Genomic DNA, 112,590 nt, shown 5'->3' on the forward strand with positions numbered 1-112,590 from the left:
CACCAGGTGGGTGCGGCGCCCGCGCAGCTCGAGCTGGTCGGCATCGAGCTGCAGCCGCGCGGCCTCCAGGTGCAGGGCGCCGTCGCACCGCAGCACGGCCGGCTGCGCCGCGTCGCGCTGCAGCACCGCCAGCACCCACAGCTCCGACGGGCCGGTGCGCAGGCAGGCCACGGTGTCGCCGACGGCCGGCACCAGCAGGCAGCTGGCCGCACGCCGCGCCTGCACCTCGCCCCGCAGGCCGACGCGCACACGCACGGTGGCATCGGGCCCGACGGCGGTGACGAGGCCGCCCTGGCAGGCGCCGGCGATGGCGACGGTGGGGTCGACCGCCGGCGCGCAGACCGGTTGGCTCTGGCTGTGCGGGCTGCGCTGGCTGGGGCTTCTGCCGGGGGTTCGGGTCTTGCTCATGGGGCTCTCCAGGATGTGCGGATGGGGTCAGGCGGCGGCGACGGCGCGCCAGCGCTCGGCCTCGGCGCGCTGCGGGTCTTGCGTCAGCGCGCGGGCGTGGTCGTCGATGCGCGCGCCTTCGGTGAGCGCGCCGTGCAGCTGGGCGCGCAGCAGCGAGGCGCCCTCCATGTCACAGCCGCGCAGGTCGGCGTGGCTGAGGTCGGCGTGATCGAGCACCGCGTTCTGCCACTGCGCGCGTGCCATGCGCGCACCGGCGAAATGCACCTGGTGCAGGCGGGCGCGTGCGAACACGCTGCCTTCGAGCAACGCGCCGGTGAACAGCGCCTGCGTGAGGTCGGCGCCCGAGAAGTCGACGCCGGCCGCCTGCGCCTCGCAGAAGATGGCGCGCGGCGCCTGCACGCCGGCCAGCCGCGCACCGCCCAGCAGCGCGCCCTGGAAGCTGCACTGCGGCAGGCGGGCGTCGGTGAAGTCGGCGCCCTGCAGGTCGACCCCGGCGAACTGGCAGCCGCGCAGCGACTGGCCGCGAAAGTCCTGCCCCGCCAGGGGGGTCTTGACGAACACCGTGCGCTCGAAGTTGCCGCCGCTCCAGGCCAGGTGACGCACGTCGCATTCCATCAGCGTCGCCTGGCGCCAGTTGACGCGCTCCGCGCTGGCATCGAACAGGCTGCACTGGTTGAAGGTGGCGTTGTCCAGGCTCGCGTCCTGCAGGCTGGCGTGGGCGAACTTGCTGCGGTTGGCCACGAGCATGGACGCGTCGGCGCCGGCCAGCCGCGCGTGCGACACCTCGCACTCGTTCAGGGTGGTGGCATGCAGCCGTGCCTCGCCCAGGTCGGCGTGCGTGAGCTGGCACTGGTTGAAGGTGGCCCGCCGCAGATCGGCCGTGCCCAGCAGCGTGCCGCGCAGGTCGCACTGGTCGAACACCGCCTCGTGCAGGTCGGCGCCGCGCAGGTCGGCCCGGCGCAGGTCGACCTTGCTGAACAGCGCGCCGGCCAGCGCGGCGCGCGCAAAGTGGCCGCCCTGCAGATCCAGCGACTCGATGGGCTCGCCGATGGCGGCGGCCATGGCCAGGACTTCGGGCGTCATGGCACGGGCTGCGCCTGCTCGGCGGCGCTCAGCCGCGGCCAGGTGCGGGTGCGTGTGAGCAGCGCGTCGTCCAGCCGCACGTCGCCGTCCAGGCGCACGCGCGACAGGTCGGCCTGGAACAGGTTGCTGCGCCGCAGGTCGGCGCCGCGCAGGTCGGCGTGCTGGAGCATGGCGTCGCGCAGGTCGGCGCCGGACATCCGCGCCCCGCGCAGCACGGCCTTGCGCAGCAGCGCACCGCGCGCCGAGGCCAGGCGCCAGTCGCTGCCGGGCATGCGCGCGCCGGTGAAGTTGGCGCCGTCGGCCACGGCGCCGGCAAAGCTGGCGTCGGCCAGCGCCACGCCGCCGAAGTTGGCATGCGCGAGGTCGGCATGGCCGAGGTCCGCGCCCGTCATGTCGCACGCGGGCGTGACGACCACGCCGGCGGCGCGCGCCTGCGTCCAGCGCGCGCCCTGCAGTTGGCAGTCGACGAAGTTGGCGCCCGCGAGGTCGGCGCCGCGCAGATCGACACCGCGCAGGTCGCACTCGACGAAGCTGGCGCCGGCCAGCGTCGCGCCCGTGAAGGCGACGGTGCGCAGGTCCGCGCGATAGAACACCTGCCCGCCGGCCTGCGCCTCGCTCCAGTCGCAACGGCCCCAGGCCGCTTCCAGCAACGAGGTGCCGCCCAGCTGCGCGCGCGCGCCGCGTGCGCCTTCCAGCCGGCAGCGCTCGAGCACGGCGGTGCGCAGGTCGGCGTCGTCCAGCACGCAGCCGTCCAGGCGGCTCGCGCCCAGGTTGGCACCCTCGAAGCTGGCGCCGATGGCGATGGCGCCGCTCAGCTCGGCATGCGCCAGCACCGCATATGAAAAGTTGGCGCCCGAGAGGTTGGCCTGGCGCAGGTCGGCGCTTTCGAGCCAGGCGCCGGTGAAGTCCGCGCCGCGCAGGTCCAGCCCGTGCAGGTCGGCGCCGGTGAGGTCCATGCCGCGGAAGGCGCGAAAGCCCGATGCCGCCGCCCGCCGGATCTCGTCGCGCAACGCCGCGGCCGCATCGGGCGCCATGCGATCGACCGGCGGCTGCTGGTGCGCCGCCTGCAGGTAGCCCAGCGAGTCGGCGCCCTCTTTCTGCAGCAGCGGGCCGTAGACCACCTCGGGCCGGAAGTCGCGTTTCTCGTGCCGCGCGGTCTGTTCGAGCTGCTTCAGGTCCTGCTCGGCGCGGTAGGTGGGCGGTCCACGGTGCTGCAGCTGCGCCAGGTCGACGCCGCGCTCGCGCGCCATCGCGATGGCCTGCTCCATGTGCGCGAGCACGTCGTTGAGTGCATGCAGCTGCTGCAGCTCGGAGGCTTCGATCTGCCGCTGCAGCACCTCGGCCAGCTCGTCGGGCTTGGGCACGGGCTCGCGCGGCGGCATCGTCACGCCCAGCGCGTCGGGGTCCTTGCCGAGCCCGCGCAGCTGTTCGCGGGCCATGGCCACATCGAGTTCGGCGCGCCGGTACTGGGCCTGCGCCTGCACGCCGTCGCTGGCGAAGGGCGCGCGCGCGGCCTCGGCATGCGGATCGGTGATGTCCAGGCCCTCGGGCAGCAGGTCGCTGTCGCGCAGGCTGTGGACCAGGCCCAGGCGCGGATCGGCGCGCTGCGCGATCACGTGCAGGTAGTGCGCATCGGGGCGCGGTGTTTCGGTGATGCGCTCCACGCCGCAGGTCATGCCGCGGATGTCGCTGCCGTCGTCGCTGGCCATCTCCGCCAGGCCGTGGAAGACCAGCACCAGCCGCTGCGCATGCGGAAAGCACCACACGGTGGTCAGGCGCATCGGCACTTCGCGCAGCGCGTCGTCCTGCCCCGCGCCCATCGCGTAGGCGGCGAACACGCGCGCGCGCAGGCCGGGCAGGCGCCCGGTGAGCGTGGGGTGCTCGGGATGCAGGTGGACGAACTCGAGCTCTTCGTCGCCGCGCAGCGGTTCGGCAAACCACTGGTCGGCGGGGGCCACGTTGAAGAAGCGCCAGTCGGTGTCGGGCGCAAAGCCGGGCGCGTGCTCGCGCATGTACTCCGGCCCGTAGGTGCCGCGCCAGGCGGCACGCGCCGGGTGCATTGGATCGAGGCGGCCGAAGCCGGCCGGCTCCGCCACCTGGTCGGGATGGTGCAGCGGTGCGTGCGGCCATTCCACATTGGGCAGCGGGCGCACGCCCTGCACGGCGGCCCGGCCGATGCCCGCCGGGTTGGCCGCGAAATCGGCACCGCCGTAGGCGCGCTCCCAGCCGATCGGCATCTGCGTGTAGGGCTGCGGCGCGCTGGCGCGTTCGCCCTCCCAGTGCCGGTCGCCCATCACCACCAGCGTCTTGCTCACCGGCCCCACGCGCACGCGCACCGCGCAGCCGGTGGCCGGCGCCGACGGCGGGCAGGCCCGGCCGTGCACCAGGAATTCGGCGGTGAGCTTGGCCACGCCTTCGTCCACCAGGGGCTCCGCCATTTCCGCGGCCAGAAAGTCCCACATCGACTGCTCGCCCCACAGCCGGCCGTGCGTGCCCTGTTCCAGCGGCACATGCAGCAGCGCGCTGATGCACAGCGCGCGCCGGCCCCGGTACTCGATCGGGCGGGTGGACAGGCCCAGGGCCTGCGGCTTGTTGATCTGCATCGCGTGCGGTCCGGCCCGTCAGGGCGTGCCCGACCCGCCGGAGCTGTTGGGGTCTTGCGAGCTGGTGGGTCCGGGCGTGCTCTGGGGCCCGTCCGCCGCCGGCGGCTGGTTCGAGCTGACGGGCTCCGCCGGTTGGCTCGAACTGGCAGGCTCGCTGGTGGGCCCTGCCGGCTGACTCGAACTGGCAGGCTCGCTCGGCCCTGCCGGTTGACTCGAACTGGCGGGCTCGCTCGGCCCCGCCGGCTGGCTCGAACTGGCGGGCTCGCCGGTGCCGGCCGGTGCCGTCTGCGCCGGCGAGGGCTGGGGGGTCGGCTGGGGCGCGGGCACCGAGCCGTCCTCGGCCGGCTTGAGCGCATCGGCCTGGTCCTCGGCACCGCTGCCCATCGCGCGGCCCATCGCGCCGATCGGGCCGCCCACCACGGCGCCCGCGACACCCAGCACCGGCGACGCGATGATCGCGAACGGCCCGGTCACCAGGCCCAGCGCTGCGCCGGTACCCGCGCCGATCGCCGTGTCGGTGCCGTAGTGCGATCCCGCCAGCGCCTCGCCCTGCGCCTTGCGATCGCGTGCCAGTCCGGCCATGTCCTGCAGGCGCTTCTGCAGGCCGGGAATGCGGCCGACGTCCGGGTCCTTGGCCGCCTCCTCGAGCTGCTTGGCCGCGTTCTCGTACTGGGTGAAGGTGGCGTCCACGTCGCGCGCACCCAGGAACAGCCCGCGGATCGCGCCCACCGCCGAGAAGAGCGCGGCCACGCGGTTCAGCGGCGGCGGACCGCCGCCCCCGCCCCCGCCGCCGCCGGCCTTGAAGATGTGGATCGGCGCCTCGCGCAGGCTGCCGAGCTTGCGCTCGATGCCCATCGAGGCCACCGTCTCGAGCTTGAGCGCGATGGTGTTCTCGATCTGCATGCCCATGAAGTTGGCCACCGCCAGCCCCACGGCGTTGTCCATGCTCATGCCCAGGAAGGTGGAACGCGCCGCGCCCAGGTTCGCCTCGCTGTTGGTGCCGATGTAGCCGCTGCTGTTGGCGCCGAGCACCGTGGTGTTGGAGCCCAGCGAGGTCTGGTTGATGTCGCCGATGGCCATCAGGTTGATGTGCGTGTTGCTCACCAGGCTGTACTGCATGAAGTTGGCCTGGAACGGCGCCACGCCGGCGTCCATCTTCATCGAGTTGCCGCCGGTCACCTTGAACTCGATGTGGCCGGCCTCGAAGGTCATGCGCGACGCCTTGTGCGCCATGCTGCCGGCGATGGTCACCGTCTGGTTGCCGCCCACGGTGCGGCTTTCGTTGGAGGCCGTGAAATCGGTGCGCGCGGACTTGGTCTCGATGCGGTGGTCGCCCTTGACGACCAGCGCGTGCGCGCCGTCCACGTTGGTGGTCTGGTTGGCCACCACGTGCACGTCCTGGCTGGCGCCGACGGTGATCTTCTGCGCCACCTTGACGCTCTTGGTCTCGTTGTTGGTGACGTTGACCGTGCGGTTGCGCTGCACGCTCACGGTCTGGTCGCGATCGACCTTGAGCGACTGGTCGCGGCCCACGCTGCCCGAGTCGTCGCGCTCCACGCTGCGGCTCATGTCGAGTTCGGCGTGGATGTTGATGTTCTCGGACCCCTTCTTGTCCTCGAACATGATCTCGTTGTAGTTGTTCACGCCGCCGCCCGGCGTGGACCGGGTCCGGAAGCCGCTCTGCGTGGGCGACTTGTACGGAATGGGCTGGTCGTCGTTGTAGACGCGGCCCACGATCACCGGGCGGTCGGGGTCGCCGTTGAGAAAGTCGACGATCACCTCCTGGCCGATGCGTGGCGCGAAGTAGCCGCCCCAGCCCTTGCCGCCCCAGGGCTGCGACACGCGCACCCAGCAGGTCGACTTCTCGTTGCTGTCGTCGTAGCGGTCCCAGTGAAAGTGCACCTTCACGCGGCCATGGTCGTCCACGTGCAGCTCGTCGCCCTTGGGGCCGACCACGATCGCCGTCTGCGGGCCGGGCATGGTCACGCGCGGCGTGAGGCGCGGCGCGCGAAACGGCCGGTCGACCGGCATCACGGTGAGCAGGAACAGGCTGCTGCCGGTCTGCGCGGCGGCCAGCGCGGGCGTGGCGGCGATGAGCTCTTCCAGCACCGGCAGGGTGTCGGCGTTCACGGCGTCGTCGCGCAGCACCTCGGCCAGCGCGCGCTGCACGGGCTGGGCCGGCGCGCTGGCGCTCACGCCCTCGTAGCCGCGGTGGCTGGCGATGAAGGTGCAGGCGGCGATCACGTAGTCGCCGTTGCGCGTGCCGTCGGGGTCGTCCTCGAACTTGAAGCTGCGCCCCGCCGCCACGTCGGGCCACGGCGTGAGCGCCCAGTGGCGGTCGCGGCGCGCGTTGAGTTCGTCGCCGCGCAGCTTGGCGCGCGTCTCGGCGTCGTCGCCGCTGAAGTAGCCGCCGGGGAACTCGAACATCTCGAACTCGGCGAGCTCGTGCTGGTCGGAGCTGTCGATGTCGGCGCCCAGCTTCTTCTTGATGGCCTTGAAGTCGCTGTCGCGCGACGAATGCTTGCCGGTGTCGAACTGCCGCGCGCTGACCCAGCGCGAGATCTCGTTGAAGCGCGGCTCGGCCGCGTTGACGGCCATGTGGCGCAGCGTGTCGGTCGCGGGCAGCTTGTCGTGCGCCAGGTCGCTGGCGTCCGACAGGTGCATGGTGCCGGGCGCGTCGTGCGCGTCGAACCAGTAGTAGATGCCCTCGTCCTCCAGCAGGCGCGACAGGAACTGGTAGTCGCTCTCCTGGTGCTGCACGCAGTAGCGGCGCGGGTTGTGCGTGCCGATGACGTTGGTGGCCTTGGTCTTCTTGAAGCGCTTGATCGGGCTGTCCTCGAACACCGCGTCGAGCACCTCGAGCACTTTCTTTTCCTGGTGGATGCGCGAGTTGGCGCGCTTGGTGAGCAGCCAGAACCACGAGCGCAGCGCGATGCGGTACTCGTAGTGCCGCCCGATGTGGCCCGCGCGCACGAAGCGCACCGCATGGCCCTGGCAATGCCGCTCGTGCGCACCGCCGTCGGCGTCCTTGAACTCGATGACCACGTCGAAGGCGTGGCCCAGGATGTCCTTGGCGGCGAGGTCCTTGTTCCTGGACAGCACCGTGAGCTCGTAGGCCGCGGGCCGCGCCAGCGCCTCGTGCCCGACGATGCGCCAGAACATCAGGTCGTCCTTGGCGGGCGAATCGCTCTCGATGCGGAACTCGTGGTCGGCCATCTTGGGTCTCTCGGAAGTGGGGCGTCGCGCTGCGGGGTCGGTCAGTCGAACGCGTAGGTGAAGTCGGCGTCCTTCACGTCGAGCGCCACGCGGCGGATCTCGCCGCCCGAGGCCAGGCGTTGCAGGTACTCGACCGAAATGGTGGGCAGCACGGTGTTGGTGAGGATCGCGTCGATCACGCGCCCGCCCGACTCCGGGTCCTGGCAGCGCGCGACCACCTGGTCGACCACCGCGTCGCTGTACTCGAAGGGCACGCCGTGGTTGGTTTCCACGCGCTTCTTGATGCGGCCCAGCTGCAGCCGCACGATCTTCTTCATCATCTCGGGCGACAGCGGGTAGTAGGGAATGGTGACGATGCGGCCCAAGAGCGCAGGCGGGAACACCTTCATGAGCGGCGCCTTGAGCGCATCGGCCAGCGCGTTCGAATCGGGCAGCAGCTCGGGGTCGCGGCACATGCTCATCACGAGCTCGCTGCCGGCGTTGGTGGTCAGCAGGATGATCGTGTTCTTGAAATCGATCATGCGGCCCTCGCCGTCTTCCATCCAGCCCTTGTCGAAGACCTGGAAGAAGATCTCGTGCACGTCGGGGTGGGCCTTCTCCACTTCGTCGAGCAGCACCACGCTGTACGGCCGGCGGCGCACGGCCTCGGTCAGGATGCCGCCCTCGCCGTAGCCCACGTAGCCGGGCGGCGCACCCTTGAGCGTGGAGACGGTGTGCGCCTCCTGGAACTCGCTCATGTTGATGGTGATGATGTTCTGCTCGCCGCCGTACAGCGCCTCGGCCAGCGCCAGCGCGGTCTCGGTCTTGCCCACGCCCGAAGTGCCGCAGAGCATGAAGACGCCGATGGGCTTCTGCGGGTTGTCCAGCCGTGCGCGCGAGGTCTGGATGCGGCGCGCGATCATCTCCAGGCCGTGCTTCTGGCCGATGACGCGCTGGTTCAGCGTGTCGGCGAGCTTGAGCACCGCCTCCACTTCGTTCTTGACCATGCGGCCGACCGGAATGCCCGTCCAGTCCGCGACCACCGAGGCCACGGCCTGCTCGTCGACCGAGGGCAGGATGAGCGGCGACTCGCCCTGCACCGCGTGGATCTTCGCCTGCAGTTCGTGCAGCTCGGCCAGCAGCGTGGCGCGGTCGGGGCCGGCCTCGGCGGCGGGCTCACCGGCCGCCGGTTCATCGACCGGCTTGTTGCCCGCGCGCAGCTTGCTGCGCAACTCGAGCAGGCGATCGACCAGCCCTTTCTCTTCCTGCCAGCGCGCATTCAGCGCTTCGAGCTGCACCTTCGATTCGGCCAGCAGCGTGGCCACCAGCGCAGCGCGCTTGGTCACGTCGATGCCGATGGCTTCTTCGCGGCCGATGATCTCCTGCTCGACCGTGAGGCCCTCGATGCGGCGCATGCAGTCTTCGACTTCGGGCGGCGTCGCGTGCTGCGACACGGCCACGCGCGCGCAAGCGGTGTCCAGCAGGCTCACGGCCTTGTCGGGCAGCTGGCGCGCGGGAATGTAGCGGTGGCTCAACTTCACGGCCGCTTCGATGGCCTCGTCGAGCAGCTGCACGCGGTGGTGCTTCTCGAGCACGCTGGCCACGCCGCGCAGCATGAGGATCGCCTTGGTCTCGTCGGGCTCGGGCACCTGCACGACCTGGAAGCGCCGCGTGAGCGCCGGGTCTTTCTCGATGTACTTCTTGTACTCGGCCCAGGTGGTGGCGCCGATGGTGCGCAGGTTGCCGCGCGCCAGCGCCGGCTTGAGCAGGTTGGCCGCATCGCCAGTACCGGCCGCGCCGCCCGCGCCCACCAGCGTGTGGATCTCGTCGATGAACAGGATGATCGGCGTGGGCGAGCTCTGCACCTCGTCGATCACCTGGCGCAGGCGCTGCTCGAACTCGCCCTTCATGCTCGCGCCCGCTTGCAAGAGGCCGATGTCGAGCGTGAGCAGCTTCACGTCCTTCAACTGCGGCGGCACATCGCCGCGCGCCAGGCGCTGCGCGAAGCCTTCCACCACCGCGGTCTTGCCCACACCCGCCTCACCCGTCAGCAGCGGGTTGTTCTGGCGGCGGCGCATGAGGATGTCGACGATCTGGCGGATTTCCTCGTCCCGCCCGGTCACCGGATCCATCTCTCCCTTCTTGGCTTTCTCCGTGAGGTCGACAGCAAATTTCTTGAGGGCATCGCCCTTGCCCATGGCGGCCGGCGCCATGGCGCCCGAGTCTTCGCCGGGTGCGCCGCTGCCCATGCCGGTGCCGTCCTGGGCGCGCATCTGCGCTTCGGGCGAGGCGTCGCAAATCTTCGGGAAGTTGTCGGCCAGGTCTTCGACCTTGATCTTCTCGAACTGCTTCGACAAGCCGAACAGCGGGTTGCGCAGGCTCTGCGTCTTGAGCATGCCGACCAGGATGTAGCCGGTGCGCACCTGCGCCTCGCCGAACTGCAAGGTGGCGTAGGTCCAGGCGCGCTCGATGGCGTTCTCGATGTGCGGCGAAAAATCGCTGATGGCGGTGGCGCCGCGCGGCAAGCGGTCGAGCGCGGCCGTCATGTTCTTGGCGATCACCGACACATCGAGGCCGTAGTGCTGGATCACGCGGTGCAGGTCGGAGTCCTGTGCCTGCAGCAGCTGGGCGAACCAGTGCTCCAGCTCCACGTACGGGTTGCCGCGCATCTTGCAGAAGACGGTGGCGCCCTCGATGGCCTTGTAGGCCAGCGAGTTGAGTTTGCCGAAGAGGGCGGTGCGGCTGATTTCACTCATGGAGGACTCCGTATCTCTTCTGAACGAATGAAGATGGGTTTATTGAAAAGAGGCGGACTGCTTCGGCAGGCGCGCCCTCGACGGCTGGCTGGCAATGCGCACGTCGGCCGCGTCGCGCGTGCGCGGGCGTTCGCCGAGCCACGAGACCCAGCCCAGGCGCGGGCCGTTGCCCCGGGCCTGGCCCAGGCGCGTGGGAGGCACCTGTACTTTCTCGAGCACCAGCTGCGCGTCCCATTCGAGGGTGTCGCCGAGCAGCTGCTGCATCCAGCGCTGCAGCACGGGCTGCGCGTCGCCGGTGGGCAGGAACATGCGGTACTGGTCGATCGTGAGCGGCCCCAGGTGCAGGCGCACGCGGTGCTGGCGGTCCCACGCGCGCGTGCCGAGCATCGCGCCCATGCCCATCGCGCGCGAACTCTCGCCCTGCCCCAGCCGCGTGACCTCGTCCGTGGGCACGCGCATCCAGTGGCCGACCCAGCGCTCCAGCTTCACCGGCACGCCGAAATAACTGCACAGCACCGACTCCACGCTTTCCGCGTTGTGCACGCGGCGCGCGAGCCAGCCCGAGAAATGCAAGCGCGCGTCGTCATGGATCTCGTCGCGACCGATGCGCCCCGGCGTGCCGATGCCGACCAGCGCGCCGACCTGCAGGCGGAAGCGGTCTTCGCCGGGCCGGTCGAGTGCCACGGCCGGGCGCGACTGCGCCCACGCGCGGTAGAAGTGCAGCGAGAAGCGGTGCGAGAAGGTGTCGAGAAAGGCCAGCCAGGTCGGGTCGCCGTGGTTCAGGCTGCGCTCGCGGATGAAGTCGCTCAGGTGCACCGGCAGCGGGCCGTTCGGGCCGATGTAGCCGAAGAAGTGCTGGCGCAGGCGCGGCGGCGAGTGCGCGGTGGCGGGCTCGAAGCGGCTGAAGCTGGCGGGCGCGAACGACAGCGAGGGCTCCTGCCCCACGCGCACTGGCTCGGCACTGGGCAGCAAGGCGCGGCCCCAGCGCGGCGTGGTCTTCGCGACGGACTCGATGCGCCGCATCACGGCGAAGTAGTCGAAGTCCCACGGCTGCGCCGACCACCCGCGCAGCGCGTTGTCTACCCGCGTGCTCACAGAATCTGTCGTGTCCCGCACAGCGGCCTCCAGCGCATGGCTTCGCCCTTGCCCGCGACGCGCAGCACGGTTTCGACGAAGTGGTTCACCTCGACATGGCGCGCGAGAAACTGCGCCAGCACGGCACCGAACAGGAAGGCGCTGTGGCCGTGGAAGGCGTCCTTGTCGACCTCCAGCGTCACCTCGAGCCCGCGCCCGAAGGCGATCGGGCCCGCGAGCGGCAGGCGCCGCGCCACGGGCTTGCTCTTCACCGACAGCAGCCCGCGCACCTGGCCCTGGCGCATCTCGTCGGCATGCACGGCGTAGAGCATGAGCGTCTCGCGCAGCGCGGCGGCGCCCTGCTCCGGCGTGCTGTCGGACAGCGACAGGTAATTGAGCGCCAGGTGGTCGATGACGCGCCAGCCCAGCCCCTGGCTCACGACCGGCGACACCGGCCGCGACGGCCCGCGCACCATGCGCACGCGCTGCACGGGAAAGGAGTCGACGCAGTCGAAGTCGTTGTCGCGCCCCAGCGGCATCAAGAGCGGCAGGTCGCGGTTGGTGCACAGCGCGGTCACGGCGAGCTGGCGCAGCGTGGCGGCGTACGGCGCCTGCTGCGGGTCGACGATCTGCATGTAGACCTCGGAGCCGATGTGGCTGCTGCGGTGGCCTTCGGTGCGCTGGCGCACCGAGAGCATGCGCGGCTCGCGCGTGGTCGTGAAGTAGGCCGGGTGGCTGTTGCGGCTGCCGTGGAAGGCCGAGTAGAACGGCCGGAACGGCTGCTCGGCCACCGCGGCGTCGGCCCCCGGCGCGCCGTGGCCGATGACCTCGGTGACGGTGTGCACCTCGAAGTCCTGCGGCCGCGTGCGGTCGGGCACCAGGTGGAATTGGCTCACGCCCTCGGTCACGGGCACGCGGTCGAGCCGCTTGGTGAACAGGTTGACGGCGGGCACGCAGTGCAGCTGCACGTTGTCGGCGCTCACCAGCTTCTCGAGCGCCGCATCGCCGCGCGAAAACAGCAGCACGATCTCCAGCTCGGTCACCGGCATCGTCGCGAGCAGCGCCTGCAGCCCGCCGATGCGCACGAACTGGAAGCGCTGCGGAAATGCGAAGTACTCCTGCAGCAGCCGAAAGCCCGAGAAGCCCGTGGCCGTGACCGGCAGCAGCGCCTCGTCGTCCCCGAAGCCGACCGCGCCGATGGCACTGCCCGGCAGGCTGCGCATGGTGCCTTGCAAGGCACCACTGGCCGTGAGCGGTCGCACCCACACGCCGATGGGCTGGCCCAGCGCGCATTCGTGCAGCTGCCAGGCCACGTCTTCCGCGCCGCCGAAGTGCAGCACCAGGTCGTCGAGCGCGATCTGGCTGAAGTCCAGCCCCGCCGTGGCGCGCAGTGCGATGCGCAGGCCGCCGCGGATGGCGCGCGACTGCGGATGGGTGTTCAGCGGCAGGTCGGGCGCGTAGGTGAAGTACTGGGCGCGCTGCACCTCGATCGGCCAGATGCGCAGTGCAGCAGCGGTGCGGAACTCGCAGTGCGTGTTCTGCCCCACGGCCTGGCGCGCGCGCAGGCCGGCGCCGCGCGGCAACGTGGGGCCGGCCGCGAGGTTGGCGTCTTCCGGGTCGGGCACGAACGACACCACCGTCATGGCCGGCGTGGGCGCCAGGAAGTGCGGGTAGACGATGTCGAGCAGGTGGCCCGTGAAGCGCGGGTATTCGGCGTCGAGCTTCAGGCCCACGCGCGCCGAAAGGAAAGCCGTGGCCTCGATCAGCCGCTCCACGTACGGGTCGGCGACTTCCTGGCCCTCGATGCCCAGCCGGTGCGCGATCTTCGGGAACGCACGGGCGAACTCCGAGGCGCTTTCGCGGAAGTAGCGCAGCTCCTGCTCGTACAGGCTCAGCAGCCGAGGGTCCATGTGGACTTACCTTGGGTTTTGCGCCATGTCCACGATCTCTATGCGGCCCTCTTCCAGATCGACGCGGCTTCGCATGAGGAACTCGAGCGGCACGGGCTGCGCCCACAGCATGCCGCGGATCTGCAGGCCGATGCTGTTGTGGGACTCCAGGGCCGGGCCTTCCATGACGAGTTCAACTTCGAGTGTGCGGGACAAAATGCGCGGCTCGAACTGCAGGATTGCGTTCTTCAAAGCCTGTTCCATGCTGACACGCTGCACCGACGAGGTGAACTGGCCAGACAGCATAGGCAATCCGTAGTTGATGACGGAGCGCGCGGCATTCGGGTGCTGCTTGTCGTCCATCGACAGGCCGTGCCCCGTGGCATTGAAGAGCCAGCCGAGGTCGCGCAGCACAGCCTGGCGCAGCGCCTGCTTGGTGAGCGTGCGCTTGTCGTCGCCCTCGCGCTTCTCGTCGGGCGCGTGGTCGACGAGGCGGTCCAGCAGCGAAGGCTGCAGCCGCTCCTGCGCGGTGAGTTCAGCCACCGCCGCTGCTTTCGCCGCCTTCAGCAGCAGGCGTGAAGAGGATCTCGCGCACGTCCATCAGCGCGTACTCGCCCGCGTCGCTGCCGAGCACGCGCTGGCCGTAGCCGGCCCAGACCTCGGGGCGCAGCTCGCGCCACTCGGTCTTGCGCGCCAGGCGCAGCTCGCCGTCGTCCTGCGCCTCGGTGCCTTCGTAGCGCGTGGGAATCAGCGCCAGCGTTTCGCCGCCGTTCTCGAACTGCAGGTGCGCGGGCATCCAGACGCAGTCGCGCAGGTCTTCGGGCGGCTCGATCTTGATGTGCGCCAGGCGCGCGTAGGGAATCCAGTAGTACTTGCCGTTGACGAAGGCCTCGAGCACCGGGCCCAGGCGCATGTCGGCGTCGGCCAGCCACTCGAAGGGCGCGCCGTCGATGGTGCCGGCGATGGCGGGCGCGCCGTCGAAGGCGCGCTGGCGCAGGTCTTCGGCCAGCCCGCTCTCGCCGCGGCCTTGCCGCAGCAGCGATTCGATGAGCAGTGCCAGCCATTCATCGGGCTGGCCGAAGATCATCGGCGTGCGCGTGCCGGCGAACACGTCGGCGCGCAGGCCTTCGCAGCGCACGGCCTCGCCGTACACCTGCTTCATGGGCACGGCGAGCGCGTCGAGCTCGGCCGCGACGGTGAGCTGGTTGAGCGCGCGCTCCCACTGCCCGAGTACGCACAAGAGCTGCGCCATGAAGACGCGGTGCTTGGGGTCGGAGGGCTTGGCGCGCACGTCGTCGCTCAGGGCCTTGAGGGCGGCCACCGGGTCGGCGGCCTTGAGGAAGTCTGCGGCGGTCGTCGTCATGGCGGGGTGCTCCTGGGGGCGTTCGGGTTCAGGTCCGGGTGAACTGGCATTCGCGCACCGCGCCGCGCGCGCCGCTGGTCTTCTGCGGCGCCGACTTGATCTTCACCGTGCGGTAGCTGATGGAGACCAGCTCCGAGGGCACGCCCCAGTGGCCGCCGGAGTTGAGCACCAGCCGGCAGATGCGCGCGTTCTCCAGCGATATCTCGAAGGTCGCCTGCGCCTCGGGCGACTGCGGATCGCCGCCGGCCTTGTAGGCGCTGATGACGACCTTCAGGTCTTTTTCCTGCGCGCGCAGCAGGCTGGCGAGCGTGGCCGTGGCCGCGTCGCTGCGGCGCGCGACGACCAGGTTGTGGGGCACGACCTGGTTCTGCGCGGACGACTCGGGCACCTGCACCGACCAGTAGTAGCCGCCGATGTTCAGGCGCGCCTTGCCGTCGTCGAAGACGCGTTCGAGCTCGCCCTCGACGGGCGAGCCCTTGCTCTCGATCATCATGACCAGGTCGGTCTCGGCCGAGCCGGTGCCGATCAGTTCGTAGAACTGCCGTGCGTCTTCGGGGCTCCAGGAGCCGTCTTCGAGAAATGCCATGTCAACCTCCGGATTCGGACAAAAAAAACTGGACCGGGACCACGCGCACCTGCCTCATGGCCGCGCACCACCGTCTGCCGCGGCGGCGCTCCTGCGCAGCAAGGCCGCGAACACCTGGCGCTCGCCGCCTGCGGCCGGCGGCTGGCCGCCGCGCACGCGCACCTCCGACACGTCGGCCTGCGCCGCGGTGGCCACGCCGAACAGGCGCGGCGCGCTGTGGGGCGCGGCCGGCACCGCCATGACCAGCAGGCGCGCCTCGCCGGCCGCATCGAGCCAGGGCAGGTCGAAACGCTTGACCGACGGCTGCTCGGGCGTGCCGCGCTTGAAGCGGTTGGTTTCGCCGGCCCCGTCGGGGTACACCGCCTGCAGCGCGCCGCGCGCGTCGATGCCGGTGATGACGAGGTCGAGCGAACGGCCGCTGGTGTTGCGCACGTTCAGGCGCACGCGCTCACCAGCTCGCAATGCAGGCAGCACGCTCGCGGCCTCGGCGACCGGCACGCTGCGCAGCAGCCGGTCGGCGCTCCAGACTTCGAGCGCCGCATCGAAACCGTCGAGCTGGCCACCCTTGGCATGGGCCTGCAGCTGGGCCAGCCACTTGAGCTGTGCCAGCGCCTGCAGGCGGCGGCGCAGCGCGGCCACGTCGGGCACCACGACGGCGGAGGCGGCGGTGCCGAACACGGGCGCGAGCGCTTCGAGGCGATGGCCGGCGGGGCCGAGGTCGGTCCAGCGCACGTCGGCGTTCGCGGGGTCGTCGGCCAGGCGGATCGCGGCCGGGTAGTCGAGGCTCAGGCCGGCAGGCAGCGGCTTGTCGGCGCGCACGCGCAAGGCTGTCGCGGCCGGCTCGGCAATGGGCGTGACGCTCCAGAACGCGCTGCCCGGCAGGTCTTTCAGCGCCGCGGGCACGGCGAGCCAGGCGCCGCCGAGCTTGATCTGCGCGATGGCGGCCGGCGCGCGGCGCACGGTGCCGTCGTCGAGCGTGGCGAGCACGCGCACCTCCTGCTGCGGCGCCAGGCCGTCGAGCAGGCCGGCCTTGACGGCCAGGCTGTCGCCGCTGCGCTGCGCGCCCCACACCGGGCGCGTGGACGCAGGCGCGCCGCTGTTGGCGAACAGTGGCGCATCGAGGTTGCCCTCGGCCACGGGCGACGGCAGCTCGCGGGTGGGAAAGCGCTGCGCGAGTTCGTCGATGACCGGCGGGTACAGCGCGAGCACGCCATCGAACAGGTCGCGCCAGGTGGCGGGCTTGCGCGCCAGCGACTCGACCACGGCCCAGGTCAAGAGGCCCTGCGGCCGGGCGCTGCGCGCCTTGCGCGGCAGGCGCAGCTCGGGCGTGATCTGGTGGCTCTCGGACGCGAACAGCGCCACGTAGCGGGCGCGCGGTACGGCGTCGCCGGTCGCTGGCGGAGACAAGGACCGTGCGGGCGATGCACCGCCCATGAGCTGCGTCGTGCGCAGGCCGCGCCAACGCACCTCGTCATCGGCCGGGCCCTCGGCGGTCGCGGGCGCATCGCCCGTGCCGCGCGTCATGGAGTTGGCGGAGCAGGTATCGAACACCGAGGCGACGAACACGTTCTTCGCGAGGAAGGCCTGGATCCAGGCGTCGAAGTCGACGTCGCGCAGGTCGCCGCTGAGCGCGGCATCGGCGCCGAGCGTGCCGCGCACGTCGCGCGCGAGAAAGTTCTCGGACAGGCCGTCGGGCTCCTGGTAACGCTTGGCCACGTCGCGCAGGCGCGTGCCGTGGCCGGAGAAATACAGCAGCACGAAGTCGCCGCTGGCCGACTGCGCAAGCAGCCGCGCCAGGGCCTCATGGATGGCCTGCGATTCGGGCAACGCGGCGCCGGCCACGCCGTCGGCGAGCACGGCGATGTCGGGCGCGGTGAAGCCCTGCTTCAGCAAGGCGTCGCGCATGAGCATCACGTCGTTGCGCGGCGCCTGCAGCCACAGGGCCTGCGGCTGGTTGACGAGTTCGGAGACGCCGACGAGCAAGGCGCGCTGGGTGGCGAAGGCGGTGCTGCCGCAGACGAGCAGCGCCAGCATCCACAGCACCTGCAAGCCGAGCACCCGCATCGCTCCTTCCCCCGCTGGGGGAAGGCTGGGATGGGGGCAGGCAGAGCGCCCGATGGATGCGCCGCTTGCCCCCACCCCTGCCCTCCCCCAGCGGGGGAGGGAGAAAGACGGGGGCCGCGCGGCGCGTGTCATCGCTGCTCCGAAGCCGGCCCGGCTGATGCAACCAACGGCGACGCCGCAAGCACCGACAAGCCGCCGACCGGATCGGTCACGCGCAGGCGCCACACGCCATTGGGCCCCGGCCCGCCGACCACTTCGGCCGACATCGTGCGCAGCAGGCGATCCGCTTCATCGATGCGCACGCCGTCCTTCCAGCGCACGACCAGGTTCGCCTGCGCCGCGACCGGTGCAGTCGGCACCGAGCGGAAACGCACGTCGTCGTCTTCGGTGGTGCTGCGCCCACCGATGAGCGCGACGTTCTGGATCACCGCGAACAACGCCACCGCCGCGAAGGCCGGGCGCGCCCAGCCTTCGGCGCCGAACCAGCGGCGAATGCTGCCCCACCAGCCGTCCTCGGGCCGTGGCAGCGGCCGGGCGGGCGATGGCGGCGGCGCGGCGGGGGCCTCCTCCTGCGGTTGCGCCAGCGCACGGCCCAGTTGCAGGCCGGCATCGCGGTACAGCGCCTGGTAGTCGGTACGCGGGTCCTGCGGGCCCAGCGGCGTGCCCGAGAGCACCGAGAACGCGCCGGCCACGCCGCGCAGCGCGATGCGCCCGGGCTCGGGCGCGATGTTGGGCGCCACGTGCGCGGCCCATTCGTCGTGCACCGCGCGGATCGCGGCGAGCCGCGTGGCCGACACCTCGCCGAGCACGCGCGCGGCCAGCTGCGGGCTGGGCTCGAGCGTGAGCACGTTCCAGGCCTGGACCACGCCGAACATCGGCTCGAAGGGCTCGTCGTCGGGCTCCAGCAGCACGTCGAAGGGGCCGGCCCAGTCGGGCTCGCCGGCGGCCATCCAGCCCTGCCAGAGGTCGCCGTGGATGCAGCGGTCGAGCAGCACGCCGAGCAGGCGCCCGTCGTGCACCACGCTCACGAGGCGGCCCGGCGCCCAGCGCGCGGTGAAGGCGCGCCGGGCGACAGCCTCGCGGCGCCGGGCCAATTCGGTCAAGGGGAGCAGCAGGTCCGACGCCACCGGCGTGCCCGCGCCCGCGCTGTTGCCGTGCGGCATCGCGACGGGAGCAGCGTCCGGCGCGGCATCGCCGGGCGGCGCGCCGGTTTCGAACGCATGGCGGATCACGCTGAGCGGGGGCCAGAGGTCGGTGGTCATGGCGTCTGTTCCTGAATGGCTATGTCTTCAGACATAAGACGCTTCAGCCCCGAGGATTTTGAAAACCTGCAGGATCGCCGCCATGTTGTCGGCCTCGATCGCGATGCCCAGGGTCTGGCCGATCCAGCTGCCGATGCGGGTCTGCGCATAGCCGGCGCCCAGCCCTTCGCGCTTGTGCACGAGGCCCAGCCGCCCGGCGCGGTAGTGGTACGAGGCGATGGCATGGCGCGAGGCCACGCCCGACAACCCGCCCTCGGCCTCCTGCCCGAAACCTTCGCACAGCAAGATGCGCTCGGGCTCGGGCAGCCCGGCGATGAAGGCGCGCGCCGCCAGCTGCACGGCCTGCGCGCTGAGGCCATGCTCGGCCAGGCAGCCGTCGAGGTCTTCGCCCGGGCCAAGTTCGTCTTCGAGCTGGGCCTCGGTGATCTGGTCGCCGATGGAGACCTTGCGGCGAAACGAACTGGCGCGCGTGCAGTCGATGAGGTAGCGGCGGAAGTACGCGCACAGCGCGAAGGCGGTGGACGGTGCGCTGTGGCCGGCGCGCTCTTCCGACTCGTCGGGGTCGGCGTCGAGCCGCAGCACCTTCACGTAGATGAACTGCGCCACCAGCTCCTGCCGCCCCTCGCCCAGCACCTGTAGCTCGGGCGGATTGCAGGCCACGAGCGCATCGCCCACGATGCGGTACATGGTGCCCATGTCGTCCGAGGACAGCGTCTGCCGTCGCCGCCAGAGGCGGACGAGTTCAGAGCTCTCGGCGGACGAAAGGGTTTCCTGCATGAAGGGCCAAGGGGGTCGAGAAAGGTGAGGTCAGTCGTCGACGCAGACGCCTTCGGTCGGAACGAGGCACTGCGGAAGATTCGCGCCGACCGGGCCACCCCGCGTGCGGATCGCACCCGACACCGCCGCCTGCGCCACGGCCAGGCCGCGCGGCAGAAGAATCCACAGCTGCCCGCGCTCCTTCATGCGGCGCGCGTTGGTGGCGGCCTGCTGGCCGTTGCCGAAGAAGTAGTCGGCCCGCACCGCGCCGCGGATGGCGCCGCCGGTGTCCTGCGCGATGGTCAGGCGCTGCATGGGCGCGCCGCTGCCGGGCGTGCGCGTCGACACGAACACCGGGTAGCCCAGCGGCGTGCTGCGCGGATCGACCGCGATCGAGCGGCCGGCCGACAGCGGCACGCCGAAGGCGCCCACCGGGCCGCCCGCGGGCGAGGTCGATTCCTTGAAGAACACGTAGCTCGGGTCCTTGATGCCGGAGCCGGTCACCGCGCCGGCCGTGCGCCGCCCCGGCACCACCACCGCGCCGCTGGCCGTGGGCCGCGCCAGCGTGAAGCCGCGCGTGCGGATCACGCTGTTGTCGATGGCGCCCGTGTCTTCGTCGTCGCCGTCGTCCAGCGTCAGCTCGAGCGAACCGCCGCGCACCTTCACGGCGCTGCGCGGCTTTCCGTTGGCCGCCTGCGCGATGGTCGGGCGGAAGGGCTGGCCGTTCTGCTCGGCGTAGGCCACGCGCACCACCTCGCCGCTGGGCAGCTTGATGCGGCCCGAGCCCTGGATCTGCATCTCGTACAGCGCCGTGGCGCTGCTCACGAAGGCCAGCACCTTGGCGTTGGGCGCGCCCTTGGTCTCGATCTCTTCGCGCGTGTAGTACGGCAGCAGGCGCTTGCCGTCGATGCGCAGGCGCACCTTGCGGTCGAGCGTGTCGCGGGTGATGGCGGAAAGGTCGAGTGCGTACAGGCCCGGTGCGCCCATGTCGCGCGTGTTCAGGCCGGTCTGCACGATCACGTTGCGGCCCTCGACCTTCGCGGCCACCGTGCCGCCACCGGCCGGGAGCTTGCGCGCATCGACGAACAGCATGTCCTCGGGCTGGCCGTAGACCGGGTAGATGAACGGCGCGACGTAGGTGCGGCTGCCGGCGATCTCGGGCTCGAAGTAGCCGGTGACCACGCCGTCGGGCTTGCGGTCGTCGTCGCGGATCTGGTACGCCGAGAACTCGCTCTCGAAGAAGCCGCGGATCGCCTGCGTGCTCTTGCCGTCGACCTTCAGCGCGCGCTCGCACACCTCTTTCCACTCGGCGCCGCGGCCGTTGAGCACCTTGCAGCTGCCCAGGAAGGCCGGCCAGCTTTCCGAGAAGTCGTCGCGCGCCCAGCCCGGCACGGCGTCGAAGCCGACCGAGGTGTAGGTGGCGAGCTGGGTCGAGAAGGTGCGCGCCTGCCCGGCCACGCTGCCGCCGGTGGGACGGGCCGGTGCGGTCGCGGGATCGGCCGTGGTGGGCGCGGTGGTGGCCGTTCCTGTGGCGGTCGGCGGCGTGTTGGCGCAGGCGGCCAGCAGCACCAGCGCGACCACGGCGGCCGTTCGGCAAAGGGGAAGCGCGAAGTGCGGCGACGGTGACGTGTGCATGAAAGTCTCCTGGTCGTGGAAAGGGGGCCGAAGGCGGCCGACGCTCTACAGACGATTACTTCTCGACGATTTTGAAATTCGCGACGCCATAGACGTCGTTGCACGGCGGGGCGCCCGGCGCGCAGACCGGTTTGCCCAACAGCGGCGACGGCCCGGTGCCGCGCGTGGCTTCAAGTGCCGCGAGCACCGGCAGCGGGAACTGCGGGAACACGCCTTCGTTCTGCACGCCCGAGGCGCCGAAGTCGCGCTCGTGCTCGCTCACGAGCACCGCGAACTGGTTGGTGCCGGCCGGCCCGCCGGCGTCCATCGGCCAGGAGGCACGCGGCAGCGCCAGCGCGGCGTTGGCGGTGATCTTGTTGTACTTGTCGAGCAGGTTCGGGAACAGCAGGAACATCTCGCCGCCGCTGGACAGCAGAAACACGTAGACGAAACCGTCGCGCTTGCTGCGCACCTCGAAGGCCAGCTTGTCCTTGCCGATGGCGACCTCGGCCTTCTTCGGCGTGGCCGTGACGTCGAAGCCCGGGGCGGCGCCTGCCGCGAGCGATTGCAGTGATTCGGCGGGGGTGCGTGGCTTGGGAGGCGGCGGGGGTGGAGGTGGCGGTGGGGCCTCGGCGACCTGGGCGGGGGTGTCGGGTGGGGGCGCGGGTGTGGCGGTTTGCGCCGTCTTGCCGGCATCGCCTTCGCTGCCCGAGCGGCCGAGGAACCACCAGCCGCCACCCGCTGCGACGACCAGCACGGCGGCGGCGACGGCGCCGAGGACGGCCTTGTTGCTGCCACCGCCCTTGCTGTTGTTAGCAACAGGTGCCTTGGCGGCGATCGGCTTGGGCATGTGGGCCGTGCCGATCACGGTCGGTGCATCGGCGCCCGACTGACTGCTTCGTGCACCCGACGGCGGCACGGTGCGCGGCGTGGGCGCGATGCTGTGGCCGACCTCCAGGCCCAGCGCCGCGCGCAGCTCCGCCATCGACTGCGGCCGTGCTTCGGGCCGCACGCCCAGGCCCGCATCGATCGCCGCAAGCAGCCGGTCGCTGTAGCGCTGGCGCAGGATGTCGTTGCCCGCGAGTGGCACGTAGCTGTCGGACAGCAGCCGCGCCACCGAAGGCGGCGGCGCGCGGCCGCACACGGCGACGTGCATCACGGCGGCGAGCGCGTAGACGTCGGTCCAGGCGCCCTGCGACATGTCGGGCATCTCGGCGTACTGCTCGATGGGCGCGTAGCCGGGCTTGAGGATGACGGTAATCGCCTGCGTCTTGTCGGTGATCACGCGGCGCGCGGCGCCGAAGTCGAGCACCACGGGGCGGCCGGAGCCTTCGAGCAGGATGATGTTGTCGGGGGCGATGTCGCGGTGGTAGCAGTGGGCGTTGTGCATCACGGCGAGGGCTTGCGTGACGCCGTCCATGATGCGGGTGAGCCAGGCTTCGTCGACGCCTGTCGGGATCGCTACGAGTGCCTCTCGCAAGGTGTCGCCCTTGTAGAAGGGCATGACCATGTAGGTGGTGCCCTTTTCTTGCCAGAAGCGGTAGACCTTGAGTAGCGAGGGGTGGTCGAACTGGGCGAGGAGGCGGGCTTCGTTGATGAAGCTGCGCATGCCTAGGTCGAAGGTTTCTCTGTGGCGTTCTGAGAGGGGGACTACGGTGCCGTCTTGCTGTCTTGTGGAGAGCGAGGTTGGGAGGTATTCCTTGATGGCGACTACGCGTTCGAGCGTGTGGTCCCAGGCCTCGTAGACGACGCCGAAGCCGCCTTGGCCTACGACTCGGGTGATTTCGAATTCGGCGAGGCGGCTGCCTACGGGGAGGAGGCCGGCTTCGTGTGTGCCTGTGGCGGGGCTGGTGACGGGGGTGCCTGAGGGTGTGGTGAAGCCGCTGGCTGTGATGACGGTGGCGCCTGCGTCGGTGCCGCCTGTGGATGGCACGGGCCTTGAGACGACTCGGGTGCGGTCGTCTTCCGGGGGGAGGGCGTTGTCGGTCATTGACCTGCTCCTGCTGGGCGAACGCCTTTTTGGGGTTGCTTTCCGGGGCCGGGTCTCGCCCCGGCAGGCGACCTACTTTTCTTTGCTTCGCCAAAGAAACGTAGGCAAAAGAAAGGCGACCCTGCTGTCTGCGTCCCTCCGCTTCGCTGCGGGCAACCTGCGGTGCTCACGTTTCGCGGGGTCTCGCCCAAACTCGCTTCGCTCAAACAAGGGCGAGCCCTGATCCGCGAAACGCTGCGCTCCTCGGCGCATACAGAAGGGGTTTGGATACCAACAGGCCATCGCTTCGCTCGGCCAGTGGGCTGCAGCAGGCGCTTTGCGCCTGCTGCAGCGGGGATTGGCAGTGGCGTTGGCGCTGGCACCGACATTGGCGTCCGCAGAGAAATGCGCGCAGGCGAAGCCGCGCGCATGGGCGTTGGATTGGGCTGTTGGTATTGCAGGGCCGAGCGCAGCGACGGCCCGAGTTCCCCCTCCCCTCTGGCTGCGCCGAGGAGCGCAGCGTTTCGCGGATCAGGGCTCGCAGCTGTTTGAGCGAAGCGAGTTCTGCGAGACCCCGCGAAACGCGAGCACCGCAGGTTGCCCGTAGCGAAGCGAAGGGTCGCAGACAGTGGGGTCGCCTTTCTTTGCTTACTTTCTTTGGCGAAGCAAAGAAAGTAAGTCGCCCGCCGGGGCGAGACCCAGCCTCGGAAAGAAAAAGAAAGCACCGCCTTCATTCCCCACCCCCGAGAAACAAAGCCTCGAACTGCAAATCCCGAGGCAACCCGGTAGCCAACATCCGAACCCCACCCTCCAAGCCAGGCGTCTCCATCCAAAGCGAAGCCCCAGCCAGTGGCAACTCAAGCGACCGCATCTCAACAGAAGCCCCACCAGAAGCAGCGTCGACAAACAACCGACTCAGCACCGCATCAAACCGCAGCGCATCCAAATCCCCTTCAAGCCCTTCCAACACGGCCTGCGTCCCCAACGCCCACCACCGAAGCGCAGCAACAAGCGCCTCTCCATGCAGCGCACCAGGTACGCCTTCATCCAATTCAACGGCGAGAGTGAACGGAAAGTACCGCCCCACCCCATCCACCGAAGGCATCAACACCCCCATCCACCCCCGCTCCCCCACCACCTGCGCCCCCAGCGCAAAGCACCACACAGGCGCTTCCAGGTAGTGCGAAGTCCAATCCGCATGCCGATCCCGCAGCCGCGCCAGCCCGCGTTGCAACCACGGGTCCCAGACCGAGCGAAACGCCTCCGGCAACCGCCGATGCGCAAAGTCCCCCATCCCCGGCAACTTCCCGAACCAGCCAGGAAGTTCACCGGAAACAAAGAGCGAAGAAGAGGCCAAGCTCACAACCCCTCCGGACAAGAAAACTCCCGCAATTCCTTCAACCGGATCGGATGCTGCACGCTGTTCGTCGTCACCTCGAACCGCGTCTTCCGCGCCCCCACCTGGAAGGTGATGAAGAACTTCTCCGGCGCATCCCCCGCTTCGAGCTGCCCGTCATCCAACGTACGGAACAAAGCCCAAGGCCCATCCATCGCCGACCCCGAACTCCCCGTCGTCGACGGCGGACTCACCTGAACGCGCACCTGGTTGCTCCCCTTCGGCCCCGGCCACTGCACCGCCATCGGCACCACCGGCCCGTGCGCGTACTTCACCAGCTGCCCGTCCACGTCGAGGATGAACTGCGTGATGCCCGCGTCCATCTCCACCGGCTTGAAGTCCAGCCGCATCGACGGCCCGCGACCGCCGCCGCGGAAGAAGATGTCCTTGATGCGCGCCGCACGCTCGAACTGCGCCAGCGCTTGCGTGGTGATCGCGCCGCGCTCGGCCACGGGCTTGTAGCGCCACGGCCGGGTGCTGGTGTCGACCAGCGCGGCCAGGCGCTTCTGGAAGAAGTCGTCCATCAGGCCGCCGGCGCCGAACATCTGGCCGAAGTCCTCGGGCAGCACGTCGCGCTTGCTGCTTTGCACGAACGGGTAGCGGCCCGCGATGGCGCGGTTGCAGAACTCGGTCACGGGGCGCAGGTCCTGGCTCAGGTTGCCGCGCTCGGCCACCTGCGCCTGCGCGGCGCCGGTCTGGCTCAGGTTCTCGATCATGCTGCGCACCGGCTCGGGCAGACGGCCTGCGTCCGACTTGAGCTTGCCGGCCACGTCGCCGGGCGGCGGCGAGGTGCGGCCCTTCACGGCCGTGTCGACGGCGTTGAGGTACACGTACACCTCGTTGAAGAGCTTGAGCGCGTCGTCGATCGGCGCCGGCTGGTTCGGACCGCCCGCGGTGACCAGACGGCGCAGCGACTCGAAGCGGTCGTCCACGATGCTCTCGATGCGCTTGCCCGGCGCCACCTGCTTGCCGGGGTCGCTGCCGAACAGGTCTTCCAGGCCCTTGCGCGTGTTGCGCACGGTCTCGGTGGCCTTGCTGACCACGTCCTTGTTGGCATCGGCCGCGGGAATCAGCGTGGTCTGCTTGACCACCGCGCGCAAAAAATTCGCGAGCGGCGAATCGACACCCGAGAGGATCCGCGCGGTCTCGATGTTCTTCTCCAGGCCGCTGACACGGATCAGCCGCACGTCGGCCAGCAGCGCTTCCCACTGCTTGACGTACTCCTCCAAATACAGGCGACGCACGCGGTCGGTGAGCGCGCCGAGCGCTGCGGCATCGCGCAGGCGCTCGCTGGCGTTGCGGTCCTGCCCCAGCACCCACGGGTCTTCGGCGGCCAGCAGGCCGGTGAGCACCACGACCTCGTTCTGGAAGCGCTTGTGATACCCGTCGTAGGTGAACATGCCCGGCACGCCCTCGCTCAGCGGCTTGCCGCTGATGCGCTCGAACACCAGCGGGCCCGAGGGGCCGGTGGCCTGCGCCACGCTGAAGCCCGGGATGTCCTTGGTGGCGCGCTGGCGCTTGAGGCGGCTGAACACGCGCTGCTCCAGCGGGTAGCTCGCGAGCACGGCGCGCACGCTGCGCACCAGGTTCTCGTCCATCTTCAGCGGCGAGCGCGGCGGGCCCTGGGCGATGAGCACGTCGAGCTGGTCTTCGAGCGCCTTGCGCTGGTCCTCGGGAATGCCGCGGTCCAGGTTGCGCGCCCAGTCGAGCGTGATCCAGGCCTTCAGCGCCTCGGGGTCGAAGCGCTCGGGCTGGTAGAGCATCAGATAGCTCTTGAGGGCTTCATAAGTGAACTCGAGGTTGTCCTTCTGCGCGGTGCGCAGCTGGTCCTCGATGCGCTTGGCGATCTGCGGCAGGAAGGCGTCGTTGAGCGCGCGCTGGTGGGTGAGCATCGCGGCAGCATCGAGCTTGTCGCCCTGGTACAGGCCCAGCGTCATCGACAGCGGCTCGTCGCCTTGGCGGTTGTCGGGCGTCTTCCAGATGTCGCGCAGGCCCTGCAGCACGGGCGCGACCTCGACCAGGTTCTGCACGCGCGTCGGCAGCGCGGCCAGGGTTTTCTGCGCGGGCTCGACGCGGGCCTCGACCGACTTCAGGTAGTTGTTGTTCTGCCAGGTGCTGTAGCCCCAGGCCGCGAGCAGGCCGACGGTGAGCAGCGTCATGGCGGCCACACCCGCCAGGCGCAGCGTGTTGCGGCGGCGCTCCAGCTTCACGTCGGCGCCGGCCAGGCGCTGCTCGGGGAACACCACCTCGCGCAGCAGCGCGGTGAGGAAGTAGCTGCGTCCGCTCGACTTCTGCGGCGCGAGCATGGCGCGCTCGATGCCGAAGCTGCGCGCCAGGCTGCCCATCACGCGGTCGATCGGGCTGCCCTCTTGCGTGCCGCTGGTGAAGTACACGCCGCGCACCCATGGCGGTTGCGCAAAGCGCGAGCCGGTGAACACCTGTTCGAGCAGGTCAGAGAGCAACGGGCCGACCGAGCCGAACTGCGCCGGAAAACCGAAGATCGCCGCGCGGCGCGTGCCGTCGGTCTCGCGCTGCATGCGCGCGATGAGGCCATCGTTGATGCGGTTGTGCAGCAGGGCGAACTCGCGGTTGAAGGCGGTCGACAGGGCCTTCTCTTCGCGCTGTACGTCCTCGTCCGCCGGCAGCGTGAAGCCGAAGACCTGCGCGCGCTGCTCCTTGCCGAGATCGTCGAAGTAGTCGGTGAAGCCGTAGAGCAGGTCGCTCTTGGTGACGAGCACGTACACCGGCAGGCGCGTGGTGAGCTTGCTGTCGAGTTCGAGCAGACGCGCGCGGATCGAGGCTGCGAGCTGGGTGCGCGCCTCGGGGCCCTGGCTCAGCAGGTCGCCCACGCTCACGGTGAGGAACACGCCGTTGAGCGGGCGGCGCGGGCGCGCCTTCTTCAGCAGGCCGAGGAAGCCTTCCCAGGCGCTCTTGTCTTCCGACTGGTGGCTGTCCTGCGTGGTGTAGCGCCCGGCCGTGTCGATGAGCACCGCTTCGTCGGTGAACCACCAGTCGCAGTTGCGCGTGCCGCCCACGCCGCGGATGGCGCCGGGGCCGAACTTCTCGGCCAGCGGAAAGCTCAGGCCCGAGTTGACGAGCGCCGTGGTCTTGCCCGCGCCCGGTGCGCCGATGAAGACGTACCACGGCAGGTCGTACAAGTAGCTGCCGCCCGAGATCGACAGCCAGTCGCGCCAGCCCGGCTTCTTGCCGGCGGCATGCAGGCGCATCTGCTTGAGCGTGGCGACGGCTTCGCTGAAGCGCGTGTCGAGGATCTTCTGTTCGCCGTCGACCGGCGCGCCGGCCTTGGCGGCGGCCGGCGCCTTCATGAGGCCGTCGGTCAGGTGCTGGCTCGCGCGGCGCGCGCGCCAGCGGCGGTACAGCGCGCGCAGCACGACGATGAGCACGATCACGCCGATGACGATGGCGCGTGTCATCTCGCCTTCGAGCGGCGCGAGCGAACCGATCTTCACCAGCGGGCCGATCCACCAGATCAGCAGCGCGACGACGATCAGGGCGAGCAGCGTCAGCAGCAGCGGGCTGAACAGGAAGCCGAAGATTTTCTTGATCATTTCGTCGCTCCTGGAACGGGAGCAGCCGGTGCAGCAGCAAGGCGCTCGGGTTCGGTCAGCAGCACGATGTCGACGCGGCGGTTGCGCGCGCGGTTGGCCGGCGTGTCGTTGGCCACCACGGGCTCGGCGTCGGCCTTGCCGTCGGAGCGCATGCGCGCGGGCTCGACCAGCGTGGAGAGCGCGCCCTTCACCGCATCGGCGCGCGCGGCCGACAGGTGCCAGTTCGACGGATAGCGCAGCGAGCGGATCGGCTGGTTGTCGGAGTGGCCGGTGATGAGCACCTCGCCCCTCACCTCGGCCAGCGCCTGACCGATGCGGCGCAGCACCGGCAGCGAGGCCGCCATGGGCTCGGCGCTGCCCGAGCCGAAGAACGAATCGCCGCGCAGCCGCACCACGCTGCGGTCGGCCTCGTCGGTCACGGTGACCAGGCCCTGCTTGATCTCGGGCTCCAGGAAGCGCGCGAGCCGCGGCGACTTGGCCGGCGCGGCGGGCGGCGCGATCTGGATGTTGGGCACGCGCAGGCTCGACACGGCCGCGTAGGTGGTGTCGGAGCGGTGGTTGAGCGTGAGCCGCAGGCCGAACCACGCGAGCGCCAGCAGCAGCGCAAAGCCGGCCGCGAACACCCACAGCGGCAACGATTCGCGCAACCGCACCGTGCCCGCGCCCTGCCCGCGCCAGTGCGGCGACAGCTCGGGCTCGACGGCCGGACGGTCTTTCGCGATCAGGTCGGCCAGGCGCTGGCGCACCGAGTCGAGCTGTGCGCGGCCGTTGTCGACCACGCGGTAGCGGCCTTCGAAGCCGAGCGCGAGCACGCTGTAGATCAGCTCGAGCAGCTGGCGGTGCGTGGGCACGTCTTGCGCGAGCTTGGCCAGCAGCTGGAACACCTTTTCGCCGCCCCAGGTCTCGTTGTGGAACTGCACCAGCAGGCTCTGCTTGTTCCAGCCGGCCTGCACGCCCCAGGGCGTGTTGGCCACCGCCTCGTCGAGCGCAGTGCACAGCACATAGCGCGCGGCCAGCACCGACTCGTTGCCCACGCCCGCGCGGCGCGCCGCGGCATCGAACTGGTTCACCGCATCGGCGGTGGACGCGCGCAGCGCCGGCACATTGGGCGGCTGCGCGAGGTTGCGCAGCTTGCCGATCAGCACCAGCAGCTTGCCCGCGGCCGACACCAGCGGATTGAGCAGGCCGATCTCGCCCACCTCAGCCACGGGCGTCGGATCGGCGCCACCGAAGAACGGCGCGGGCGCCGGTGCTGGCGGCGTGCCGCCCGGCGTGCGCGGCTTGGGCTTGATGACCGTGCGCTCGGACTCGAAGGCGGCAAAGGGGTCGGGAGGGGTGCTCATGGTGATGTTCCGTTTCCGTCAGCCACAGGCGGCTAGGAACGAATGGCCCAGAACGCCAAGTCGAGGCCGGGGAAATCGCCCGCGATGTGCATCGCGATGCCGCCCGATTGCTCGAGCTGGCGCCACAGGTCGCTGTTGCGCGTTTCGAGTTCGAAGTAGTTGGCGCCCGTGTGGAACGGAATCTGGCGCGGCGCCACCGGCATCGGCGTCAGCGTCACGCCCGGCAGCGCGAGGTTCACGAGGTCGCGGATCCGCTCGACCGGGCCGATCTTCACCTGCGTGGGGAAGCGCGCGCGCAATGCCTCGCTCGGCATGTTCGCGTTAACCGCGAGCACGAAGGTCGCCTTGCGCTGCAGTTCGACGTCGGTGACCATCGCCACGCGCACGCCGTGCTTGCGGTCGTGCAGCTCGATGCGGATCGCCGACTGCTCGAACACCATCGACAGGCTGCGGCGCAGGTCGTCCATCACCGGGCGGAAGCTCAGCGCCAGGTCGTCATGGATGTAGGGCCCGAAGCGCGTCACGCGGCGCGTGTCGCGGAAGCTCGCGAGGTCACCGGCCAGCCCGAGCGCGTGTTCGAAGAAATGCTGCGGGTGCAGCATCGCGCTCTTGGCGAGATGCGCAAAGATGGCTTCGTTGCGGTTCACGGCCTGCAGCAGCATGAAGTCGGCGATCTCGGCCACGCCGCCCGTGCCGCCCTGGGTCATGCGCCCCGCCAGCGCCTCGCCACGCTGGCGCAGCAGGCCCAGCAGCTCGTCGAGCCAGGCGCGGATCACCGCGTGGCCGGCCACGTCGAGCAGCGGCGGCAGCATCGCGCGATCGAGCTGCACCTGGTTGTCGACCCGGCGCTCGACCACGCGGGCCACGCCCAGCGTCGCCCAGGCATCGGTCGCTTCGCTGGCGCGCATCAGGCGCGTGTGGAGCTGGCCGAGTTGCAGCATCGCGGTGCGCTCGCCGGCCGTGTTGGAGTCGGGCACGTCCGACTCCAGCACGCGGTGGCGCACCAGCTCTTCGTATTCTTCGGCGTCGGCCTCGCGCGCCCCGGCGCGGCGCAGCGGCAGCGCAAGCACCACGGCCTCGTCGCGCATGGACGCAGGAATGTCGATGGGCTCGGGCAGCGGATCGACCGCCGGCATGTCGAACACCGTGCCGTCGCCGAAGATGCCCACCGCCCGCACCAGCGCCAGCTTGCCCAGCGTGAGCGCCGCCGCGTCGATCTCGACTTCGGCGAATCCCCAGGCGTAGGGCGTGGTGGTGCGCAACAGCACATGCCGCGCATGATCGGCATGGCGCTCGCTCTGCTGCAGGTGCTGAGGCTGCAACAGCATCCCCTCGCTCCAGACCACTTTGGTTCGCCAACTCATCCGCACTCCGTCAACGGCAAGGGTGCCGGGAAGAAAGAAGAAACACGAAGTTTCCGGCGCGGGGAGCGGGAGGCAAATCCGCCTTAAGGCCTAGCTAATGGCCTAGGTGGGGCGGGAGGGGGTACGGCGAAGGGAGTAGATGCGGGGCCAGCCATGGGCTGGTCGCACTGGCGGGATGCGGCCAGGAAGCGCGCTGTCGGCTCACCGGTTCAGAACTGGGGCGACGGGCCCGTCCGCACGTTCCGATCGGTATCGGAACGCAGGTTGAGCTCGTGCATCATGAACCCCTGCGAAAGATCATCCGCCTTGTGTCTTCGCAGCGACATCAGTCGATCACGCTTCAACTGCAAGGCGCCCAGAAGGATTCCGAAGGCGTCACCTACAAGCAAGTAGATGAGATAGATGCCAGGAACGGTTGCCACCACGAACAACATCAACGCCAAGGAACGTGCCATCCCTCCTGGATTGCTCAGTTCGATGAAATGCTCATTGAAATCGAATACTGCGCGCATTGATGAGAAGCTCGGTCGCGCGAAGGCCTCCTGCTCATCCCGCTCTTTTTTCGTTGGTTTTCGAGAACCCTCTTCTCGCCGAGCTGCCCCCTCTTTCGGACCATAGAGTCGCGTTTCCCCGGCAACATCCGCGTGATATTTCAATGCCGAATGAATACCTCGGCTTCGTTTTTCATGCTGAAACGCAGCCTCAAGAATAAACACGACATGAGCTCCTGAGCCAAGCCGGCAACAACGTTGGCCAACTGGATCTTCATGGAATCTAGGCCCTACGGATTTCGAAGCCCTGAAGCGCGGAACGAAAACAGAGGATCGCGAGCATGCGGCTGAACTTCCTGTGAAGAGATGTGGCAGCCCTACTCAGCCGCAATTGCGACAGAGCGCAGCTAGGAGGCATCTGCGGCACTTTCAATTTCCTCTGGAAACCGTGCCTGCCATGTCAGGCACTGCCCGAGGAAGTTGCCGATGAACATCAAAACGATCAGCGGAAGGATCAGCAGTGAGATGCCATCACTGATCTTCCCGATGAACCCTTCTTGCTGAAATGCTGGATACCACTGAGTCACGCTGAGCCACGCTTCCTTGATGCTGGGCCGATAGCCAATGACTGTCTTGGGTTTGGGCACCGCATCGGGCCCCTCCTCCATGTATCGACGGATGTACTCCCAGAATGTCATCCAATCGCCCACCGTCTTGAAACTGGTCCGTCGCCCGATGAACTGCATCGCACCGACCTTGCCCAGCTCCGTCTCACTTCCCCAGATCAGCACAGGCCAATGCATGAGGACGGCATTGGCGTCAGCGCTCTTGCTCAAGCTTGGGTCAGTATCAGACCAGTCGAAAACCATCAAGCCACCCGCGTACTTGGGGCGAAGCAAGTACACCTTCTGGGTTTCCCAATTGAATCGAAGACGGATCCAGCGTTGGGTGAGCAACTCGTAGCGGAAGAAATAGCGCTGCATTGCCCAAGTAAAGCCAGCCGCGAACACCGTGAATCCAATGGCATTGAGCAGCGCGACCAGTGCCGTGGTTCTAACCAGCACCGTTCCATCCGCACGATGCCCGGTCGAGTACAGAAAGATGACGTCCAACCATCCACTGGCGACAAAACTCCACGCCATCCAGTAGCACCCCCACCCAAACAACGTGGTGATGCCCCGGATGTCGTTGCTCCAAGTCCTTACCTCAAGCCATTTGTCGTTCCGGGCATGCAGCAAGCCTTGGTCGTCTGCCCGCTCCACGATTCGTTCGTGCCGATCGTAGGCTTGGGTGCTCTCGAGTTGCTGTCGAGTGAGCAGGAGCCCTCCCTTTCTTGCCTTGTTGATCGTTTCATCAGGGGTATGTCTGCGCCCCGATCGAAGCTCTTCCGAGGCCAGATCTTTCGCTGCTTCATAGTCGATTTTTTCGAACCAGTACATCATTCCTCTGTCACCTTGAAAGCGATGTACAGGGCCGTCAGCTCTTCACCGGCCTTTTCATAAAGCGGTTCGGACTGGTTTCCAGGTTTTGGCGGCAACCGAAAGCTCGACCGCTTGATCCATTTTTGAATTTCGTCGTTCCCGAGCTGTCCGATGATCCAGGTAATGGACAGCGTGCGCAGCATCGACGACTTCCTTGGGAGGAAAACAGGTCGCGCAGTTTGCGAGTCGCCTCGCGATCACACTGATAACAATCGTCAAACTCCACGCACACCTTGCGCCATGCGTGGGGTTTTTCTCAGAGCGTCCCGGGCTTCGCTACCGCTGCCGCATGCCCCTGAATCAGCGCCATCTCCACGTTGGCGGCTTGCACCACCGCAATCTCCTCATAGCCCCTGCGAATCTGTTGTCCCACGCGCAAGGCGTTCCCGCCGATGCCGAACCCCACCGAGACGATGACAGAAAGCACGTTGAGCAATCCATCCGCGGCCGCCGTTCCGATGGCGTCTTCTCCAGCGACGATGAGCGCCGCCAAGCCCAGAAGGCTCAGCCCCACCCACCACATGCGATGGAAAAGGGCCCAGAACGCCCCGAAGAAAAATCCCGGCCAGCTCCACCCGTCCTTGACGGCCTGCACACTGCCGAGGGGGTCCTTGAATATCTTGTAGGTCTTCATGGCGTGACTGCCTTCCCGATAGAGATCGTTGTTGTCGGATGTGGGCTCTCGCCCCGTCCTCTCTCCGACGCGCAACGCACACCGCGCAAAGCCGTTCGCAAGAACGCCCTCGCCAGCAGCCTTCACACGGAAAGAGGTCGCGCAGTGTGGAAGCCACCACGCGTTTGCATTGACAACAATGGTCGCCCGCCGCGACGTGTCTTCAGATACCCGCGCACAGCGAGTGATTTGTCATGGGCGCGGCCTGCGCGGGCCGTGCCTCAGCGCGAAGCGCTCGACGCCTTCAGCGCCTGCACCTGCGCCGCATACGCCTTCTCGATCCGCTGCAGCCGCTGCTCCCGCGCCGCATCGTTGACCCACGCCGCCGACAGCGCACGCTGACGGCCCAGCTGGTATTCCAGCTTCGCTTCCGGCAGCAGCGCGCTGTCGTCCGCCGCGACGTAGCCGTACGCCGCGCGCAGGTTCTTCAGCACCTCGCGCTCGGCGTCGGCGCGCGGGCCCTTGCCCTTGCCGTAGCCGACGAGGAAGGCCTGCAGCTTCGCCTGGAACTCGGGCGGGTAGTCGCGGCGCACCACCATCGGCGCGCCGGGCGGTGGCTCGGATTCCCAGATCACCTGCAGCCGCGCGGCCTCGACCGGGAACTGCTGGCGGAAGCGCTCGAAGTCGGTGGTGTTGTTGGTGGCCACGTCGGCGTCGCCGTTGGCCACGGCCAGCGCGGTGGCCTGGTGGGTGCCGACGAACTCGCTGCGAAAGCGGGTTTCCATCTCGATCTGGTTGGGCAGAAAGAGCTGGCTCTGCGGCACGATGAAGCCGGTGACCGAGCGGCTGTCGCCGCGCGCGAGCCGCCAGCGTTCAGGCTGGGCCAGCAGGCCCTCGAGCGTGTTGAGCGGCCCGGTCTTGCGCGCGAGCAGCACGGCGCGGTGCTCGGGCATGCCGTCGCGCCGCGCGATCTGCGCCACCACCTTCATGCGCCGCTGCATGACGGCGTCCAGCGCCATCTTGGCGGAGAGAAAGGCCATGTCGATCTCGTCGCGGCCGATGGCGCGGTCGAGCTCTTCGTACGACGGCACCGAGTACGCGCTGACGGGCAAGCCCAGCGCGCGGCTCATGTCGGCCATGAGCGGCGTCCACAAGGCACGCGACTCGACGGTGCCGCCCAGCGGCAGCACGCCGAAGCGCACTTCCTTGATCGCCGGTGCGCCCTTGGCGACGGGCGCTGGCGCAGGCTGCGCGCCCGCCGGCCATGGCGCCATCAGCGACGACGACAGGGCCAGCGCAAGCAGGGTCCGGCGGTTCAAGGGCTCACGTCCTTCAACACGGCGAGCTGCTCGGCATAGCCGCTCTCCAGGCGCTGCAGCCGCGCCTGCCGTGCCGCGTCGTTGACCCACTGCGCGGTCTTCGCGTTCTGCATCGCGAGCTGGTAGGCGAGCTTGGCGGCGGGCAGCAGCGAGCTGTTGTCGGCGGCCACGAAGCCGGCGAGGTCGTGCAGCGACTTGAGCACCACGCGCTCGGCGTCGCCGCGCGCTCCCTTGCCGCGGCCATACGCGACCAGGAAAGCCTGCACGCGCAGGCGCAGCTCGGGCGGGTACTCGCGGCGCACGACGATCTGCGCGTGCGGGATCAGCTCCGACTCCCACAGCACCTGCAGCCGCTGCGCCTCGGCCGGAAAGCGCAGCTTGAAGCGCTCGAAATCGGCCGAGTTGTTGGTGGCCACGTCGGCCTCGTTGTTGGCCACGGCCAGCGCGTTGGCCTGGTGGGTGCCGACGACCTCGCTCAGGAAGCGCGTCTCCATGACGATGTGGTTCGGTAAGAAGAACTGCAGCTGCGGCACGATGAAGCCCGACACCGACTGCCGCTCGCCGCGCGCCAGCCGCCAGCGCTCGGGCTGGTCGACGAGGTTTTTCAGCGTGTTGAAGGGCGGCGCCTTGCGCGTGAGCAGCAGCCCGCGGTAGCCGGGCAGGCCGTCGTGGCGCACGACCTGGGCCACGACCTTCATGCGCTTCTGGCTCACGGCGTCGAGCGCCATCTTTCCCGACAGGAACGCCATGTCGACCTCGCCGCGCTGGATGGCCTGCTCCAGCGCCTCGTACGAATTGACCGAGAGCACGCTCACCGGCCGCTGGATGGCGCGGCTGAGTTCGGCCAGCAGCGGGTCCCAGTCGCTGCGCGACTCGAAGGCCCCGCCCAGCGGCAGGATGCCGAAGCGCACCGGCGCATCCGCGGCGGGTGCCGGAGCCTGCGCCGCCGCCAGCAGCGGCAGCAGCAAGAGCCCCACGGCCAGCGCCAGGGCCGCACGGCGGCCGGTGCCGGGAAAACTGCCGAAACGACGCAAGAAGGCGTGCATGGAAGGAGCGGAAGACACGGGGCCCGCGGCGAGCCGGCGGGGTCTAACATGGGCGACGCGGACGCCATTACATCCCAAATGCGAGTCTTTCTCGTGATGTTTTTCCGGTCTTCCCTGTTCGGGGCCGTGGCCCTAAGCTCGCGCCCCATGCGTTCAAGGCCTTCATGAACTGGAACTTCCGCCTCCTGCGCGGGCTGGCCCGCCTCACCTTCGCCCAGCAGCTGATCCTGCTGGCGCTGGTGCCGGCGACGGCGGCCACGCTGGTGGCCATCGCGGTGCTCACGCGCCAGCACCTGGGCAACCTGACCGAGCTGATGCGCGCCAACGCGCAGACGGTGGCGCTGCAGGTGGCCACGGTGGCGCAGGCGCCGCTGTCGCGCATGGACCGCCGCGCGCTGGCGCGCACCGCGCAGACCGGCACCTACCAGCCGCACGTGCAGCAGGTGCAGATCTGGACGGAAGACGGCGAGATCGTCGCCAACTCCGAAACCGTCGACCGCCGCCGCGGCGAGGGCCTGCAGGTGGTGGTGCCGATCGTCAGCGACGACGGACGCCACAACGGCAAGGTGATGGTCGAGATCGGGCTGGACGCGGTGCAGAGCGCGCGCCGCTCGGTCTGGCTCAACGTGGCGCTGGTGCTGGCCATGAGCCTGCTGGGCGTGGGGCTGGCGGGCTGGTGGGCGGCGCGCCGCATCAGCGAGCCGATCCGCGCGCTGGGCGAGGCGGTCGACCGGCTCGGCGCGGGCGAGGCCGCCAGCGTGGCGATCGAAGGCACTTCGGAGGTGCGCCACCTGCAGCACGGCTTCAACCAGGCGGCGCGCGCGCTCGCCGAAAGCCACCGGCTGCTGCAAAGCCGCATCAACGAGGCCACGGCCGAGCTGGCGCGCAAGAACCAGCTGCTCGAGGTGGCCAGCCAGGCCAAGACGCGGCTGCTGGCCGCCGCCAGCCACGACCTGCGCCAGCCGCTGCATGCGCTCACGCTGTTCTCCGACGGGCTGGCCAATGGCGAGACCGACCCGGTGAAGCTGCAACGCATCGGCCACATCCGCGAGTGCGTAGATTCGCTCGACCGGCTGTTCTCGGAACTGCTGAACCTGTCGCAGCTCGACGCCGGCGTGCTGCAGCCGCAGTGGGCCGACTTTCCGCTGGACCGGCTGTTCGACGAGATCAGCCGCAACTTCCGCCCCGTGGCCGAGCAGCAGGGCCTGCGGCTGGTGGTGCGCAAGACCGAGCTGTGGGTGCGCTGCGATTACGTGATGCTCTCGCGCATCCTCAACAACCTGGTGTCGAACTCGCTGCGCCACACGGTCGAGGGCGGCGTGCTGATCGGCGCGCGCGCCCGCGGCAAGGGCGTGCGCATCGACGTGGTCGACACCGGCGTGGGCATTGCCGCGCACCACCAGGCGCGGGTGTTCGAGGAGTTCTACCAGGTCGAGCCGGCCAGCCGCAGCAACGCGCCCGGTGGCGCGCGCGGCATGGGCCTGGGGCTGGCCACGGTGCAGCGGCTGGCCGAGCTGCTGAACACGCGCGTCGAGCTCAGCTCGCGCCTGAACAAGGGCACCTGCGTGCGCGTGCAGGTGCGCGCGGCGCCCGTCGCTTTGCCGGCGCCGGTGGCGCAGGCCCCCGCGGCGGCCACCGCCGACGACGACAACCACGGCGAGAGCCTGGCGGACCTGCGCATCCTCGTCATCGACGACGAGCGCACGATCCTCGAAGGCCTGAGCGTGGTGCTGTCCAACTGGGGCGCCACCGTGCTGGCCGCGCAGACGCGCGCCGAGGCGCTGGCGCTGGCTGACGGCTGGGACACGCCGCCCGACGTGGTGGTGAGCGACCTGCTGCTGCAGGGCGGCGACAACGGCCTCGATGTGATCGCCGCGCTCGAGCGCCACCCCAACGGCATCGGCGCCGGCACCGCGCGCCTGCTGGTCACCGGCGAGACCAAGCCCGACCGGCTGCGCGAAGTGGCCGCCGCCGGCATCGCCGTGCTCTACAAGCCGGTGTCGCCGCGCGTGCTGCGCCAGGCGATCCAGGCGCAGCGCGCGGCCGCGCTGATGGTGGCCGCGGGCCTCTGACACGGTACCTTCCCGGTAGGCGCCGGGTAGTCCGTCGGACATAGACCAAGCAGCCGCCGCGGTGTGATCTTCCTCACACGCGCAGGCCCTCGCGCATGCGGGCATAAGCCCTCCGCCTTATCGCGGGAAACAGGGCGCGTCCTTACATTGGACCATTGCCTCTCGCTGCACAAAGCAGTCCATGTCCGTCGCTGTGAACCCTCCCATTCCGCTTTTCTCCGGAAGAGTGCACCGTGCTGTCCACGCGCTGCTGGCCTTCGGCCTCGTGCTGTGCCTGGCCGCCGCGCCGCGCGTGGCATCGGCGGCCACGCTGACGGTGCTCGTCGGCGACGACCAGGCCGCATCGGCCGAGTTCGTGCAGCAATTGCGCACCGGCCAGTCGGCCTCCGGCAAGTTCGAACTCGTGCGCATCGGACCGGGCGCCCCGGCCGCGGAGCCGGCCAGCACCGACACCGAGCCCGCCGCCAACACCGGCGTGCGCACGCGCAGCCTGCGCACCGCGAGCGATGCGGGCCTCACCGTGGCGGTGGGCACCGCCGCCGCGCGCGCCGCCCTCGAACGCCCCGGCGCCGAGCCGCTGGTGCTCGCGATGCTGAGCCGGCTCGACTACGAGACCCTCAAGGCCGCCAGCCCCGCTGCCCTGCGGCGCGGCGACCGGCGCGTGGGCGTGCTGCTGCGCGACCCGGCGATGGCCGACCAGCTCGCGCTGGTGAACGCCGTGCTGCCGCAGAAGCGCCGCCTGGGCGTCATCGCCACGCCCGAATCCGAACCGCTGGTGCGCGAGCTGCAGCGCGCCGCGCAGAACGCCAACCCGCCCTGGGACCTGCAGGTCGAGATCGCGCCCGACGCGCGCTCGCTGGCCGCCGCGCTGCGCGCGCTGGTGCCGCGCAGCGACGCCCTCATGGTGCTGCCCGACCTCATCGGCGACAGCCAGGCCGCCACGCTCTCGGTGCTGCATGCCGGCGCCGGCGCGGGCCTGCCGGTGTTCGGTGCCAGCGAGGGGCTGGTGCGCTCGGGCGGCCTGGCGGCGGCGGTCTCCACGCCCGGCCAGCTGGCCCAGCAAGCGCGCCAGCTCGGACAGAAAGTGGCCAGCGCCGGCAGCACCGGCAGCGGCCCGCTGGTGGAAGCGGCCACGCCGGCCACCGTGCGGATCAACGCGACCGTGGCACGCGGGCTCGGCCTGCGTCCGCCGGAGGAACGGGAGCTCACCGAACGACTCGCAGCCCCGCGATGAGCACCACACCGGTCCCCCCGAGCCCGCTGTCCCGCCCGACGGCGGCGGGAGCGGTCACGGCGACCGAATCCCCATCGCCCCCTCCACCACCGGCCGCCACTTCGCTGGTGGTGCGCGGCAACCTGCAGCGCGACCTGTTCCGCCTGGGCGTCGTGCCCTGCGCCGCGGTGGCGCTGGCGCTCACCGGCTGGTTCACGCACAACCGGCTGCAGACGCTCGAAGCCGCCTTCGATGCCGAAGGCCAAGCCGTGGCGAAGCAAGTGGCGGCGATGTCCGACCTGAGCCTGTACGCGGGCGACCTGCCGGCGCTGCAGAACGTGGCTTCGGCGGCGCTGCGCGGCGGGCAGGTGACGCGGGTGGAGATCAGCAACAGCGCCGGCGTGTACGTCACGGCCGGGCCGAAGAACGAATCGCTCGCGCAGCTGCGCATGTTCAGCGCGCCCGTCACCTTGCGGGAGGCCTCGCGCGCCAGCGCCTTCGCGCCGGCTGGCTCCACCACGGCGGGCGACACGCCCATCGGGCTGGTGCAGACCTTCCGCGACACCACCGCCTACACGCACGAGCGCAGCCGCTCGCTCATCGCCGGCATCGGCATCGCGCTGGTCGCGCTGCTCGCGGCCTGGGCCTCGGTGCGTCACATGGCGCGCACGGTGGCGCGGCCGCTGCGGCGCGTGTCGCGCACGGTGGCGGCGCTGGAGGCCGGCCACTTCGAGGTGCGCTGCGACGTGGTCGAAGGCGGCACGCGCGGCACGCACGAGCTGGCCGTGCTCGCGCACGACATCGACCGCCTCGCCGAACGCCTGCAATACAACCGCCAGGTGAGCGAGGAGCGCGTGCGCGAGGCCACCGCCGTCGCGCTGCAGCGCATGGCCGAGGCCGAGCAGGCCGCGCTGTCGCGCGCGCGCTTCCTGGCCGCCGCGAGCCACGACCTGCGCCAGCCGCTGCATGCCATGGGCCTCTTCATCGACGGCCTGCTGCCCAGCGCCACCGAGGCGCAGCGCCCGGCCGTGCTGCGGCTGCAGGAGAGCACCGGCTTCATGGGCGTGCTGCTGGACGACCTGCTCGAAATTTCGCGCCTCGATGCGCAGGTGCTCACGCCCGCCATCACGCGCGTCTCGCTGGCCGCGCTGTTCGACCAGCTCGACGCGCAGCACGCGCCCGCCGCCAGCGCGGCGCAGGTGCGGCTGCACTGGCGCGACCGCGGCCTGGCGGTTCGCAGCGACGCGGCGATGGTGCAGCGCATCGTCGGCAACCTGGCGGCCAACGCGCTGCGCCACGCGCCCGAAGGCGGCACCGTGCTGGTGGCCGCGCGGCGCAGCCGGGCCGGCGTGCGCATCGAGGTGCGCGACAACGGCGTGGGCATCGCGCCCATCCACCAGGGCCGCATCTTCGAAGAGTTCTACCAGGTGGCCAACACCGAGCGCGACCGGCGCCGCGGCTTCGGCCTGGGGCTGGCGATCTGCGCGCGCATCGCCACCCTGCTGGGCACCCGCATCACCGTGCGCTCGGCGCTGCAGGCCGGCAGCACCTTCGCGTTCACGCTGCCGCCCGCGCGCAAGGCCGACGTCGCGCCGCCCGAGCCCGCACCGGTGGCACCAGCGCCGCTGGCCGGACTGCGCTGCCTGGTGGTGGACGACGACCCCGCCATCCTCGACGGCACGCACGCGCTGCTCACGCAGTGGGGCTGCGAGGTCGAATGCGTCACCACCGGCGCCGAGGCGCTGGCGCGGCTGGGCACCGGCGACATCGTCTACGACGCCGTGCTGTGCGACCTGCAGCTGGCCGGCGACGCCGACGGCGTGGAAGTGATCGACGCCGCCCGCCGCCTGCAGCCCGGCGCACTCGCCGTGCTGGTGTCGGGCGCCACCGGGCCCGAGGTGCTGCAGCGGCTGCGCCACGGTGGCGTGACGCTGTTGACCAAACCGGTGGCGCCGGCCAAGCTGCGCGCACTGCTCACCACGCGGCGCCACGCGCCTGGCGCCTGACCCCGCATGCCCACCGCCATCGACCTGAAAGACGTCCGCCCCTTCGTCGCCACGCCCTGCCACGGCGGCGCGGTCGGCACCGAGTGCGCGCGCAGCCTGCTCGGCCTCGTCAACCTCGCGTGGACCCACGGCTTCGCGATGCAGACGCGCTTTCTCGACGGCGACAGCCTCGTCACGCGCGCGCGCAACCGGCTGGCCGCCGAGTTCCTGGCCGACACGCGCTGGACGCACCTGTTCTGGATCGACGCCGACATCGGCTTCGAGCCCGAGGCCGCGCTGCGGCTGCTGGGCGCGGGCCGCGACGTGGTGGCCGGCGTGTACCCGCACAAGAGCGATGGCTGGCCCGAGGGCGGCCTGCGCGCGCCGCTGCCGGCCGGCACCACGCGCGCCGACTTCGAGGCGCTGCATGCGGCGTTCCCGGTCAACGTGAACGATGCGGGCGCGCGCGTGGACGCCGACGGTTTCCTTGAAGTGCTGGACGCGCCCACCGGCTTCATGCTGATCGCGCGCCGCGTGCTCGAGCAGATGGCGCAGGCGCTGCCCGAGCTGCGCTACACGCCCGACCGCATGGACGACCCGCTCGCCGCGGCGCGGCCGCACTACCGCTTCTTCGACGTGTTCGCCGAACCCGGCAACGGGCGCTACCTCAGCGAGGACTACGGCTTCTGCCGGCGCTGGCAATCGATCGGCGGGCGCGTGCATGTCGACACGCGCTCGCGGCTGTCGCACCAGGGCCTGCGCACCTACCGCGGCGACTTCGCGAGGACGTTGGGGCTGGGCGGCTGAGCCGCTTGCAGGTCAGGCGGCAAGGTGTTGCGGTCGTAGTCGCGGTCGGGCTCGATGCGCCTCAGTTGCAGCCCCGGCCCTTCCTCCGCGAGGTAGTCGTAGCCGATGGCCTGGAACTGCCGCGCCGGATCGAGCCGCGTGTACAGGTCGCGCCGCGCCACGCGGTCCGCATGCCGGATGCTTTTGAGGTGGTAGAGCCGGTAGCGGCTGTAGAACATCAGGCCGTGGCGCTGCGCGTCGTCGGGCAGCCAGGGGCCGTGCAGTTCCGAACTCGATTCGAACGAGATCTGCTGCGGCAACCGGAACAGCCGCGCGCGCGACTTGCGGCCCCACGGGCCGTCGCTGCGCCAGGCGTCGGGCGAATTCCAGAGTTCGCAGGACACGAGCGACAGGCTGGCAAGCTGGTTGTCCGGCAGCGAATCGACGGTCGCATGCAGGTGGCGCAGGAACAGCGCTTCGTAGCGCTCGTCGGCATCGCACACCAGCACCCAGCCCGCGCCGTGGCGGCGCGCGGCCTCGAGCAGGCGGCGCTTGTTCTCGTTCTCGCGCCAGACGTGCGCGCCGTCGTCGCACGGCGGGTTCGACAGCAGCTCGAGCAGCATCGGTTCGCGTCGCAGGATGTCGGCGGTGCCGTCGGTCGAGCCGTCGTCGAGCGCGACGATGCCGTCCACATGGCCGCGCAGATGGTCGAGGCAGCCCGGCAGACAGCGCGCCTCGTTGCGCACTTGCAGCACGCAGACGATGCGCAGGCGCGACGTGAGACGCGGTGCGATCGGCAGGCGCGCGCACCGCGGGCAATGAAAGGCGCTGGGCTCGTGGTGCAGCAGGCGCGCGCAGACCTCGCACTGGCGACGCGAACCCATCGGCACCACGGGTGCGGCGGCCGGCCAGTGCGGCGCTTCGGCGGACCATGCGCTGGTGCTGTCGTCGCGTGCGATGCGGTCGAAGTCGCAGCCCCAGCCGGCATCGCCCGCGCGCGCCTCGTGCGGCGTGCATTTGATCCAGTCGACGTCGCGCTCGAACTGCTCGCCGCCCGTGCGCGTCTCGTCCGACAGGTGCAGCAGGTGCGCGTCCGGGCAGGCCAGCAACTGCCAGCCCGCCATCTCCAGGCGCACGCGCAGGTTGTCGTCGTCGCCGCCCCACTCTTCGAACGATTCGTCGTAGCCGTGCACGGCCTCGAAGGCCTCGCGCGCGCAGCACAGCGAGCCGTAGAAGGTCTGCAGCAGCAGCTCGGGCGGCACCTGGCGTGCGAAGACGGTGTCGAGCGTGTCGGTGAGTTCGTCGAAGCGCGCGAAGCCGACGCGGCCGACCGCCACGCCGCGCGCGTGCCCCATCGCCGCGTGCAGCAGCAGGGCCGGCGCATCGCTGGCGTAGGCGGACTCGGGCGAATGGACCAGCACGAAGCGCCCCGCGCTGCCGCGCACGCCGGCGTTGATGGCCTTGCAGGGCGGGCGCCATGCATGTGCGACGTCGTTGACGAGCACCTTCCAGCGGATCTGCGGAAAGCGCGCGACCAGCGCCAGCACGCCCGCCTCCTCGCTGGGCTCGTCGAGCGCGAGCACGACCTCGATGCCGGGCCGCGCCCAATACCCCGCGTTCATCGGCAACACACGCTCGAACTCGGCCAGCTTGCGGTAGAAAGGCAGCACGACGCTGAGCCACGGGCGGTTCGTGTCAGCCTCTCGACCGTCCGACGCCATGATGTTCACTGCATCGCTCCTTCAGCGATGACGCACCGGAGATGCCCATGCAAGGCTGCTACATCAACCTCGAGCGAAGCACCGAGCGCCGCGCCGCGATGGACGCGCAGCTGCAGCGGCTCGGGCTGACGGGTGTCCGGCGGCACGCCGCCATCGATGCGCAAACGCTTGCGCCCGGCAACACAGCGATCACATCCGGCGAGCGCGCCTGCTTCCTCTCGCACACCGAAACCCTCGCGCGTGCAAACCCCGACGAGGCGCTGCTGGTGCTCGAAGACGACGCACAACTCAGCGAGGCCCTGCCGGCCGTGCTGCGCAGCGGCGTGCTCGCGCAACTGGAAGCGGAAGGCTGCGACATCGCGTTCCTCGAATGCCAGCCCGTGACCTCGACGCAGCACCTGCTTGCGCTCTGGCACAGCCTGCAACGCCGCCTGCCGCCGCAAGGAAGTGGTGCGCCGCGCCATGCGCTGTCGGGCATCGACTTTCTCGACGCACGCACGCTCTACAACTGGGGTGCGGTCGCCTACGTTGTGACGCCGAAGGGCCTGCGCGTGCTGCCCGCGCTGCTGCAGGAAGCGCTCGCGCATGGGCCATTGCAACCCTACGACCTGACGCTGGGCAGCTTCCTGCGCGACGGTCGCCTGCAAGGCGTGGTGCTCTCGCCCTTCCTCGCCACGCCGGCATGGGGCAGCCATGCCGACAGCACCCTCGGCAGCCCCGCGGAATCGGCGGCGCACGACGTGCTCGGCGGTGGGTTGCGGCGCCTGTTCTTCGCCGGGCCGCTCGACGGCCTCGAGGCCCATGTCGCGCCGTGGCGCCACGCCCCGCTCACCGACGACCCGGAGCTGCGGCTGCTCGCGGACCTGATGGCGCAGCTCTTCGTGCTCACGGCCCGCGATCACGCGCCGCGTTGACACGCGTGCGGTCTCAGAAATCCGAACAGCCGTTGCGCCGCTCGGTGTTCACGCAGCTCAGCAGGTTGGGCCGCGAGCGCACGCGCGACCATTCGCGCGCCAGCACGTCGGCGCCCTGCTGCGCGCGGTCGCCGTCCAGCGGCCCGGTGGCCAGGCAGATCGGCGCCTGGCCGATGTTCCGGTCGTACAGGTACGAGGTCAGCGGCTCGCGCACCACGTCCACCGAGGGCAGCAACGGCAGGCCGCTCACGCGCAGCTGGCCCGGCACCACGCGCACGGCGTAGCCCTCGGCCGAAGTGAAGGTGCCGTTGATCGGGTACAGGCCCGTCGGGCTGCCCGGCAGCGCCGGCGAGAACATCGAGCCGCTGAAGCCCGCGCCGGTGTCGCCCAGAATCAGCCCCGTGATGCTGTAGATGAAGAAGGGGTTGGGCGCGCCCACGGTGCGCGACGCGTCGGCGATCACCACCGTGGCCGTCGGCTGCTGCGCGTAGATGAAGTGGTTGTCGCCCGGCGTCACGGTCACGGTGCACAGGCCCAGGTAGGCGCAGTGATAGAAGTTGGGCAGCGGGCCCGAGCCGGCCAGGCCGCCGCGCGTTTCGCCCACCCAGGTGTCGGCCCACACGCGCCACAGCGCGCCCGAGATGCCGTGGCCGCCCGGGTTCTGGAAGCGCGCCGCAGCCACGAGGTCGGTGCCGCTCGTACTGCTGACCGGCGCGCCCAGCGTGAGGTCGCCGCTCAGCGTGCGCACGAACACGGTGTTGGCGGCCATCGAGTCGGCCGAGGTGACCTGCGGCTGGTTGCCCGCCGCGTCGAAGCCCGTGACCGACACCGGCCCGATGGTGACCGCGTTCGCGTCCACATAGGCAAAGCCGCCGGCCGCGCCGCCGCCGACCATGGCCACGTCGTTGCCCGGGTTGCGCAGATCGACGCTGCCGTTGCGCGAGCGCGCGAGCAGCGTGCCCGCCGTGATCGTGCCCGCGCCCGACTGGCTCACGTTGCCGCCCGACAGCAGCCCCAGCGTCGCGGCCGAGACCGGCGCGTTGAGCGCGATGCCGCCGCCACCGCCTTCGTTCTGCAGGGTGAGCGCGCCGGAGGTCGAGAGCGCGCCGGCCACCGTGATGGCGCCCGCGTGCGTGGTGCTGCCCGCGACGATGGTCGGCGCCGACAGCTGCGCGAACTCCGCGCCCGACACCGAGAAGCCGTTGACCGTCGGGCCGCCCAGAACGATGGGCGTGGCCGTGTCGTCCGACGCGACCATGTTGACATCGACCCCGCCCGGGCGCAGGTCGATGGTGCCGGCCGCGACCACCGGCGCCTCGATGACGATCGAATCGCCGCTGCCGTCGTTGCTGGCGCGCAGCAGCACGTTGCCGCTGCTGCGGATGCCGGGCAGCGCGCCCGGCGCGGTCGGTGCACCGCCGGCCTGCAGCACGACGCCGCGCCCGCCGTTCTGCGAACGGCCCGTGACCTCGATGTTGCCGCCGCCCGTGGTGACGAGCTGCGCGCCGTTCTCCAGCCGCACGCCGCTGTCTTCGGTCGCGCCCGGCGCCGAGGGGTCGTTGTTGAAGTTGTAGCCGCGCACCGCGATGTTGCCGCTGCCGGTGGTGATGGAGCTGCCGCCGTTGATGAGCACGCCGTGCGCCGCCGCGAAGGTCGACGAGGCCTGGCGCCGCGCCACGCCCTGCACCGTGACGTTGCCGGTGGTGGTGCTGATGGTGCTCGGCCCGATCTGGCCGCTGGTGATGACCACACCGCTGTCCCAGGTGGTCGAGGTGCCGCGGATGTCCACGTTGCCGGTGGCGGTGGCGATGCGCGCGCCCTGCAGCAGCACGTCGCCGCCCTCGATGCGCACGTTGCCGCCCGCGCCCGCGTCGCTCTGGCCGACGCGCGTGTCGACCTGCACGTCCTGCGTGAGGATCACGGTGCCGGTGGGCGCACCGGGCTGGCCGCTGAGCAGCGACACGTTGCCGCCGTCGGTGACGACCTGCCCGCCGTTCAGGCGGATGAAGCCGCTGCCGAGCGTGCCCGTGCCCAGCGCGTTCATCGTCACGCTGCCGCCCTGCGTGAGGATGTTGCCCCCGAAGTCGATGAAGCCGCTGTTGCCCGAGGGCGTGCCGTCGGGGTTGACGCCCGCGTTCATCACCACGTTCAGGTCGTCGCCGCCGGTCGCGCGGATGGTGGTGCCCGGCGTGCGCGTCTGGATGCCGCTGGCGGCGTCCAGCTGCAGCGTGAGCGGGCCCTTGGAGCCGGTGTAGTTGATGTCGACGTCGGCATCGAGCGTGATGACGCCGCCACCGCCCGTGCCGGTGCCCGTCGTGATCTTCACGCTGGTGCCGCCGTTGAGCGCGGTGTTGATGTCGCCGTCCTGGATGGTCGAGTTGGCGACCGCGTCATAGGGGTTGGTCGGCAGCGTGCCCGCGGCCGTGCCGTGGGCGATGGTGAGGTCGAAGGGGTCGATGAACCACTGCCCCGCCGCGCCCACCGGTGCCGATGCGTCGACGCGCGCGCCGCGCAGGTCGAAGCGCCCGGCCGAGGTCTCGATGCGCCCGCCGTCGCCGCCGGCCGCGCCGCCGCGCGCCGAGAGCTGGCCGTGCGCGCGCAGCGACTCGGTCGCCACCACCTTGATGCTGCCGCCGTTGCCCGTGCCCGTGCCCGCGTTGGCTTCCAGGCGCGTGTTGCCGCCGACGGCGATGGCGTTGGTGGCCGCGATGTCGATGCTGCCGCCGCCGGTCGCGCCGCTGGCGTCCAGGCGCGCCACCGCGGGCGAGCCGTCGGAATTCGTGGCGCCGTCGATCAGCACGTTGCGCCCTTGCACCGAGATGCTGCCGCCCTTGCCGCTGTCGCTGGCCACCGAAGCCAGCGTGCCGACGCTGGTGCCCACGCCGGAGATGAAGGTGACCATGCGCATCGAGATGTCGGTGCCCTGGGCGTCGATGGCGATGGTGCCGCCGTCGGTGCGCAGCGCCGTCGGATGGTCGGCGTCGGCCGTGACGGCCACGCCGTAGGTGGGCGTGGTGGACGGCGTGATGATGATGTCGGGGCTGCCGAGCGTGGCGCTGAAGCCTTCGCTGCCTGCGTGGCCGATCACGTCGATGCGCCGGCCCGCGCCGGCCGAGACCGCGCCCCGGATGGCCACGCCGTTGCCGCCGCCGGCCGACATGTTCCCCGCCGCAAAGCCCGTGTCGGTGCGCAGGCCGTCGAGGTTCGCGCCCTGGCCTTCGATGCGCACGTCGCGCTCGCCGGCGACGGTGGCGTCGTCGATGACGACCGCCGTGCTGGCGCCGACCGCGGCCCCGCCGATGTTGGAAGTCCAGGTCGGGCCCTGGCCCTTGATGCCGATGTCGCCCACCGACTTCAGCACCGCGCCGCTGCCGATGGCCACGCCGCTGCGGCCGTAGCCCGCGAGGCCGTCGAGCTGCAGGCCGCCCGCGCCCGCTTCGACCGTGCCACCCGTGATCGACACGCCGTTGCTGCCGCGGAAGATGAAGTCGCCGGTGTCCTGGTCGTCGATCCAGGTGCGGCCCTGGCCACGCATCGCGATGCGGCCTTCGCCGCGGGTGGTGACCTGGCTGCCGGCCAGCGTCACGCCGTCGCGCCACACGAAATCGCCGGTGTCGCCACCGAGCGGGACGATGCCACCGATGGCGCGGCCGTTCTGCGCGTCGCCCTGGCCGAAGAAGCGCACGTCGCCGCCGTTGGCTGCGATGGTCGCGCCGGTCAGCACGATGGCGCCGGCATAGTCGGTCTCCGCAGAAGGGTTGCCGCTGCTGTTGTTGATGTTCTTCGCGTTGGTGGCGACGCGGCCGGCCGCGTCGGCGTTGAAGTCGACGTGCAGCGCGCCTTGCTGCGATGCGATGGCCGAGCCCTCGTTCATCACGATGCTGCCGGCCGAATCGACGCGCAGCCGCGCCGTGCCGCCTTCGCTCTTGACGACCTGCACGCCGGGCGCAAAGGTCACGCCCGCGCCGAGGCCGGTGCGCCCGCTCGCCAGCGTCACGTCGGTGCCGCGGCCCAGCGTGTCGCCGACACTGTCGGCGCTCACGGAGCCGCCGGTGAAGGCCGGCAGTTTGCTGTCATACGCCGGCACGTTGCCGGCCTCGACGATGCCCAAGTCGGACTGCTTCGCGCTCACGCGCCAGCTGCCGTTGGCGCCGCCTTGCGAACCGCCGCCCGCGTCCACACGCACGGCCTGCACGCGCACTGAATCGGCCTCGTTCGAGATCGCACCGCCCTTGCCGGCGCCCGCGCCGCGCGCGGTCATCTCGCCGTAGGCCTGCAGCCGCGACTCGCGCTCGGGTGCCGGGTCGGCCTCGCCCACCAGGGCCTGGCCCTGGGCACTGGCCGTCGTGATCGTGCCGCCCGCGCCGCCCGTGGTGGCGTCGGCGCGCAGCACCGAGGTGGACGACAGCGCCACGTCGTAGCCGTGCACCGACACGCTGCCGCCGCCGGCCTGGCCGCTGGCATCGATCACCGCGCGCTGGTCGCCGCCGCCGGTGCCTTCGATGCGCACCTGCCCCGCCGCGATGCGGATGGTGCCGCCGTGCTGCCCCGCGCCCATGCCGGTGGCGTCGAGCGTGCCGCCGTTCATCTCGATGCGGTTGTTGCTGCCGGCGCCGAGCACGATCTCGCCGTTGACGTTCTCCAGCGTGCGCGCGCGCACCGTGCCCGACTGGTTCACCACCAGCTCGCCCGCCGTGGTGGAACTGCCGATGAGCATCACGCGCCCGCCGTCGGCCTGCAAGGTGGCGCCGGCGGCGTTGACCACCTTGGCGCTGGTGGCCATGGCATCGGCCGCGACCACGAGGTTGGTGAGCCCGTCGTTGCCCAGGTCGAAGCTGATCCTGCGGCCCGAAGCCAGTGCCACGGTGCTGCGGTCGGCGACGATGCGGCCGGTGTTGGTCACCTCGGCGCCCATCAGCACCACGGGGCCACCGGTGGCGGTGAGCACGCCGGCGTTGCTCACGACCGTGCTCTTGTTGTCGTCGCGCAGGAAATCGAGCTTGGTGCTGGCAGCAGTGAGGAAGTCGTTGTCGGTGGTGTTCAGTGCCAGCGTGGACGCCACGAGGCCGCCCACGTTGACCGTCGCGCCCTGGCTGAACACCACGCCGTTCGGGTTGACGAGGAACACGCGCCCGTTGGCCGTGAGTTGGCCGGCGATGGTCGAGAGCTCGTTGCCCGTCACGCGGTTGAGCAGGATGCTGGACACGCCCATCGACTGGTTGATGTTGACCGCGTCCTTGGCACCGATGGAGAAGCTGTTCCAGTTGATGATCGCGCGCAGCGACGACTGCGAGATGCCCAGCGCCTGTCCGCCCGCGCTGGAGGCCGACGTGGTGCTGCCCACGGTCACGCCGCCCTGCGTGGTGTAGCCGTTCGGGCCGAAGCTCGGCAGGATGGTTTGTGCCAGCGCCGGGGCCAGGCCCATGCAGGCGATCGAAAGCGCCAGCGGGCGCAGCGGATGCCGGGGTTGGAAGGGGGTGCGGGGCTTCATGGTCAGAACGCCTTCTGCAGCTGCACGTACAGCCGCGGGTTGCGCCCGCCGCCGTCGGTCTGCGCGGGCGGTGTGCCGGCGCGCCAGGCGAGCGTGGCGTTGATCGAGAAGTTGCCCGGGCGCGACCAGCTCAGGCCGATGCCGTAGCCGCGCAGGCTGTGGGTGTTCTCGCCGTCGAAGGGCGAGGGATGGCGCGCGATGCGTCCGCGTGCCGCGTCGTAGAACAGGTAGGGCGTGATCTCGTCGGTGGCGGCCCAGCGGTATTCGAAGGTGCCGATCAGGCCCTGGTCCACCAGCAGTTCGCCCGAGGGGTAGGCGCGCACCGCGCGCGCGCCGCCGAGCGCGAGTTTTTCCGAGGCGTCGAGGTTCTTGCTGGCCCACTGGCCGCCGACCGAGAAGTACAGCGAGTGGCGCGGCACGATGGCCTGCAGGCGCGACACCTGGAAGCTCAGCTTGGTGAAGCCGCCTTCGGTGTGGCGCCCGCCGAACTGCTGGTCGGACTGGAAGCTCTGCGCGTCGCGGATCGACAGGTCGCCGTGGTACAGCGTGCCCGAGCTGGCCCAGTAGCCGCCGCCGAGCACCTCGTCGCGCCGCTCCCAGGCCCAGCCGATGCCGAAGCCCTGCACGCGCTTCTTGGCCGTGAAGTCGACGCCGCGCAGTTCGTCGGTGAGGTCCTTCACGTCGGCCGTGAGGCGCAGGAACAGGTTCTGCTGGCGCTGGCGGATCAGCGGGTAGTTGAGCGACACGTCGAGCACGTCGGCACGGCCGCGCGCGTCGAGGTCGACGAACTTGCCGCCCAGGTCGTAGCTCACGCGCGAGATGCCGATGCCCGCGCGCAGGCCGCTGGTGCCCAGCGGCGCCTCGTAGGCCACGCGGCCGTACTGCAGCGCGTTGCTGTTGGACAGCAGCAGGCGCGCATCGAGGTTGTCGCCGATGCCGAAGGGGCTGAGCCAGCGCGCCGTGCCGCCCACGCGGTAGCGCCCCGCCTCCTTGGTGCCGTGGTTGTCGGCCTCGGCCGAGAAGGCCCAGCGCGCGCCGGCCTCGACCTCCACCGACAGGTCGGTGGTGCCCGCCTGCGCGCCTTCCTGCAGGCTGGACGACACCTTGAGGCCGGGCTGGTCCGACAGCAGCAGCATGGCGCGCTCGTAGGCCGGCGCGTTCACCGCCTCGCCCGGCTGCAGCGCCGCCAGGAAGCCGCGCACGCGCGCCTCGCTGATCGGCGCCTCGGGTGCGACCAGCACCTCGACCTTGCCGAGCCGGCCTTCGATGATGCTGATCTCGACGATGCCGTCGCGCACGGTCTGCACCGGCACCACGGCCTGCGCGAGGAAGTAGCCGCGCTCCTTGTAGCGCGTGGTGATCGCCTGCGCGAGGCCTTCGAGGTCGCCGAGCGTGACGTCGCGGCCGATGTACGGCGCGGTGATGGTCTGCAGCTCTTCGTTGCTCAGCGCCTTCACGCCGTTCAGGCGCAGGTCGGTGAGCTTGAAGCTGCCTGCGGCGGCGGGCTGTGGCGGCGCGGGCAGGGTTTGCGGGGCGACGGCGCCGGTGGCCTGCGCCACGGGACGGTCGCAGCTGCCGCACGGGTCCTTGGTGGGCAGCAGCGTGGTGGCTTCTTGCGCATGGGCGCGGGGCATGGCGACCCACAGCGTGGCGCCGACGAGCGCAGTCGCCGCGATGGCGATCGGCGTCGGCCGAGGACGAAGGCGGATCGCAGGGGCCATGGCAGTGCTTCTTTGCAAGAGGGAGCGTGGCGAAGACATGGTCAGCTTCCCACGGTGAGGCGCCAGTTGCCGATCAGGTTGAACGGCGCCCAGAAGAAGGGATGGGACATCTTGGGGTCCTTCAGCACGGCCAGCTGGCCGGCCTGCATGGCCTTCTGGATGTCGCGGCCCTTGGCGAGTTCACCGTAGAGCGTGCCCATGAGCACGGCGGTGGCGTCGTCCGACACGGGCCACAGCGAGGCGATGAGGCTGGAGCTGCCGGCCGAGAGGAACGAGCGCGTGAAGCCCAGCACCTCGTCGCCCTGCGCGATGCGCCCCAGGCCCGACTCGCAGGCCGACAGCGTGACCAGCGCCGTGCCGTCCATCGGCAGCGCCAGGATCTCGTGCGCCTCGAGAAAATTCTGCTTGCCGCCTTCGTTGGCCAGCAGGATGCGCGAGTACAGCGGATCGACCTCGTCGGCCTCGGCGTGCGCCGCCACGTGCATCAGCGGCGAGCGCGAGGCCACGTCGCGGAACTGCGTCTTGGTGGCCGCGGCGCCCATGTACACCGTGTTGCGCGGGAACAGCTGCGCGAGCTGCTTCACTTCGGTCTCGGCGCCCGGCAGGTCGTACTTGTCCTCGATGCGCGGATTGCCGAAGGCCGTGAGCGACGCGTTCACGCGCGGTGTGCGCTGCGCCAGCTGCACCGCGATGCTGATCGACGGCGCCACCGACACCGGGTGCGTCTCGATGAGGTAACGCCCGTCCAGGCGCAGCGCCTGGAACGGCAGGTAGTGCAGCGGCCCGTGCGGCACCACCACCACACGCTGCCCCGGGGTGAGACCCAGCGGCCCGAGCAGCGCGGCGCCCAGCTTATCGGCGTTGGTGATGGCCGCGCGGCGGCCGCGCACGATCGAATTGCGGAAGGTCTCGACGAGTTCGGTGAGCTCGTCGCGCTTCACCGCGATGCGCTTTTCGACAATGCTGTCCGGGCCGACGACCCAGACCATCAGGCGGTCGGGCAGCGCGTGGTACTGCACCACGCGCTCGTCGGCCGCCAGCGTGCGCTGCAGCGCGGCCACGCCGACCGTGCCGGCCGACGATTCGCTGAGCTTGGCGCGGCCGCGCACCGCATCGAGCAGCGCGCGCGAGCGGCTGTGCTCGCTCACCTCGAAAGCGCGCTGCGGATCGCCCGCTTCGCTGTACACCGCCACGCCGCGCTCGAACACCGACTGCAGGTCGGAGAACAGGCCCATCTTCACTTCTTCGCTGCGAAAGCGCGCGCGCACCTGGTCGACATCGGCGAGCGCGCGGCCCGCGGCCTCGGCCGCGGCCTGCTTCTGGCCCAGCGCGAGTTCGCTGCGCGCCACACCGTCCCAGGCCCAGAGCCGGTAGTAGGCGGTGTCGGTGCCGACCTGGCGCGTGGTGAGCGCGCGGTACTTGTCGCGCGCCTCGGCCGGCTTGTTCTCGGCCAGCAGCAGGCGGGCGCGCGTGCGTTCGAGCTGCGCGGCCAGCGGTGCCTCGCGCGGCTCGGCCATGTCGCCGAGCACCTGGCGCGCGCGTGCCGCGTCACCCGATTCGATGAGCGCGTTGACCAGCGAGGCCTGCACCAGCGGCGCATAGCGCGGCGAGCTGTTGGCCAGTGCCTCGTCGTAGCTGAGCACCGCACCGGCGAAATCGCCGCGCCGCGTGCGCACGTCGCCGATCACCTTCTGCACCGGGCCGACCACCAGCTTCGGGTCGCGCGCGGGATGGCGCAGCGCTTCGCGCGCGAACTCCTCGGCCTTCTCGAGCTGGCCCGAGTAGCTGTAGACGATCGCCAGGTCGCGGTTGGCCACGGCGCGCAGGTTCGGATCGCTGGTAGCGTTGGCCAGGTGCAGCGCCTTGCTCGCGGCGCGCACGCTCTGGCGGAACTCGCCCGCCTCGGCCAATGCGACCGCCTGGCTGCAGTACTGATAGCCCGAGAGCTTGACCGCGTCCTGGCCGTAGAGCACCGCGCCTTCGCTGGTCAGGGCCAGCAGCGTGTCGGTGTCGGCCAGCCGCGCTTGCGCCATCCGGTCGGCCGCGGCCTCGGCATTCGGGCCGCCCGCCGCAGCGGCGGGAGTTGCAGGTGGTGGCGCCGGACGTTGTGCCAGCGCCGAAGGACCGCCGGGGCCCAGAAGCAGCACACCCACCAGGCCGAGCGCACCGGCAAGACCGGCACGGCGACGCGCCGGATGCGCACATCCCCATCTCGAAAACCACGCCATTGAACCCCCTCGACCCATGCACTCGCTGCCGCGAACGCTCGACGCCGCGGGAGTGCGCGCCGTTCAGGCCTCGTGGGAAAGTCTAGGAGCGGGTGTTCACCTCGCCTATTCGCAATACGGTCTAGCGCAAATGGCGTAGAGCCGGTTCACGCTAGGCGGGCACGCTGTCGATGTTGAGCCGGTCCCAATGCCGGTGCTTCGCAATCGCCGCAATGAAGTCGTGCGCGATCTGCGTCGCCGCCGTGGCGTCGCCCAGGTTCGTGACGGGCGTTTCGGCCACCACCACGCCGGCCGGCGCCTCGCCCTCGGGCGTGACGCCCAGCGTGGCCAGCAGCTGCACGCCCTCGCCCACCACGCAGATCGCCTTGCAGTGCTTGTAGGCCTCGAGCACGAAGTGCACGGCATCGCCTTGCGCCGCGAGCGCGGCGGCGCCCTCGGCGCCTGCAGGCACGAGCACGGCGTCGAACAACACCGAGGCGGTGTTGGTGAAGGTCATGTCGACGTCGATCTGGCGCTTCGACGCGCTGGCCACGGTGCCGAGCTTCGGGCCCACCACCTTGCACAGCACGCCCACCTGTTCGAGCGCATCGCGGATGGGCTTCAGCGAGGCCGAGTCGACGCCGTCGGCCACGAGGATCGCGACCTTGCGCGTGCGTACCACGCCGTCGGCGCTGCCATCGCTCATGCGCAGCGCGGGCGATTCGTCGATGGGCAACTCGATGCGGTGCTCGCGAAAGCCCGAGTACCCTGCGGCCGCTTTCGCGTCGGGCTCGCCGATGCCCAGCGGCTCGGCCACGCGGCGGGCGAGTTTCTCGTCCACGTGCGCGAGGTTGTCGACCATCCGCTGTCGGATGGCGGGCACTTCGAGCTTCGAGAGTTCGAAGCGGAAGGCCGCGACGATGTGCTCCTTCTCGGCCATGCTCTGGCTGTTGAAGAACAGGCGCGCCTGCGTGAAGTGGTCGTCGAACGACGGGCTGCGGCGTCGCACCTTCGGCGACTCGATCTCTTCGGGGAACGACTGGAAGCCGTGGCTGCCGCCGTCCACGCGGAACTCGGTGCCGCTGCCCAGCGTGTTGGGCTCGTAGGCGACCTGGCCGCGCGCGATGGTCTGGCGGTGCATGCCGTCGCGCTGCATGTTGTGGAACGGGCACACGGCCTTGTTGATCGGCAGCTCGTGGAAGTTGGCGCCGCCCAGGCGCGAGATCTGCGTGTCGGTGTAGCTGAACAGGCGCCCCTGCAGCAGCGGGTCGTTGCTGAAGTCGATGCCGGGCACGACGTGGCCCGGGTGGAAGGCCACCTGCTCGGTCTCGGCGAAGAAGTTGTCGGGGTTGCGGTTGAGCACCAGCTTGCCGATGCGCTGCACGGGCACCATCTCTTCGGGGATCAGCTTGGTCGGGTCGAGCAGGTCGAAGCCCAGCGACTCGGCCTTGTCGGGCGCGATGAGCTGCACGCCCAGCTCCCACTCGGGCAAGTGGCCCTGCTCGATGGCCTCCCAGAGGTCGCGGCGGTGGAAGTCGGGGTCCTTGCCGGCGATCTTCTGTGCCTCGTCCCACACGAGGCCGTGCACGCCGAGCTTGGGCTTCCAGTGGAACTTCACGAAGTGGCTCTCGCCGCGCGCGTTGACGAAGCGGAAGGTGTGAACGCCGAAGCCTTCCATCATGCGCAGGCTGCGCGGAATGGCGCGGTCGCTCATGGCCCACATCAGCATGTGGGTGCTCTCGGGCATGAGCGAAGCGAAGTCCCAGAAGGTGTCGTGCGCGCTCGCGGCCTGGGGCATCTCGTGGTGCGGCTCGGGCTTGACGGCGTGGATGAGGTCGGGGAACTTCATCGCGTCCTGGATGAAGAACACGGGGATGTTGTTGCCCACGAGGTCGTAGTTGCCCTCGCGCGTGTAGAACTTGACGGCGAAGCCGCGCACGTCGCGCACGGTGTCGGCCGAGCCGCGCGAGCCGGCCACGGTGGAAAAGCGCACGAACACGGGCGTCTTCGCATCGGGGTCCTGCAGGAAGTCGGCGCAGGTGTACTGCGACATCGACTGGTAGACCTGGAAGTAGCCATGCGCCGCCGAGCCGCGCGCGTGCACGGCGCGCTCGGGAATGCGCTCGTGGTCGAAGTGCGTGATCTTCTCGCGCAGGATGAAGTCTTCGAGCAGCGTCGGCCCGCGCACGCCCGCCTTGAGCGAGTTGTGGTTGTCGGGAACCTGCAGGCCCTGGTTGGTCGTCAGGTGCGTGGGGTGCTCGGTGGTGAAACCCTCGAGCTGCAGCTGCTTGGCGTTGGCGCCGTCACCGGTCTTGGCGGTGCTGGCGCGGCGGCCTGCGGCGGCCTTGTTCTGGGGGGACATCGGGGTTCTGGGCATCGATGCGGGTCGGCTCAGCCGGCCTCGTTGCTGTTGCCGCTGCCGATGAAGATGTCGAGCACGTTCACCACGGCGATCAGGCCGATGCAGGCGGTCACGGCAGCCACCGCCCAGATCAGGATGTCGTCGCCCCAGGTGCCCATGAGCGAATCGAACAGTGCCGAGATTTCCATGATGTTTTTCCCTCCGAGAGAAGCGGGGCCGCAAGCCGGCAAATCCGCAAAGAGGAAGCTTAGGTGGGGCCCGGTGCGCGGGCCGTAGTGGCCGCCCCTCCCCGTCTGTGGGAGAAGGTGGGCGTCACCGGTAGGAGGGCGCCGACAGGCGCGAGCCTCAGGCGCCCGGTTCGAGCACGCGCTCGCTGGGCCGCGCGAAGTAGAACCACTCGGCGCCCGGCAGCGCCAGGGCGTTGGGGAACACGATGAAGCCGTCGTCGGGCGCGCTGACCAGCGTGCCGTCGTGCCGCATGCCCACGGGTTCGCCGCGCTGCACGGGGTCGAAGGTGGCCCAGTCGCGCACGAAGCTGTCGTCCTCGTGCAGGCGGTCGGTCACGCTCGCCAGGCGCAGCAGCTGGGGCGGCTGCGGGGGCGCGGCCGACAGGCCCGGCGGCAGCGCCGCCATGCCCAGCAGCGCGAGCGTGCGGCGGATGGCCGCCCACGCCACCTGCGGCGCCTGCGGGTCCTGGTGCTGGCCGCATTCGAGCGTGACGCCGTAGCCGCCGCAGCTGCGGATGTATTCGTTGGTGCCGCGGCCGAAGTCGATGGCGGCCTCGTCGACCGCCGCGCCGCGCTGCGCGAGGCCGGCGGCGTAGATGTCGAGCCAGCCCTCGACGACGATGGGCGTGCCGATGTGCAGCGCGAGCCGGCCTTCTTCCTGCGCGCGCGCAAAGGGTTCGAGGCTGCCGCTGTTGTCGCGCGGGCCGATCATGGCGAAGGCCTCGCCCTCGCTCTGGAAGGAATGCAGGTCGAGCAGCACGTCGTGGCGCGCGATGACGGGCGCCAGCCGGTTGGTGATGCGGGCTTCGTAGTCGGCCGGTGTCTCGCTCGGACGGAACAGGCGGTTGAGGTTGCGCTGGCCCTCGCGCTGCAGGCGTCGTCGCGCGAGCGGGTTGGCCACGGGCACGAGGGTGAGTTCGCCGCGCAGCAAGTGCAGTTCGCCGGCATCGAAGTCGGCCAGCACGCGCGCGATGCCCTCGGTGCCGCAGGTCTCGTCGCCATGCACCCCGCCGATCACGAGCAGGCGCGGGCCGGGGTTCAGCGACGCGAACGCATGCAGGCGCAGGCTGTCGGTGGCGGTCGCGGCGTCGTCGAAAAGCGGGGTGGACATGCGGGCGATTATGCGGAGGCGACTGTGGCCACGCAAAAGGCAAGACCCTGTGGCTTGGCGGGCGTGCAGCGCGAACCTACAGCCGCGCCCTGGCCTGTCCTACCGCCCCGTGGCGGGGCGCCGCGCAAGCTGGCGCCAGACCCGAACTTTGAAGGAGCACACGATGGCCCAGCCCCCGCGCAAGGACAAGAAGGACACCACCCGCGTCGAAAAGGACGGCGAATCGGCACCGCGCCTGCCGAGTGAGCGCGACCAGTCGTCGGACAGCCAAGTGATGCAGGACGGCCAGCCGCCCGAGAAGGGCCGGCGCGGCTACGAGGACGTGGAACGCGGCGTGGTCGACACCGACCGCGGGCTCACGCCCGAGCGCACCGCCGACGGCAAGGTCAGGCCTTGACGGTGGCCAGCTGCTGGCGCATGTCGCCGATCACCGCGCCGTAGTCCTTGGCGTTGAAGATGGCGCTGCCCGCCACGAAGGTGTCGGCGCCGGCCGAAGCCACGCGGGCGATGTTGTCGGCCTTGATGCCGCCGTCCACTTCCAGGCGGATGTCGCGCCCGCTCTGCTCGATGCGCTTGCGCGCCTGCTCGATCTTGCGCAGCGCCGAGTCGATGAAGCTCTGGCCGCCGAAGCCGGGGTTGACGCTCATGATGAGGATCAGGTCGATGTCGTCGATGGCCCAGTCCAGCGCCCCGAGGCCGGCGCCCGGGTTGAACACCAGCCCGGGCTTGCAGCCGGCGGCCTTGATGGCCTGGATGCTGCGGTGCACATGGGTCGAGGCGTCGGGGTGGAAGCTGATGTAGTCAGCGCCCGCTTGCGCAAAAGACGCGGCCAGCGCGTCGACTGGCTGGATCATCAGGTGCACGTCGATGGGCACGGGCGTGCCGTCGGCGGTCTTGGCGTAGGGCTTGAGGGCCTGGCAGATCATGGGGCCGAAGGTCAGGTTCGGCACGTAATGGTTGTCCATCACGTCGAAGTGGATCCAGTCGGCGCCGGCCGCGATCACGTCGGTCAGTTCCTGGCCGAGGTGCGCGAAGTCGGCGGAAAGAATGGAGGGCGCAATGCGGAACGGGGTGCTGCTCATAACCCTGGATTCTCGCAGCCGTCGGAAGTCCGAGGAAAGGCCTCCGTTACCATGCGCCCCATGTCACACAGCCCCTTCAGCGTACAGGTCGAACCGCGTTACCTGGCCGACCAGTCCTCGCCCAAGGACAACGTCTACACCTTCTCCTACACGATCACCGTCACCAATGTGGGCACGGTGGGCGCGCAATTGATCGCGCGCCACTGGCTCATCAACGACGCCTCTGGGCATGCGCAGGAGGTCAAGGGCCTCGGCGTGATCGGCCAGCAGCCGCTGCTGGCGCCCGGCGAATCGTTCCGCTACACCAGCGGCTGCCGCCTGCAGGCGGCCAGCGGCACGATGCACGGCAGCTTCTTCGTGGTGACCGAAGAAGGCGAGCGTTTCGACGTGCCGGTTCCCATGTTCGTGCTCGAAGCCGACATCGGCGGTGCCCCGGTCTCCCGCGTGCTTCACTAGGTACTCCCCCAGGCTTCGCGCACGTCGTGTCGCTTCTCCGTCCCCCTCGCCGGGGGCAACACCAGCGGCCCGGCTGAGCCGGTTCCGCGGTGTTCCCCGCACTGATCCGTTACGAATTCATCATGGCTGCTGCATCTCGCGACTTGCAGGGGCTGCTTGCCGGCCTCGACCCCACGGCCGATGTGGCGCAGCGCCACATCTGGCTCATCAACCTCTTCGACTGGCTGCGCGGCGACCGCGCCTCGCCGCAGGCCGCCATCGGCCGCGTGCAGTTGCTGCTCGACGCCGTCGAGGCACGGCCCGAGCTGTGCGAACGGCTGCGCGCCTGGTGGCGCGCCTTCACGCAGTCGGTCGACCTCACGGCGCTGCTGGCCGACTACGGCTTTGCGCCGCGCACCGCCTTCCTGAGCGAATTCGGCGAGCGCATGCGCCGCAAGATATTGCCCGGCACGCCCGAGACCACCGACGCCTCGGACCTGTTCCGGCTGGTGCTGCCGGGCGTGTTCGACGCTGGCTGGATCGCGCTGCTCGACGACACCCAGCTCGCGCGCATCGGCGCGCTGCTGGCCGACGCGGCGCCCATGCCCGACGGCTCGGCGCGCTGGCGCCACACGGTGATGGACGCCGTCACCTACTGCTGCAGCCAGGTGGTGGCGACGGGCTTTTCGCCCGAGCTGCGGCTGCGCATCAGCCCCGAAGCCGGCGAGGCGCGCCCTTTCCACGCCCTCATGGCCGACCTGGACGCGCTGCGCGAGCAGATGTTCGCCCTGCCGCGCGACGAAGAATCGCTGCAGGCCGCCTTCGTGGCCTTCCGCGACCGGCTCGACGCCTGCCGCTCCAGCGCCTCGTCGGTCTACACGCACCTGGAAGACAACGGCATCTCGGTCGGCCTGGTGTTCCGGCTGCGCCAGCTGCGCGAGCGCGTGCTGCGCATCCGCGAGCTGCTCGACTGCCTGATGTCGCCCGTGCCGGGGCCCAGCATGGCGCGGCTGGTCGGCAAGCTGGTGCTGGCGGGCGGCGAGCGCAACAGCATCCGCGCGCTGATCGCCTCCAACTCGTCGATGCTCGCGGCCAAGGTGACCGAGCGCAGCGCCGAGACGGGCGAGCACTACATCACCCGCGACCGCCGCAGCTACCTGCAGATGGTGAAGAAGGCCGCCGGCGGCGGCGCCTTCACGGCGCTGACGGTGCTGGCCAAGTTCGGCATCTACGCGCTGGCCCTGTCGGCCTTCTGGAGCGGGCTGGCCGCGGGCCTCATGTATGCGGCCAGCTTCGTGGCGATCCAGCTGCTGCACCTCACGCTGGCCACCAAGCAGCCGGCCATGACCGCGCCCGCGATGGCGGCGCGGCTGCGCGACATCAAGTCGGACGACGCCGTGGACCAGTTCGTCGACGAGGTGGCCAACCTCGTGCGCTCGCAGGTGGCGGCCGTGCTGGGCAACGTGCTGCTGGTGGTGCCGGCGGTGGGCTTGCTGGTGCTGGGCTGGCAGGCCGCGCTGGGTCGGCCGCTGCTGGACGCTGCGCATGCGGCCTCCACGCTGCATTCGCTGTCGCTGCTCGGACCGACCGTGCTTTTCGCGGCAATCACCGGCATCCTGCTGTTTTCGTCCAGCATCATCGCCGGATGGACAGAAAACGCCTTTGTCCTGCATCGCCTGGACTCCGCCATGCGTTACAACCCTCGCATCGGCGCCTTTCTGGGTGCCGCCCGGGCCCGTCGCTGGGCCGCCTTCATGCGCACACACATCTCAGGCTTCGCCTCCAACATCTCGCTGGGACTCATGCTCGGACTGCTGCCCGCGTTCGCGGGCTTCTTCGGGCTCGGGCTGGATGTGCGCCATGTCACGCTGTCGGCCGGCCAGATCGCGGCCGCGGCGGCATCCATGGGCCTGCCGGCATTGCACCAGCCGGCCCTGTGGTGGGCGGTTGCGGCGATCCCGGTGATCGGCGCGCTCAATGTGAGCGTGAGTTTCTACTTCGCTTTCCGTCTGGCGCTGCGCGCGCACAGCGTGAGCCTCGGTGACCGCGCCCGCATCCGCAGCGCGATCTGGGCCCGCTGGCGCAGCCGGCCGGTGAGCTTCTTCCTGCCCACATGAACCTGACCGCCTTCCTCGCTGAACTCCAGGGCTTCTGGGCCGAATGGGCGCGCCCCTCGGCCGGCCTGCCCACCGTGCTCTGGGCCCTTCTGGTGGCCGTCGCCGCCGCCTCCGGCCACCTGGTGCAGCGCTACCTGGGGATGCCGAAGGTCATCGGCTATTCGGTGGTGGGCGCGGTGGTGGGTTTTGCGGGCTTCGAGGGCGCGATCTGGCCGCTGCGCGGCATCAGCCTGTTCCTGCTGGAGCTGGGCGCGGCCGTGGTGCTGTTCGAGGCCGGCGGGCGGCTGCCGCTGCGCTGGTTCCGCCACAACCCGATGGTGCTGGTGCAGAGCCTGCTGGAGGCGGGGCTGACCTACTTCGGCGTGTACTGGATATTGATCCTGCTGGGCCTGCCCGAGCCGGTGGCCAACCCCATCGCGCTGATGGCGATCGTCGCCTCGCCGGCCGTGCTCAGCCGCGTGATCATGGACACCCGCGCCGCCGGCCCGGTGACCGAGCGCGCCATGACGTTGGCCACGCTCAACACCTTCTACGCCCTCACGCTGGGCTACGCGCAGGCCGGCCTGATCGAGCGCGCGCCGCAGTCGCTGATGCTCAAGCTCTACCCGGTCGCGGTGGTGCTGGGCATGTCGTTCGTGGTCGGCGCGATCATGGCGCTGGCGCTGCGCTCGGCGCTGCGCGTGATGAGCCCGAACAGCGAGAACACCTCGATCCTGCTGCTGGCGATCATCGCGGCGGGCGCGGCGCTCACGGCCCACATCGGCGGCTCGGCGCCGCTGGCGGCGCTGATCGGCGGCGTGCTGCTCAAGACGCTCAACCCCAAGCCCTGGGCCTGGCAGCGCCAGCTCGGCACCGCCTCGTCGCTGCTGACCATGCTGATGTTCGTGCTGGTGTCGATGGTGGCGGCCCAGGCCGACTGGACCCTGCCCGTGGCCAGCGTGGTGCTGGCCGTGATCGGCGTGCGCCTGGTCACCAAGATCTCGGGCGTGGCCATTGCCAACCCGGGCAGCGGCGCCAGCTGGAAGCAGGCCTTCTGGGTCGGCTGCGCGATGACGCCGCTGTCGTCCATCGCCCTGCTGATCGCCTCCAATTTCGCCTCGGCCTCGCCGCTTCTGGGCACCATGATCACGCAGGTCGCCCTGCCCTCGATCCTGCTGATGGAAGTGATGGGCGCCGTGCTCGCCACCGTGGCGATCCACGCCGTGGGCGAGAGTTCGGTCCCCTGGACGCCACAGGCCTTCAGCACCACGGAAGACACGCAGCGATGAGCAGCAACAGCAACCCCACCTCCGTCCTCCCGATCGATCCGGACAGCGACGACGTGCGCTCCGCGCCGTTGCCCGCCGATCCGGCCAGCCGCGCCGTCAAGCTCGAGCCCTTCAACAAGTCGGAGGCGCTGTCGCTGGGCGTGGAGCTCGAGCTGCAGCTCGTGAACACGCACGACTACGACCTCGCGCCGTACGCCGAGGACATGCTGCGCCTGATGGCCCAGACGCCGCTGCCCGGCAGCGTGGTGCCCGAGATGACCTCGAGCATGATCGAGATCTCGACCGACATCTGCCATTCGGCGCAGGACGTGATCACGCAGCTGTCGCCGATCCGCGAGGCGCTGATCAAGAACGCCGACAAGCTCAACATCGCCGTGGTCGGCGGCGGCACGCATGCGTTCCAGCAGTGGCACGAGCGACGCATCTACGACAAGCCGCGCTTTCGCGAGCTGTCGGAGCTGTACGGCTACCTGAGCAAGCAGTTCACCATCTTCGGCCAGCACGTGCACATCGGCTGCCCCGACGCCGATTCGGCGCTGCTCATGCTGCACCGCATGTCGCGCTACATCCCGCACTTCATCGCGCTGTCGGCCTCGTCGCCGTTCGTGCAGGGGCAGGACACGCAGTTCGACTCGGCACGCCTGAACTCGGTGTTCGCGTTCCCGCTCTCGGGCCGCGCACCCTTCACCACGAGCTGGAAGGAATTCGAGGCCTACTTCGAGCGCATGACCCGCACCGGCGTCGTGCGCAGCATGAAGGACTTCTATTGGGACATCCGCCCCAAGCCCGAGTTCGGCACCATCGAGATCCGCGTGTTCGACACGCCGCTCACCATCGAGCGCGCCGCCGCGCTCGCGGGCTACGTTCAGTCGCTGGCCGCATGGTTCCTGCAGGAGCAGCCCTTCGAGCCGTGCGAGGACGACTACCTCGTCTACACCTACAACCGCTTCCAGGCCTGCCGCTTCGGCCTGGACGCCGTGTACGTCGACCCGGCCACCGGCCAGCACATGCCGCTGCGCGACCACATCCTGATGACCATGACCCAGCTCGAATGGCACAGCGAGGCGCTCAACGCCACGCAGGCACTGGGCGAGCTGCGCACCAGCGTCGAGGCCAACCGCAACGACGCACGCTGGCTGCGAGAGAAGCAGGGCAAGGAGCGGCTGCTGGCGGAAGTGGTGCGCCAGGCTTCGCTGCGCTTTCGCGGCGCGGCCTGAGTTCGCAGCTCAGGCCGCCACCGCCTCCTGCGAGAACTGCCGGCGGTACACCGTCGGCGACACCTTGAACGCGGTGGCGAAGTGCTTGCGCAGCAGCACCGCCGAGCCGAAGCCCGCATCGGCCGCCACGCGCTCCACCGACCGGTCGGTCGTTTCGAGCAGCCGCTGCGCCAGCGCCAGGCGCTGGTTCTGCAGCCACTGGCCGACCGTCGTGCCCGTCGATTCGCGAAAGCGCCGCGTGAAGGTGCGCCGGCTCATGAGCGCGCGCTTGGCCAGGTCATCGAGTTCGTGCGGCACCTGCAGATGCCGCCCCAGCCATTCGAGCAGCGGCGTGAGCCGGTCGCGCTCGGCCGCCGCCGGCACAGGCTGCTGGATGTACTGCGCCTGACCGCCCTGCCGGTGCGGCGCGACGACCATGCGCCGCGCGGCGCGGTTCGCGGTGTCGGCGCCGTAGCGCACGCGCAGCAGATGCAGGCAGCAGTCGATGCCGGCGGCCGTGCCCGCCGAGGTGAGCACGTCGCCGTCGTCCACGTACAGCACCTCGGGCTGCAGCACGACCTGCGGGTACTGTTTGGCAAAGGCCGCGGCCAGGTGCCAGTGCGTGGTCGCGGGCCGCCCGTCAAGCAGGCCGGCCTCGGCCAGCACGAAGGCGCCCAGGCACAGCCCGACCACGGTCGCGCCGCGGCGGTGCGCCGCCTGCAGCGCACGGATCAACGCGGGCGGCGCGGGCCGGCCGTCGTCGCGCCAGGACGGCACCACCACGATCTGCGCGCGGCGGATCGCCTCCAGGCCGTGCGGCACCACGAGCGTGAAGCCCGCGTTGGTGGCCAGCGGCCCGGGCTCGGGCGCGCAGACCTGCACCCGAAAACGCGGCGCGCCGGTGTCGGTGCGGTCTTCGCCGAACACCATGCAGGGCACGGAAAGGTGGAAGGGGCTGATGCCATCGAAGGCGACCACGGCAATGGTCTCGGCGATGGTTTTGGCGGCAGATGAGTGCATGGCCCGATCTTATCGATGAATGGCTTTCGGGCCACTGTCGCAAAACCCGTGGTGCGCGAAGAATCGAGCCATTCCAGACACACACAACCACCGAAGGAGATACCCATGAGCCAAACCGCACCGCGCCGCGCCCTCGTCGTCATCGACGTGCAGAACGAATACTTCGAAGGCGGCGGCCTGCCGATCGAATACCCGCCGGTCGAGAGCTCGCTGCCGAAGATCGCGCAGGCCATGGACGCGGCCCGCGCGGCCGGCGTGCCGGTGGTGGTGGTGCAGCACCACGCCCCAAAGGGCGCACCGGTCTTCCAGGCCGACAACTTCTACGGCCAGCTGCACCCCGAGATCGCCAAACGCCCGCGCGACCACCTGGTCACCAAGGCCTTCCCGAGCGTCTTCACCGGCACCGACTTCGCCGACTGGCTCGCGCGCCACGAGATCGACACGCTGAGCGTGACCGGCTACATGACGCAGAACTGCGACGCGTCCACCGTGTTCGAAGCCATGCACCGCGGGCTGAACGTGGAGTTCCTGTCGGACGCCACCGGCGCGCTGCCTTACGAGAATGCGGCCGGCCGCGTGAGCGCCGAGGAAATCCACCGCGTCTTCAGCGTCGTGTTCCACAGCAACTTCGCCGCCGTGGCGACGACCGACGCGTGGATTGCTGCGCTGAAGAGCGGCGCGGCGATCGAGAAGGACAACGTGGTCATGTCCAACCGCCGCGCGCGCGGCGTCTGAACTTCTCGCTCAGGCCAGGTTCAACGGCTGCAGCAGCGGCTTCCAGCGCTGCACGGCGATCTTCTCGAAGCCGCGGCCGTTGGGGTGCAGCTCGTTGGCCCAGTCGGTCGGGCCCAGCGTGCCCCGGCTGTCCACAACGTGCAGGTGCTGCGGGTCGCCCGCGGCGATGTTCTGCAGCATGCCGTGGAAGCCGTCGATCAGGTGGTCGACGCAGGGCTTGAACAGCTCGGGCGCCACGCCCGCGTCGACCAGCGCCGGACGCAGCCAGCCTTCGCGCCCGAACAGCGCCTTGCCCGTGGGCGGGGCGTAGTCGTAGCTGTGCATGACGATGTGGCAGTCGACGCTCGTTCGGGTGTAGATGAGGCCGATGAGCGCACGGTACTGCTCGTCCATGTCGACAAGGAACTGGTCGAAGCCGCCCTTGCCGTTGCGAAAGCACTGCGCAGCCTGGGTCTCGCCCGTGCAATCGGACTTGAGCAGCGGGCGCAGGTCGTTGAAGCCCGCGAAGTCGTTGCCGCCGCCGCTGATGAACACCGCCGACAGCGTCGGCCCGTACAGGCGCAGCGACTCGCGCACGGCGTTGCGGTACTTGCCTTCGACGTAATCCTGGGCTTCCGCGCCGTTCATGCCCTTGGCCAGGATCACGTGGCCGCGCGCGCCGACCACGTCGCCCAGGAAGTTCAGCAGGCTGCCGCCCGGCAGCGGGTACCAGAACCACGAATCGCCGAAGGCGAGGATGGTCGCGGTGCCGTGCGGGCCCATCTGCATCTTGGTCTCGTCCCAGTAGACAGCCATGGCGAACTCCTCGTTGTCGTTGTATCGGGCGCCATGGTTCTCGCAACCGCCGCGCGGCGCCATCCCCCGTTCGCAGTAGAACCTGCTGCTCAGTCCCGCAGCGACTGCACCAGCAGCACCAGTTCCGCCTGCCGGTGGCAGTCGGTCTTGCGCATCACGTTGCGCAGGTGGCTGCGCGCCGTGTGTTCGGAGCAGTGCTGCGCGGCGGCGAAGTCCTTCACGGTCTTGCCGCTCGCCAGGAGCAGCGCGAGCCGCGCTTCGGTCGGGCTCAGGCCGAGCAGGCTTTCCAGCTGCCGCGGCTCCACGGGCGCCGCCTCGGCCGGATGGGCGAAGACCACGAGCGCGCGGTGGCGCTGGCGCAGCACGGCCAGCGGGTGCGAAGGTTTGAGCGGCAGCACCGTGATGCGGACCACGCTGCCGGCCACGGGCAGGTGCAGCACGCCGGCCCGCGCGCCGCCGGCCGGGGCGCAGGCCTCGCGCACCCGCTGCTCGAAGGCCGACTGCAGCGCGGACGACGCGAGCCGCAATCGCCCCTGCGCGCTGTCGAACAGGCCGCCGCGGCCCGCGCACGCCGCCGCGCGCGCGTTCAGGTGGTCGATGCGGCAGGCCTCGTCGACCACGGCGATGCCCTGCGGCAGCGCGTCGAGCGCCGACAGCCCGGTCGCCGCGTGCTCGCCCAGCTGCGCCATGCGGGCGCGCAGCTCGCTGGCGCGCACCAGGTGCGGCGACAGGCGCCGGCAGAAGGCCTCGCTCTCAGGACCGTAAGGCGCCTCGGCCCGGGGGCGGATGAAGCCGAGCACTTCGCGCGTGTCGTCGTCGGCGCGCAGCCCCATGGCGAGCGTATGGCGCAGGCCGAGCGGCGCGAGCCAGTCGACATAGATCGGGCTGTGCGAGAGCGTGCGCGCGCCGAAGTAGGCGTGGTCGGCCACCGGCGTGCCCAGCGGGGCGTTCACCGGCATCTGCATGCGGATGTCGTCGCGCGCCAGGTGCTGCTCGTACTCGCGCACCTTGTCGGGCGGGCTCTCCAGGTTGGCGAGCCCCGCGCCCACCACCGAGCAGTCGGCGCGGCGCACCGTGAGCGTGTGGAAGCAGGCGGCGCCGAGCACCTCGCGCATGGCATCGAGCGCGTCGTACCAGTCGCCGGGACAGGTGATCCCGTCGTACAGCAAGGCAACGATCCGGTCGGTGTCTGCGTCGGCGGACACGCCTCCCTGCACGATGGCTGTCATGGCGGCCTCCTCCTGTTTGGACTTTCGGTGTATCCGCTTGCATGACGGTATTACAAAATGCTTCCAGTGTCAGCCCCCATTTCCCGCGGGCGCCGCGGCGGGCGGCCCCGCGCCAGGTCGTTATGCTCTCGCACCCATGGGTGAATTCGACCTGATCACACGCTATTTCAAACGTCCCGCCACGCGCTCGCCGCTGGGCGTGGGCGACGACTGCGCCTTGCTCGCGCCGGCCGCGGGCATGCAGCTCGCCGTGTCCTCCGACATGCTGGTGGAGGGGCGGCACTTTCTCTCGACCGTGGAGCCGGCCCGGCTGGGCCACAAGGCGCTGGCCGTGAACCTCAGCGACCTGGCCGCCTGCGGCGCGAAGCCGCTGGCCTTCACGCTGGCGCTGGCGCTGCCCGGCGTGGACGAGCTCTGGCTCGAAGGTTTTTCGCGTGGCCTGTTCGCGCTGGCCGACGCCCACGGCTGCGAGCTGGTGGGCGGCGACACCACGCGCGGCCCGCTCAACATCTGCATCACCGTGTTCGGCGAGGTGCCGGCCGGCGCCGCGCTGCTGCGCTCGGGCGCGCGCGCGGGCGACGACCTGTGGGTGAGCGGCTCGCTCGGCGATGCGCGGCTGGCGCTCGAGGTGTTCCGCGGCACGCTGAGCCTGCCCGCCGAGGCCTTCGCGCAGGCCCGCGCGCGCATGGAACAGCCCACGCCGCGCGTGGCGCTGGGCCAGGCGCTGCGCGGCATCGCCACCTCGGCGGTGGACGTGAGCGACGGCCTGATCGGCGACCTGGGCCACATCCTCGCGGCCAGCGGCGTGGGCGCCACGCTCGATGCCGACGCCACTACCGCGCTGATCGCGGTCGACACCGCCGGCCTGCCCACCGAGGCGCTGCGCACCTGCGCGCTCTCGGGCGGCGACGACTACGAGCTGGTGTTCACTGCGCCGGCCTCGGCCCGCGATGCAGTCCTGCAGGCCGGCGTGAACAGCGCCACGCGCGTGACGCGCATCGGCCGCATCGAGGCGGACGCGGGGCTGCGCATCGTCGATGCGAGCGGCGCGCCGGTGTCACAGCGCTTCGGCTCCTTCGACCACTTCGTCTGATCAAGAGCCGCGCATCACCGCGCGCATCTTGTCCTGCGCGGTGTTGATCGCCGCCGACTGCTTGCCCATTTGCTGCGCCATCTTGTTGAGTTCGTCCCCCACGGCCGGGTCGGTCACGGTGAGCGTGCCGCCGGAAACCCGAAGCTTCGACTTGTTCTTCTCCATGAAATCGGCGATGGCCAACGCACTGTCGATCACGGCGTCGACCGGAGGGAACACCTCCTTGAACGTGGTGGCGGGCGTGGTCACGGTCTTCTCGTAGGCCTTGGCATAGACCTGCTTCAGGTCGTCGGGCTGCTTGAGTTGCGCGCGTGCCGCATCGGCCTTGGCCAACTGCTGATCGAGCGCGGTGCGAAGGCCGCCCAGGCCCTCCTTGGCGGCCTTGAGATCGTCACGGCGTGCCGGCAGATCGACGAACGAGCGCAGCGCGCCCTTGTTCATGACCTGCGTCATCGGCTGGCTCACCGACTTGTTCATGCCTTCGTTGAAATCGGTGATCACCGCGTAGTGCTGCGCGTAGTCGCCGAATGAGGCTTTTTCTTCGGCGGTGGGCGTGGGCACGCGCAAGCCGGGCTTGTCGAGCACGCGGGTCTGCAGGTAGGCGATGAAGGCGCTGCGCTGCTCGGCCTCCTTGTTGCCGCAGGCCACGAGCAGCATCGACAGCATCAGGCCGAATGCCAGGACCAGCCATGCGGAAGAGAAACGGGACCGTGTGGTTGTGGTCATGGGGCACCTGCTTTCGCGCAAAGAAAAAAGACCGGCCAGCATACGACCGGCCCGCGCCCACGGCTACTGCAGGCTCTGCTTCAACGCCTCGATGAACGCCCGCGCCGCCGCCGACAGCGAATGGCCGCGCTTGGTGACGATGGAGATGTCGCGCACCACGCGCGGGGCGCTGAGCACCTTCACCACGAGCACCGGGTTCTTCTCGGCGCGCGCGAAGGCCGACGGCATGATCGACGCGCCCATGCCGGCCGCGGTCATCCACAGCGCGGTGGACAGGAAGGACACCTCGTTCACCACGTCGAGCGTCACGCCGGCCTCCGCCGCCGTGCCGTCGATCAGCGGGCGCACGCCGTAGCCGGGGCGCACGGTGATGACCGGGTGGCGCCCCAGGTCCGACCAGCGCACCACGCGCGCCTTGGCCAGCGGGTGGTCGGTGCGGCACACCACGGCGAGGTGATCGCGCATGAGGCGCTGCACCTCGACCTCGGGGCCGGGCCGCTCGGGCGTGCCGATGCCGAAGTCGACGTGCTCGCCGAGGATGCGCGACAGGAACTGGTCGGGCGCGCAGTCGTTCACCAGCACGCGAACTTTCGGGTGCTGCTCGCCGAAGGCGCGCAGCGCATCGGGCAATAAAAACCCGGCCAGCGTGGGCGTGATGGCCAGCGTCACGCGCCCCCGTTCCAGCGTGGCGAGTTCGCGGAAATCGGCCGAGAGCGAATCGACGTCGCGCAGCACGCGCTCGACGGTGGAAATCATCTGTTCGGCTGCGGCCGTGGGCTTGAGCGCGCGCGTGGTGCGGTCGAACAGGCGCGTGCCCAGGCCCTCTTCGAGCTGGCGGATCAGCATGCTCACGGCCGACTGCGTGACGAACAGCCGCGTGGCCGCGGCGCCCAGCTTGCGCAGCTGGTAGACCGCGAGGAACGCACGCAGCTGGCGGATCGTAGGACTGAAGTTCGTATTCATCAGAAAATTTGAAAAATCATTCGGAATTTCTTGATTTACGAATGAATGCTGCCATCGTTCAATCTCCGATCAAAGCACCGAATTCAAGGAGAGGCCCGAATGACAGCACCCATCGCCCGCGGCATGCACGCATTTCGTGGGCGACGCAGGCAACTGCTGTGGACCGTGGCCGGCGCGCTGGTGGCCGGCACCGCCCTGGCACAAGCCCCGGCGGGCGATTTCCCCACCAAGCCGATCCGCATGGTCGTGACCTTCCCGCCCGGCGGCAGCGCCGACGGCGTAGTGCGCATGCTGGTGCCGCGCCTGAACGAGAAGCTGGGCCAGCAGGTGGTGGTCGACAACCGCCCCGGCGCGGGCGGCAACGTGGGGCTGACGCTGGTGGCCAAGGCGCCGGGCGACGGCTACACGCTGGGCGTGGGCGCGGCGGGCGCGCTGGCGGCCAACGTGAGCCTGTACCCGCAGATGCCCTTCGATCCGCAGAAAGACCTCAAGCCCGTAGGCATGCTGGCGGCCATTCCCTTCGTGCTGGTGGGCCACCCGTCGGTGGCCGCGAAGACGCAGCGCGAACTCATCGCGCTGGCCAAGGCGAAGCCGGGCGCGCTGTCGATCGGCCACGGCGGCAACGGCACGGCCATGCACCTGTCGGCGGCGCTGTTCAACCAGATGGCGGGCACGCGGCTGGTCGAGGTGCCCTACCGCGGCTCGGGCCCGGCGGCGCTCGACGTGCTCGGCGGGCAGATTCCGCTGGCGGTGGTCGACCTGCCGTCGTCGCTGCAGCAGATCCGCGCCGGCAAGCTGATCGCCTTTGCCGTGACCAGCCCGCAGCGCCTGCCGATGCTGCCCGAGGTGCCGACGGTGGCCGAGGCCGGCCTGCCGGGCTACGACTCGACCGGCTGGTTCGGCGTGGTCGCGCCGGCCGGCACGCCGGCGCCGGTGGTGGCGCGGCTCAATGCCGAGCTCAACGCGGCGCTCGGCGACGAGCAGGTGAAGACCGCGATGCGCGCGCTCGGCGTGGAGCCGGCGCCGGGCTCGGTCGAATCCTTCGACAGCTACATCCGCGCCGAGACGAAGAAGTGGGCCCAGGTGATCCAGGACGCCCACATCAAGCTCGATTGAACGACAAGCCGATAGAGACATGACGAAGACCGCCGACACCTCGATGCAAGCCGACGTGCTGATCGTCGGCGCCGGCCCCGTTGGCCTCACGCTGGCGATGGACCTGGCCTCGCGCGGCGTCTCGGTGATCCTGTGCGAGACGCGCCGCTTCGCCGAGCCACCGAACGTGAAGTGCAACCACGTGGCCTCGCGCACCATGGAGCAGTTCCGCCGCCTGGGCGTGGCGCAGCAGCTGCGCGATGCCGGGCTGCCGGCCGACCACCCGAACGACGTGGTGTTTCGCACCACGGTGACGGGCACCGAGCTCACGCGCATTCCCATTCCGTGCCGGCGCGACCGCTACACCGAGACCGAAGGCCCCGACGCATGGTGGCCCACGCCGGAGCCGCCGCACCGCATCAACCAGATCTACCTCGAGCCGATTCTGCTGAAGCACACGGCCGCATTGCCGGGCGTGACGCTGCTCAACCGCACACGCTTCGAGCGCTTCACGCAGGATGCCGACGGCGTGAGCGCCGTTGCCACCGACATGGACAGCGGCGCCACGCGCAGCATCCGCTGCCGCTACATGGTCGGCTGCGACGGCGGCAGCTCGCCGGTGCGCAAGCAGATCGGCGCCAAGCTCGAAGGCACGGCCGTCATCCAGCGCGTGCAGTCGACCTTCATCCGCGCACCGCAGCTGCGCGACATGATTCCGGGCAAGCCCGCGTGGTCGTACTACGCGATGAACCCGCGCCGCTGCGGCACGATGTTCGCCATCGACGGCCACGAGACCTGGCTGGTGCACAACCACCTGAACGCAGAAGAGCCCGAGTTCGACTCGGTCGACCGCGACACCTCGATCCGCGAGATTTTGGGCGTGGGGCCCGACTTCCACTACGACATCATCAGTAAGGAAGACTGGATCGGCCGGCGCCTCGTGGCCACGCGCTTTCGCGACGGCCGCGTGTTCCTCGCGGGCGACGCCGCGCACCTGTGGGTGCCCTACGCGGGCTACGGCATGAACGCCGGCATCGCCGACGCGCTCAACCTCTCGTGGCTGCTGGGTGCCTGCGTGCAGGGCTGGGGCGACGAGGCCATCCTCGACGCCTACGAGGCCGAGCGGCTGCCGATCACCGAGCAGGTGTCGCAGTTCGCGATGGACCATGCGCAGAAGATGATCCGCGCGCGCCGCGCCGTGCCGCCCGACATCGAGGCGCCCGGCCCGGCGGGCGACGCGCAGCGCGCCGAGATCGGCCGCGAGGCCTATGCACTCAACGTGCAGCAGTTCTGCTGCGGCGGGCTCAACTTCGGCTACTTCTACACCGGCTCGCCGATCATCGTGCCCGACGGCGAGCACCGCGCGCCGCCGTACTCGATGGGCGAGTTCACGCCCTCCACCGTGCCCGGCTGCCGCGCGCCGCACTTCTGGCTGGCCGACGGGCGCTCGCTGTACGACGCCTTCGGCCCGGGCTACACGCTGCTGCGCTTCGACCGCAGCGTGGACGTGCGGCCGCTGGAGCGCGCCGCAGCTGCCTACCGCATGCCGCTCACGGTGCTCGACATCGAGACCGCGAGCCTGCCCAAGGCCTATGCGCACCGCCTCGTGATGTGCCGCGCCGACCAGCACATCGCGTGGCGCGGCGCGCACCTGCCGGCCGATGTGTATGACCTCGTCGCCACCTTGCGGGGCGAAACGCGCCGCGAACGTGGACGCCGGCGCGCGCTGGCCTGGGAAGGCGTGCTCGCCTAGCGCCGCGCCACCGCGCGCCACGCCAGCCACGCGGCGATGGCAGGCGCCAGCGCGAAGACGGCGAACAACCAGATTGCGGCCGATCGCGCGCCGTCCACACCGCCGGGCACCGTGAGCCCCGCCGCATTCGCCACCAGCCCGGCCACGGCCGCGCCGACGGCCATGCCGTACAGCTGCACGGTCGTGATCGAGGCGGAGGCCAGCCCCTCTTCGCCGCGCGGCGCCAGCGCCATCACGCGCGTCAGCAGGTGCGGCCAGCCGATGCCCACGCCGAAGCCGACCGCGGCCAGCGCCACAGCCACGAGCGAGGTCTCGACGTGGGCCTCGAGCGCCCCCGGCGTCGGCAGCAGCCACGCAAGCGCCAGCAGGCCTGCGGTGCAGACCACCGGCCCGGCGCGCAGCATGCGGTCGGCGCCCGCGCCATTGCGGCCCGACGAGGTCAGCGAGCCGATGCTCCAGCCGCCCGCCATCGCCGCCGTGAGGTAGCCCGCCATGAGCGGCGAGTGGCCGTGCAGCAGCTGCAGGAAGTAGGGCACGAAGATCTCGGTGGTGGTGCCGATCAGCAGCAGCGCCACGCTCGCGTAGATCGCGCCCAGCGGCGTGCCGAGCGCGTAGGCGCCGGTCGGCAGCAGGCGCACCGCGCCGGCGCGTCGGTCGATACGGGTGGCGGCGAAGCCGATGGCCAGTCCCAACGCCACGCCCACCGCCTGCCCCGCGAGGCCGGGCCAGAAACCGCTGGCCGCGATCACCAGCACCGACAGCGCCAGCAGCGCGATCTGCGGCGCCGGCACGCGCGGCATCTGCGCCGGCCGGTCATGCCGGATGCCGGCCGCGGGCCGCAACTGCACCGCCACCAGCAGCGCCTGCGCCGCCGCCACCGGCAGCAGCGCCCAGAAGGCCCAGCGCCAGTGGCCGGCCTGCGCGAACAGCCCGCCCACGGCCGGCCCGCACAGCGTGGCCACGCCCCACATGCCCGACACCAGCGCCACCGCGCGCGGCCACAGCCGGGGTTCGAACACGCGCTGGATCAGCCCGTAGCTCAACGCCGCCAGCAACCCGCCGCCCAGGCCCTGCACCGTGCGCCCCGTGAGCAGCCACGGCATGGCCGGCGCCAGCGCGCAGCCCACCGAGCCGGCGGTGAACACGGCCAGCGCCGTGAGGCAGGCGCCGCGCGGCCCGCGCGCGGCCAAGAGCCGCACCGAGAGCGTGGCACCGAGGATCGAGCCGACCACGAACAAGGTCGTGCTCCAGGCGTACCAGTCGAGCCCGCCGATCTCGCGCACCACCGAGGGCAGCACGGTGGTCACGATGTGGACGTTGACCGCGTGCAGCGCGACGCCACCGGTCAGCGCCAGCGCGCGCCAGCCGTTGCGCCCGCTGAACAGCTCGCGCCAAGCGGCGGTGGGCGGCGGCGCGCCAACGGCGGCGGCATCGAGAGAAGAGGAGGAGGACGACATGAGAACGAAGGAGAACGCCAAAGGAGCCTGGATACTAGGCGGCGCCCCTTAATTAAACAAGCCATTGCTTTGATAAATAGAAACTTCGGCGCGCAGCCGTCGCACAGGATGCGCGACACTTCGAAACCGATGCACGCCGTTTCTTCTTCCCCTTCTTCCTCGATGGATTCCTCTTCCGCCTCCACCGGCGCCCTGCCCCGTCCCCCGATGCGTCGCCCCACCCTGCGTTTCCTGCTCTCGCACCCCGCGCACTTCATTGCGCTGGGCTTCGGCTCGGGGCTGTCGCCCTTCGCGCCGGGCACCGTGGGCACGCTGTGGGCCTGGGCCGCGTTCGTGGTGATGCAACTGTGGTTCACGCCCGCGACCATCGGCTGGATCATTCTGGCCGGCCTGCCGATCGGCTGGTGGGCCTGCACGGTCGCTGCGCGCAACATGAACGTGTCCGACCCCGGCGCCATCGTGTGGGACGAGGTCGTCGCCTTCTGGCTCGTGCTCTGGCTGGTGACGCCGGCCGGCCTGTGGGCGCAGGTCGTGGCCTTTGCGCTGTTCCGTTACTTCGACGCCGCCAAGCCCGGCCCGGTGGGCTGGGCCGACGCCGCCTTCAAGCCGCACGACCCCGCGCGGGTGCAGTGGTGGCGCGCCGGCTTCGGCATTCTTCTGGACGACCTCGTGGCGGCCTTCTGCACGCTGCTGGTCATTGCGCTGTGGCGCGCATGGTGAACCCGATGGAACCTTCTGCTTCCCCCGCCTTGGCCGAACAGGACGTCCCCGCGCTCGTCGCGACGCTGGCCGAGAGGCTGCAGGCCCGGGGCTGGATGATGGCCACCGCCGAAAGCTGCACCGGCGGCCTGATCGCCGGCGCCTGCACCGACCTCGCGGGCTCCAGCGTGTGGTTCGAGCGCGGCTTCGTCACCTACTCGAACGCCGCCAAGACCGAGATGCTCGGCGTGGACGCCGCGCTCATCGAGGCCCACGGCGCCGTCAGCGAGCCCGTGGCGCGCGCGATGGCCGAAGGCGCCATTGCCCGCGGCGCACCGGCGCGCGCTGCCGTGGCCGTGACCGGCGTGGCCGGCCCCGCGGGCGGCTCGCCCGACAAGCCGGTGGGCACCGTGTGGTTCGGCTGGTCGGTCGACGGGCAGGTGCGCACCGAGCGCCGCCGCTTCGATGGCGACCGCGCCACGGTGCGCGCGGCGACGGTGCACTACGCGCTGCAGACGCTGGTCCAGCTGCTGGCGCGCTGATCGCACGCGGGCTGTTCAGGCCTGCATGAAATCGCCGACCGGCCGGCGCGGCGCGGGCGGCACCGGCGCCGTCGGAAAGCCCAGGCGGCACATCATCTGCACGGTCGGGCTGCGCGCATGGCGCGACGGCGCGGCGCCGATCAGCATGTCGTGCGCCGCCGCGTGGTGCGGCGCCATCTCCGGAAACTCCTCGAGCGGCTGGCTCATCGGCTGCATGCCCAGGCCCAGGTCGGTGGCGCGCAGCTGCTGGCGCACGTAGGCCCGGCCCGCGGCGATCTGCTCGCTGCGGCTGTTGCCGCCGGTGCTGATCCAGACGAAGCCCATCGCGGTGTGGGCCTGGTCCTCGAACATCCGCAGCGTCTGCCGGAAGGAGAGGCTGTCTTCGGCGGCCGGCACCTCGCGGTCGAAGCGCCCCAGCGCGACCGCCATGCGCAGCGCCGGGTCGTTGAGCGAGAAGCCGTCGCGGTGCGCCAGGATTTCCTGCGGTCCGATGCGCAGCAGGCGCAGGTTCTCGCGCGCGGTGTGGGGCGTGACCAGCTCCACGCGCGCCGCCGCCGCGCACAGCTTGCGCAGCGGCAGCACGCGGGCCATGTCGACGGTGCCGGCCGATTGCACGCCCCCGCTTGAAGCCGAAGCCACGGCCGCGGTGAGCCCCTGCAGCATGTCGGCCGACACCCTGCGCCCGGTGTCGAAGCGCTGCTTGGGCGTGCGCCGCCGCAGCACCTGCGCGAACAGCGGATCGGGCGTGCCGCCGCGCGACAGCGTGAGACGCGCCACCGGCAGGTCGGGCCACTGCTGCGGCGCATCGCCCACCAGTTCGCCCTGCGGCCACAGCTGCACGCGCGCCTGCACGCCCTGCTGGGCCAGCGCCATCACCAGCAGCTCGATGAACGCGCCGTGGCCGATCATGAGCTGGCGGCCAAAGGGGTCGGTGGCGGGCTGCACGCGGGCGCGGTCGGTGTGCAGCACGATGGCGTCGGGCTCGCGCAGGTCGACCCGCCACGGCTGGCCGTTGTAGGCCGTGGGCGCGGTGACGGCATAGGCGACGGCGCGCTTGCGCACATCGGGCTCGTCGCCCGGGCCGTTCCAGATCTCGAAGGCGGCGGCCGGCACGTCGGCGTGGAGCCACCAGGTGGCCAGGGCCGTCGCGCCCGCCGCCACCGCGAGGCCGCCGCCCAGCAGGCGCACGAAATTTCTGCGTTCTCTCATGGGCTCGATCGGTTGAAGCATCGGGCGCGTGACACACGGCCTGCCCGTGGCCGATTGCAGCACCGCGCCGCGCGGCGCCACGCAGCCCCCTGTCGTTTCCGACAGGGGTAGGTCGGGCCGGCTCAGGGCGTGAGCAGACCCAGCGCCAGGGCCCGCGCGCAGGTGGCGGTGCGGCCCTGCGTGTCGAGCTTGCGGGCGGCGCCCACGAGGTGGAAGTACACGGTGCGCTCGCTGATGTGCAGGATCTCGGAGATTTCCCAGGTCGACTTGCCCACGGCCACCCAGTGCAGCACCTCGCGCTGGCGCGCACTCAGCACCGGCACCTTCGCGTCGCCCTGCAGCCGGCGCACGGTCGAATGCAGGCAGGAGGCGAAGTAGTTCATCGGCGCCAACGTCGCACGCAGTTCACGCAGGTCGGCGGTCGCGTCGGTGGTCAGGGTCATGAAGGCCCAGTCGATGCCGGGCGTCCACAGCGGCACGGTCAGCCCCGCCTTCAGCCCGTGCTCGCCGGCGCTGCGCAGCAGGCCGCGGGCGCGCTGCCCGATGTCGGCACGCGTGTGACTCACCTGCCCGAGCCAGCTCCACGCGGTGGCCGGCATGCCGGCGCGCACATGCTGCACGCGGGCGTCGGCCTGTTCGCCGGCGCTGCTGCGCAGCGACTCGTAGCGGGTGCGGGCCCACGCCGGGGGCAGGTCGTGGAAGAACACCAGCGCGTCCTGCGCGGGGGCGTCGGCACGGGGCGCGGGCACCGGGCGCTTGAGCACGTAGGCGCCGTGGTTGAAGCCCATCGCCCGCATCGCGCGGCGGTTGACCTGCGCGACCTCCTCGAGCGTGCGGGCGGCCATGACGGCCTCGACGAACTGCCAGTCGTTGATCACCTCGGCCATGGATGCGTCCCCTCGGGTTGTGTGCGGCGGGCGCAGCGACTGTGGTTCTGGTTTTTCTGCGCCACCGCCAGGGCACCGGCCCTGCAAGGACCGGCATCGGGGCGCATGTTAATGCGGGACACCCGGAATCACCCATGCACTTCCTTGCACGGCGCATCCGGGCGATGATCCGGCACCACCCATCCCGAGGCCCCATGACCGCAGCCACCCACGCCCCGACCATCGAGCGCTTCTACAGCGCGTTCTCGCAACTCGACGCCGCCACCATGGCGGCCTGCTACGCGCCCGACGCGGTGTTCGACGACGAGGCCTTTTCGCTGCGCGGCCGGCGCGAGATCGGCGGCATGTGGCGCATGCTCTGTGAGGCCACGAAGGCCAAGGGCGCCGACGTGTGGCGCCTGAGCTGGCGCGACGTGCAGGCCGACGGCCGCACCGGCAGCGCGCACTGGGACGCCCACTACCGCTTCAGCGCCACCGGTCGCCTGGTCGACAACAGCATCGACGCGCGCTTCACCTTCACGCCCGACGGCCTGATCGCCACGCACCGCGACAGCTTCCCGTTCTGGACCTGGTCGCGGCAGGCGCTGGGCACGCCGGGCCTGCTGCTGGGCTGGACGCCGATGCTGCGCAACAAGGTGCGCGCCACCGCCGCCGCCAACCTCGCCACTTTTCTTGCACGCCAACCCTCATGACCACTTCTTCTTCGACCGCCCTCACCTTCACCAACAACGAAGCGCAGCACCGCTACGAAGCCGCGCTCGACGGCAAGCTCGCGGCCTATGCCGAGTACAACCTGCTGACCGACGCGATCCTGTTCACGCACACCGAGGTGCTGCCCGAGCATGAAGGCAAGGGCGTGGGCTCGGGCATCGCGAGGCACGTGCTCGACGAGGCACGCGCTGCCGGGCGGCATGTGATTCCGGTGTGCCAGTTCATCGCGGGCTACATCCGCAAGCACCGCGAATACGCCGACCTCGTGCGCCCGGACATCCAGCGCGCCTTCAAGATCTGACGGAAGCCGCCTTCGGCGCGGGCAACCACGCGAAGGCCGCGATGCCGATCACCAGCAGCGCGGCAATGACCGCCAGCACGGCGGTCAGCGGATCACCGCCATGCGCCGCGGCCACCGAGGCCGCCACGCCCGTGCCCCACTGCATGAACGCGACGCCCAGGAACATCGCCATGGTGAAGACGGCCATCGCGCGGCCCGTGAGCGCAGCCGGGTAGGCCACGCGCACGTCGGCGTACTGCCAGACGATGAAGCCCGAGAGCACGCCGATGAGCACCATGCCCGCGATGTCCAGCCAGGCGGAATGCACCACGGCGATGAGCGCGAACAGGCCGGCATAGAGAAGGCCACACGCCACGATCCAGCGGCGGCGCGCGGCGCCGTCGCGGTCGAAGCGGCCGAACAGCGGCGAGCCGAACAGCGCGATCACCGACACCGCGAGCGCGACGTTGCCGCTTTGCACCAGCGAGTAGCCGTGGCGCTCCATCATCAGCGGACCCAGCCACAGCCCGCGCAGCGAGATGAAGGCCGCGTACGTCACCGCACCCAGCACCATGATGCCCAGCGTGTGCGGCATCGCGAACAGCGCGCCGAACTGGCGCACGGCTTCGGGAATCGACTCTTTCTTCTGCGGCACGGACGACGCGGGTTCGTGCACCCAGCGCCAGATCGCGAGCCAGGCCAGCGCAGACGCCAGTGCAAGCACCAGGAAGCCCGCGCGCCACGAGTAGGCCTGCACCAGCCACGCGAGCGGTGTGCCCGTGGCCAGCATGCCCAGGCCGCCGATGGCCAGCACCAGGCCCGACACGGTGGCGAAACGCGCCGCCGGAAAGTGCCGCGCGATGAACACCGTGCACACCAGGAAGGCCGGTGCGCAGCCGACGCCGATCAGCGCCTGCCCGGCCACCAGCACGAGGTAGTTCGGCGACACGGCCGACAGCAGCGCGCCCGCAATCGCCACCGGAAAAGCCACGAGCACGGTGCGGCGCACGCCGTGCAGGTCGATGCCGATGCCCATGAAGAGCTGCATCGCGCCGAACGCGAAGTGAAAGGCGCCCGAGAAGATGCCGAGGGCTTGGGCGGAAAGATGAAAGTCCGACTGCAGCGGGCTCGCCATGATGGCGCCGACGGTGCGGAACGCCTGGCTGAGCGCGACCCCTGCGCAGAGCGCGAGGACCATGACCCATGCCGCCTGCGGCGTCAGGGGTTGCGCGGCAGGGCGCTGCGCCGGCGCGACGGCACTCATGCCGGGACTACCGCGGACAAACGTGTGCTCATGCCCCGTGGCACTTCTTGTACTTTTTTCCACTGCCGCAAGGGCACGGATCGTTGCGGCCGGGTTCGGCTTCCTTGCGGATCGTCTCGACCTTCGGCCCCAGGCTCTTCCAGAGCTGGCGCAGGTCGTACACCGCCCAAATCGCGGCGCCGAAGTCGTCCAGGCGCTGCTGGCTCACGCTGGGCGGGCCGTTCTCGTCGTACATCGACAGCGTGGGCTTGGCGGTGTCGTCCTCGGTCAGCGCGACGATGTTGTCGAGCGCGTCGTCGAGCATCTGGGCGGCTTCCTTGTCGCGCGGCGCGGCCCAGTCCTCGGGCCAGTTCTCGACCGCGTACATGAAGCCCAGCGCCCAGACCTGGGCGAACGAAGGGATCTCTTCGGCAGCCATCTCGGCGCGCTCTTCCTCGGGCAGCGAAGCGATGGCGCCGCGGGTGTCGAGCACCTCGGGCTGCCAGCTGCGCTCGTCCTCGAGCGATTCGACGGGCGCGTCCAGGCCTTCCTCGATCTCGCGCCAGCGGCGCTTCCAGTTCCAGACGAACTCCATGTGCTGGGCCGGCACGAAGTGGTCGCCCAGCAGCACGGGCCAGTATTCGGTGGGGTCGATGGGGCGGCGCGTGCAGATCAGCGCGGCCATGAAGCCTTCGCAGAACTCCCACTGGGGAATTTCCTCGTCGTGCTCGCGCATGGCGTCGAGCGCGCTGTCCAGGGCGTCGAAATCGTCGGGCCCCAGGGCTTGCGAGGAGGCGGCCAGGGCGGTGTCAGGGGTATCGGGGGTGTCGGGTGTGGTCGTCATGGCAGCAGTCATGGCAGGTTGGGGGCAGCCCTCTATGATGCAGCAGGCTCCAGCCGACATCTGATGACTATGCCCACGATTATTCCGTTTCCCGCACGCTACAGCGCGTTCGTCCTGTGTGTGCTGGGTCTGGTCGCCTGCCTGGCGCTGGTTCTGGCCTCGCCGCACCTGTGGCTCGCGTGGATCGGCGTGGCCGCTTTCGCGGTGCTCACCGGCACCGGTGTGCACGACCTGCGCCAGGCGCGCCACGCCATCCTGCGCAACTACCCGGTCATCGGGCATCTGCGCTTTCTGCTCGAATTCATCCGCCCCGAGATCCGCCAGTATTTCATCGAGAGCGACGCCGAGGCCGCGCCCTTCTCGCGCGCCCAGCGCTCGCTGGTGTACCAGCGCGCCAAGGGCGAGCCCGACAACCGGCCCTTCGGCACCCAGCTGAACGTGTCGGCCGCGGGCTACGAGTGGATCAACCACTCGATGCAGCCCACCAAGCTGGACGGGCACGATTTCCGCATCGTGATCGGCGGCACGCCGCAGCCGGCCGATGCGAACCTGGCGCAGGTCTGCACGCAGCCTTACAGCGCGAGCGTGTTCAACATTTCGGCGATGAGCTTCGGCGCCTTGTCGGCCAACGCCATCCTGGCGCTCAACCAGGGCGCGCAGATGGGCGGCTTTGCGCACGACACCGGCGAGGGCTCGATCTCGCAGCACCACCGCGTGCACGGCGGCGACCTGATCTGGGAAATCGGCTCGGGCTACTTCGGCTGCCGCAACGACGACGGCACCTTCAACGCCGAGCGCTTCACCGCCAACGCGCGCGACCCGCAGGTGAAGATGATCGAGATCAAGCTCAGCCAGGGCGCCAAGCCCGGCCACGGCGGCGTGCTGCCGGCGGCCAAGGTCACGCCCGAGATCGCGGCGGCGCGCGGCGTGCCGGTGGGCGTGGACTGCGTCTCGCCCTCGTCGCACAGCGCGTTCTCCACGCCGACCGAGATGATGCATTTCGTCGCCAGGCTGCGCGAGCTGTCGGGCGGCAAGCCGACCGGCTTCAAGTTCTGCCTGGGCCATCCGTGGGAATGGTTCGGCATCGTCAAGGCGATGCAGGCCACCGGCATCACGCCCGACTTCATCGTGGTCGACGGTGCCGAAGGCGGCACGGGCGCGGCGCCGGTCGAGTTCAGCGACCACGTGGGCGCGCCGCTGCAGGAGGGCCTGCTGCTGGTGCACAACACGCTGATCGGTGTGAACCTGCGCCACCGCATCAAGATCGGCTGCGCCGCCAAGGTGATCACCGCCTTCGACGTGGCCCGCATGATGGCGCTGGGCGCCGACTGGTGCAACGCGGCGCGCGGCTTCATGATGGCGCTGGGCTGCATCCAGGCGCAAAGCTGCCACACCGGCCACTGCCCCACGGGCGTGACCACCCAGGACCCGGTGCGCCAGCAGGCGCTGGTGGTGCCGACCAAGGCCGACCGCGTGCGCAACTTCCACCGCAGCACGCTGCATGCGCTGCAGGAGCTGGTGCAGGCCGCCGGCCTCGACCACCCGCAGCAGATCACCGCGCACCACATCGTGCGCCGCATCTCCGACACCGAGGTGCGCCTGCTGAGCAACCTGGTGATGCAGGTGCAGCCCGGCGCGCTGCTCGGACCGCTGGACAACCAGCACACCGTTTTCCGCACCTACTGGCCGCTGGCCAGTGCACAGAGTTTCCAGCCCGTGACGCAGGGCCCGCACGGGCTGCTGGCGCCGGGCTTCGCCATGGCCGCATGAATCCACTGAGACGAGGAGGCGCCGCGACGCGCCTATACAGCCAACGGGGCGCCGCGTCGGCGCCCGCGCCGCTCGACGACACCCCGGGCTCGGCGCCCGGCGACTACGCCGAGTTCCTGCGCGTCACCCTGCCCAAACAAGCCAAGAACGTGGCCAGCCACCGCTTCGGCAGCGAACGCGTCTGGCTCAAGAAGGCCGGCCCGCGCCACGGCAAGTGGGGCTACCGCGTGATGGCGCTGGCCGCGCGGCTGGCCGGCCTCGACGTGATCAAGCCCGTGCCCAACCCGGGCGGCGAGGCCGCCATCGCCACCGAGGCACGGCGCCTGAAGCAACTGGCCGCCGCGGGCCTGCGCGTGCCGATCGTGCTGGCGCAGCAGGCCGACGGGCTACTCATTTCCGACCTCGGCGAAAGCGGCCGCGCCACCGTGGTGCTGCAGGAGCGCATCGACCAGGCCGCCGCCGCCGGCCCGGCCGCCCTGCTCGCCGTGTGGCGCGAGGGCCTGGCCGCCATCGCCGCCGTGCACCTGTGCGGCCAGCACCTGAGCCAGGCCTTCGACCGCAACCTCGTACAGTGCCCCGACGGCGTGATCGGCTACATCGATTTCGAGGACGACCCCTCCGAGGTCATGACCCTGGCCGAATGCCAGGCCCGCGACTGGCTGAGCTACCTGCACTCCACGGCCATGATGCTCGAGGCCGCCGCACCGCAGGCGGCGGGGCAACACTGGCATGCGGCGCTGGCGGAGGTGGACGAGGAAGTGCGCGAGCGCATCGCGAATGCGGCGCGGCGCATGAAGTGGGCGCAGAAGCTGCCGGCCAGCCGGCGCTGGGGGCGGGACACGCAGCGCGTGCGGGCCGTCGCGCGCTTGCTGGGGCAGTGGTACGAGCTGAACAAGGCCTGAGACGGACCGGCGTAGCCTAGGCCAGCGCCGACCGCACCGCCACCCCGCGCAGCGCCAGCCGCTTCTTCATCGACAGCACCGCCTTGTCCTTGCTGAACAGCTGCGCCCCGTGCGCCACGGACAGGTCGATGAACACCTGGTCGTCCGGATCGCTGCACACGCAGGGCGCGCGCGCCGGCACCTCGGTCACCAGCTGCACGCGCGCATCGAAATCCGCGAGCACCACCGGAATCGTCAGCTCGCGCTGCGCCATGCGCCGGGCGATCAGCGGGTAGCCCAGCACGCGTTCCAGTTCGCTGCGCATCGCGGGCGTGGCCAGCCAGCGCAGCGCGCCGCGCGCGAGGTCGTCGACCAGCGGCGCCCAGGCCGGGTCTTCGAAGACCAGCAGGTCGAGCGCGATGTTGGTGTCGATGACGACGAGGTCGGAGGCAGGCAAGGTCATGGGTCGCGTGAAATCTGTCTATCGCCGATGTTGCACCATGCGGCGCCCGGGCTTCTAGCGGGCCGCCGGCCGCCCTGAGGGCATGGCCAGCACCTTCGCGTCGGCGACGAGCCGCGCGTAGGCGAAGTCGGTGAACGCCTTGATCCGCGCCACCTCCTTCAGGTCGGGATGCGTCAGCACCCAGACCTGCGTGTCGAGCGCCTCCCTCGGCGGCTCGACCTGCACCAGCTCCTCCTCAGCATCGGCCAGCATGCACAGGAGCATGCCCAGGCCCAGGCCGCGCTTCACCAGCTGCGTCATGCCCACGAGGCTGTCGACGCGCGCCGCGATCCGCGCCGGCGGCACCTGTTCGCGCAGCCACTTGGCTTGCAGCAGGTGCGACAGGCCTTCGTCGGGCGCGACCCAGTCGTGCGCAGCCAGCGGGGTCGTCGCCGGGTGCTTCGCAAGGTACGCCTTCGACGCGTACACCGCCGTCTGCAGGCGCCCCGCGCGGCGCCCGACGAGGTGGTCCGGCGGGGCGTTGGTCGGGCGGATCGCCACATCGGCCTCGCGCTTGGTCAGGCTCAGGAAGAGGTTGTTCATCACCACCTGCAGCTCGATGCCCGGGTGCAGCGCCCGGAAGTCCGCCAGGATCGGCCCGAGCAGCCCGGCCATGAAGGTGTCGGTGCTGGTGATGCGGATGACGCCGGTCAGCCGCAGGTCGAGCCCCATGAGGTGGCGCTGCGCGGCGTCGATCTGCTCGCCCACGCCCTGCAGGCGCTCGCGCAGCGCCTCGCCGGCCAGCGTCATCGCGTAGCCGGCGGGCAGGCGGTCGAACAAGCGCACCGCCATGCGCGCCTCGAGCGTGCCCAGGCGCCGCAGCACGGTGGAGTGGTTCACGCCCAGCTGGCGCGCGGCGCCGGAGAGCGATCCGGCCTGGCCGACGGCCAGGAACACGCGAAAGTCGTCCCAGTCTGTGTCCTGCATTTATGCATACCACGGATGCGATTTTTTCGAATGGCTTTGCAAACGTGCCGATCCTACAGTCGTCCGCAAGGGGCCGCGATTCGCCTGCCCCGCATCCACACCACACGGAGGTCGAACCACCATGGACGCGTTTTTCATTCCCGCCTCGCTCGTCGCCGGGGGCCTGCTCGCGGTGCAGGCCGGCGCCAACGCCCAGCTCTCCAAGGCCACGGGCAGCCCTTTCACCGCCACGACCTTGCAGTTGTCGGTCGGCACGCTGGCCCTGCTGGCGGTGGCGCTCGCCACCGGCACGCTGACGGCGCTGGCCGGCCTGCCGGGCGTGCCGTGGTGGCACGTGATCGGCGGCACGGCCAGCGCCTTCTACGTGGTCTCGACCATCCTGCTGTTTCCGCGCCTGGGCGCGGTGGTGGCGGTCGGCCTGTTCATCGCGGGGCAGATGCTGGCCTCGTTCGCGCTCGACACCTTCGGCCTGCTCGGCGTGGCACCGAAGGCGCTGACACCGGCCATGGCCGGCGGCACGCTGGCGGTGCTGCTCGGGGCCGGTGCCATCGTCGCCGGACAGGCCGGCAGCCTGCGCCAGGCGCTGGCGGGCAAGGCCGGATGGATCGTGCTCGCGCTGCTGGCCGGCGCGGTGCTGCCGGTGCAGGGCGTGGTCAACGGGCTGCTGCGGCAGGACCTGGGCGCGCCCTTCGCGGTGGGCGCGGTGAGCTTCTTCGTGGCGACGCTGGCGATGGCCCTGGCGCTGCTGCTCGTCACGCTGTTCCGGCGTGCGCCCACCCCTGCGGCGGTCGCACCGCAGGGCTCGGCGCTGCGCGGCATGCCGTGGTGGGGCTGGCTCGGCGGTCTTGCGGGCGCGGCCTATGTGACGACGGTGTTCACGGCGATCCCGGCCATCGGCGCCGCGGCCGCGGTCGGGCTGACGGTGGCGGGGCAGCAGGTGGCGTCGGTGTTCGTCGACCGCTACGGCTGGTTCCGGCTGCCGCAGCGCCCGGTGTCGGGCCTGCGCATGGCCGGCGTGGCCGTGCTGCTGCTCGGCGTGGCCATCATCAAGCTGCTGTGAAAGGAGCGAACGCCATGGCCTGGTTTCTTCTGCTTGCCGCCGGACTGGTGGAGATCGTGATGGCCCTCGCGCTGAAAGCCGCGGCGGGCTGGGAGCGCCCCGGCGCCGGCGCGCTGGGCCTGGGCGCCGCGCTGGCGAGCATCGTGCTGCTCACCGCCGCGATGAAGACGCTGCCGGTCGGGACGGCCTACGCAATCTGGACCGGCATCGGCGCCATCGGCGTCACGCTGATCGGCATCTTCTTTTTCCAGGAGAGCGCGGCGCCGCTGCGGCTGGCGTGCATCGCGCTGATCTTCCTGGGCATTGCAGGCCTGAAGCTGCAGTCCTAGGCGTCTGGCGGTGCGGCCCGGTTCGAGCCCCGGACCATGTCGAAGCGGAACAGCCGGCATTCGATGGGGCCGTTCCACATCGGCACGCGGCGCGACTCCTTCAGGCGCATCTGCTTGGGCAGCTTCAGGTCGGGCGTGAGCACCCAGGCCGTCCAGCCTGCATAGTTCTTCTTCCAGTGGGTGGCGAGCTGCGGAAAGAAGTCGCCGCCGTCGCCGCCTTCGCCATCGCCCGGGGTCTGGGCGGCCTCGCGGGCGCCGAAGCGCGCCACGCCGCCGACCTCGATGCGCTCGCCGTACGGCGGGTTGAGCATGATCACGCCGCCCTCGGCCGGCGGCATGCGCTGCAGGGCGTCGCCGCCGCGGAACTCGATGGCGCCGGCCACGCCCGCGCGTTCGGCGTTGCGCTCGGCAAAGTCGACCATGCGGTGCGACACGTCGGAGCCGAAGACGGCGATGGCGCTCGCATGCTGCGCGTTGGCCGCTTCATTCTTGATCGCTGCCCAGACGTGCGCCTGGAACGGCAGCAGCTTCTCGAAACCGAAGCGCCGCAGCGAGCCCGCCGCGATGCCGCTGGCGATCTGCGCGGCCTCGATGGCGATGGTGCCGCTGCCGCAGCAGGGGTCGTACAGCGGGGCCTTGGCGACCTCGCCGGTCTCGGGGTTCCACCAGCCGCTGGCGGCCAGCATGGCGGCGGCCAGGGTTTCCTTCAGCGGGGCATCGCCCTTGTCCTGGCGCCAACCGCGCTTGAACAGCGGCTCGCCCGAGGTGTCGATGTACAGCGTGCAGCTGTCGGTGGTCAGGTGCGCAAAGATGCGGCAGTCGGGCCACTGGGTCTCGATGCTCGGGCGCACGCCGTTCGCCTTGGCGCGGAAGCGGTCGGCCACGGCGTCCTTGATGCGCAGGGTGGCGAAGTTCAGGCTCTGCAGCGGGCTGTGCTGGGCCGTGGTCTCGATCTTGAAGGTCTGCTTGGGTGTGAACCAGATCTCCCAGGCCACGCCGTTGGCGATGGCGTACAGGTCGTTCTCGTTGCGGTACGGCCCGTGGGCCAGTTCGACCAGCACGCGCTGCGCGAGCCGGCTGTGCAGGTTGAGCTTGAGGCCATCGCGCCAGTCGGCGCGCACGCGCACGCCGCCGCGCAGGGTGAGCAGGTCCTGCCCGGCACGGCCGGTCAGGGCATGCACCTCCTGGGCAAGGAATTCCTCGACGCCGGCGGCGCAAGGCAGGAAAAATGAGAGATCGTTCACGGAAAGTCGGCCATCGGGAAGCCCGCTAAGGGCCCCCATTGTCGCCGGGGCTGGGGCCTTCTCTATATAGTCGATTTGCCCATGACGCCCACCCCCGCCTCCGCGGCCCCCCCGGCAGACGCCCGCGACGGCGACCACCGCTTCGCGATCCAGTGCGAAGTGCTGCGCTTGTCGATCCGCCCGCTCGGGCCGGTGCTGCTGGTGCAGTACCTGCTCAACTGCGGCGTGGCGGCGCTCTTCGCCTGGCAGTTCTCGCCGGTGCGCGCGCTGGTCTGGCTGGCGCTGGTCACCGGCGTCACGGTGATGCGCGGCTTCTTTCCCCAGCGCCTGCCCGAGCCCTTCACCCCCGCCACCCTGCGCGCCGCGCAGCGCCAGCATACGCTGCGCACGGCCATCTGGGAGCTGGCGCACGGCCTGGCGGGCGTGCTGCTGTTCAACCCCGAGCGGCCCGACCTGCAACTGCTGCTGGGCCTCATCCTGATGGGCATGACGCTGTCGTCGGCGTTCTCGGTGTCGTTCTACACGCCGGCCACGCAGCTGGCCATCACGCTGCTGCTGGCGCCGGTGATCGTCACGGGCCTGTGGCTCGGGGCGCCGGTGATGATGGCGGTCGCGGTGATCGGCATCGGCCTGACCGCGATGATGTGGAAGCTGGTGGCCGACCATTCGCGCCAGCTCGAGGAGAACATCGGCCTGCGCCTGAACGAGCGCACGCTGCGCGAGCAGGCGCTGGCCGGCCTGCGCGCCTCCGAGCAGGCCCAGGCCGAGCGGCTGCGCTTCTTCTCGGCGGCCAACCACGACCTGCGCCAGCCGGTGATGGCCATCGGGCTGCAGGCCGAGGTGCTGCGCCAGCAGCTGCAGCACGGCACCGACAGCGCGGCCGTGCAGCACACGGTGGCCTCGCTCTCGCGCGCGCAGCAGGCGCTCGAGGGCCTGACCAACCAGCTGCTCGAGATCGGCCGCATCGAGGCCGCGGTCGATCCGCTGCGCCCGGCGGCGGTGGCGCTGGCGCCGCTGCTCAACGAGCTGGCGCGCCAGGCCGGCGAAGGCCGCGTCGCGGTGCGCTGCCCGGCCGAGGCGGTGGCCTGGACCGATGCCGTGGCGCTGCGCCGCGTGCTCTCCAACCTGCTGGACAACGCGCTCAAGTTCACGCCGCGCGGGCGCGTGCTGCTGGCCGTGCGGGCGCGCCGCCGGCCCGGCACGGACACCGGGCGCGCGTGGCGCGTCGAGGTGCGCGACAGCGGCATCGGCATCGCGGCCGAATCGCAGACGCGCGTGTTCGACGACTTCGAGCAGGTCGGCAACGTAGAGCGCAACCTGCAGCACGGCCACGGCCTGGGGCTGGCGATCGTGCGGCGGCTGGCGGGGCAGCTGGGCATCGAGGTCGCGCTGCGTTCGGCGCCGGGCAAGGGCTCGGTCTTCAGCTTCGAGCTGCCGGCGGCCCGGCCCGGCGCGGCGGCCGTGCCGGCGCCTGCGCCCTCCGTGGCGCTGGACGAGCCCGACGCCGATGCCGTGCTGCGCCCCGGCCTCGCCGTGCTGGTGGTCGAGGACAACATCGTGGTGGCCGACAGCCTCTCGGCGCTGCTGCGGCACTGGCACGTGGCGCCGCGCATCTACGCCAGCGCCGCCGAGGCGCTCGCGCTGGCCGACCTGGACGCGCTCGACGCGGCGCTGTGCGACATCCGCCTGCCCGGCGCGTTCAACGGCATCGCGCTGGCCGAGCGGCTGGCGCAGCGCAAGCCCGCACTGACGATCGCGCTGATCTCGGCCGACATCACCGAAGCCACGCAGCAGCTGGCCGCCGCGCGCGGCTGGCACGCGCTGCGCAAGCCGGTGCAGCCGGACGCGCTGCGGCGCGTGCTGCTGCGGGCCCAGCAGCAGCAGCAACAGCCGCCGTCGCCGTCGTAGCGCTCGGCGCGGGCCGTCCCCGCTGCGATGTCATCGCTTCCGAGCTATGCTCCGCGCACAGGCCGCCGCCGCCCCTGCCCCGATGCCCGTCGAACCCCTTCCCGCTCCTGCCGTTGGCGCCGCCGCCCTGCGCGAGCCCCGCTACGGGCGGGTCGCGATGGCCCTGCACTGGCTGCTCGCGGCGATGATCGTCGGCTCGCTCGGCGTCGGGCTCTACATGACGGGCCTGCCCTTCTCGCCGCAGCGCCTGAAGCTCTACAGCTGGCACAAGTGGGCCGGCATCACCATCCTCCTGCTGTCGGCGCTGCGGCTGCTGTGGCGCCTCACGCACCGCCCGCCGCCGCTCTCGGCGCGGGTGCTGGCTGCCATGCCGGCCTGGCAGCGGGCCGCGCACCGCATCAGCCATGCGCTGATGTACCTGCTGTTCTTCGCGGTCCCGCTGTTCGGCTGGGCCTACAGCTCGGGCATGGGCGTGCCGGTCGTGTGGTTCGGCCTGCTGCCGCTGCCCGACCTGGTGGCGGTCGACAAGGACTTCGCCGAGGCCGTGCTCAAGCCGCTGCACCAGCGCAGCGCCTTCCTGCTGGCCGGCGTCACGCTGCTGCACGTGGCGGCGGCGCTCAAGCACCACTGGATCGACCACGACGGTCTGTTGCAACGCATGTGGCCCGCGCCACGCAAGGAATCCGCCGGATGACGACCCGTCTTTCGTGGGGCGCCGCCGCCCTCTTCGGCCTCGCGCTGCACGCCGCGGCCGAACCCCTGCCGGCCACCACCGCGAAGCTGGTGCCCGAGAAGAGCCAGATCGCCTTCGTCAGCAAGCAGATGGGCGTGCCGGTGGAAGGCAGCTTCAAGCGCTTCGACGCGCAGGTCGCCTTCGACCCGAAGAAGCCCGAGGGCGGCTCGGTCGTGCTGCAGATCGACACCGCCAGCGCCGGCTTCGGCGTGCCCATGAGCGATGCCGAGCTGCCCAAGCCGACCTGGTTCGACACCGCGCATTTCCCGCAGGCCAGCTTCCGCTCGAGCGCCATCAAGGCGCTGGGCGAGGGCCGCTTCGAGATGGCCGGCAAGCTCACCATCAAGGGCGTCAGCAAGTACGTGACGGTGCCCGTGAGCATCGTGTCGTCGGGCGGCGCGTACTCGGTCGCCACGGGCACCCTCACGATCCAGCGGCTCGACTACAAGGTGGGCGACGGCGAATGGACCGACACCTCGGTGGTCGGCAACGAGGTGCAGGTGCGCTTCAAGCTGACGCTCGCGGGCCTCGGGCCGCTGTGACGACGATTTCATTTCCCATGCATCCTTCTTCCCTTGCCATGAACAAGCTCTTCTTCGCCGCGGTCCTGTGTGCGGGCGCGGCCCTGCCACTGGCCGCCACGGCCCAGGAATACACCGCGCCGCCGCTGGCCGCCAAGCCCGCGGGCGGGCCGGTCAAAAATGCGAGCTACGTGATCGACCCGACCCACACCTTCGTCATGTACGAGATGGGCCACTACGGCACCACCACCAACCGCGGCCGCTTCAGCACCAAGGACGGCTCGGTGCAGATCGACGGCACCGGCGCCAGCGGCAAGGTCGACATCACGATGGACATCAGCTCCATCAACACCGGCGTCGACCTGCTCAACCGCCACGTGCAGAGCAAGGACTTCTTCAACGTGGCCGAATTTCCCACCGGCCGCTTCGTGGCCGAGCGCATCGACTTCAGCGGCGACAAAGTGACCGATGTGCCCGGCACGCTCACGCTCATGGGCCAGACCAAGCCGGTGACGCTGAAGGCCGTGCGCTTCAACTGCTACCTGAACCCGCTGATCAACCGCCAGGTCTGCGGCGGCGACTTCGAGGCCACCGTGCAGCGCAGCGACTGGGGCATCACCTGGGGCCTGAACTTCGGCTTCGAGAACAAGGTGAAGCTGCTGGTGCAGGTCGAAGCCGTGAACGTGCAATGAACCCATCCCCCACCGGAGCCCACTCATGACCGACGCCCACCTCCTGTCCCTGCTCGGCATCGCCGGCGCCATGGCCGTGGGCGCGATGAGCCCGGGCCCGAGCTTCGTGATGGTGGCGCGCACCGCCGTGGCCTCGCGCAGCGACGGGCTCGCGGCGGCGCTGGGCATGGGCGCCGGCGGGCTGGCGTTCTCCATCGCGGCGCTGGCCGGGCTGCAGGCGGCGTTCCTCGCGGTACCGGCGCTGTACCTCGCGATCAAGGCCTTCGGCGGTGCCTACCTGATCTACCTGGGCTTTCGCATCTGGCGCGGCGCGCGCCAGCCGCTCGCGATCACGCCCGACACGGACGCCTCGCCCCGCAGCCAGGGCCGCAGCGGACGCACCTTCCTGCTCGGCCTGGCCACGCAGATCAGCAACCCGAAGACGGCGGTGGTGTACGCGAGCATCTTCGCGGCCTTCCTGCCGCGCGAGGTGCCGCTGGTGCTGGCGCTCGCCGTGCCGGCCGTGATCTTCTGCATCGAGACGGGCTGGTACGCGATCGTCGCGCTGGCACTGTCCTCGGCCGCGCCGCGCGCGGCCTACCTGCGCTACAAGACCTGGATCGACCGCGCCGCCGGCGGCGTGATGGGCCTGCTGGGCCTGCGGCTGGTGTGGTCGGCGGTGCGCGGCACCTGAGGCGCTAGAGCAGGCTCTCGGGCGTGAGCGGCGCCAGCAGCTCGAGCATGGTGCGGTCCCAGAAGCCCGAGTCGGGCTCTTCGTGCAGCACGGTGGTCTTGCCGCCTTCCTCGCTGACCCACTCGATGCGCCGCGAGCCGGTGGCTCCCGCATCGGCGCCTTCAGCAAAGCGCAGTCGGTAGGCGCCCTGCTGCTTGAGCACATCGAGCAGCTTCAGGGTCTGCTGCGCCATCTCGGGGCTGCGGATGAACAGGCCGATCTCGGTGTTGTGGATTTCGGAGCGCGGATCGAAATTCATCGAGCCGACGAACAGGATGCGCTGGTCGATCACCGCCGACTTGGCGTGCAGCCGCCCCACCGACGTGCCGAACAGGCCGAGGCGCACGCTGCGCCGCGTGCGCGCGGAACTCAGCTCGTGCAGCTCGGCGCCCAGCGCGAGCATGTCGGCGCGGTAGCGGCGGTAGGCGGTGTGGACGAGCGGCTCGTCGGTGGCGGCGAGCGAGTTGGTGACCACGCTGATCTTCACGTTGCGCCCGCGGATCTCGCGCATCACCTCCAGCCCCGACGCGCCCGGGATCAGGTAGGGCGAGACCAGCGTCACCTCGCTGCGCGCGCGGCGCATCTGCTCGACCACGTTGTAGCGCACGCTGTCCACGTCGAGCAGCGGCACGCCGCCGTACGACGCGGTCTTGCCGATCACGCGGTCGGGTGAATCGGCGTAGGCCTCGGCGGTGGTCCAGATCAGGCCGAGCTTGCCGGCGTCGAGGTCGTCGGCCACCGGGCTGTAGCCCAGCAGGTCGTTGGGCGCGGGCCTGGGCGGCGGCGGCGTGGTGTCGGGGCCGGTGGCGGCGTCGAAGCGGCGCTGCAGTTCTTCGCGCGGCAGGTCGGTGTGCACGACCGCGCCGATCGGGCGCACGTGCGGGCTGTTCCAGTACTGGTCGAACAGCACGCCCAGGCGCGGGATCAGCGCGCCCGTGACGAAGGTGTCGAGATCGATGAAGTTGGGGCCGGTGGTGCGGCGGAAGTACTGGTTGCCGATGTTGCGCCCGCCCGCCACCGCCATCGCGCCGTCGGCGATGAAGAGCTTGTTGTGCATGCGGCGGTTGACGCGGCTGAAGTCGAACAGCGACGCGGTGAAGCGCTTGAGCAAGCTGCCGCGCCCGGCCGGGAACGGGTTGAACAGGCGCAGCTCCACGTTCGGCGTGGCGGCCAGGCCGAGCAGCAGCTCGTCTTCGCCGGACGTGTACAGGTCGTCCATCAACAGGCGCACGCGCACGCCGCGCTGGGCCGCATCGCGCAGGGTGCGCAACAGGTAGCGGCCGGTCTCGTCGTTCTCGATCTGGTAGTACTGCACGTCGAGCGTGCGCTGCGCGCGGCGCGCCAGCTGCAGCCGCGTGTCGAAGGCGAAGTCGCCGCCGGGCATCAGGCGAAAGCCGCTGAGGTCGGGGTCGGGCTGCGAGCCCAGCGCGATCTTGCCGAGCGCGGTGTCGGCCGAGACGGCGATGGCCTTGGTGGGCGGGCGCGGTGCCTCGTCGGGCAGCGTGGCGCAGCCGGCAAACAGCAGCGCCGCCGCGATGACGACCACCCAATGCCCACAGCGCGACAGCAGGCGGCTCGTCATCGTCGGTCTTCTACAGGGCCTTGCGCAAGTTGGCGGGCGCGATGCGCAGCGCTTCGCGGTACTTGGCGACGGTGCGGCGCGCGCACTCGATGCCCTGCTCTTTCAGCATCTCGGAAATCTGGCTGTCGGACAGCGGCTTCTTGATGCTTTCCGAACTCACGAACTGCTTGATCAGCGCGCGCACCGCGGTGCTCGACGCGTTGCCGCCGGTCTCGGTGCCCAGCGCCGAGCCGAAGAAGTACTTGAGCTCGACCGTGCCGAAGGGCGTGGCCATGTACTTGGCGGTGGTCACGCGCGAGATGGTCGACTCGTGCAGGCCCAGCTCGTCGGCGATCTCGCGCAGCACCAGCGGGCGCATGGCCAGCTCGCCGTGCACGAAGTAGCTCTTCTGGCGCTCGACGATGGCGTTGCTCACGCGCAGGATGGTGTCGAAGCGCTGCTGGATGTTCTTGATGAACCAGCGCGCCTCCTGCAGCCGCTGCGACAGCGCCTGGCTGCCCTCGCCCTTGTGCGACTTGAGCGCACCGGCGTAGATGTCGTGCACACGCAGGCGCGGCATGACCTCGGGGTTGAGCATGACGCGGAACTTCACGTTGGTGCCGCGCCCGGTCTTGGTGACGATCACGTCGGGAATGACGATGTTGCGTTCGACGTCGACAAAGCGGCGGCCCGGCTTGGGCTCCAGGCGCGCAATGATCTGCAGCGCAGAGCGCACCAGCTCTTCGTTGGTGCGCGTGAGCGTGGCCAGGCGCTTGAAGTCGCGCCGCGCGAGCAGCTCCATCGGCTGCTTGCAGATCGCGATGGCGGTCTTGCGGATGAGCGCTTCGGCCTCGGTCTCGTCTTCGCTGGCGAGCGCCTTCAGCTGGATGCTCAGGCATTCGCCGAGATCGCGCGCGCCGACGCCCACCGGCTCCAGGCTCTGCAGCAGGCCCAGCGCCACCTGGAAGTGGTGCACGAGGTCGTCGAACTGGTCGTTGTCGTCGCCCGCCAGGCCCGAGGCCAGCGCGGGCAGCGAGTCTTCGAGGTAGCCGTCGTCGTTGAGCGACTCGATCAAAAAGCGCAGCGCGGCGCAGTCGTTTTCGTTCAGGCGCAGGCTCAGCGCCTGGCGGTGCAGGAAGGACTGCAGCGACTCCTGGCTGCGCGCGAGTTCGGTGGCATCGGCGCGCTCGTCGTCGCCCAGGTTGTTCTGGCGCGCGGGCGCGTCGCTGCCCCACTCGCTGTCGTCGGGCGCCATGTCGACGGTGCCGTCGCCTTCCCAGTCGGGCTCGCGCTCGGCGATCTCGGCGGCGGGGCCGTCGGTGTCGGGGGTCGAGGAGGTGGTGTCGCTGGACGTGGAGGAAGTGCTGGCGGCGGACGGCGTGAACTCGGCCTCCCCCTCGCCCGCGTCGTCGCGCGGCACCGGCGCGTCGGCCGTGTCCAGCCCGAACTCCTCGCGCGCCGCTTCTTCCGCGGTGCGTTCGAGGAACGGGTTCTCGTCCAGCATCTGCTCCACTTCCTGGCTCAGTTCGAGCGTGGAGAGCTGGAGCAGGCGAATGGACTGCTGCAGCTGTGGCGTCAGCGCCAGATGCTGCGAGACGCGAAGGGACAGCCCTTGCTTCATGGAGACCCGACCCTCCCTTACATCCGGAAGTGCTCGCCCAGGTACACCCTGCGTACCTCGGCGTTGTCGACGATCTCCGAGGGTGTGCCTTGTGCCAGCACGTGCCCGTCGCTGATGATGAACGCGTGATCGCAGATGCCCAGCGTCTCACGCACGTTGTGGTCGGTGATGAGCACGCCGATGCCGCGCTCTTTCAGGAAGCTGATGATCCGCTGGATCTCGATCACCGCGATCGGGTCGATGCCGGCGAAGGGCTCGTCCAGCAGGATGAAGCGCGGCTGCGTGGCCAGCGCGCGCGCGATCTCGACGCGGCGGCGCTCGCCGCCCGACAGCGCGAGCGCGGGCGAATCGCGCAGATGGTCCACGCGCAGGTCGGCCAGCAGGTCGGCCAGGCGCTCTTCGGTGTGCTGCTTGGTCAGCGGCATCATGCGGCCGTTGGCGTCGGGCTCGCGCTGCAGCTCGAGCACGGCGCGCACGTTTTCCTCGACCGTGAGCTTGCGGAAGATCGAGGCTTCCTGCGGCAGGTAGCTCAGGCCCATGCGCGCGCGGCGGTGGATGGGCATGTGGGCGATGGGCTCGCCGTCGATGGTGATCTCGCCGGCGTCGGCGCGCACCAGCCCGACGATCATGTAGAACGAGGTGGTCTTGCCCGCACCGTTGGGGCCGAGCAGTCCGACGACCTCGCCCTTTTGCACATCGAGCGAGACGTCTTTCACGACCGTGCGGCTGCCGTAGCTCTTCTTGAGGCCGCGCGCCACGAGGCGGCTGCCCGGAATGCCGTCGGCGGTCTGGGTTCCTGCGGTTTCGATCACTTGCGCCCTTCCCCTTCGGTGCCGCCCAGCGTGGTGCTCGGGCGCAGCCCGGCGCCGGGCGCGGGGGTGGGAGCCGGAGCCGCGGGCTTCTTGCCGCCGGCCGCGGGTGCGGAGCCGGGCGCCGCCGGGGCCGGCGTGGCCTTCGGCGTGAGGATGGCCTTGACGCGACCGCCGCCGCCCGCCGAGACGCCGGCGTTCGGCGGCACGAGGGAACCGTTGACGGTGTAGGTGTCGTTGCTCTGGTCGTAGACGATCAGCGCGCCGCTGCTTTCGTCGTTGGCCGTGGCGCCGATCAGCCGGCGCATGACGGCACGGCGGATGAACTTGACGTTGTCGGCGCGGCTGTCGTACTCGATGACTTCCGACTCGCCCTCGATCCACTCGTCGCCGGCGTTGCGCTTCTGCTTGTAATAGGCCAGCTTGCCGGGCGCCGCCGTGACCACGCCGTACTGGTAGCCCTCGGCGTCCTGGCGCACGTCCAGCCGCGCTCCGCGGATGATGATCGTGCCCTTCGTGACCAGCACGTTGCCGGTGAACACGCTGGTCTGTTTCAGGTCGTCGTAGCGCATCGAGTCGGACTCGATGTTCATCGGCTTGGTGCGGTCGGCGGTTTCGGCCAGGGCGCCCGAGGCGGCACCGGCCAGCAACAGCGCGCCGAAAGCCAGGCGGCCGAGGCGACGAAGGGTGGGGAATGTGGGGATGGAGGGCAATGTCATAAAGGCACGAAACTTGCTCTGAAACATTGTATGCGTGGGATGGCAATTGCCCACCGCCGCCAATGAAAAAGCCCGCCGAAGCGGGCCTTGCATTCGACCAAAAAGCAGGTCGCCGGGTCGGTCAGCCCTTCTTGGCTTCGCCGATGAGGAAGGTCGCGACCTGCAGCACCTTGGACATGCTGCCGGCGGTTTCGCCGTCCACATACCAGCGGCCCGCCACGGCCAGGGCCGGCACGCCGGCGACCTTGTAGGCCTCGGTCTGCTGCGCCGCGCGGCGGGCCTTGCTGGCCACGCCGAAGGACGCAAAGGTTTCCTTGAACTTGGCGCCGTCGAGGCCGGCACGCTCGGCCCAGGCCTGGATGTTGGCGTCGCCGTTCAGGTTCTGGCGCTGCGCGTGGATGGCGGCGAACACCTTCGAGTGGTACTCGTCCAGCTTGCCCATGGCTTCGAGCGTGAAGTACAGGCGCTGCTTGGCCTCGACGTCGTTGCCCACGAAGGGCACGGGGATGCGGCGGAACGCCACTTCCTTCGGGGCTGCCTTGACCCAGGCTTCGAGCGAGGGCTCGAAGTCGTTGCAATGCGGGCAGTTGTAGGAGAAGAACTCGACCACCTCGACCTTGCCGGCGGGTGCATCGACGGGCACGCGCTTGTCGAGCACGAGGAAATCGGTGCCGGCCTTGGGGGCGCGCTGGGCGTGTGCCGGAACGGCAGCCAGCGAAAGCAGCCCGATCGAAGTGGCGGCCAGCGAAAAGTCACGACGTTTCATGGAAAAGGTTCTCCTGTGGGTACCGCAGTACAGAGCCGGCGCGCCGCCGGGAGTTCCCATGGACGGCGCGACCGAGGCGCTGGAATTGACAAACGAGTGCGGCAGATGCCGCGCGGGCGAGAGCTTAAAGGCTGTTCAAGAACGGCGCTGACGGGTCAGCGCTGCACGCGCACCAGCGCCGATTCGAGACCGCCGCCGTCGAGCCGTTCCTTGAGCCGGTCGGCGTCGTCCTTCTTGTTGAACGGGCCCGCGCGCACGCGGTAGACCGTGCGACCGGCCTGCTCGCGCTCGGTGACCTTGGCCTCGACGCCCATCAGCGACAGCTTGGCACGCTGCGCCTCGGCGTCGTCGGTGGTGCGGAAGGCGCCGGCCTGCACGAAGTACATGAAAGGATCAGCACCCGACGGCGACGGTGCGGCGGCCGTGTGGCTCGGCGCGGCGGACGCGGTGGTCGTGCTGCTGCCGCCCGCACGGGCGCGGGCGAGGTCGCCCAGCGGATCGTTCGACGGCGGCAGGGCGTTGGCTTCGGCCGGCACCGGCGCGGGGCGCGCCGGCTTGGGCGCCACCACCACGGGGGCCGGGGCGGTGACCGGCGCGGTGGCGACCGGCGGAGTGCCGGGTGCCACGGTGGCGGGCGCGCCGGTGATCGGGTTCACCGGGCCGGTGGCCGTGGCGGCCGGCGGCGTGGCGGCCGGCTTGGGCGCGCCGGCCTTGCCGGCCAGCGGCGCGTTCGGGTCCCAGTCGCGGTTCTTGCGGGCTTCGGCTTCGTCCTGTTCGGCACCGCCGCGTTGCGTCTTGTTGACGAACGGGATCGGCACCTTGGTGACGTAGACCGCGATGCCCAGGGCGACGCCCAGACCGAGCACCAGGCCGATGATCAGCCCGATGACGATGTTGCCGCGTTGTCTGCTTGTCTTCTTCATGTTCAGAGGGTGATTCACATCTTGCTCGGCGCACTGACGCCGAGGATCGCGAGGCCATTGTGCAGCACCTGCGCGGCCGCTGCGACGAGTGCGAGACGCGCCAGCTTGACCGGCTCGTCGTCCACCAGGATGCGCTCGGCATCGTAGTAGCTGTGGTAGCTGGCCGCGAGTTCGCGCAGGTAGAAAGTCACGTCGTGCGGGGCGAAATCCTTCGCCGCCGCCGTCAGCATGGCCGGGTACTTGGCCAGCAGCAGCATCAGCGCCTGGGCCGCCGGGCTGTCCAGCGGCGACAGGTCGACCGCCTTGAGCGCGGCCGCGTCGCCGCCCCAGGCCGCGAGCACCGAGCAGATGCGCGCGTGGGCGTACTGCACGTAGTACACGGGGTTGTCGTTGTTCTTGGTCACCGCCAGGTCGACGTCGAAGGTGTATTCGGTGTCGGGCTTGCGGCTGAGCAGGAAGAAGCGCACGGCATCGGTGCTGGTCCACTCGATCAGGTCGCGCAGCGTGACGTAGCTGCCGGCGCGCTTGCTGATCTTGACCTCTTCGCCGCCCTTCATGACGCGCACCATGGTGTGCAGCACGTAGTCGGGGTAGCCCTCGGGAATGCCTTCGCCCGCGGCCTGCAGGCCGGCGCGCACGCGCGCGATGGTGCCGTGGTGGTCGGTGCCCTGGATGTTCACGACCTTGTGGAAACCGCGCTCCCACTTGGCGATGTGGTACGCGACGTCGGGCACGAAGTAGGTGTACGTGCCGTCCTTCTTCTTCATCACGCGGTCTTTGTCGTCGCCGTAGTCGGTCGACTTCAGCCACAGCGCGCCGTCCTGCTCGTAGGTCTTGCCGGCGGCCACGAGCTTGGCCACGGCCGCCTCGACGCGCCCGCTGTTGTAGAGGCTGGACTCGAGGTAGTAGTTGTCGAAGCGCACACGGAAGGCTTGCAGATCGAGGTCCTGCTCGCGGCGCAGGTAGGCCACGGCGAACTCGCGGATGCTGTCCAGGTCGTCGATGTCGCCGCTGGCGGTGTATTCGCGGTCGTCCGACTTGACGGTCTTCTTCGCCTTGAAGTCCTCGGCGATGTCGGCGATGTAGTCGCCGTTGTAGGCCGGGGCCTTTTCGCCGCTGGGCCACTCGGGGTCGCCGGGCTTGAAGCCCTTGGCGCGCAGCTGGGTGCTGTTGGCCAGCGTCTGGATCTGCACGCCGGCGTCGTTGTAATAGAACTCGCGCCACACGCTCTGGCCCTGCGAGGCCTGCAGGTTGCAGATGGCGTCGCCCAGCGCGGCCTGGCGGCCGTGGCCGACGTGCAGCGGACCGGTCGGGTTGGCCGAGACGAACTCGACCAGCACCTTTTCGCCCGTGGCGGGCTGCTGGCCGAAGGCTTCGCCGGCGGCCAGCACCTCGCGCACGATCTGCTGCTTGGCGGCAGCCTTCAGGCGGATGTTGAGGAAGCCGGGGCCGGCGATCTCGATCGCCTCGACCCATTGGCCGAAAGCGGGGGTGGCGAGCAGCGCAGCGCTCAGTTCCTCGGCCAGTTCGCGGGGCTTGCGCCCCAGCGGCTTGGCGAGCTGCATGGCGGCGGTGCTGGCGAAATCGCCGTGCGCCGCCACCTTGGGCGACTCGAACGCGGCTTTGGCGCCAGCGCCGGGAGAGAGGGTTTCGAGCGTGTTCGCGAGCGCCGCGAGCAGCTCCTGTTTGACCAATAGCATCTGTGAATTTTACCGGGGGCAAACCCGGACCCAGTTAACGATCGTCATCCGATGGGCGATGTCGCCCGTTAGGATGGTCGGCCCCGAGGCGGGGCGTCTGTCACAACCCAACCTTGCAAGGACATATCCACCATGAAGAAGCTCCTTTCCCTGGTCGCCTCCACCGTCGCGCTCGGCGCCTGCCTGTCGTTCAGCGCCTACGCGCAGGACAAGGCACCTGCACCGGTCGTGGCTCCCGCCGCCGCCGCCGCACCTGCGGCAGCCCCTGCCGCCGCGGCTGCACCCGCCGGTGGCGCCAGCTGCGATGCCAAGGCCATCGACAAGAACGGCAAGCCCCTGGCCGGCGCCGCCAAGAACAGCTTCATGAAGAAGTGCAACAAGGCCGCCGCCGGACCCGCCTGCGCCGCCAAGGCCCTCGACAAGAACGGCAAGGCCCTGGCCGGTGCCGCCAAGAACAGCTTCATGAAGAAGTGCGAAGCCGACGCGGCCAAGGCCTGATCCGGCGCGGCGCCGCCCTGCGGCGCTGACATTTGTTACCCCCCAAAGTCAAAGGGCCCGCTCACGCGGGCCTTTTCTTTTTGTCTTTATTGATTACTTGCCGAAGCCGCGCGCCAGGAACACCGCCACCAGCGGGATCAGCGCGATCAGGTGCGCCTGGATCATCACCAGCTTGCGGGTCTTCAGGATGTCGGCCTCCGCCGGCAGCTTGCCCGTGGCGCGCAGCGTCTTGCGCCAGCGGAAGTAGGTCAGCGTCGGGAAGATCGACAGCACGCCCACGATGATGAACAGCGTGAGCTTCACGTGCAACAGCGGGTTGGTCCAGTACCAGGCCGTGCCCTTCACGCCCCACCAGGTGCGCGCGATGCCGGTGGCCAGCACCGCGATGGCGGCAATGCCGTAGACCATGTCGACCTTGGCCAGCCGCTCGACCACGGCGGCATTGAGCCATTGCACGCGGCACAGCGCGGCTTCACTGGAGATGAACACGACCATCGTGAGGATGGCCAACAGATGCAGGTAGGCGAGGATGGCTTCGAGGGTCATCGGAAACTTTCTTCATCGGGGTTGCAAGCAAATGCAAAAAGCATTGTGCCGCCCGGTCACGATTTCAGGACCGCCCGCCCCAGAATTCCGGCTGCCCGTACTGCGCTTTGAGGAAATCAAGCCACAGTCGCACGCGCAGCGGCAGGTGCTTGGTGCCTGTGAACACCGCATAGATGCCGTTGGGCGGCGCGGCGAAGTCGTCCAGCAGGGGCACGAGCAGGCCGGCGTCGATCTCGGCCTCGACCTCCCAGGTGCTGCGCCAGGCGATGCCGTGGCCCGCCAGGCACCAGTCGTGCAGCACCTGGCCGTCGGAACAATCGAGCGGGCCGCTGGGGCGCAGGTGAATGAGTTCCTGCACGCCCTCCTCGCTGGTAATGCGAAAGGCCCAGCCGCGCGTCTGCGAGGCGTCGCTCGACAGCGTGAGGCAGGCAAAGCGCGACAGCTCGCCCGGGTGCTTGGGCGCGCCGTGGCGGCGCAGGAACTCGGGCGTGGCGACGCAGCGGCGGCGGTTGTCGGCCAGGCGCACGCTCACCAGCGACGAGTCGGGCAGGTCGCCCACGCGCACGGCGCAGTCGAAGCTCTCGCCGGTGACGTCGACCACGCGGTCGCTGAGGTTCAGCGAGATCGTCACCTCCGGGTGCAGCGCATGAAAGCGCGGCACCAGCGGCGCGACGTGGCGGCGGCCGAAGCCGGCCGGCGCCGTCACGCGCAGGTGGCCACTGGCCTTCACGCCGCCGGCGCTCACGCTGGCCTCGGCGTTCGCGAACTCGGTCAGGAGGCGCTGGCAGTCTTCGAGAAAGGCGCTGCCTTCGTGCGTGAGCGCGATGCGGCGCGTGGTGCGCACCAGCAGCTTGACGCCCAGGCGCTCTTCGAGCGCGTCGATGCGACGGCCCATGATCGCGGGCGCCACGCCTTCCGCCTTGGCCGCCGCGGTGAGGCTGCCGCGGGTCGCGACCGAGACAAAGGATTCGAGCTGCTTGAGGCGGTCCATGGCGCGGGAACTATATCGCCCGCCACCGAAGATCAGTCGCCGGCCGTGACGCCTTGCGCCCGCAGCGCGGCGATGTCGCCGTCGCTGTAGCCCACCTCCTTCAGCAGCGCCTCGCTGTGCTCGCCGATGTGCGGCGGCTGCAGGCGGATGCCGGGGCGTTCGCCGCCCAACGTGAACGGCGCGAGCGGCACCTTGGCCATGTGGCCGTCGTTCATGCGCACGGGCGCGAGGCCGCCGGTGGCATTGAGGTGCGGGTCGTCGAACAGCTCCTGCGGCTTGGTGATGGGCGCGAAGGGCAGCTCGTTCTGCTCGAACACCGCACTGAGTTCGGCCGCGCTGTGGTTGGCGAGGTGCGAGCGCAGGATCGGCATCATCCACTCGCGTGCGCGCACGCGGTCGTTGTTGGTCTTCAGGCGCGGGTCGGCCAGCATCTCCTCGAGGCCGAAGGCCTTGCAGAAGATGGCCCACTGCTTGTCGCTCACGGCCGCCAGGAAGATCTGCTCGCCGTCCTTCACGGTGAACACGTCGTACACGGCCCAGGCCGAGATGCGGCTGGGCATTGGGTCGGCCGCCTTGCCCGTGGCGGCGAACTGCATCATGTGCTGCGCGACCAGGAACACGTTGTTCTCGAACAGCGCCGACTGCACCTCGCAGCCCTTGCCGGTGAGCTCGCGCTGGCGCAGCGCGGCCATCGCGCCGATGGCGCCGAACATGCCGCCCATGATGTCGTTCACGCTGGTGCCCGCGCGCAGCGGGTCGCCGGCGCGGCCGGTCATGTAGGCCAGGCCGCCCATCATCTGCACCACCTCGTCCAGCGCGGTGCGGTGGTCGTACGGGCCGGGCAGGAAACCCTTGTGGCTCACGTAGATGAGGCGCGGGTTGAGCTTGGCGAGCGTGTCGTAATCGAGCCCCAGCTTCTTCATCGTGCCGGGCTTGAAGTTCTCGCTCACGATGTCGGCGGTGGCGATGAGGCGCAGCGCCGCTTCCACGCCCTCGGGCTTCTTCAGGTCGAGCGCGATGCTCTTCTTGTTGCGGTTGAAGGTCGGGAAGAAACCCGCGCCCGAGCCCAGCAGGCGGCGCGTGTTGTCGCCTTCGATGGGCTCGACCTTGATGACTTCGGCGCCCAGGTCGGCCAGCAGCAGGCCGCAGGTCGGGCCCATGACCATGTGGGTGAATTCGACGACGCGCACGCCCGCGTAGGGCAAGGGATTGGCTTCAGACATGAGAGAGGGTTTCCTGGACAAAGCCCTTGGGCAGGCCGGCTTCGGGCGTCATGCCGTAGACCGGCTCGCCGGGCAGGCCGGCCTTGAGCGGCGCGCGCGCCGCGATGAGTTTGTCGATGTCGATGCCGGTGCGCACACCCATGGCCTCGAACATGAAGACGAGGTCTTCGGTGACCGCATTGCCCGACGCGCCCGGCGCATACGGGCAGCCGCCGAGGCCGCCGAGCGAGGCGTCGAAGGTGCGCACGCCCTCGTCCCACGCGGCCAGGCAGTTGGCGATGCCCAGGCCGCGCGTGTTGTGCATGTGGGCCGCGCCCGCGTGCACGCCGAGTTCGGCGCGCAGCCGCTTGAAGAGGCGGCGCACCTGCGCGGGGTTGGCGTAGCCCACGGTGTCCGACAGGCCGACCTCCTGCGCGCCGGCCTCGACGCACTGCACGGCCAGGCGGATCACGTCGTCTTCCGGCACCAAGCCCTGCAGCGTGCAGCCGAAGGCGGTGGAGATGCCCGCTTCGAGCTTCACCTGCGGCGCGAGGGCGCCGCGCAGCTCGGCGATGGCGCGCACCTCCTCGACCATCTCGGTCGGCGTCTTGCGCACGTTGGCCAGCGAATGCGCCACGCTGGCCGACACCGGCATCGTGAGCTTGTGCACGCCGGCTTCGAGCGCGGCCTGCGCGCCCTTGCGGTTGGGCACCAGCGCCATCACCACGAGGCCGGGCAACGTGACCGCGTGGCGCACCACCTCGGCGGCGTCGGCCATCTGCGGCAGCAGCTTCGCGGGCACGAAGGAGGCGACCTCGATCTCGCGCAGGCCAGCGGCATGCAGCGCGTCGATCCAGCGCAGCTTGTCGGCCGTGGGCATGGTGGCCTTCACGGACTGCAGGCCGTCGCGCGGGCCGACCTCGCTGATGAGGACGTCGGGGGAGGTCATCGGGTGCTTTCTTGACTGTTCTATCTTGCAGAACTATATTCTGTTAAACAGAATTAAATCGGCAAGCCCGCCGACTGTCAAGCCACGCCATGCCCCGCAAAGCCCAGACCGAATCGGTGTCCGACCTCAACGCCGCCCCCGGCGGCGCCGCCGCGGTCGACCGCGCGCTGAGCCTGCTGTCGGCCTTCCGGCCCGGCGACGAGGCGCTGTCGCTCGCGCAGTTCGCCGAGCGCACGCAGCTGTACAAGAGCACGGTGCTGCGCCTGCTGGCCTCGCTCGAACATGCGCGGCTGATCCGCCGGCAGGACGACGGGCGCTACGCGCTGGGGCTGGAGATCGCGCGGCTGCACGGGCTGTACGCCGCGTCGCAGTCGCTCGATCGCCTCGTGCTGCCGGTGCTGCGCACGCTCGCCGCCGCCACCGGCGAGAGCGCGGCGTACCACGTGCGGCAGGACCAGGGCGACAGCTGGGTGCGCCTGTGCCAGTTCCGCGTCGATTCCTCGCACGTGGTGCGCGACCACGTGCGCGCGGGCGACCTGCTGCCCAACGACCGGGGCGCGGGCGCGCGCGTGCTGATCGCCTTCGGGCCCGAGGCCGAACGGCCGCGTGGCGCGAAGGAGCGCAAGCTGCACGACGCGATCCGCGCGCAAGGCTATTGCGCACTGGTGGGCGACCGCACGGCCGAGCTGGCGGGCATCTCGGCGCCGGTGTTCCATGCGGATGGCGGCCTGGCCGCGGCGGTCACGCTGACGATGCCGACGCACCGCTACGACGCGGCCTACATCGAGCCCGTGCGCGCGGCGGCGAAGGCGCTCAGCGGGCAGGTCTGAGGATCAGGATTCAGCCTTGAAGCCGGAATTCTTGATCGGCAGCTCCCACCGCTTCAGGTGCGTCGCCTGGATGCTCGCCAGCTCCGCCGGCCCCGCATGCGCCGGCACGAGGCCCAGCGCGTAGATCTTTTCCTGCACATCGGGCATGCGCAGCGCGTCGGCCACGGCCTTGTCGATGCGCGCGACCAGCTCGGGCGACATGCCCGGCGGGCCGTACAACCCGAAGAAGGCATCGGCCGTCACATTGATGCCCGCTTCTTTCAGCGTCGGCACGTCGGGCAGCGCGCGGCTGCGCTTTTCGCCCGTCACCGCGAGGATGCGGACCTTGCCCGCGCGGTGGTGCTCGATGGTTTCCGAGGCGGTGTCCACCATCAGCGGCACCTGTCCGCCGATGAGGTCTTGCGCGGCCGGCGCGCCGCCGCGGTAGGCGACGTGCGTCATCGGCACGCCCGAGGCCTGCGCCAGCAGCTGGCCCGCGAAATGCGGCACCGTGCCGGCGCCCGAGGTCGCGTAGTTGGCCTTGCCCGGGTTGGCCTTCATCCAGGCCAGCACCGCCTTCAGGTCGCCTGCCGGCGCGCCCGGCCCGGCCGTGACCGCGAAGTCGAAGGTGCTGCCGAGCGAGATCGGCGTGAAGTCCTTCACCGTGTCGTAGCCGAGGTTCGAATACAGCCACGGGTGGATCACCATCGCGCCGCTGGGCGAGAAGATGAGCACGCTGCCGTCCGGCGGCGAGCGCTTGAGCTCGGCCAGCGCCAGCCGCCCCGCCGCGCCGGGCTTGTTGTCGACGATGACGTTCTGCCCGAGCGACACGCGCATCTTGTCGGCCAGGATGCGCGCGACCACGTCGGCCGACCCGCCCGGCGGAAAGCCGATCAGGATGCGTACCGTGCGCTCCTGCGCGAACGCCATCGGCGCGAGCGCCGTGGCGGTGATGACGGCAGCGGCCTGCGCTGCGAACTGGCGGCGTTGCATGGGGCGGTCTCCTCGGGGTGGTTGTTCTTCGGTGTGCGTGGGGTCGTCAGCGCAGCGCGGCCAGCAGGGCCTCGTTCTGCGCCGGCAAGCCGACGCTCACGCGCAGCCATTGCGGCAGCCCGTAGGGGCCGAGCAGCGAGACCTCGATGCCGGCGGCCAGCAGGCGCGCGTGCACGGCCGGCGCGTCGCCGACCTGCACCATCACGAAGTTGCCCGACGACGGGACGTACGGCAGACCCAGCGCACTGAAGCCCGCGGCGAGCTGCTCGCGCCCGGCGGTGTTGAGTTCGTAGGTGCGCGCCAGGAAGTCGGTGTCGCCCAGCGCCGCCACGGCCGCGGCCTGGGCCGGCGTCGTCACGTTGAAGCGCGGGCGGTGCGCGTTCAGGCGCGCCGTGAGCGCCGGCTGCGACACGCCGTAGCCGATGCGCAGCCCCGCCAGGCCGAAGGCCTTGGAGAAGGTGCGCGCCACGATCAGGTTGGGCAGGCGGCGCACCCATCCGATGCTGTCGTAGCGCTGCGCGGGCGCCAGGTACTCGGTGTAGGCCTCGTCGAGCAGCACCGTCACGTGCGCGGGCACCGATTGCAGAAACTCGCGCAGCGGCGCAGCATCGATGAAGGTGCCGGTCGGGTTGTTCGGGTTGGCGACGAAGACCAGCTTCGTGTCGTCGCCGATGGCGGCGCGCATCGCGTCCAGGTCGTGGCCGAAGTCGCGCGAGGGCACGACGGTGGCGCGTGCGTGGGCGTGCGCCGTGGCCGCCGCATAGACGATGAAGCCGTACTGCGAATAGACGACGTTCTCGCCCGGCTTGAGGCTGACCTGCGCCGCGAGCTCGAGGATCTCGCTCGACCCGCTGCCCAGCGTGAGCCATTCGGGCGGCACGTCGAGCCGCGCGGCCAGCGCCTGCTTGAGCGCGGTGCCGTTGCTGTCGGGGTAGTTGCCCGCACCTTCGAGGGCGTCGGCGGCGGCGCGGCGGGCCGACTCGGGCATGCCGAGCGGGTTTTCGTTGGAAGCCAGGAGGATCATTGCGGCGGGAGCTGATTATTTAAGAAGTTAAATATATACAGCTGCCACCGGCCCGGCCTCAGGGCCTACCCTTTGAAGCGAGGCTTGGGCCCTGGTCGATTACCTTCATTTTTGTCACAGATAAATCTCACTTTCGACTCTTACTCGCCCGCAAAGTATCGAATACAGTTCTCCCATGGCTTCACCTGGGGCAAGTGCGCCCCACTGCTGCGCCGCCCCCGATTTCCTGTTTTTTGCATTGCGTTCCCCAAGGAGAAACACATGACCGACCGCACCACCGCCCACCGACTCCAGGTCGCGACCGAACTGCACCGCTTCGTCGAAGAGAAGGTCCTGCCCGCCAGCGGCGTGGCCAGCGACGTGTTCTGGAAGGGCTTCGACGCCATCGTCCATGACCTGGCGCCCAAGAACGTCGCCCTGCTCGCCGAGCGCGACCGCCTGCAAAGCGAACTCGACGCCTGGCACAAGAAGAACCCCGGCCCGATCGCCGACATGCCGGCCTACCGCGCCTTCCTGGAAAAGATCGGCTACCTGCTGCCGCAGCCCAAGGGCGTGAAGGCCACCACGGCCAACGTCGACTCCGAACTCGCGCTGCAGGCCGGTCCGCAGCTGGTGGTGCCGATCCTGAACGCGCGCTACGCCCTGAACGCCGCCAACGCGCGCTGGGGTTCGCTGTACGACGCGCTGTACGGCACCGACGCCATTCCCGAAACCGGCGGCGCCGAAAAGGGCAAGGGCTACAACCCCGTGCGCGGCGCCAAGGTCATCGAGTTCGCGCGCAACGTGCTCGACCAGGCCGCACCGCTGGCCAACGGCTCGCACAAGAACGCCACCGGCTACAGCGTGAAGGACGGCCAGCTGGTCGTCGCGCTGCAGGGCAGCAGCACCGGCCTGGCCGACGCATCGCAGTTCGTCGGCTACCAGGGCGACGCCGCCGCGCCGTCGTCGGTGCTGCTCAAGCACAACGGCATCCACCTGGACATCCGCATCGACCGCAGCACCGCCATCGGCAAGAGCGATGCGGCCGGCGTGAGCGACCTCGTGCTCGAAGCCGCGCTCTCGACCATCCTCGACCTGGAAGACTCGGTGGCCGTGGTCGACGCGGCCGACAAGGTCGTCGCGTACGCGAACTGGCTGGGCATCGTGCAGGGCACGCTGACCGAAGAAGTCGCCAAGGGCGGCAAGACCTTCACGCGCGGCCTGAATGCCGACCGCGAGTACACGGGCGCCAACGGCCAGCCGCTGAAGCTGCACGGCCGCTCGCTCATGTTCCTGCGCAACGTGGGCCACCTGATGACCAACCCGGCCATCCTGTACGAAGGCGGCAAGGAAATCCCCGAAGGCATCCTGGACGCCGTGGTCACCACCACCATCGCCATGATCGACGTCAAGCGCAAGGGCAACTCGCGCACCGGCAGCATCTACATCGTCAAGCCCAAGATGCACGGCCCGGCCGAAGTCGCCTTCGCCAGCGAGCTGTTCGGCCGCGTCGAGCAGCTGCTCGGCCTGCCCGCCAACACCGTCAAGCTCGGCATCATGGACGAGGAGCGCCGCACCAGCGTGAACCTGCAGGCCTGCATCGCCGAAGCTGCCGCGCGCGTGGCCTTCATCAACACCGGCTTCCTGGACCGCACCGGCGACGAGATGCACACCGCCATGCAGGGCGGCCCGATGATCCGCAAGGGCGACATGAAGTCCAGCGCGTGGATCGGCGCCTACGAAAAGAACAACGTGCTCGTCGGCCTGAACTGCGGCCTGCGCGGCAAGGCGCAGATCGGCAAGGGCATGTGGGCCATGCCCGACCTGATGGCCGCCATGCTCGAGCAGAAGATCGCCCACCCCAAGGCCGGCGCCAACACCGCCTGGGTGCCCTCGCCCACCGCCGCCACGCTGCACGCGCTGCACTACCACCAGGTCAGCGTGACCGCGGTGCAGCAAGAGCTGGAAAAGATCGACGCCGACGGCGAGCGCGAGAACATCCTGAACGCGCTGCTGCAGGTGCCGATCGCTGCACAGGCCAAGTGGACCGACGCCGAGAAGCAGCAGGAAATCGACAACAACGTGCAGGGCATCCTGGGCTACGTGGTGCGCTGGGTCGACCAGGGCGTGGGCTGCTCGAAGGTGCCCGACATCCACAACGTCGGCCTCATGGAAGACCGCGCCACGCTGCGCATCTCGAGCCAGCACATCGCCAACTGGCTGCTGCACGGCGTGGTCACCAAGGCGCAGGTCGACGAGGCCTTCCAGCGCATGGCCAAGGTGGTCGACGAGCAGAACGCCGGCGACGCGCTGTACCAGCCGATGGCCGGCCACTTCGACACCTCGGCCGCCTACAAGGCCGCACAGGACCTCGTGTTCAAGGGCATCGAGCAGCCCAGCGGCTACACCGAGCCGCTGCTGCACGCCTGGCGCCTGAAGGTCAAGGCCGCAGCCTGACGCGCGCCTTGCGCAGTGCCGGCCACCGCCGGCGCTGACGCCTCGGAGACACGCAACGAACGGCGCCCTCGGGCGCCGTTCTGCATGGGGCGCGACATGCCGGTAGCATCGACGCCGCCCTCTTCTCTCTCCGGTCTCCGTTTCTCCCGATGAACAAGCACGCGGCTTCGCCGCCCCCGACCCGCGGGTCGACCTCGGCCGCGGCCATGCTGGTCGCACTGGCCACCGCCTTCGCGCTGAGCCAGGCCTTTCGCACCGTCGGCGCCATGATGGCCACGCCGCTCACGCAGCACTTCGGCCTCACGCCGCAGGCGCTGGGCACCTGGGCCGGCACCTTCCATTTCACCTTCGGCATCATGCAGCTCGCGATGGGCGTGTCGATCGACCACTTCGGCGTGCGCCGCACCGTGCTCACCGCCTTTCCGCTCGCCATCGCGGGCGCCGCGCTGTGCACCGTGGCGCCGGGCTTCGGTGCGCTGCTGCTGGGGCAGGCGCTGATCGGCGTGGGCTGCGCGCCGGCCTTCCTGGCCTGCACCGTGTTCATCGCGCGGCACTTCGACGCCGCGCGCTTCACCGCCATGTCGGGGCTGGTGATGAGCCTCGCGGGCATGGGCATCCTGTTCACCGGCACGCCGCTGGCGCTGCTGATCGAGGCCGCCTCGTGGCGCGCCGGCTATGCCGCGCTGACCGCCTTCGCCGTGCTCTCGTGGATCGTCATCTTCTGGCGCGTGCACGAGCCCGCGCGCACGCAAGCAACATCTGACGAACCCGCACCCGAGCGCCAGTCGCTGCGCCAGGCCGTGCGCGACCTGCTGCCGCTGTTCGCCATGCCGCACACGCTCGGGCTGCTGTGCTTCGCCTGCGTGTCGTATGCCGCCTTCATCACGCTGCGCGGCCTGTGGCTCGGCCCCGTGCTGCACGACCGCCACGGCCTCTCGCTCGTGGCCAGCGGCAACGTGGCGCTGGTGATGACCGTCGCCGGCATGGCCAGCCCCATGCTGTTCGGCCGCCTCGACCCCGGCGGCGCGCGCCGCACGCGCTGGATGATGCGCTGCGCCTTCGCCGGCGCGGCGATGTTCGCCGCCATGGCCCTCACGCAATCGCGCGCCATCGACATCGGCCTGCCGATCGTCTACGGCATGCTCTCTGGCTACAGCGTGCTGCTGTACGCGTACACCAAGAACGCCTACCCGGCGGCCGTGACGGGCCGCGCGATGGCGCTGCTCAACATGGCGATGTTCCTCGGCGTCTCGCTGATGCAATGGACCACCGGCGTGGCCGCCTCCTGGGCCGTGGCCCAGGGCAGCGAGCCGTTCCGCGCGGTGTTCCTCACGGTGAGCGGGATGCTGGCGGCGGGGACGCTGGCGTTCTGGATGCTGCCGAGAGCCAAGGCATTGGTGCGCCCGACGGCGCCGCCTAGCGCTTGATCGCCAGCATCAACACCCCGCCCGCGATCATCGCCACGCCGCCCCACTCGCGCACGGACGGGCGCTCGCCGAGGAACATCACGGCGAACAGCACCACGAGCACCACGCTGAGCTTGTCGACCGGCGCGACCTGCGAGGCGTTCCCCATCTTGAGCGCGCGGAAGTAGCAGACCCACGACGCGCCGGTCGCCAGCCCCGACAGCACGAGAAAGGCCCAGGTGCGCGGCGACAGTTCGAAGGGGTTGCTCCACTTGCCCGTGGCCTTCACGAAGGCCGCGAGCACGACGAGGATCACCACGGTGCGCACCAGCGTCGCCATGTCGGCATCGACGCCGGCCAGGCCCAGCTTGGCGAGGATGGCCGTCATCGCGGCGAAGACGGCCGACAGCATGGCCCAGACGAACCAGTTCGACGATGCAGCGAAGCTCATGGCGCGCTCCTTCAGAGGCAGGTGATGTCAGTGCGCCCGATCATCGCGCGAATGGCTGCCCTCGCAACGCTCACGCCGCATCCCCCAACCGCGCCCGCACCTCGCGCCGGCTCAGCTGGCGCTTGGCGACGGCATACACGTCATGACGCCCATACATGTCGAAGTGCGTGGGCAGGCCCGGCGCTGAACGTCGCGCCGCACCGCAGCGCGTGACCATGCAGCGGCGCAACACGTCGTAGCACCTGGGCTCCGTTTGCGTCGTGCCTGCGCGCTCGGGAAACTTCGCGAGCACGACTTCGAACCAGCAGCCGTCGACGCAGTGCCACTGCGTGGTCGCGTCGATCAAGTGGTAGACCGCATGCGGCGTGTCGCCGCGCCGCGCGGCCCGGTCCACACGGCGCGCCGCGCGCGCCTCGCGCAGGCGCCGGTTCGGCAGCAGGATGCCGGTGACCGGGTGCACGAACAGCTCGACACCCGGCGCTTCGTGCAGCGGCACGCCGTCGCGGGTTCCCCAGCGGTAGGGTCGCACCCGCACCTCGCCATCGCACAGCACCGTGTCGCGCGCCACGAAGTCGTCGACGTGCAGAAAGATGTGCGCCTGCACCGTGCTGCGGCGATCGATGCCGCTGCACAGCTCGGCGTACACCTTGTCCCACGGCCGGTGCACCTGCTTGTGCAGCCAGCGCTTGAGCGGCTGGAGGTTTTCGCTCAGCCACTTCGGATGCTGCAGGCCGCGCTTCATGCCCAGGTGCGAACCGCGCTCGGGGCTGTTGCGCCACGGGCGGCCATCGCCCTGCACGCGCCAGCCGCCGCGCGGACGCTCGACGATCACCTTGTCCATGTCGTCACGCATCGTCGGCCCTCCGTGCGATGTCGCGCGCGGCTTTCTGCAGCGCCACCTTCTGCGCGCGCCGCTCGGCGCGGTGGGTGCGCAGGTGGCGGCCCGCGCCCTGGCTGGCTTCGCGGCGCGCCATCGCGGCCACCACGGGATTGCGCGGTGCCGACGCGGGCACCGCAAAGTAGAACCGGCCCAGACGCTTGTCGTCGTCGCGGGCCTTTCGTTGAGCACTCATGTGCACACACTCCGAAAAAACAAAAAGGCCCCGGCGAATGCAGTTGCGCGCGGGGCCCTTGTCGATTCGGCCGCGGCGGATGCGAAGGTGCACATCCGGCCGGGGCGGTCGGTGTGCGTCAGGTGTTCAGTGAACGGTTCATTGAATGGTGTTCTCGCCCGGGAGGTTGATCGTCGCCGTGCGCGGTGTCTGGAAAAACGGTCGCTGAAAAAGGAAGGGCGGATTCTGGCGAGGGCCTTCGCCGTGCGCAAGCCCGGCGCGGCGCGCTGTGGTGCAAAGCTGACAGGGCACATCGGTTGAATCCGCTTCGCGCATCGCGCCGTATGGCATCTCAAGCGCATCGCGCCTCCGAGCTGTTGGCGGTTTCCACAGAGCCTTTCCTTCCAGGAGACATCCATGAA

93 protein-coding genes and 1 pseudogene (2 of these 94 cut by a window edge) are annotated in these 112,590 nt (G+C 70.2%); 32 read left to right on the forward strand and 62 right to left on the reverse strand.

The features are described 5' to 3' along the window. The 25 genes from FFI97_RS23870 to phnD (FFI97_RS23995) all read right to left on the reverse strand — a co-directional run. Positions 1-408, reverse strand: partial view of a DUF3540 domain-containing protein gene (locus FFI97_RS23870; protein ID WP_070063883.1) — the 5' portion only. 264 nt of this gene lie to the left of the window's left edge; only the first 408 of its 672 coding nucleotides appear in the window; the start codon lies at positions 406-408; its stop codon lies off the left edge, out of view. 27 nt (positions 409-435) lie between these two features. Then, on the reverse strand, positions 436-1,491 hold the full coding sequence (locus tag FFI97_RS23875) for a pentapeptide repeat-containing protein (protein WP_139701556.1): 1,056 nt from the start codon (positions 1,489-1,491) through the stop codon (positions 436-438). Beyond that, the gene (locus FFI97_RS23880; protein ID WP_144004517.1) at positions 1,488-4,094 is read right to left on the reverse strand and encodes a DUF2169 domain-containing protein; all 2,607 of its coding nucleotides are present in this window, start codon (positions 4,092-4,094) and stop codon (positions 1,488-1,490) included. Before FFI97_RS23880 ends, FFI97_RS23875 begins: the two co-directional genes overlap by 4 nt. Before the next feature lie 18 nt (positions 4,095-4,112). Next, positions 4,113-7,310, reverse strand: coding sequence for a type VI secretion system tip protein TssI/VgrG (gene tssI / locus FFI97_RS23885; protein WP_139702122.1), 3,198 nt, complete (start codon positions 7,308-7,310; stop codon positions 4,113-4,115). Between the two features lie 41 nt (positions 7,311-7,351). Beyond that, positions 7,352-10,045 (reverse strand): type VI secretion system ATPase TssH, encoded by a 2,694-nt coding sequence (gene tssH, locus FFI97_RS23890; RefSeq protein WP_139702123.1) that lies wholly within the window; start codon positions 10,043-10,045, stop codon positions 7,352-7,354. Positions 10,046-10,084: 39 nt separating this feature from the next. Beyond that, a complete protein-coding gene (tssG, locus tag FFI97_RS23895; protein WP_260685126.1) occupies positions 10,085-11,140 on the reverse strand; it encodes a type VI secretion system baseplate subunit TssG in 1,056 nt (351 codons plus the stop codon). Then, entirely contained in the window at positions 11,137-13,029 is a 1,893-nt protein-coding gene (tssF, locus tag FFI97_RS23900) for a type VI secretion system baseplate subunit TssF (protein WP_139702124.1), read from the reverse strand. Before tssF ends, tssG begins: the two co-directional genes overlap by 4 nt. A 6-nt stretch (positions 13,030-13,035) precedes the next feature. Next, a complete protein-coding gene (gene tssE / locus FFI97_RS23905) occupies positions 13,036-13,551 on the reverse strand; it encodes a type VI secretion system baseplate subunit TssE (protein WP_062481207.1) in 516 nt (171 codons plus the stop codon). Beyond that, a complete protein-coding gene (locus FFI97_RS23910) occupies positions 13,544-14,371 on the reverse strand; it encodes a type VI secretion system accessory protein TagJ (RefSeq protein ID WP_056584547.1) in 828 nt (275 codons plus the stop codon). Before FFI97_RS23910 ends, tssE begins: the two co-directional genes overlap by 8 nt. A gap of 28 nt (positions 14,372-14,399) precedes the next feature. Further along, positions 14,400-14,957, reverse strand: coding sequence for a type VI secretion system tube protein Hcp (locus FFI97_RS23915; RefSeq protein WP_056584544.1), 558 nt, complete (start codon positions 14,955-14,957; stop codon positions 14,400-14,402). 54 nt (positions 14,958-15,011) lie between these two features. Beyond that, on the reverse strand, positions 15,012-17,021 hold the full coding sequence (locus FFI97_RS23920; RefSeq protein WP_260685127.1) for a caspase family protein: 2,010 nt from the start codon (positions 17,019-17,021) through the stop codon (positions 15,012-15,014). 128 nt (positions 17,022-17,149) lie between these two features. Next, on the reverse strand, positions 17,150-18,283 hold the full coding sequence (locus FFI97_RS23925) for a hypothetical protein (RefSeq protein ID WP_139702126.1): 1,134 nt from the start codon (positions 18,281-18,283) through the stop codon (positions 17,150-17,152). Between the two features lie 27 nt (positions 18,284-18,310). Further along, on the reverse strand, positions 18,311-19,060 hold the full coding sequence (locus FFI97_RS23930; RefSeq protein ID WP_062482983.1) for a hypothetical protein: 750 nt from the start codon (positions 19,058-19,060) through the stop codon (positions 18,311-18,313). A gap of 30 nt (positions 19,061-19,090) precedes the next feature. Beyond that, on the reverse strand, positions 19,091-20,674 hold the full coding sequence (locus FFI97_RS23935) for a murein transglycosylase A (protein WP_139702127.1): 1,584 nt from the start codon (positions 20,672-20,674) through the stop codon (positions 19,091-19,093). A gap of 55 nt (positions 20,675-20,729) precedes the next feature. Beyond that, positions 20,730-22,643, reverse strand: coding sequence for a serine/threonine-protein kinase (locus FFI97_RS23940; RefSeq protein WP_139702128.1), 1,914 nt, complete (start codon positions 22,641-22,643; stop codon positions 20,730-20,732). A 709-nt stretch (positions 22,644-23,352) separates the two neighbouring features. Continuing rightward, positions 23,353-23,985 carry a type VI secretion system-associated protein TagF gene (gene tagF, locus FFI97_RS23950; RefSeq protein WP_139702129.1) on the reverse strand — a complete coding sequence of 211 codons (633 nt, stop codon included), beginning with the start codon at positions 23,983-23,985 and terminating at the stop codon, positions 23,353-23,355. Continuing rightward, a complete protein-coding gene (gene tssM / locus FFI97_RS23955) occupies positions 23,982-27,587 on the reverse strand; it encodes a type VI secretion system membrane subunit TssM (RefSeq protein WP_139702130.1) in 3,606 nt (1,201 codons plus the stop codon). Before tssM ends, tagF begins: the two co-directional genes overlap by 4 nt. Next, positions 27,584-28,930 (reverse strand): DotU family type VI secretion system protein, encoded by a 1,347-nt coding sequence (locus FFI97_RS23960; protein WP_139702131.1) that lies wholly within the window; start codon positions 28,928-28,930, stop codon positions 27,584-27,586. Before FFI97_RS23960 ends, tssM begins: the two co-directional genes overlap by 4 nt. 32 nt (positions 28,931-28,962) lie before the next feature. Next, positions 28,963-30,294 (reverse strand): type VI secretion system baseplate subunit TssK, encoded by a 1,332-nt coding sequence (gene tssK / locus FFI97_RS23965; protein ID WP_095743395.1) that lies wholly within the window; start codon positions 30,292-30,294, stop codon positions 28,963-28,965. 209 nt (positions 30,295-30,503) lie between these two features. After that, on the reverse strand, positions 30,504-31,010 hold the full coding sequence (locus FFI97_RS23970; RefSeq protein WP_139702132.1) for a hypothetical protein: 507 nt from the start codon (positions 31,008-31,010) through the stop codon (positions 30,504-30,506). A gap of 182 nt (positions 31,011-31,192) precedes the next feature. Beyond that, positions 31,193-32,227 (reverse strand): DUF6708 domain-containing protein, encoded by a 1,035-nt coding sequence (locus FFI97_RS23975; RefSeq protein ID WP_139702133.1) that lies wholly within the window; start codon positions 32,225-32,227, stop codon positions 31,193-31,195. Beyond that, positions 32,224-32,409 carry a hypothetical protein gene (locus tag FFI97_RS23980; RefSeq protein ID WP_139702134.1) on the reverse strand — a complete coding sequence of 62 codons (186 nt, stop codon included), beginning with the start codon at positions 32,407-32,409 and terminating at the stop codon, positions 32,224-32,226. Before FFI97_RS23980 ends, FFI97_RS23975 begins: the two co-directional genes overlap by 4 nt. 113 nt (positions 32,410-32,522) lie before the next feature. Then, entirely contained in the window at positions 32,523-32,900 is a 378-nt protein-coding gene (locus FFI97_RS23985) for a DUF2628 domain-containing protein (RefSeq protein ID WP_139702135.1), read from the reverse strand. 260 nt (positions 32,901-33,160) lie between these two features. After that, positions 33,161-34,198, reverse strand: a complete 1,038-nt coding sequence (gene phnD, locus FFI97_RS23990; RefSeq protein WP_260685128.1) for a phosphate/phosphite/phosphonate ABC transporter substrate-binding protein — start codon at positions 34,196-34,198, stop codon at positions 33,161-33,163. Beyond that, a complete protein-coding gene (phnD, locus tag FFI97_RS23995; protein ID WP_139702136.1) occupies positions 34,195-35,244 on the reverse strand; it encodes a phosphate/phosphite/phosphonate ABC transporter substrate-binding protein in 1,050 nt (349 codons plus the stop codon). Before phnD (FFI97_RS23995) ends, phnD (FFI97_RS23990) begins: the two co-directional genes overlap by 4 nt. A 164-nt stretch (positions 35,245-35,408) precedes the next feature. Between phnD (FFI97_RS23995) and FFI97_RS24000 the strand changes: the two genes are divergently transcribed. From FFI97_RS24000 to FFI97_RS24015, 4 genes are all read left to right on the forward strand, one after another. Beyond that, positions 35,409-37,316, forward strand: a complete 1,908-nt coding sequence (locus tag FFI97_RS24000) for a hybrid sensor histidine kinase/response regulator (RefSeq protein ID WP_139702137.1) — start codon at positions 35,409-35,411, stop codon at positions 37,314-37,316. Between the two features lie 226 nt (positions 37,317-37,542). Further along, a complete protein-coding gene (locus FFI97_RS24005) occupies positions 37,543-38,550 on the forward strand; it encodes an ABC transporter substrate binding protein (protein WP_260685129.1) in 1,008 nt (335 codons plus the stop codon). Beyond that, positions 38,547-40,535, forward strand: a complete 1,989-nt coding sequence (locus tag FFI97_RS24010; protein WP_260685130.1) for an ATP-binding protein — start codon at positions 38,547-38,549, stop codon at positions 40,533-40,535. The genes FFI97_RS24005 and FFI97_RS24010 overlap by 4 nt, the downstream gene beginning before the upstream one ends. Positions 40,536-40,541: 6 nt before the next feature. Continuing rightward, entirely contained in the window at positions 40,542-41,321 is a 780-nt protein-coding gene (locus FFI97_RS24015) for a hypothetical protein (RefSeq protein WP_139702139.1), read from the forward strand. Here the strand turns inward: FFI97_RS24015 and FFI97_RS24020 are convergent. Next, on the reverse strand, positions 41,279-43,021 hold the full coding sequence (locus FFI97_RS24020) for a glycosyltransferase family 2 protein (RefSeq protein ID WP_260685164.1): 1,743 nt from the start codon (positions 43,019-43,021) through the stop codon (positions 41,279-41,281). The genes FFI97_RS24015 and FFI97_RS24020 overlap by 43 nt on opposite strands. Positions 43,022-43,068: 47 nt before the next feature. Here FFI97_RS24020 and FFI97_RS24025 point away from each other — a divergent pair, with 47 nt between their 5' ends. Beyond that, on the forward strand, positions 43,069-43,935 hold the full coding sequence (locus FFI97_RS24025) for a glycosyltransferase family 25 protein (protein ID WP_185993701.1): 867 nt from the start codon (positions 43,069-43,071) through the stop codon (positions 43,933-43,935). A 13-nt stretch (positions 43,936-43,948) separates the two neighbouring features. Here the strand turns inward: FFI97_RS24025 and FFI97_RS24030 are convergent, their stop codons facing one another. The 6 genes from FFI97_RS24030 to FFI97_RS24050 all read right to left on the reverse strand — a co-directional run bounded on the left by FFI97_RS24030 (position 43,949) and on the right by FFI97_RS24050 (position 57,054). After that, positions 43,949-49,426: a filamentous hemagglutinin N-terminal domain-containing protein gene (locus FFI97_RS24030; RefSeq protein WP_139702142.1), complete on the reverse strand. Its 5,478-nt coding sequence runs from the start codon at positions 49,424-49,426 to the stop codon at positions 43,949-43,951. A gap of 2 nt (positions 49,427-49,428) precedes the next feature. Next, entirely contained in the window at positions 49,429-51,147 is a 1,719-nt protein-coding gene (locus FFI97_RS24035) for a ShlB/FhaC/HecB family hemolysin secretion/activation protein (RefSeq protein ID WP_260685131.1), read from the reverse strand. Positions 51,148-51,188: 41 nt separating this feature from the next. After that, positions 51,189-53,300, reverse strand: a complete 2,112-nt coding sequence (locus tag FFI97_RS24040) for a CHAT domain-containing protein (RefSeq protein ID WP_260685132.1) — start codon at positions 53,298-53,300, stop codon at positions 51,189-51,191. 226 nt (positions 53,301-53,526) lie between these two features. Further along, complete coding sequence (locus FFI97_RS24045) at positions 53,527-55,716, reverse strand: catalase (protein WP_139702145.1); 2,190 nt, start codon at positions 55,714-55,716, stop codon at positions 53,527-53,529. Between the two features lie 29 nt (positions 55,717-55,745). Next, positions 55,746-55,904: a hypothetical protein gene (locus FFI97_RS33685; RefSeq protein WP_167394958.1), complete on the reverse strand. Its 159-nt coding sequence runs from the start codon at positions 55,902-55,904 to the stop codon at positions 55,746-55,748. Positions 55,905-56,061: 157 nt separating this feature from the next. Next, positions 56,062-57,054, reverse strand: coding sequence for a succinylglutamate desuccinylase/aspartoacylase family protein (locus FFI97_RS24050; RefSeq protein WP_139702146.1), 993 nt, complete (start codon positions 57,052-57,054; stop codon positions 56,062-56,064). 163 nt (positions 57,055-57,217) lie between these two features. Here FFI97_RS24050 and FFI97_RS24055 point away from each other — a divergent pair, with 163 nt between their 5' ends. Continuing rightward, positions 57,218-57,451 (forward strand): hypothetical protein, encoded by a 234-nt coding sequence (locus tag FFI97_RS24055; protein ID WP_139702147.1) that lies wholly within the window; start codon positions 57,218-57,220, stop codon positions 57,449-57,451. Here the strand turns inward: FFI97_RS24055 and rpe are convergent. Then, complete coding sequence (rpe, locus tag FFI97_RS24060; RefSeq protein WP_139702148.1) at positions 57,441-58,136, reverse strand: ribulose-phosphate 3-epimerase; 696 nt, start codon at positions 58,134-58,136, stop codon at positions 57,441-57,443. The genes FFI97_RS24055 and rpe overlap by 11 nt on opposite strands. Positions 58,137-58,196: 60 nt before the next feature. On the opposite strand from rpe, the gene apaG reads away from it, so the two are divergent. The 4 genes from apaG (at position 58,197) to FFI97_RS24080 (ending at position 63,173) form a co-directional block, all read left to right on the forward strand. Continuing rightward, positions 58,197-58,592 (forward strand): Co2+/Mg2+ efflux protein ApaG, encoded by a 396-nt coding sequence (gene apaG, locus FFI97_RS24065; RefSeq protein ID WP_062481013.1) that lies wholly within the window; start codon positions 58,197-58,199, stop codon positions 58,590-58,592. Between the two features lie 122 nt (positions 58,593-58,714). Next, the gene (locus tag FFI97_RS24070) at positions 58,715-60,688 is read left to right on the forward strand and encodes a site-specific recombinase (protein WP_070063783.1); all 1,974 of its coding nucleotides are present in this window, start codon (positions 58,715-58,717) and stop codon (positions 60,686-60,688) included. Next, a complete protein-coding gene (locus FFI97_RS24075; protein ID WP_139702149.1) occupies positions 60,685-61,956 on the forward strand; it encodes a cation:proton antiporter in 1,272 nt (423 codons plus the stop codon). The genes FFI97_RS24070 and FFI97_RS24075 overlap by 4 nt, the downstream gene beginning before the upstream one ends. Continuing rightward, positions 61,953-63,173, forward strand: coding sequence for a YbdK family carboxylate-amine ligase (locus FFI97_RS24080; protein ID WP_139702150.1), 1,221 nt, complete (start codon positions 61,953-61,955; stop codon positions 63,171-63,173). Before FFI97_RS24075 ends, FFI97_RS24080 begins: the two co-directional genes overlap by 4 nt. Positions 63,174-63,182: 9 nt before the next feature. On the opposite strand, the gene FFI97_RS24085 is transcribed toward FFI97_RS24080, so the two are convergent. Beyond that, entirely contained in the window at positions 63,183-64,172 is a 990-nt protein-coding gene (locus tag FFI97_RS24085) for a GlxA family transcriptional regulator (RefSeq protein WP_139702151.1), read from the reverse strand. A 105-nt stretch (positions 64,173-64,277) separates the two neighbouring features. Between FFI97_RS24085 and FFI97_RS24090 the strand changes: the two genes are divergently transcribed. Further along, on the forward strand, positions 64,278-64,907 hold the full coding sequence (locus tag FFI97_RS24090; RefSeq protein ID WP_139702152.1) for an isochorismatase family protein: 630 nt from the start codon (positions 64,278-64,280) through the stop codon (positions 64,905-64,907). 9 nt (positions 64,908-64,916) lie between these two features. Here the strand turns inward: FFI97_RS24090 and FFI97_RS24095 are convergent, their stop codons facing one another. Next, the gene (locus FFI97_RS24095; protein ID WP_139702153.1) at positions 64,917-65,702 is read right to left on the reverse strand and encodes an SGNH/GDSL hydrolase family protein; all 786 of its coding nucleotides are present in this window, start codon (positions 65,700-65,702) and stop codon (positions 64,917-64,919) included. Positions 65,703-65,791: 89 nt separating this feature from the next. Further along, positions 65,792-66,931, reverse strand: a complete 1,140-nt coding sequence (locus FFI97_RS24100; RefSeq protein WP_144004518.1) for a helix-turn-helix transcriptional regulator — start codon at positions 66,929-66,931, stop codon at positions 65,792-65,794. Between the two features lie 136 nt (positions 66,932-67,067). Here FFI97_RS24100 and thiL point away from each other — a divergent pair, with 136 nt between their 5' ends. After that, positions 67,068-68,024 (forward strand): thiamine-phosphate kinase, encoded by a 957-nt coding sequence (thiL, locus tag FFI97_RS24105; RefSeq protein ID WP_139702155.1) that lies wholly within the window; start codon positions 67,068-67,070, stop codon positions 68,022-68,024. On the opposite strand, the gene FFI97_RS24110 is transcribed toward thiL, so the two are convergent. Further along, a complete protein-coding gene (locus tag FFI97_RS24110) occupies positions 68,025-68,750 on the reverse strand; it encodes a DUF3053 domain-containing protein (protein WP_139702156.1) in 726 nt (241 codons plus the stop codon). 63 nt (positions 68,751-68,813) lie between these two features. Then, positions 68,814-69,713, reverse strand: coding sequence for a LysR family transcriptional regulator (locus FFI97_RS24115; RefSeq protein WP_095743373.1), 900 nt, complete (start codon positions 69,711-69,713; stop codon positions 68,814-68,816). A gap of 99 nt (positions 69,714-69,812) precedes the next feature. On the opposite strand from FFI97_RS24115, the gene FFI97_RS24120 reads away from it, so the two are divergent. Continuing rightward, positions 69,813-70,829 (forward strand): Bug family tripartite tricarboxylate transporter substrate binding protein, encoded by a 1,017-nt coding sequence (locus FFI97_RS24120; RefSeq protein WP_139702157.1) that lies wholly within the window; start codon positions 69,813-69,815, stop codon positions 70,827-70,829. A 19-nt stretch (positions 70,830-70,848) separates the two neighbouring features. After that, complete coding sequence (locus FFI97_RS24125) at positions 70,849-72,561, forward strand: FAD-dependent oxidoreductase (protein WP_139702158.1); 1,713 nt, start codon at positions 70,849-70,851, stop codon at positions 72,559-72,561. On the opposite strand, the gene FFI97_RS24130 is transcribed toward FFI97_RS24125, so the two are convergent. Next, entirely contained in the window at positions 72,558-74,018 is a 1,461-nt protein-coding gene (locus FFI97_RS24130) for an MFS transporter (RefSeq protein WP_139702159.1), read from the reverse strand. The two genes, FFI97_RS24125 and FFI97_RS24130, sit on opposite strands and share 4 nt — an antisense overlap. A 162-nt stretch (positions 74,019-74,180) precedes the next feature. Here FFI97_RS24130 and FFI97_RS24135 point away from each other — a divergent pair, with 162 nt between their 5' ends. Together FFI97_RS24135 and FFI97_RS24140 are read left to right on the forward strand one after the other, a co-directional pair. After that, positions 74,181-74,738 (forward strand): phosphatidylglycerophosphatase A, encoded by a 558-nt coding sequence (locus tag FFI97_RS24135; protein ID WP_260685134.1) that lies wholly within the window; start codon positions 74,181-74,183, stop codon positions 74,736-74,738. Further along, positions 74,732-75,259: a CinA family protein gene (locus FFI97_RS24140; RefSeq protein WP_095747412.1), complete on the forward strand. Its 528-nt coding sequence runs from the start codon at positions 74,732-74,734 to the stop codon at positions 75,257-75,259. The genes FFI97_RS24135 and FFI97_RS24140 overlap by 7 nt, the downstream gene beginning before the upstream one ends. 15 nt (positions 75,260-75,274) lie before the next feature. Here the strand turns inward: FFI97_RS24140 and FFI97_RS24145 are convergent, their stop codons facing one another. Then, positions 75,275-76,468 (reverse strand): Acg family FMN-binding oxidoreductase, encoded by a 1,194-nt coding sequence (locus tag FFI97_RS24145; RefSeq protein WP_260685135.1) that lies wholly within the window; start codon positions 76,466-76,468, stop codon positions 75,275-75,277. Positions 76,469-76,590: 122 nt separating this feature from the next. Further along, positions 76,591-77,355 (reverse strand): helix-turn-helix transcriptional regulator, encoded by a 765-nt coding sequence (locus tag FFI97_RS34100; protein ID WP_139702162.1) that lies wholly within the window; start codon positions 77,353-77,355, stop codon positions 76,591-76,593. Between the two features lie 194 nt (positions 77,356-77,549). Between FFI97_RS34100 and FFI97_RS24155 the strand changes: the two genes are divergently transcribed. Further along, positions 77,550-78,047, forward strand: a complete 498-nt coding sequence (locus FFI97_RS24155) for a nuclear transport factor 2 family protein (RefSeq protein WP_139702163.1) — start codon at positions 77,550-77,552, stop codon at positions 78,045-78,047. Continuing rightward, positions 78,044-78,367, forward strand: coding sequence for a GNAT family N-acetyltransferase (locus FFI97_RS24160; RefSeq protein ID WP_139702164.1), 324 nt, complete (start codon positions 78,044-78,046; stop codon positions 78,365-78,367). Before FFI97_RS24155 ends, FFI97_RS24160 begins: the two co-directional genes overlap by 4 nt. Here the strand turns inward: FFI97_RS24160 and FFI97_RS24165 are convergent. Together FFI97_RS24165 and FFI97_RS24170 are read right to left on the reverse strand one after the other, a co-directional pair. After that, positions 78,357-79,544: an MFS transporter gene (locus FFI97_RS24165; protein ID WP_139702233.1), complete on the reverse strand. Its 1,188-nt coding sequence runs from the start codon at positions 79,542-79,544 to the stop codon at positions 78,357-78,359. The genes FFI97_RS24160 and FFI97_RS24165 overlap by 11 nt on opposite strands. Before the next feature lie 94 nt (positions 79,545-79,638). Next, positions 79,639-80,433, reverse strand: coding sequence for a YecA family protein (locus tag FFI97_RS24170; protein WP_139702165.1), 795 nt, complete (start codon positions 80,431-80,433; stop codon positions 79,639-79,641). Between the two features lie 69 nt (positions 80,434-80,502). On the opposite strand from FFI97_RS24170, the gene FFI97_RS24175 reads away from it, so the two are divergent. Both FFI97_RS24175 and FFI97_RS24180 read left to right on the forward strand, forming a co-directional pair. Further along, a complete protein-coding gene (locus tag FFI97_RS24175) occupies positions 80,503-82,203 on the forward strand; it encodes an FMN-binding glutamate synthase family protein (protein ID WP_139702234.1) in 1,701 nt (566 codons plus the stop codon). Continuing rightward, positions 82,200-83,105 (forward strand): hypothetical protein, encoded by a 906-nt coding sequence (locus tag FFI97_RS24180; RefSeq protein WP_139702166.1) that lies wholly within the window; start codon positions 82,200-82,202, stop codon positions 83,103-83,105. Before FFI97_RS24175 ends, FFI97_RS24180 begins: the two co-directional genes overlap by 4 nt. A gap of 16 nt (positions 83,106-83,121) precedes the next feature. On the opposite strand, the gene FFI97_RS24185 is transcribed toward FFI97_RS24180, so the two are convergent. Further along, the gene (locus tag FFI97_RS24185) at positions 83,122-83,547 is read right to left on the reverse strand and encodes a putative toxin-antitoxin system toxin component, PIN family (protein ID WP_139702167.1); all 426 of its coding nucleotides are present in this window, start codon (positions 83,545-83,547) and stop codon (positions 83,122-83,124) included. 54 nt (positions 83,548-83,601) lie between these two features. Beyond that, positions 83,602-84,513, reverse strand: a complete 912-nt coding sequence (locus FFI97_RS24190; RefSeq protein WP_139702168.1) for a LysR family transcriptional regulator — start codon at positions 84,511-84,513, stop codon at positions 83,602-83,604. A 121-nt stretch (positions 84,514-84,634) separates the two neighbouring features. Here FFI97_RS24190 and FFI97_RS24195 point away from each other — a divergent pair, with 121 nt between their 5' ends. Both FFI97_RS24195 and FFI97_RS24200 read left to right on the forward strand, forming a co-directional pair. After that, a complete protein-coding gene (locus FFI97_RS24195) occupies positions 84,635-85,573 on the forward strand; it encodes a DMT family transporter (protein ID WP_139702169.1) in 939 nt (312 codons plus the stop codon). A 14-nt stretch (positions 85,574-85,587) separates the two neighbouring features. Next, a complete protein-coding gene (locus FFI97_RS24200; protein ID WP_139702170.1) occupies positions 85,588-85,902 on the forward strand; it encodes a DMT family transporter in 315 nt (104 codons plus the stop codon). Here the strand turns inward: FFI97_RS24200 and FFI97_RS24205 are convergent. Further along, positions 85,899-87,146: a class I SAM-dependent RNA methyltransferase gene (locus FFI97_RS24205; protein ID WP_095743360.1), complete on the reverse strand. Its 1,248-nt coding sequence runs from the start codon at positions 87,144-87,146 to the stop codon at positions 85,899-85,901. The two genes, FFI97_RS24200 and FFI97_RS24205, sit on opposite strands and share 4 nt — an antisense overlap. Positions 87,147-87,227: 81 nt before the next feature. On the opposite strand from FFI97_RS24205, the gene FFI97_RS24210 reads away from it, so the two are divergent. From FFI97_RS24210 to FFI97_RS24230, 5 genes are all read left to right on the forward strand, one after another. Continuing rightward, positions 87,228-89,054: an ATP-binding protein gene (locus FFI97_RS24210; RefSeq protein WP_139702171.1), complete on the forward strand. Its 1,827-nt coding sequence runs from the start codon at positions 87,228-87,230 to the stop codon at positions 89,052-89,054. A gap of 82 nt (positions 89,055-89,136) precedes the next feature. Further along, positions 89,137-89,748, forward strand: a complete 612-nt coding sequence (locus FFI97_RS24215) for a cytochrome b (RefSeq protein WP_139702172.1) — start codon at positions 89,137-89,139, stop codon at positions 89,746-89,748. Then, entirely contained in the window at positions 89,745-90,329 is a 585-nt protein-coding gene (locus FFI97_RS24220) for a YceI family protein (protein WP_139702173.1), read from the forward strand. The genes FFI97_RS24215 and FFI97_RS24220 overlap by 4 nt, the downstream gene beginning before the upstream one ends. Positions 90,330-90,367: 38 nt before the next feature. Continuing rightward, positions 90,368-91,000 carry a YceI family protein gene (locus FFI97_RS24225; protein WP_062480318.1) on the forward strand — a complete coding sequence of 211 codons (633 nt, stop codon included), beginning with the start codon at positions 90,368-90,370 and terminating at the stop codon, positions 90,998-91,000. A gap of 25 nt (positions 91,001-91,025) precedes the next feature. Continuing rightward, a complete protein-coding gene (locus tag FFI97_RS24230) occupies positions 91,026-91,673 on the forward strand; it encodes a LysE family translocator (protein WP_095743356.1) in 648 nt (215 codons plus the stop codon). A 4-nt stretch (positions 91,674-91,677) separates the two neighbouring features. Here FFI97_RS24230 and FFI97_RS24235 read toward each other — a convergent pair whose 3' ends face one another. The 7 genes from FFI97_RS24235 to argS all read right to left on the reverse strand — a co-directional run bounded on the left by FFI97_RS24235 (position 91,678) and on the right by argS (position 99,811). Further along, positions 91,678-93,294 carry a phospholipase D family protein gene (locus FFI97_RS24235; protein ID WP_139702174.1) on the reverse strand — a complete coding sequence of 539 codons (1,617 nt, stop codon included), beginning with the start codon at positions 93,292-93,294 and terminating at the stop codon, positions 91,678-91,680. Between the two features lie 10 nt (positions 93,295-93,304). Next, positions 93,305-94,894, reverse strand: coding sequence for an RNA polymerase factor sigma-54 (gene rpoN / locus FFI97_RS24240; protein ID WP_139702175.1), 1,590 nt, complete (start codon positions 94,892-94,894; stop codon positions 93,305-93,307). A gap of 17 nt (positions 94,895-94,911) precedes the next feature. Beyond that, on the reverse strand, positions 94,912-95,706 hold the full coding sequence (gene lptB, locus FFI97_RS24245; RefSeq protein ID WP_070063734.1) for an LPS export ABC transporter ATP-binding protein: 795 nt from the start codon (positions 95,704-95,706) through the stop codon (positions 94,912-94,914). Then, complete coding sequence (gene lptA / locus FFI97_RS24250) at positions 95,703-96,422, reverse strand: lipopolysaccharide transport periplasmic protein LptA (RefSeq protein WP_070063776.1); 720 nt, start codon at positions 96,420-96,422, stop codon at positions 95,703-95,705. Before lptA ends, lptB begins: the two co-directional genes overlap by 4 nt. A 121-nt stretch (positions 96,423-96,543) precedes the next feature. Further along, positions 96,544-97,188: a thiol:disulfide interchange protein DsbA/DsbL gene (locus FFI97_RS24255; protein WP_062483056.1), complete on the reverse strand. Its 645-nt coding sequence runs from the start codon at positions 97,186-97,188 to the stop codon at positions 96,544-96,546. A gap of 155 nt (positions 97,189-97,343) precedes the next feature. After that, complete coding sequence (locus FFI97_RS24260) at positions 97,344-98,111, reverse strand: SPOR domain-containing protein (protein WP_144004519.1); 768 nt, start codon at positions 98,109-98,111, stop codon at positions 97,344-97,346. 14 nt (positions 98,112-98,125) lie between these two features. Continuing rightward, complete coding sequence (argS, locus tag FFI97_RS24265; protein ID WP_139702176.1) at positions 98,126-99,811, reverse strand: arginine--tRNA ligase; 1,686 nt, start codon at positions 99,809-99,811, stop codon at positions 98,126-98,128. A gap of 132 nt (positions 99,812-99,943) precedes the next feature. Between argS and FFI97_RS24270 the strand changes: the two genes are divergently transcribed. Next, positions 99,944-100,309, forward strand: coding sequence for a hypothetical protein (locus FFI97_RS24270; RefSeq protein ID WP_139702177.1), 366 nt, complete (start codon positions 99,944-99,946; stop codon positions 100,307-100,309). 93 nt (positions 100,310-100,402) lie between these two features. On the opposite strand, the gene FFI97_RS24275 is transcribed toward FFI97_RS24270, so the two are convergent. The 4 genes from FFI97_RS24275 to FFI97_RS24290 all read right to left on the reverse strand — a co-directional run bounded on the left by FFI97_RS24275 (position 100,403) and on the right by FFI97_RS24290 (position 103,997). Continuing rightward, a complete protein-coding gene (locus FFI97_RS24275; protein WP_056584391.1) occupies positions 100,403-100,855 on the reverse strand; it encodes a DUF2214 family protein in 453 nt (150 codons plus the stop codon). A gap of 64 nt (positions 100,856-100,919) precedes the next feature. Next, positions 100,920-101,846: a LysR family transcriptional regulator gene (locus FFI97_RS24280; protein WP_062479733.1), complete on the reverse strand. Its 927-nt coding sequence runs from the start codon at positions 101,844-101,846 to the stop codon at positions 100,920-100,922. Positions 101,847-101,878: 32 nt separating this feature from the next. Continuing rightward, positions 101,879-103,069, reverse strand: coding sequence for a CaiB/BaiF CoA transferase family protein (locus FFI97_RS24285; RefSeq protein ID WP_139702178.1), 1,191 nt, complete (start codon positions 103,067-103,069; stop codon positions 101,879-101,881). Further along, positions 103,062-103,997 (reverse strand): hydroxymethylglutaryl-CoA lyase, encoded by a 936-nt coding sequence (locus FFI97_RS24290; RefSeq protein WP_139702179.1) that lies wholly within the window; start codon positions 103,995-103,997, stop codon positions 103,062-103,064. Before FFI97_RS24290 ends, FFI97_RS24285 begins: the two co-directional genes overlap by 8 nt. Before the next feature lie 89 nt (positions 103,998-104,086). On the opposite strand from FFI97_RS24290, the gene FFI97_RS24295 reads away from it, so the two are divergent. Then, positions 104,087-104,827, forward strand: coding sequence for an IclR family transcriptional regulator (locus FFI97_RS24295; RefSeq protein WP_139702180.1), 741 nt, complete (start codon positions 104,087-104,089; stop codon positions 104,825-104,827). A gap of 3 nt (positions 104,828-104,830) precedes the next feature. On the opposite strand, the gene FFI97_RS24300 is transcribed toward FFI97_RS24295, so the two are convergent. Together FFI97_RS24300 and hisC are read right to left on the reverse strand one after the other, a co-directional pair. Beyond that, positions 104,831-105,799, reverse strand: a complete 969-nt coding sequence (locus FFI97_RS24300) for a Bug family tripartite tricarboxylate transporter substrate binding protein (protein ID WP_139702181.1) — start codon at positions 105,797-105,799, stop codon at positions 104,831-104,833. Between the two features lie 46 nt (positions 105,800-105,845). After that, a pseudogene (gene hisC, locus FFI97_RS24305) lies at positions 105,846-106,829 on the reverse strand (histidinol-phosphate transaminase); the annotation flags it as partial. A 255-nt stretch (positions 106,830-107,084) separates the two neighbouring features. Here hisC and FFI97_RS24310 point away from each other — a divergent pair. Together FFI97_RS24310 and FFI97_RS24315 are read left to right on the forward strand one after the other, a co-directional pair. Continuing rightward, positions 107,085-109,259, forward strand: a complete 2,175-nt coding sequence (locus FFI97_RS24310; protein ID WP_062479744.1) for a malate synthase G — start codon at positions 107,085-107,087, stop codon at positions 109,257-109,259. A gap of 149 nt (positions 109,260-109,408) precedes the next feature. Next, positions 109,409-110,686, forward strand: coding sequence for an MFS transporter (locus FFI97_RS24315; protein WP_139702183.1), 1,278 nt, complete (start codon positions 109,409-109,411; stop codon positions 110,684-110,686). On the opposite strand, the gene FFI97_RS24320 is transcribed toward FFI97_RS24315, so the two are convergent. The 3 genes from FFI97_RS24320 to FFI97_RS24330 all read right to left on the reverse strand — a co-directional run bounded on the left by FFI97_RS24320 (position 110,676) and on the right by FFI97_RS24330 (position 112,189). Next, the gene (locus tag FFI97_RS24320; RefSeq protein ID WP_139702184.1) at positions 110,676-111,116 is read right to left on the reverse strand and encodes an EamA family transporter; all 441 of its coding nucleotides are present in this window, start codon (positions 111,114-111,116) and stop codon (positions 110,676-110,678) included. The genes FFI97_RS24315 and FFI97_RS24320 overlap by 11 nt on opposite strands. Positions 111,117-111,186: 70 nt before the next feature. Continuing rightward, entirely contained in the window at positions 111,187-111,969 is a 783-nt protein-coding gene (locus FFI97_RS24325) for a hypothetical protein (protein ID WP_139702185.1), read from the reverse strand. Continuing rightward, positions 111,962-112,189, reverse strand: coding sequence for a hypothetical protein (locus FFI97_RS24330; protein WP_139702186.1), 228 nt, complete (start codon positions 112,187-112,189; stop codon positions 111,962-111,964). The genes FFI97_RS24325 and FFI97_RS24330 overlap by 8 nt, the downstream gene beginning before the upstream one ends. 396 nt (positions 112,190-112,585) lie before the next feature. Between FFI97_RS24330 and FFI97_RS24335 the strand changes: the two genes are divergently transcribed. Beyond that, on the forward strand, positions 112,586-112,590 hold the 5' portion of the coding sequence (locus tag FFI97_RS24335; protein WP_139702187.1) for a fasciclin domain-containing protein. It continues 565 nt past the right edge of the window; only the first 5 of its 570 coding nucleotides appear in the window; the start codon lies at positions 112,586-112,588; its stop codon lies off the right edge, out of view.

Origin of the sequence: Variovorax sp. KBS0712 (genome assembly GCF_006323185.2) — a bacterium.
In the GTDB taxonomy this organism is placed as follows: domain Bacteria; phylum Pseudomonadota; class Gammaproteobacteria; order Burkholderiales; family Burkholderiaceae_C; genus Variovorax; species Variovorax boronicumulans.

What these genes read in the sequence shown, in the direction of transcription:
- FFI97_RS24100 (WP_144004518.1), bottom strand. Translation starts at nt 66,931, where the DNA reads ATGACAGCCATCGTGCAGGGAGGCGTGTCCGCCGACGCAGACACCGAC.
- FFI97_RS23875 (WP_139701556.1), bottom strand. Translation starts at nt 1,491, where the DNA reads ATGACGCCCGAAGTCCTGGCCATGGCCGCCGCCATCGGCGAGCCCATC.
- FFI97_RS24050 (WP_139702146.1), bottom strand. Translation starts at nt 57,054, where the DNA reads ATGTCCACCCCGCTTTTCGACGACGCCGCGACCGCCACCGACAGCCTG.
- tssK (WP_095743395.1), bottom strand. Translation starts at nt 30,294, where the DNA reads ATGAGTTGGCGAACCAAAGTGGTCTGGAGCGAGGGGATGCTGTTGCAG.
- FFI97_RS24180 (WP_139702166.1), top strand. Translation starts at nt 82,200, where the DNA reads ATGAATCCACTGAGACGAGGAGGCGCCGCGACGCGCCTATACAGCCAA.
- FFI97_RS23940 (WP_139702128.1), bottom strand. Translation starts at nt 22,643, where the DNA reads ATGACCGACAACGCCCTCCCCCCGGAAGACGACCGCACCCGAGTCGTC.
- FFI97_RS24145 (WP_260685135.1), bottom strand. Translation starts at nt 76,468, where the DNA reads ATGAGAGAACGCAGAAATTTCGTGCGCCTGCTGGGCGGCGGCCTCGCG.
- tssI (WP_139702122.1), bottom strand. Translation starts at nt 7,310, where the DNA reads ATGGCCGACCACGAGTTCCGCATCGAGAGCGATTCGCCCGCCAAGGAC.
- FFI97_RS24300 (WP_139702181.1), bottom strand. Translation starts at nt 105,799, where the DNA reads ATGCAACGCCGCCAGTTCGCAGCGCAGGCCGCTGCCGTCATCACCGCC.
- FFI97_RS24290 (WP_139702179.1), bottom strand. Translation starts at nt 103,997, where the DNA reads ATGACCTCCCCCGACGTCCTCATCAGCGAGGTCGGCCCGCGCGACGGC.
- FFI97_RS24080 (WP_139702150.1), top strand. Translation starts at nt 61,953, where the DNA reads ATGAGCAGCAACAGCAACCCCACCTCCGTCCTCCCGATCGATCCGGAC.
- phnD (WP_139702136.1), bottom strand. Translation starts at nt 35,244, where the DNA reads ATGCACGCCTTCTTGCGTCGTTTCGGCAGTTTTCCCGGCACCGGCCGC.
- FFI97_RS24045 (WP_139702145.1), bottom strand. Translation starts at nt 55,716, where the DNA reads ATGTCCCCCCAGAACAAGGCCGCCGCAGGCCGCCGCGCCAGCACCGCC.
- FFI97_RS24000 (WP_139702137.1), top strand. Translation starts at nt 35,409, where the DNA reads ATGAACTGGAACTTCCGCCTCCTGCGCGGGCTGGCCCGCCTCACCTTC.
- tssM (WP_139702130.1), bottom strand. Translation starts at nt 27,587, where the DNA reads ATGATCAAGAAAATCTTCGGCTTCCTGTTCAGCCCGCTGCTGCTGACG.
- FFI97_RS23930 (WP_062482983.1), bottom strand. Translation starts at nt 19,060, where the DNA reads ATGCAGGAAACCCTTTCGTCCGCCGAGAGCTCTGAACTCGTCCGCCTC.
- FFI97_RS23925 (WP_139702126.1), bottom strand. Translation starts at nt 18,283, where the DNA reads ATGACCACCGACCTCTGGCCCCCGCTCAGCGTGATCCGCCATGCGTTC.
- FFI97_RS24010 (WP_260685130.1), top strand. Translation starts at nt 38,547, where the DNA reads ATGAGCACCACACCGGTCCCCCCGAGCCCGCTGTCCCGCCCGACGGCG.
- tssF (WP_139702124.1), bottom strand. Translation starts at nt 13,029, where the DNA reads ATGGACCCTCGGCTGCTGAGCCTGTACGAGCAGGAGCTGCGCTACTTC.
- FFI97_RS24330 (WP_139702186.1), bottom strand. Translation starts at nt 112,189, where the DNA reads ATGAGTGCTCAACGAAAGGCCCGCGACGACGACAAGCGTCTGGGCCGG.
- FFI97_RS24200 (WP_139702170.1), top strand. Translation starts at nt 85,588, where the DNA reads ATGGCCTGGTTTCTTCTGCTTGCCGCCGGACTGGTGGAGATCGTGATG.
- FFI97_RS24120 (WP_139702157.1), top strand. Translation starts at nt 69,813, where the DNA reads ATGACAGCACCCATCGCCCGCGGCATGCACGCATTTCGTGGGCGACGC.
- FFI97_RS24075 (WP_139702149.1), top strand. Translation starts at nt 60,685, where the DNA reads ATGAACCTGACCGCCTTCCTCGCTGAACTCCAGGGCTTCTGGGCCGAA.
- FFI97_RS24025 (WP_185993701.1), top strand. Translation starts at nt 43,069, where the DNA reads ATGCAAGGCTGCTACATCAACCTCGAGCGAAGCACCGAGCGCCGCGCC.
- lptA (WP_070063776.1), bottom strand. Translation starts at nt 96,422, where the DNA reads ATGACATTGCCCTCCATCCCCACATTCCCCACCCTTCGTCGCCTCGGC.
- FFI97_RS24030 (WP_139702142.1), bottom strand. Translation starts at nt 49,426, where the DNA reads ATGAAGCCCCGCACCCCCTTCCAACCCCGGCATCCGCTGCGCCCGCTG.
- FFI97_RS24070 (WP_070063783.1), top strand. Translation starts at nt 58,715, where the DNA reads ATGGCTGCTGCATCTCGCGACTTGCAGGGGCTGCTTGCCGGCCTCGAC.
- FFI97_RS24015 (WP_139702139.1), top strand. Translation starts at nt 40,542, where the DNA reads ATGCCCACCGCCATCGACCTGAAAGACGTCCGCCCCTTCGTCGCCACG.
- FFI97_RS34100 (WP_139702162.1), bottom strand. Translation starts at nt 77,355, where the DNA reads ATGGCCGAGGTGATCAACGACTGGCAGTTCGTCGAGGCCGTCATGGCC.
- FFI97_RS24130 (WP_139702159.1), bottom strand. Translation starts at nt 74,018, where the DNA reads ATGTCGTCCTCCTCCTCTTCTCTCGATGCCGCCGCCGTTGGCGCGCCG.
- FFI97_RS24090 (WP_139702152.1), top strand. Translation starts at nt 64,278, where the DNA reads ATGAGCCAAACCGCACCGCGCCGCGCCCTCGTCGTCATCGACGTGCAG.
- FFI97_RS24175 (WP_139702234.1), top strand. Translation starts at nt 80,503, where the DNA reads ATGCCCACGATTATTCCGTTTCCCGCACGCTACAGCGCGTTCGTCCTG.
- FFI97_RS24185 (WP_139702167.1), bottom strand. Translation starts at nt 83,547, where the DNA reads ATGACCTTGCCTGCCTCCGACCTCGTCGTCATCGACACCAACATCGCG.
- FFI97_RS24165 (WP_139702233.1), bottom strand. Translation starts at nt 79,544, where the DNA reads ATGGTCCTCGCGCTCTGCGCAGGGGTCGCGCTCAGCCAGGCGTTCCGC.
- FFI97_RS23975 (WP_139702133.1), bottom strand. Translation starts at nt 32,227, where the DNA reads ATGATGTACTGGTTCGAAAAAATCGACTATGAAGCAGCGAAAGATCTG.
- FFI97_RS24275 (WP_056584391.1), bottom strand. Translation starts at nt 100,855, where the DNA reads ATGACCCTCGAAGCCATCCTCGCCTACCTGCATCTGTTGGCCATCCTC.
- rpe (WP_139702148.1), bottom strand. Translation starts at nt 58,136, where the DNA reads ATGAGCAGCACCCCGTTCCGCATTGCGCCCTCCATTCTTTCCGCCGAC.
- FFI97_RS24135 (WP_260685134.1), top strand. Translation starts at nt 74,181, where the DNA reads ATGGATTCCTCTTCCGCCTCCACCGGCGCCCTGCCCCGTCCCCCGATG.
- FFI97_RS24230 (WP_095743356.1), top strand. Translation starts at nt 91,026, where the DNA reads ATGACCGACGCCCACCTCCTGTCCCTGCTCGGCATCGCCGGCGCCATG.
- tssH (WP_139702123.1), bottom strand. Translation starts at nt 10,045, where the DNA reads ATGAGTGAAATCAGCCGCACCGCCCTCTTCGGCAAACTCAACTCGCTG.
- rpoN (WP_139702175.1), bottom strand. Translation starts at nt 94,894, where the DNA reads ATGAAGCAAGGGCTGTCCCTTCGCGTCTCGCAGCATCTGGCGCTGACG.
- FFI97_RS24255 (WP_062483056.1), bottom strand. Translation starts at nt 97,188, where the DNA reads ATGAAACGTCGTGACTTTTCGCTGGCCGCCACTTCGATCGGGCTGCTT.
- FFI97_RS24280 (WP_062479733.1), bottom strand. Translation starts at nt 101,846, where the DNA reads ATGGACCGCCTCAAGCAGCTCGAATCCTTTGTCTCGGTCGCGACCCGC.
- FFI97_RS23915 (WP_056584544.1), bottom strand. Translation starts at nt 14,957, where the DNA reads ATGGCATTTCTCGAAGACGGCTCCTGGAGCCCCGAAGACGCACGGCAG.
- FFI97_RS24115 (WP_095743373.1), bottom strand. Translation starts at nt 69,713, where the DNA reads ATGAATACGAACTTCAGTCCTACGATCCGCCAGCTGCGTGCGTTCCTC.
- FFI97_RS24035 (WP_260685131.1), bottom strand. Translation starts at nt 51,147, where the DNA reads ATGGCCCCTGCGATCCGCCTTCGTCCTCGGCCGACGCCGATCGCCATC.
- FFI97_RS24155 (WP_139702163.1), top strand. Translation starts at nt 77,550, where the DNA reads ATGACCGCAGCCACCCACGCCCCGACCATCGAGCGCTTCTACAGCGCG.
- FFI97_RS24225 (WP_062480318.1), top strand. Translation starts at nt 90,368, where the DNA reads ATGAACAAGCTCTTCTTCGCCGCGGTCCTGTGTGCGGGCGCGGCCCTG.
- FFI97_RS24215 (WP_139702172.1), top strand. Translation starts at nt 89,137, where the DNA reads ATGCCCGTCGAACCCCTTCCCGCTCCTGCCGTTGGCGCCGCCGCCCTG.
- FFI97_RS24270 (WP_139702177.1), top strand. Translation starts at nt 99,944, where the DNA reads ATGAAGAAGCTCCTTTCCCTGGTCGCCTCCACCGTCGCGCTCGGCGCC.
- FFI97_RS24320 (WP_139702184.1), bottom strand. Translation starts at nt 111,116, where the DNA reads ATGAGCTTCGCTGCATCGTCGAACTGGTTCGTCTGGGCCATGCTGTCG.
- argS (WP_139702176.1), bottom strand. Translation starts at nt 99,811, where the DNA reads ATGCTATTGGTCAAACAGGAGCTGCTCGCGGCGCTCGCGAACACGCTC.
- FFI97_RS24160 (WP_139702164.1), top strand. Translation starts at nt 78,044, where the DNA reads ATGACCACTTCTTCTTCGACCGCCCTCACCTTCACCAACAACGAAGCG.
- FFI97_RS24315 (WP_139702183.1), top strand. Translation starts at nt 109,409, where the DNA reads ATGAACAAGCACGCGGCTTCGCCGCCCCCGACCCGCGGGTCGACCTCG.
- FFI97_RS23920 (WP_260685127.1), bottom strand. Translation starts at nt 17,021, where the DNA reads ATGCGGGTGCTCGGCTTGCAGGTGCTGTGGATGCTGGCGCTGCTCGTC.
- FFI97_RS24235 (WP_139702174.1), bottom strand. Translation starts at nt 93,294, where the DNA reads ATGACGAGCCGCCTGCTGTCGCGCTGTGGGCATTGGGTGGTCGTCATC.
- FFI97_RS23985 (WP_139702135.1), bottom strand. Translation starts at nt 32,900, where the DNA reads ATGAAGACCTACAAGATATTCAAGGACCCCCTCGGCAGTGTGCAGGCC.
- FFI97_RS24170 (WP_139702165.1), bottom strand. Translation starts at nt 80,433, where the DNA reads ATGACGACCACACCCGACACCCCCGATACCCCTGACACCGCCCTGGCC.
- FFI97_RS23880 (WP_144004517.1), bottom strand. Translation starts at nt 4,094, where the DNA reads ATGCAGATCAACAAGCCGCAGGCCCTGGGCCTGTCCACCCGCCCGATC.
- FFI97_RS24325 (WP_139702185.1), bottom strand. Translation starts at nt 111,969, where the DNA reads ATGCGTGACGACATGGACAAGGTGATCGTCGAGCGTCCGCGCGGCGGC.
- FFI97_RS24085 (WP_139702151.1), bottom strand. Translation starts at nt 64,172, where the DNA reads ATGCACTCATCTGCCGCCAAAACCATCGCCGAGACCATTGCCGTGGTC.
- FFI97_RS23960 (WP_139702131.1), bottom strand. Translation starts at nt 28,930, where the DNA reads ATGAGCACCCCTCCCGACCCCTTTGCCGCCTTCGAGTCCGAGCGCACG.
- FFI97_RS24055 (WP_139702147.1), top strand. Translation starts at nt 57,218, where the DNA reads ATGGCCCAGCCCCCGCGCAAGGACAAGAAGGACACCACCCGCGTCGAA.
- FFI97_RS24020 (WP_260685164.1), bottom strand. Translation starts at nt 43,021, where the DNA reads ATGGCGTCGGACGGTCGAGAGGCTGACACGAACCGCCCGTGGCTCAGC.
- thiL (WP_139702155.1), top strand. Translation starts at nt 67,068, where the DNA reads ATGGGTGAATTCGACCTGATCACACGCTATTTCAAACGTCCCGCCACG.
- FFI97_RS24125 (WP_139702158.1), top strand. Translation starts at nt 70,849, where the DNA reads ATGACGAAGACCGCCGACACCTCGATGCAAGCCGACGTGCTGATCGTC.
- FFI97_RS24110 (WP_139702156.1), bottom strand. Translation starts at nt 68,750, where the DNA reads ATGACCACAACCACACGGTCCCGTTTCTCTTCCGCATGGCTGGTCCTG.
- FFI97_RS24220 (WP_139702173.1), top strand. Translation starts at nt 89,745, where the DNA reads ATGACGACCCGTCTTTCGTGGGGCGCCGCCGCCCTCTTCGGCCTCGCG.
- FFI97_RS24295 (WP_139702180.1), top strand. Translation starts at nt 104,087, where the DNA reads ATGCCCCGCAAAGCCCAGACCGAATCGGTGTCCGACCTCAACGCCGCC.
- FFI97_RS24310 (WP_062479744.1), top strand. Translation starts at nt 107,085, where the DNA reads ATGACCGACCGCACCACCGCCCACCGACTCCAGGTCGCGACCGAACTG.
- FFI97_RS24285 (WP_139702178.1), bottom strand. Translation starts at nt 103,069, where the DNA reads ATGTCTGAAGCCAATCCCTTGCCCTACGCGGGCGTGCGCGTCGTCGAA.
- FFI97_RS24190 (WP_139702168.1), bottom strand. Translation starts at nt 84,513, where the DNA reads ATGCAGGACACAGACTGGGACGACTTTCGCGTGTTCCTGGCCGTCGGC.
- FFI97_RS24195 (WP_139702169.1), top strand. Translation starts at nt 84,635, where the DNA reads ATGGACGCGTTTTTCATTCCCGCCTCGCTCGTCGCCGGGGGCCTGCTC.
- FFI97_RS24260 (WP_144004519.1), bottom strand. Translation starts at nt 98,111, where the DNA reads ATGAAGAAGACAAGCAGACAACGCGGCAACATCGTCATCGGGCTGATC.
- FFI97_RS23935 (WP_139702127.1), bottom strand. Translation starts at nt 20,674, where the DNA reads ATGCACACGTCACCGTCGCCGCACTTCGCGCTTCCCCTTTGCCGAACG.
- FFI97_RS23980 (WP_139702134.1), bottom strand. Translation starts at nt 32,409, where the DNA reads ATGCTGCGCACGCTGTCCATTACCTGGATCATCGGACAGCTCGGGAAC.
- FFI97_RS24095 (WP_139702153.1), bottom strand. Translation starts at nt 65,702, where the DNA reads ATGGCTGTCTACTGGGACGAGACCAAGATGCAGATGGGCCCGCACGGC.
- apaG (WP_062481013.1), top strand. Translation starts at nt 58,197, where the DNA reads ATGTCACACAGCCCCTTCAGCGTACAGGTCGAACCGCGTTACCTGGCC.
- FFI97_RS23910 (WP_056584547.1), bottom strand. Translation starts at nt 14,371, where the DNA reads ATGACGACGACCGCCGCAGACTTCCTCAAGGCCGCCGACCCGGTGGCC.
- FFI97_RS24140 (WP_095747412.1), top strand. Translation starts at nt 74,732, where the DNA reads ATGGTGAACCCGATGGAACCTTCTGCTTCCCCCGCCTTGGCCGAACAG.
- FFI97_RS33685 (WP_167394958.1), bottom strand. Translation starts at nt 55,904, where the DNA reads ATGGAAATCTCGGCACTGTTCGATTCGCTCATGGGCACCTGGGGCGAC.
- FFI97_RS24210 (WP_139702171.1), top strand. Translation starts at nt 87,228, where the DNA reads ATGACGCCCACCCCCGCCTCCGCGGCCCCCCCGGCAGACGCCCGCGAC.